This window comes from Rhizobium aureum (assembly GCF_030182495.1).
Lineage (GTDB): Bacteria > Pseudomonadota > Alphaproteobacteria > Rhizobiales > Rhizobiaceae > Rhizobium > Rhizobium tropici_C.
On the sequence record NZ_JAQJCI010000023.1, the window covers coordinates 1 to 99,837 of the forward strand.

Consider the following 99,837-nt stretch of genomic DNA (forward strand, 5'->3'; position numbering starts at 1 on the left):
CCCCAATGATGATTTCCACGATGGGGTCGGGGCCGGATACAACGCCCTGCGGATACTCTGTCTCCGCTGCTTGCCCAGGCTCATCACTGCCCAACAGTTCTCTGCGCCAGCGATACAGCTGAGACGGCAGTATCCCGATTTGCCGTGCGACCGCCGAGACGTTCACACCCGGCTGACAGGCTTGCTCGACCGCAGTCGCCTTGAACTCGTCAGACCAAAACCGCCGCAACTGTCGCGGCGCGCCGTCAAGACGATCGGGCACAGCCTCAATCATCCGCATCAATCCAAGGCTAGCCGCAGGCCCAGACATAGATCCTCACAGTCAGAGAAGTCGCATGTCCGAGATACCCTGCACAGCATCAGCACCGCCAGATGGGGTCTCCTTGCCGCTTACGGTCAAGGACGGGCAGCCGAAACCGTTTGGGGACTCTCCACATCCATTTGAGTATCCAAGACCTCAACTCACTGCACACTCTTGCTGGGATTGATCTGGAGAGTGTCTTCAGCAAGCACGAGGCTTGCTGGCGGCGATCTGTCCTCATCACCAGCAATGACGGCGGATAGATATTCGAGAGCGTTGGAAATTCCGTTCATTGTGTAAGGCTTCTCGATAGCGCCAATTGCGCCCGCGAAGTCCGGCGGCAGCTTTTTGATATTGCCGCTAACGAAAACGTACGGGATGCTCCTTTCAGCCAGCGCTCGCCCAAAATCGATTCCCCTCGGACCGTCCTGCAACTGGATGTCCACAAATGCAAATTCCGGTGGAGACGTTTCCAAAAGTTCCAGTGCTTGAGCGCCACTTGCCGCCTGTCCGACAACCGTATGACCGGCAGCCTCGATCTCCCATTGGAGCTCCATCGCAAGCAACATTTCGTCTTCAACGATCATGACTTTCAAGGCAGTATTTCCTTCTAGCTTTCGACCCGTAAAGTGAGGTCCACGGTTGTGTGCCACCCCTCGCGCTTTCGATCTATCGTGGCACCAACTTGCAGCGCCGATCTGTCAAGAATCAGCCGGCCCAATTCTGAGCTCACCTCATCAGGAGACACGGGTTCTGATATATCCTCCACCCTAATAAGAAGGCGGTCGTTGAAACGCTTGACGACAACATGAATGTCGCCTCCGCTTTCCCTGATCCCACGGCGGAGGGCATCACCGACCAACTCGTTCACGATAAGTGCAAGCGGCGACGCCTTCGCCGCTGGAACAGAAGCCGTCGAAATATCGAGCGTCAGTCGTATATCATCACGCTTTATAGCTCCGAGCAGATCCAAAACGAGCTCATACGCGAAATCAGCCAGATCAAAGCGAGTGACGTCGTTGGTTGTAAAAAGCCTACGCTGGACAGTGCTTATTGCTTCGATTCGGTTGAGCACGGACATCAAGGCATTTTGCTGGCCATGGTCCTTCGTCAACCTTAATTGCATCTTGACGATCGAAGCCATGGTCAGAAGATTGTTTCTGACACGATGATCAACTTCGTGAATCAACACGGTCTTTGCCGCAAGTGCTGCGCGCAAATCGTTTGTGCGATCCCTGACCTCTTCTTCGGCCTGATGACGGGCTGATGCCAGATCCGCTTCCCTGCTTTTGATGTTCGTAAAGTCGAGTTGCGAAGCGAAGAAATAAATAATCCGACCTCGGCGGTCCCAAACGGGGCTGATGAACAATGCATTCCAAAACGAGCTGCCATCCTTCTTATAGTTCAAAATGTCGACGGAGACGCCGCGTCCGCCGGCAAGTGCATCGCGGACGGCAGCGACAGTCTCCCGACTCGTCCCTGGACCTTGCAAAATTCGACAATTGCGCCCGATCAATTCGTCGTTCGAATAGCCCGTTAACCGTTCGAAGGCTCCGTTGCAAAAGATGATCGGATTGTCAGGTTGATTGGGGTCAGTAATAATCATCGGCATACGCGTTGCCTTGAATGCCGCGGCGAAAGGGTCTTCGCTCGAGTGGGCCGCTACAAGCCGTTCACCCGCTTGCCTCGCCTCTTGTTGATCCTGATCTCGGTCCATAATACTCGATCCCTTGCTTAGAGGAGCGAAATTGGGGATAGCCGATTAATTTTAACAGGATTGGCCTTTCGAATGATCGAACAAATCCTCCGATACGTCACTTCGATATATGACTATCTCTAAGATTAATTCTTAGCTCCTATCTAAGACCAAGCTTACATCCGATTCTTTATTCTTTCAAAGCGTCCCTGTATTGACCTTTCGATCAGAATTATTCCGTCTCGACCCAAATACTATCGGCGCTGCCCTCCGTTGAACTCCATAACCGAAATGACTGGAACGAATTATTGTTCCGAACAAACGATTTGACGCCTCCTGAGCACTCGGTCAAACACAATCAGATGCCAGCGAAAGGCCCGAGCAACCTTCCAAGAAACCCCTTAAAGCGGACATGTCCTTCGATAGCGGCCAGGGATATGCACTCACCGTCGCTGCCGATCACTGGGCTATGATCCGTCTCATCATCACCCTCGACGAAGTCACCCGGCTCGTAACGATTATTGCCATCCAAAAACGATCCTTTCAGAACCTGCGTCACCTCAAGATCCGTATGCCCGTGCGCCGGCATGTGCTTATTCGCTTTTACCTTCAGCAGGATCACCTTCGCTTCTGGCGCATGAGGAACGCGAATACGGCTAAGCCTGACTCCCGGCCCTACGGGACGCCAGGGACCAACTTCACAACCAGCTAATGGGCTCGGAAGAATGATGCCGTCGACGGAAGCCTGTGAGCGACGCGGCGCGATATGTCTGGGATTCCCGTCTTGACCCAAACGCGCAAGCGTTTGTTCAAGAGCCCGAGGAGAAAGCGCCTGTGGTTCCGTCCGGATCAGCATCTCCCCGCCAACGGCCTCGAATGTCGCTACACGCCTCTGACAGAAAGGGCAGCCACTCAAATGAGCGGCAACGACGAGTGAAGGACCGGCCGGCAACGTGCCTGCAGCAAAACGCAGGAGTGTCTGATCGCTGGGATGATGCTTGTTCGTCATAATGTTTCTTCCAGCATATCCCTGAGTTTTCCAAGCGCACGCCTGATACGAGACTTCACAGTGCCGAGAGGCAGTTCCAATTCCCTGGCAATTTCAGAGTGAGGACAATCACGGAAAAAGGACAATCTGATGATCTCTTCCTGCTCGGAACTCAGCGCTTGAAGCGCGGCACGAACCTTTTCTTCATCCGCCCTGATAAACAAAATCTCCTCAGGCGTGGGTTCAGCGGCCTGCATGACCTCAGTTCCGTCACCAGACGGCTGATTTGACGACTTTGATTTCCGCTGAAAATCAATCCGCAAGTTGCGGGCTATCGCGAAAATCCATGTCATCGCACTGGCGCGCGCCGGATCGAAATAAGTGGCCTTGCGCCAGACCATAAGCATCGCCTCCTGGGCGATTTCTTCGGCAATTTCAGCCGTCGAGCCCGAGCGCATCATGAACGCCTTGATCCTGGGCGCTGCAAAATTGAAGAGCTCGGCAAAGGCCTGACGATCCTGACGGGTTGCTATCGCCAGAACAAGTTGATTGACCGCTTCGCGCGTCAATGGATCGTGCTCGTGCAAAGTTGTCACCGCCCGTCTCCTTTCGAAGGAGATGATGCTGTTCTGTTTGCCACGGCTATCGATAGGCGGTGCTGAAACATTCATGCGCTTTCTACGATGGGCAATGCCGCTTGGATCCCATGATCCGATCCAGAAAAATCCACGTATCAGATTTGAAGAGCAGGAACAAAGGCTTCGGTTTGGCAAACGCCGTGCAGGAAGCGGGCGAGAAGAGAGATCATGATGCCGCGAAAAACAGTGAACCAAAAGCTTTTGGCGAAGGCCGGCCTCGCGGTGATCCCGGTCATCTTAACCCTTGTCCTCGGACAGTGGGCGACCTTGCCGAACATTGAGGGTTGGTATGCAGGCCTTGCCAAGCCCGCTTTCAATCCACCGAATTGGATCTTTGGACCGGTCTGGACCTTCCTTTATGCATCTATGTCCTTTGCAGTCTGGCGCATATGGATACTTCCAGGTGATCAACCGCAAAAGTCGGCGGCGCTCATTTGCTTTTATCTGCAACTGGCGCTCAATGCCGCATGGTCATGGGCGTTCTTTGGGCTCCATAGCCCGCTGCTTGGGCTTATCAACATCGTTCCGCAATGGATTTTAATCCTCCTCACAATCCTCAAGTTTCGCCTTGTCGACCGAATTGCTGCTCATAGCCTTGCGCCTCTCGCTGTTTGGGTTGCCTTCGCGATAGCGCTCAATTTCGAAATCTGGCAGCTAAATCGCTGAATGTGCAAGCTGTCGCCAATAACGCCGCACATCTGACCCTCAGCCATGTGTAAGAGATCCGAAGAGGCGCGCCGTTATCGATTGCCCACAACCGGCGGCAATGCCTGAGAGGATCGTACCCCAACATAGATCGGCCAGGGTCAGAACAGTCGACCAGTTCTTGAGTGTCGCCTGATTGGTCAAATCATAGGTAGCATAAGCCGTAAAGCCGAGCATCGCCCCGCACACTATCGCAGTCTGGATCGATTCTCCGATCAGCCCCGGGCGAACAGCGAGAAACGTAAGTCCAAGCGCATAAATCAGGTAGAACGCAATGGCAGGCGCGAGCCGGAAGTCAGCTGCAAGCATGTCTGCCATTACAGGCCGGTAAAGACGATCGATCATGCTGCTCAACCAGATAAAATCGATAGCGACGAACATGACCAATGTGACAACATAGGCGACGACATAAGTTTTCACCACATTCTCCATAGCGGCCTTCCTTCGGTCGATCAGCGGATGCGTGTCCAATCGACACCCCTGCAAATCAGGCCGGCAATAACACAGCCCCTCGTGGACATTCGATCACCATCCACTTTCACGGTGATCCTGTAGCTCAAATCACGTTGGGGATCGAAAGCCTCACCGGAATAGACGCCATCTTCACTCGGCTTGATCGTCATCACCAGCTTGTCACCGGCTTTTTCGCTTGGCGTTCCCGGCTTGATCCAAGTATTGGTCGCACAAATGTCCGATCCGCAGGGGGCAACTCTCACTTTGGCATTGCCATCTGCCCGAGCCCATAGGCCCTCGATTCCGGCAGCTTGCGCATTAGTTGCAAGTGCTGCGGCCAGATGAACAACCGCTCCAATCATCACTCTCATGCCTGGATCTCCTTCTAACCGCCGACCTTCATGCGTGCTCAAGTGTATAAAGTCCGACGTCGATGCTCCCCTCCTCAAAGCCGGCTTCGCAATAACAAAGGTAGTAGTGCCAAAGACGACGGAACCGCTCATCAAAGCCGAGGGCGGCAATGGCAGGCCAGCGCGCATGAAAACGAGTGCGCCACTCAAGAAGCGTCCGAGCATAGGATTTGCCGAAATGCTCTCTTGCGGCGAGCCTGAAGCCCGCCTTTTCAACAGCCGCCTCCAATGCGGGATCGGAGGGCAGAAAGCCGCCGGGAAAAACATACTTCTGGATGAAATCGGAACCGCGCCGATATGCATCAAAACGCTTTTCATCAATTGAGATCACCTGCAGCACAGCCTTGCCACCTGGTCTCAAGCAACGTTTCAACGTCGAGAAATAGTCTGGCCAATAGGCCTCGCCGACTGCCTCGAACATTTCGATCGAAACGATCCGATCGAACTGGCCATTAAGATCACGGTAATCTTGCAGGCGCAGGTCCACCAGCTCTGTCACACCGGCATTTGCGGCCGTCTGCCTTGCCCAGGCAAGCTGTGAGGGTGACAAAGTGATACCGGTCACCTTGGCATTGGCACGGGCCGCCATGAATACGCAAAGAGCACCCCAGCCGCAGCCGATCTCCAAAACACTCTGGCTAGGATGGAGTGCAAGATTTTTGATAACTTGCTCAAGCTTTTTTTGCTGGGCGGCTTCGAGAGTATATGTTGGATCGTCAAAAATTCCCGAGGAATACAGCATCGTGGGGTCGAGCCATTGGCTGTAGAAATCGTTGCCGAGATCGTAATGTGCCTCGATATTGCGACGGCTGCCATGCTTCGTATTGGCGTTGAGAAAATGTTTTGCCCTATTGAAGAGCCGCATCGTCGCGCTGCCTTCAATAGCCGGCGCTAACGCTTCGATGTTTTTGGCAGCAAAGCGGATGACTGCGGTCAAATCGGGCGTCGTCCAGTCCTCATTGATGTAACTCTCCGCAAAGCCGATATCTCCCGCAAGGATCAAGCGAGGCAACAGGCGCCAACGCCGCATGTTGATGATAGCCTCCGGCCCTGGTTCAGCGCCGTATTTTTCGACAACCTGCCCTGATGGCAACGAAATCTTCACGTGACCGTAGCGAACGTCGCACAACAAACTCATGAGAAGACGGCTGACAAGACCAAACCTCTCGGTGCTATCGGACGCACGCATCGAAGCGCCGGAGAATTCGTCAAAATGGCTCATGAACTTCAACCTTGGAATTGCGTGTTTTCCCGTCAGCGGGAAATGGGCGAACGAACGAAACAGGGCTTTCAGGAGGAAGGGGGCGTATCCGCAAGCCGATACCTTTCAACCAGATCTTAAGCGCTTCCCAATGGATACCTCCGACAACACGAAGTGTGAGGAAAGGGATCGCAAAAAATGCCCGTAGCAACGCGCGATCCGTAAGCTCGCAACGGCGTGCCAGATGCCTGGCTGTCAGTACCGGCCCATCACAATCGAAAGTCTCGATTCGGATGGAAAGAACATCGGTTGGGGGCAAGACGCGAAACTGGTATCGTAGATCCATGTCCATAAAGGGCGAGACGTAGAAGGCCTTGTCGCATTGCTGAATAATTTGCGATCCGTCGTTCGCCTCGACCGGGATCATGTAGCCATGCCGCTCACCGAACGTATTGTCCACTTCCCAGAGGATGGCTTTGAGCGACGCATCCTTCGAGTAACAGAAGAACACACTGAGTGGATTGAAAGCCCAACCGAACAGTCGGGGCATGGTCAGCAACCGCACTGGACCGCCATCCGGCTCGATGCCGACGCTACGCATACTCCTCTCGACCTGTTTCTTCAGATCGTCCCCTGACCGGTCGCCTCGATCCCTGCGATAGAAGGAGAAAAGGTTGAAACGGTCGATGGAAAGAAGGCGGAGCCGCCGATCGATCCGGTCAAGCTCATCGAGATCGAGCAGCAGAGAATAGATCCTGTAGCTCAGCTTGTGCTGCTTCGGCCTTACACGAGCATGCGTGACCAGGCCGGAAAAGAGTGCAGATTGAAGGTCCGCACTCATGCGGTAACCTCCACGTCCAACGGCAGCTCGGCGAAGCGATCAATTGGCTTGCGCACGATCCGGGAACTTTCCTGCGGCACCTGCCAGGGTCGCCGCAAGCCGCCGAGATCCTCGGCAACCGCAAGGCCCGCCTGAATGCCGTCCTCGTGAAAACCCGCGCCGAAATGCGCGCCGCAGAACCAGGTATTGCGGACACCTTGAAGCGACCAGACTTCCTTCTGTGCGCGATCGGTCAAGAGATCGAAAACGGGATGTTCATATGTCTCACGGCAGATGACGGTTTCCTCCTTCGGCGCCCGTCGCGGATTAAGCGTGACGAAGGTCGACGGTGCCGCTCCCAACGGCTGCAGTTTGTTCATCCAATAGGTGATGGAAGGCTGAATTGGCCCATCCCGCGTATCGGCCACATAGTTCCAACTGGACCAGGCCGCCCGCCGTTTTGGCATCAACGCCACATCGCCATGCAGGACCGCCTCGTTCCGCGAATAGCGGAAGGCGCCCAAAATACGTCTTTCCTCGGTGCTTGCGTCCACAAGCATTCGAAGCGCCTGGTCAGCATGGGTTGCTATCACCACATCGTCGAAGAGGTGATGGCCGCCGGTGCCGTCCTCAAGCTCTACGCGATGTGATCCGCGCCTTATCGACTTTACTGGCGTCGACAACCGGATGCGGTCGAAAAAGCTGCTGGTCATGCGGGCAACATATTCGCGGCTGCCCCCCCTTACAGTGCGCCACACAGGGCGGCCCCATAATTCCAACAGCCCGTGATTACTGCAGAATTTCACGAAATTTGCTGCCGGATAAGCACCGACCTGCATCGCAGGCGTAGACCAGATCGCCGCAGCCATCGGATAGAGATGGTCATCGCGGAAGGCGCAGCTGTAGCCGTTGCGCGAGAGATACTCATCGAGCGAAATGCCGTCCATGTCGGGCAAGTCCCGCGGCGCATTACGGTAGAAGCGCACCAGATCGCGCATCATTGACCAGAAGCGAGGGCTGACGACGTTTGATTTCTGCGCCAAGAGACCGAGCCCTGTACCGCCGGAATATTCATACGTGCCATCGTTGATCGAAACGGCAAAGGACATATTGGAGGTAGCCGTTGGCACATCGAGCGCGCGGAACAAAGCCGTCAGATTGGGATATGTAACCTCGTTGTAGACAATGAAGCCGGTATCGACGGATACAGGACCCGCGGCGCTTTCGAATTTTACCGTATTGCTGTGGCCGCCGAGCCGATCGCTTGCTTCGAAGACGGTCACATCATGGCGCGTTGAGAGCAGCCAAGCTGCCGAAAGTCCCGAAATACCGCTGCCTATGACCGCAATGTTCAGGCGGCGGCCGCCGTTTCGATCGTAGTGACCCATAAAATCCCTCGTCTCCCGCAATAAGCTCTTGGCTTTCGAAACAGATACGGAGGGCGGCGGCGGCTGGTTTCGTAAAAGTTGAGATTTTTTTCGAGCGCTATGAAACCGGTCCCAGAGATCGTCCGTAAATAAGGCGTAACCTCATAGCAGCGCATCAATGCGAGCAACGGATGGATTGGCTTCTTCTGATGATCATCGCAGGCGGCATATCGCTGGCCATGACCGGTGCCTGGATCGCGCAGCGTGTGACCGGCAAGAGCGGCTGGATCGATACCATTTGGTCTGCAGCTGTCGGCTTGGGCGGCATCCCCGCCGCCGTCTCAGCACAAGGTCCGTTCGCTCGCCGGATGACGATAATCCTGGTCGTGACAGCCTGGGCGCTGCGGCTCGCCTGGCATATTGGAGCACGCACCAAAGGCGGTGGCGAAGATCCACGCTATGCCAAACTGATGAAGGACTGGGGCGCCAGTGCCGGCTCGCGCCTCTTTATCTTTCTGCAGGTTCAGGCGCTTGCGGCTTTCGTCCTCGTATTCGCAATCTATCTCGCGGCGATCAATGACAAGGCCTATCCAGCAGTAACGGATTGGCTTGCCGTGTTACTTGCCGCCGCGGCTCTCGCCGGCGAGACAATTTCGGACGCACAGCTCGCCCGATTTCGTCGAAGGCCGGAAGCCAGGAGTGAGGTCTGCGAGTCGGGGCTGTGGCGTTATTCCCGCCATCCCAACTATTTTTTCGAATGGCTGTTCTGGTGCTGCCTTCCGCTATTCGCCGTCACAAGCTCGGCTACGAGTTTTTTATCGTTGCTCGCACCGGCGTTGATGTATTGGCTGTTGGTGCATGTATCCGGAATTCCCCCGTTGGAAGAGCATATGCTTCGCTCGCGCGGCGATAAATTTCGCGCGCTGCGGAAGCGTGTGAACGCCTTCTTCCCAGGCCCACGCAAATCTGAATTCGTTTCCCAGGGAGAATAGCCGATGAATATGCTGGCATTTGCGATCAGCGCTGCAGAGCGCGCGCCACTTACAGACAGTATGACGCTGGCTGGGATAGATTATCTGTGCGCTCGCACCAAACACCGTCTATCGACGACTTCGCAAGATGCTGAAAATATGTTTGTCGAGGCAATGGGCAATTTTCCGATAGCGACGCACACTAATGAGGCCAATCGCCAGCATTATGAAGTCCCGGCGGAGTTCTTCAGCCTGACCCTCGGGCCTCAACGAAAATACTCTTGCTGCCTTTATACGAACCCCCATACGACGCTGGCGGAAGCCGAGGCCTATGCACTTGCCGAAACTGTAGAGCATGCCGAAATCAAGGATGGAAACAGTATCCTGGAACTGGGTTGCGGCTGGGGTTCACTGTCGCTCTATCTTGCACAGCAATTTCCCAATTCGCGAATTACATCGGTTTCAAACTCCGCCTCACAACGCGAATACATTCTCGCCATGGCGCACAAGCACGGTCTCGGCAATCTGACCGTCATCACGGCAGATATGAACGGCTTTACGACCGAGGAACGCTTTGATCGTGTGATCTCAGTCGAGATGTTCGAGCATATGTCCAACTGGCGCACCTTGCTGGAGCGTGTCCGCGGATGGCTCAATCCGCACGGCAAGCTCTTCCTCCATGTCTTCACCCACAAGGACCGCTCCTATCGCTTCAACCACCAGGATCCGGCCGACTGGATTGCCCGTCATTTCTTTACCGGCGGCATCATGCCGGCACATGATCTGCCCCATCGCTTTGCCGACCTGTTTTCAGTCGAACTGGAATGGCGCTGGTCTGGGACGCATTACCGACGAACGGCGCTCAACTGGCTCGCCAACTTCGACCGCGAGATGGATCGCATCCAGCCGATCTTCGCTAAAGTCTATGGCAGGGACAGCACGCTCTGGCAGCGCCGCTGGCGGCTATTTTTTCTGGCCACCGCAGGCCTGTTCGGTCATGATAAGGGTCATGTCTGGGGAGTAGGTCACTATCTTCTGAGGCCGGCGGGATGAGGCAGCCCGCGCTGGATCCAAGGACTGGGGCAACGGTTAGCATCACCTGGGTTATCATAGCCAATAAACCCTTCTATCCATTTTATGTCTGGTGGCTGGTTGGCGATGGCGTAGCAACGTCAGCTATAACGCTCGCCGCGATTCCCTTATTTTTGGCGATCCCATTGATAGCTAGAAAATCGTCGTTCAGTGCCCGGTTGGCGCTGCCAATGATCGGCACGGTCGACACAGTATGCGAATCCATCCTTTTTGGAAGAGCGTCTGCTACGCTCCTATTTCTTGCCCCCTGCATGGCGCTGACACTGGTTTCGTTCCAACCCGATGAGAAATGGTGGCAGCGGGGCCTTGTTTGCTTCATGTTTGTCTGCTTTGCGATATGCTGGTGGAGGCTCGAGGAGCCGGTCTTTCCGTGGGCCAGCGATCAGATCGCAATACTATCGAGCATCAACGTTTTTGCGGTGGCCAGCCTGATGACGCTTATCGGCATACGCTATGCCGGAACATCGCCCGAAAACACGTCTTCCTAACCGAGTTGAGCTTAGGCGTAGCGATAGGGAATTCTTCAACAATCGCCACATTCGACGCTCTTGAAGGTATAGGGACCGACGACCCGGTTGTTACAAAAGCTAACCGTCTGACATTTCCCAGTAACAGATATCGGCTATAGTCACCGAGGCAGGAACCGGAAGCAGACTGATACCCCAAGATCGTCGCTGGTTGCGATGCAAGCTCGGTGGCGTGCTCGGCGAGAAACAGGCCGATTCGCGACGCAATGGCCACAAAACGTCTTCGCGCGGAGATGTAGGTCTTTGCTTGAAAAACACCGGCCTCAAACTTGCAATGGCGACCTCCGTCTGTTGCGCGCCGAATGAGCGTGCCCGTACTCGGTGTCTGATGATCGCGTTTATTGGCCGATGGCGTCCGGCAGGCGCTGTGTATGGCAATTCTGATCGGAACCCGCATTAATCAAGATCTCAAGATCACATTCAGCGCGCTTTCTAAACCGGAAAACAACCAAAATTTGCGGTAGCCACGCATGCGAACCATCTATCCATCCTCACCAACGCGCTCTTTCGTGATCGTAGAAAACAGAGCCGGAAAACCGTGTCAATCAAAATGGATACAGTGGGGAGCTGCGATCGCTGCCCTCTGGAACAAAGATGCCTCGTCAGCGATTAATTGGAACCGTTGCGAACAACCCATCTCTTGCGACGGCCACAGCTGGAGGCATACATGACGGACACCCAAATCGCCCCAAAAAGCACCGTGGTCGAATCCTCAAAGCCACGCCTGCTGGAAATTCTGGGGCCAGGACTTGTCACCGGTGCTTCCGACGACGATCCAAGCGGGATAGCGACCTATTCTCAAGCCGGCGCCCAGTTCGGCTATGCCGCAAGCTGGACCTTAGTTCTGACCTATCCCTTGATGGTAGCTGTGCAGATGATCAGCGCCCGCATTGGCAGAACGACCGGTCGGGGGCTAGCAGGAAGTATTGCCCGTTGCTATCCCGGCGGGGTCGGAATCCTTATCACTGGCCCCCTTCTCATAGCCAACATCATCAACATCGGCGCCGACCTCGGTGCGATGGGAGACGCGACGCGCCTTTTGGTAAACGGCTATTCACTTGTATATGTGGCCGCCTTTGGCTTGATCTGCATCCTATTACAGGTCTTTCTGAAATATAAACGTTACGTCGCGATCCTGAAATGGCTGAGCTTGGCACTACTTTCCTACATCGCAACCCTTTTCGTCGTCCATGTGGATTGGAGGGCCTTCAGTAGTGGATTATTGCTGCCGACACTGAGACCAGACTCCAACTACTGGTCGATGATTGTCGCGATCTTCGGGACGACAATCAGTCCCTATCTGTTTTTCTGGCAGGCATCCCAGGAAGCGGAGGATCTGAAGGAAAAGCCCAAGGAGGAACCGCTTGTCGAGCATCCCCAGGAAGCCAAGCGTGCCAATGAACGTATCACACTCGATACCTTCATTGGTATGGCGGCATCCAACATTGTCGCCCTTGCCATCATCACGACGACGGCGGCGACGCTAAACAATACGGGCGCCACCAATATCGAAAGTTCTGTGGACGCCGCTAAGGCGATCGAACCGTTGGTCGGACATTTTGCAACGATCATATTCGCGACAGGGATTATAGGTACCGGACTACTTGCCGTACCGGTCCTGGCCGGCTCAGCGGCCTACGCGGTTGGAGAGGCAGCCCGCTGGAAAGTCGGACTGTCCCGCGAACCTGGCGAAGCAAGAGCTTTCTACGCCACGGTGGCGCTCGCCACCCTCGTCGGCATGGGCCTCAATTTCACCCCTATACCGCCAATGAAAGCTCTGTTCTGGAGCGCGGTTATCAATGGAATTGTCGCCGTACCGGTAATGGTCATCTTGATGCTAATTGCCTGTAATCAAGCTGTGATGGAGCAGTTTGCCATTCGAGGCACCCTAAAATTCTTCGGTTGGGCATCCTGTGCGGCGATGTTTGCGGCCGTTGCCGGCATGGTCGCGACGGCCTTTATGTAGAGGAGCACAGAAGCTCGGTGTTTGTCGGTTGTGACGTTATCGACAAACACCAAGGCCTGATTGGCCACGGCCCTTTCCTGACTAGAGTTGCTATTCACCAGCTGCATTCCACAGTCGCTTGAAACGAAGGTCCTCGAACTCTTCAGCCACCAGAATCTCGGTCCTGCACCTGCCATCTAAGGGTACAGTGGAACGACGAGAATATTTCTTGTCTGTCTCATTGCGAACAGTTCAATGAACCGTGGAACGCTGATGAGCCTTGTAGGTCTGAGGTATCGCATCTTGCGGAACTGGAGAGAGATTTGGACCTACGCAACGTCCTTTTTGGGCGCCGCCTCGCCAATCGAGAACATGAAGATGAGAGGCTGGGCTGGATCGAGGGGGTTCCAGCAATGGGCCTCGACGGGCTTGGATCGTCATCGTATGGGCCTGAAGTCGCCCTAATCGGAAACGGCGTCGCGCAGGTTGGCGCCTTTGTCTCTGACGGCAGCTATCTACTCAGCGTGATCCCGGCCACGGGACTATGGGTTGATGCGAACTTCAAGGAAGACCAGCTGGGCGTGATCAAGGTCGGCCAGACGGTCGATGTCGTCACCGATATCTATCCCGGGCATGCACTACAGGGTCGCGTCAGCAGCATTGCGCCGGCGACCGGGGCAACCTTCAGCGTCATCCCGCCGGAAAACGCAACCGGCAACTTTACAAAGATCGTCCAGCGCGTGCCCGTTCGCGTCGCCTTGAATGACGACGCTTCGTGGGCTCGGACGTTGCGTCCGGGCCTGTCGACGACCGTTACGGTCGATACCCACCCCTGATAGGAGCCGGTCGTGACAACAGCCACCGCATCGGCTTCCGCTCCGGCTGAGACCAGCTGGATCAGGAGCCTCCTGCCCTTCGTGGTGATGTGCTTCGGCATGTTCATCGCGCTCCTCGACATCCAGATCGTCGCCTCGTCGCCGCAGGATATCGGCGGCGGTCTCTCTGCATCCCAGGACGAGATCAGCTGGGTGCAGACCGCCTATTTGATCGCCGAAATCTGCGTCATCCCACTCTCCGGCTGGCTGACCCGTGTCTTCTCCACGCGCTGGCTGTTCACCATATCTGCTGCCGGTTTCACGCTCAGCAGCATGCTGTGCGGGATCGCCTGGAATATCGAGAGCATGATCATGTTTCGGCCGTTACAGGGCCTGCTCGGTGCCTCGATGATACCGACGGTATTCACCTCGTCGTTCCATTATTTCCAGGGGCCGCGGCGCGTCTATTCAGCCGCCATCATCGGAACGATCGCCTCGGTCGCACCGACGCTCGGATCTGTAATCGGCGGCTGGATCACTGATACGTGGAACTGGCATCGGCTTTTTTATGTCAATATCGTCCCTGGCCTTATCATTACAATATTGGTGCCGCTGCTGGTTAAGATCGATGAACCTGATCTCAAGCTCCTGAGGGATGCCGATTATCCAGGCATCATCCTCATGGCCATCTCGCTCGGCACGCTCGAATATGTGCTCGAAGAAGGTACGCGCGCCAACTGGTTTGATGACAGCACGATCCGCAACACAACCACCATCGTGGCCATCGCAGGCGTCTTTTTCTTCATCCGCAGTCTAACCTTTTCGCGGCCTGTCGTCGACCTCAGAGCCTTCGGCAATCGCAACTTTGCAATCGGTTGCGTGCTGTCCTTCATCACAGGCACCGGCATCTTCTCGACGATCTATCTGACGCCCCTGTTCCTCGGCTATGTCCGCGGCTTCGATGCATGGCAAATCGGCGTTGCCGTCTTCTCGACCGGTGCGGCTTCGACGCTCGGTGTCCCGGTCCAGATATTCCTTGCCAAGCGTTTCGATACGCGCTGGTTGATGATGTTTGGCCTGGCATCCTTTGGCGCTGCGATGTGGGGCTTCAGCTATATCACCAATGACTGGGGCGGCGACGAGCTCTTCTGGCCTCAGGTCTTTCGTGGCTTCCCGCAAGTCTTCGCGGTTGCCCCTGCCGTCACTCTAGGGCTCGGGAGCCTAGCACCGGAGCGGCTGAAATATGCGAGCGGGCTCTTCAACATGATGCGCAATCTCGGCGGCGCCGTCGGCGTTGCCGTCTGCGCAGCGATCATCAACGATCGCACCAACATGCATTTCACCGCGATCGCTTCCAATCTGACCCCTGCAAATGGCGCCATGGAACGTCTGGTCGGGGGCGTTGCCAGCCGCTATGGCGAGATGCCGGGCAGCCTCGACGACGGCCATATCGCCGCATTGAAGCAGCTCTTCAAGCTCGCTTATCGCGAAGTATCGACCATGGCCTATGCGGATGCCTTCGAGGTCATCATGATCGCTTTCATCATTGCAACCGCTCTCGTTCCCCTGATGAAGAACGTCACACCACCAAAGGGCGCTTCCCCGTCCAGTGGACATTGATCGAAAGCGGTTCATGCAGAGCTGTGAGGAGCCGTTCATCATGGAAGATTTCCATCTACAAGGATCATCTCGGACGTCCGATCCTTGCCGTAACGGGGAGCGTCAGAGCGTTTTCGCCGCGCTCCCGACAGCACGCCCTACCGCTGGGAATTCGGCCGCGGTTGTCATCCTGGAAAACGGGTGAGCGGTGTGCGCCGGCTTCGGAACACCCAGAGCGGAGATCTCGTCTCGGTTCGCAGGGCCTGAACCGACGCGGCGGATATCTGATACTATCGGAGTAGACCTTGGCCGCCATCGACCCAGATCGGCGAGCCAGTGATATGCCGAGACTTATCGGATGCGAGGAAGACTATGAGGTCGGCGACGTCTTCACTGCGGCCCGGGCGCCCTCCGGTAATGGGTACCTGCCCCTCGGGCCAGACGACAGGTATCGACGTTTCGTCTTCCCTTCGGAGTTTGGTGTTAGCTTCGATGTTCGTCTCGATTTCACCTGGACACACGGCGTTGACACGAATGTGAAGACGGGCAAGTTCGAGAGCGAGCTGCTGCACCATCGCGACCTGCCCTGCTTTCGTGGCCGTATAGGCTGTCGCGCCCGGTGTGGTGAACGTTCTCGTCCCGTTGATGGACGATACAACGATGATGGATCCTCCGCCCGATCGCTTCAGCTCGGGCACGGTCGCGCGGATCGTCAGGAAGGTGCCAGTCAGGTTGACCGAAATCGTGTCGTTCCATTCCGAAAGCTTCAGATCGTCGATGGGCGCCCATACGCCATTAATGCCGGCATTGGCGACTACAACATCGAGGCGGCCATACTGCTTAACGAGCTGATCCACAGCTGCATCCATCTGCCCCTCATCCGATATGTCCGCCAGCAGGGAGATAGCTTGTCCTCCGTTCGCCAAGATTTCCTCCACCGTGGTGGAGATCTCTCCGGGCGTACGCCCGAGCACTCCGATTTTGTATCCCTCTCTGGCCAGACCTAACGCAGCCGCTTTTCCGATTCCGGATCCCGCTCCAGTGACAAGGGCGACGGCTGGCTTCATGGCGAACTCCGAGCTGTTGAGTAGCAGTAGAACTTGTGGATCGGCTTGAAGTTCCGCCGAACGGAGCTTCTGTAGGGTGCGGGACGTTGTTTAGAACCATGTTGACTGAGCGCCGGCGACGTAGAATGTTCACAGGGCACACGCGGGAAGATCTCAATCGCCGCACATTGCTCGGTACGCCGCCATTGCTGACCTTCGATGAACCCCTGAAAGGCCTGGATCCACTCGCCGCTTGGGAGATGAAGTCGCTGTTGGTGGAGCTCGCCGCAAGCGGAAGACATGCGATCCTCATCTCCACGCACGACGTGGAAACCATACCTCGCCTTTGCAATCGAGCCGTGTTCCTTGCCGAGGGCAAAGTTGTACGATTATGGGAGGGTGATGATGTTACCAAACTGCGGGTGACACGCGGCGCTTTCGAGGAGTGCCCGATCAGCACGCTTAAGGCTTAACTGGAGGCGTGAAACGGGGAGTGGCCCGGCGCGCCTTTCCGTGCCAGATAACAAAGCTAGTGCAGCGTGCCGCTGATGATCATCTTCGAGACGAACGCTGACAGGAGCTTCTGATCGAAATGCCCGGGAGAATTCATCATCATATCGATGGCTTCAGGCTGTGAGAATGCCGGCTTGTAGGGGCGGATGGTTGTCAGCACCTCGTAGACGTCGCAAATGGCGGCAACGCGCGCGACATATGGGATCTTCCTGCCCGATAAGCGATCGGGATAACCTCCGCCATCGTAGCGCTCATGATGGAAACGGCAGATATCAAGGACCTCGGCCGGCGCCGACCCTGCTTTCCTCACCATCTCGTAGCCCTTTTGCGGATGGGCGCGAACAAGATCCATCTCCTCGGCGGTCAGTTTGCCTGGCTTGTTCAGAATGTCATCGGGAATGGCCATCTTTCCGAGATCGTGGACGAGGCCGCCTAGACCGAGAACACGGACATCTTCTTGCCTGTGGCCGAGACCCCGCCCGAATGCGATCATTAAAGCGCTGACGGCGAGCGAGTGAAGAAACGTGATCTCGTCCTTCTCCTTGAGCTTGGCGACAGCAATCAGCGCGCCGGTGTTGTCGAGCGTCTCCAACATGATGCGCTCCACGGCAGTGCTGGCAGCCTCGTCTGCGAAACTACCCTTCACGCGAGCATCCTCCAGCATATGGCGAAGATGCGGTGCGACATCATGGATCGACTGTCTTGCGCGGCTGATCTCGCTCTTTGAGAATGCGTTCAGCAGCTGCGCCTCGAAGCTCTCCGGTCCGTTGCGTTGCGGCATGCCTGCGACATCTGCGCCCTTCGTGATATCGATAACGACGCTTCTGACATGTTCATTGGCAAGCCTTCTCACCTCATCGCGTCTTGAGACCAGAAAAGGCTTGAAGCGCGCAGCACCGACCTCGGTCGCGAATTCCATGTCGTTGATGAACATGCCGACCCGGAGCTGGTTCAATGGGATGCGTTTGAGCATTTATGATCTTCCTGAAACTCTTGCATTATCGATTGATGAAAACCACGCGTATGAAAGTGATGAAGGAGCTATCTTAGCTGGAGCACCTTGAGTGGCTCCGAGAAGGAGCCGCTGGGCACGAGCCGTTGGCCGTGCGCGCTCAAGAACTGTCCCGCTTTCATGGCGTCCATCGCTCTGGCGAAAAGGTAGCCTTGACCAAGCTTGCAACCGAAGGCTTCTAGACGGCAGGCTTGTTCTTCGTCCTCGATACCTTCCGCCACCACGCGGATACCAAGCTTACCTGCGATCGAAAGCACGCCCTCGACGATCACCATCCCGGCGTCACCAAGCCTCGTTTGTTCGATGAAGGATTTGTCTATTTTGATGATGTCGACCGGCACCGTCAGAAGATGGGTCAAGGACGCATAGCCGGTCCCGAAGTCATCGAGCGCGACTTTCAGGCCCTCTAAGCGCAGCGCTTTGATCTCATCCGCCACAACGTGGTCTCGCTGTCCGAGGTAAACGGACTCCGTCACTTCGAGGATTAGGTGCTCAAGGGGGACGTCAGCATCTTCGAACACTCGGCAGATTTTGTCACGCAGTCCACCCTTGCGGAAGTCGGCAGCCGACAGGTTGACACCGACATGCCGCAAAGGAAGCCCACCGTCGAGCCATGTCCGCATGTCCTTAGCAACTTTGCTCAACATTCGTTCCGTCAGCGTTGAAGCAACGTGAGCGTCTTTGGTCGCCTCATGAAAATGAGCTGCTGCGACGACGTCGCCGGAATGGGTCTTCATCCGGCATAACGCCTCAAGGCCGACAGCCTCGCGTGTATCAAGTCGCACGATCGGCTGGTAGTAGGCCTCGATGCGGTTGTCGGATAGTGCAAGGCTGACGTCTCTTATCGCCCTGAAGCGGCGCGTCAACGCTGTCCCGAGACCCGAATGGTACTCGACGAATTGTCCACGGGCATGTTCCTTGGCGTGGTAGAGCGCAATGTCTGCATTTTGCCGGACTTGCTCGGGATTGATGTCGTCGGTCGCCAAGGCGCCGCCGAGTGTCGCCGCAGAAAAGATGACGTGGCCCGCGCAATCTGTTGGAAGCTCGATTTTCCTCAGGATCTGAGCCGCCTCGCTCTGCAGATCGAGCTCGCCTTCGCCGACAACGATGACTGCAAATTCATCACCACCGAGCCGATAGCTCCTTTCCCTGCCCGCGGCTGCCGCGATGCGCTCCGCAACAACGCGGATCAGGGCATCGCCAGCCGCGTGACCAAACGTATCGTTTACCATCTTCAGGTTGTCGACATCGGCGATGATAATGCCCCAACCCTGATTTACAAGCGGCGCCAGGGTTCGAAGAGCGAGATCGAAAGCAGCCCGATTCCGAAGCCCAGTGAGGCCGTCCGTGTATGTCAGACGCTGACGCTCCGCCACGCGTTCTTCACGCTCGATTGCGATCGAGCAGAGATGCACACACGCATCCACGATCGTCTGCTCAAGCTCACTTGGTCCGCGGCTCTCGCGGTAGTAGAACGCGAACGTGCCGACCACCCGGTCGCCGCTCTTGATAGGACTTGACCAGCAAGCCTTCAGGCCAAGCGGGAGAGCGAGTGCCGCGTAATCGGTCCACCTAAAGTCGGTTTCTATGTCGGTGACGACAACGGGCCATCCATGGAAGGCGGCGCTCCCGCAAGAACCCGAGTGAGGCCCCACTTTAAGATCGTCCACAGCGGCTGAATATGACGCTGGAAGTGACGGCGCCGCCAGCGTCGATAGACGGACGCCATCAGACTTTACGACGGAGGCCGCAATACCGGGAACCGCTGCTTCAACCTTTGAGCATAGTGCTGAAAGCGTGGTCGCCAGCGGTTCGCCTTTGGCAATCATTTCAAGAATGGCATTCTGCAATTCTAGGATCATGAGAGGGCGTCTCGAAAGGGAAGCCCTCTTTAACAGCCACAATTTCAGATCAAGTTACCGTATCGATTAAATATTGATCAAAGCGTTCGACCCGGCCTTTGACGATTGCGAGCCTGCTTGTTTTACGCGCCGCCAGAAGGTTTATTCTGCAAGGGGCAATCCTTCACTGGAAGTTTGGACAGAATACGGTAGTTCGCTGTCAAAAGCGTGTGCTGCGTGCTTCCCGAAATCTACGGAGACTGTGATCGACCTCTCACAAGGGAGCGCGAACCTATGTCTTCGACATTCTCAAAGGGCCGTATTCAATCCACTCTGCGCCACTTCCTCGACAACGAGGCGTCCGGCGCTCTCGTTCTCATGGCTGTTGCCCTGCTGGCGATTATCACTGCGAACTCCTCGTTGGCCGACAGCTATTTCCATGCCCTGCATGTCTACGTCGGTCCTCTCAGCCTACGGCACTGGATCAACGATGCCCGATGGCGATCTTCTTTCTGCTCGTCGGGCTGGAGATCAAGCGCGAGATGCTGGATGGCCAGCTGTCGACCTGGAGCCGGCGGATCCTGCCGAGTGCCGCCGCAGCAGGCGGCATGGCGGTCTCCGCCCTGATCTACGTGTTCCTGAATTGGTCCGATCCAGTCGCCATTCGTGGATGGGCGATCCCGACCGCCACTGATATCGCCTTTGCACCCGGGGTCATCTCCCTGCTCGGCAGCCGTGTACCCAGCTCGCTGAAGATCTTTCTGGCAGCCTTGGCAATCATCGATGATCTCGGTGCTGTCATCGTCATTGCCGTTTTCTATACTGCGGAGTTGAACTTTCTTGCTCTGGCCGGAGCGGGTATCGTGTTGGGAAACCTAATGATTTTCAAGAGGATGGTATGGCCTTGCGTTGCGCTTGAGGCCGTCCTGTGGGTCCTGGTGTTTGCGTCCGGTATTCACGCGACCCTGGCCGGCGTCATGCTGGCGCTGACCATCCCACTGCAGGCAACCCTGGCAAGCCGGAGGCTGCGCATGAGGAATCGCCGCTCCATAAACTGGAGCACGGCCTTCATAAGCCGGTAGCCTTCCTGATCGTTCCGAGCTTCGGGTTTGCCAATGCCGGTGTTTCCTTCAGCGGGATCTCGCCGGTGATCTTCGCTGAGCCACTGACCATGGGCGTGGCAGCAGGGCTTGTGCTCGGCAAGCTGATCGGCGTCCTCGGCACGGTGGCGATCCTTGTCAAGCTGGACCACGCAGACTTGCCGACCCAGGCAAGCTGGGGGTAGATGGCCGGAACCGTGCTTTTGTGTGGCATCGGGTTCACGATGTCGCTGTTCATCGGCCTTTTGGCTTTCGATGATCCGGAGGTGCAGGGCACATCAAGATCGGAATCCTAATGGGTTCAGTCGTGGCAGGCGTTCTTGGAGCGGTACTGCTGATGATCTTTGGCCGACGGCTCCCGTCGACTGTGTCGTGACAATATGCTCGGCGTCACCTCGACGATGATCTCCTCTCCGATCGTTTTTGAGCCAGGAAAGAAACGATCCGCCCGACATCGACGTCGACTTGAAGCACGACACGCGCGGACAATATTTTCCAGAGCAGAAGAAGGCACAAGTTGCGTGATGGACACTGTGTCGCATGACGACCGATGGGCGGAACAAGACAGACCGCTAGATCCTTTTGAATAAGGGTCACAAATGTCGGACTGCGAACATGAGACTGAACACGCCCCTTTCCATCCTCCTTACATCTGTTTTGGTCGTCATCATTGGCTTGGCTCTAGCAGGCATGGGCGGGTGGCTCGTCGCCCTCGGCGGTAGCCCTTATTATGTTGTAGCTGGCCTCGGCCTATTGCTTTCTGGTGTGTTGATGGGACGGCAGAAACGAGTTGGCGCCTGGGTTTACACGACCGTGCTAGCAGGCACATTAATTTGGGCGATCTGGGAAGTCGGGGCAGACGGCTGGTCGCTCATTCCCCGGCTAATCGCACCAGCCGTTCTCGGTCTCTGGATCTGGTCGCCCTGGATTGCCGGCCGCCTCGGTCCTGGCCAAGGTCGCCGCGGATGGCGTTGGGCAAACGCCGGCTTTTCCACGATCATCGTCGTCCTCGTTTTTGCGGCCGGCTATCGAATTACCGAATCCCGGTACCTTTCCTTCGCTCCGCCATCCGGCTGGGACAGCAAGGCAGTGCAAACCGAGCCGGCAGTGCCTGACGACGCCTGGAGCTATTACGGTCGCACACCGGCGGCCGACCGCTACTCCCCGCTTTCCCAGATCACGGCGGCCAATGTCTCAGAACTGAAGCAAGCCTGGTCGTTTTCCACCGGCGACCTTCCCCGTCCGGGCGAGAACAAGGGCGGCCACGAGTTCAGTTTCGAAGCGACGCCGATCAAGGTCGGTGACGCCATATACTTCTGCACGCCGCATCGCGACGTAATCGCGCTCGATGCGACCTCCGGCAAACAAAAATGGCGCTATTCTCCCGGCGGCGACATGTCCCACAATGTCTACCAGGCGTGCCGTGGTGTTTCCTACTTCGAGGCATCGGCTGAGTCTCCGTGCCCACATCGCATCGTCGCGACCGCGTCGGACCTGCCTCGGTTGTTCGAGATCGATGCCGACACCGGCAAACTCTGCGACAGCTTTGGCGACCACGGTATGGTTGATCTTCGCGAGCATATGGGAATCGTGCCTGCGGGCTTCCATTTCATCTCGTCTCCGCCAACGGTCATCAACGGGCGCGCGATCCTCGGCGGATGGGTCTACGACAATCAGGCCGTCGGCGAACCATCCGGCGTTATCCGTGCCTTCGACGCTACCAGCGGCGCGCTCTCATGGTCGTGGGACATGGGCAGGACCCCAGCCAACGCGCCACTTGGAAGAAATGATATCTACACGAGAGGCACACCCAATGGCTGGGGTGTCTATTCCGCCGATCCCAAGCTGAACCTGGTGTTCGTTCCACTTGGTAATGCCACGCCCGATTATTACGGTGCGGAACGTCGATCGTTCGATGACGCCTATTCCAGTTCACTGGTCGCACTTGACATTACGACCGGCCAGGAGCGGTGGCATTTCCAGACGGTGCATCATGATCTGTGGGACTTCGATGTGCCGGTCGGGCCGTCCCTCGTTGATTTGCCCGGCCAGGATGGAGGGGGACCAGTACCTGCTCTGGTGCAAACTACCAAGCAAGGCGAGATCTATCTGCTCGACCGGCGCGACGGCAGGCCGATCGCGCCCGTTGAAGAACGCGCCGTTCCACAGGGAGATATTCCTAACGAGCGGTACTCGAAGACGCAGCCGTTTTCGGTGGGCATGCCGGCCCTGAGAGCACCGAAGTTCCAGGAAGTCGACGCCTGGGGCGCGACACCGATCGATCAACTGATTTGCCGACTCCAGTATCGGCAGATGCGCGATGATGGGCTCTACACGCCGCCGGGATTAAAGCCGACACTCGGCTGGCCCGCCTTCGACGGTACTTCGGACTGGTACGGTTCCACGATCGATCCGGTGCGCAAGCTTATGTATATCAACACGACCTTCATGCCATTCCGTCTGCAGATGATCCCTTACGAAAAGGGCATCCAAAAGGGTCTGTACAAACCTTGGGGTGGCTGGGGACAACCTTATCCGCAATCGGAGTTCAGTAACAACCCGCAGCACGGAACGCCTTTCGCGATCACCGTCGACGCCTGGCTCAACATCTTGAACCTGCCTTGCAGTCGTCCCCCGTGGGGGCAGATGCAGGCGATCGACCTTGTAACTCACAAGGTCGTTTGGCAGCGTCCTCTCGGCACAACACGGAACATGGGACCATTTGGCGTTCGTATCCCGTTCGGCCTGCCGACCGGCATATTCAGCATGGGTGGCAGTGTGACTACAGCAAGCGGACTTGTCTTTATTGGTGCGACGACAGATCAAGATATTCGGGCTCTCGACGGTCGCACCGGAAAAACCCTATGGCAGGCTGATCTGCCGGCTGGCGGCAATGCCACCCCGCTCACGTATCTCGGAAAGGACGGCAGGCAGTACGTGGTCATCGCAGCCGGTGGACACGGTGGGCTGCAGTCGCGTAACGGAGACAAGATTGTCGCCTTTGCCCTCCCAAACATGCCCTAACCGTCGCGCAGCGCCACAACAACATATCATCGATGCGTCCGTCTGCGGCAGGCTTCGCGGAAGTGGGGCCGATTGTTGCTTGCGCAGCGATCAGGATGGGAGGCGGCATCGCCGGTGCACATATCTCTTTCTCTCGGCGGATGCCCGGTGTCATGATAATTGCCGGTGCCGGGAGGTGGATTTCGGCGGTGGCGGCATTTGTTTATTGGTGGCAATGGCGCCTGCGTCGGCGATGACGGGGGATTTCACATCTGGTTTCGGATCGTGACAAGCATTCAGGGAACCCGCCCCGATTTGTGCTCGTTTTGCTCTCGAAAGGAGCGGAGACGCAAATGTCAGACACAGCAGATAAAGAATATACGCCCTCTACCCTCCATGACCGCTACCAGATAGGCCTTGGCGAGGCCAAAAGGCTGATCAACAGTTTCGGCAGCGATCGTCTCGAGCTAGACCGGCTTCTTGGCTCGCGGGACAGGCCACTGCCTCAGGCCGGCGAACAGAATTTGACCGCGGCTTGAGGCGGATCGGTGCCTTGGAAGATCGATATCATCGGCCCGCATCGTGGAAGGCGAATCTCCAACCGCTTTATAGCTTGGCTTGTTCGACCGCGCTGAAACGCAGTGCTCTGCCATCTGCCGCGACTATGGCATCCATCTCCTCTGCGAGCGCATCGCGATCATCGACACCACGCAAGAGACGGCCGGCCAGAGGATCGAAACGACCGGTGGCGATGTCCGCAATCAGGAGTGCAGCCCGTGACGGGTCGATGTTGACACCATCCTCAAAAAGCTTCTGGATCCCTGGCAGGTACGTTTTCCCTGCCTCCGACGATAGCTGCAACTCGGTCATCGCAGTCCGAACAAGACCAGGATCGACGGCAAAGGCGCGCGCCCCGTGGCCGATGGTTGTGTCGTTGAGACACTCCGTGAGACGCATGATGGCGGCTTTGCTGGACGCGTAGCCAGAGCCATGAGGAAAGCTGTTGCCCGTTCCGCCACCGACGAGATTTACGATCCGGCCGCTGCCCCGCGCCAACATCATAGGGGACACCGTACGGCAAGTGTTGAATGTACCACGTAGGTTGATCTCAACATCCCGCCACCACACAAGGGGATCACACTCCCAAATAGGACCGAAGCCCTGGAACGAGCCATGGTTGTTGATGAGAATGTCGACCGGACCCAATTCGGTCGCAACGCGCGCAAAGGCGCTCTCAACGGCGGTAAGGTCAATCAGGTCCGTCGAAACAGCGATCGCTTCCCCGCCCTCTCCCTTGATGAGAGAGACTGTTTCCTCAATCTCGGTCGCCGTTCGTGCCAACACGGCGACCTTCGCCCCTTCCCTAGCCTGCTGTAGAGCGATCTCTCGACCTATTCCTCTGCCGCCGCCAGTGACGACGGCGACTGTGTTCAAAAGGCGGGCCATTGCTAACTCCTAGGGCATTGCAGACTGGTCTGGATAACAAACTATGTGTGCCGCCCCGGCGCATGGCAATGACCCGTCGCAATTTTCTGGATCTCGTGGCAAACATTTGACCGTCCCCACCGGTACTCGGAGTGGTCGCTCTCGACTATCGATTTGTAGGCAATTTTCCCTCAGGTCGCCTGGGAGCGCGAAAGCACGAAGCTTTCCCAAGTTCGTCGACGGCAGCCTCTATGAACGACTATGTCGCTCTTGAACCAATTCGAGATGACGTCCTCTGGTGCCCGCATTGGCAACGATGGCCCCTGGGAGACGCCGACGAACGCAACCCGGTCTCGAGCACCATCGAAGCCTTCGCGCCGCACGACGCCGCCGCGAAGCGTGCTGCGGCTAGCCGTGACCGCCATGATGACGGCAGCGGCATCAACTGCGCCCGGGACACGCCTATGCCGTGCAGGAAGATAACGAGCGACTTTTCTGCCATTGGAATTCTGAGTCGGAACACACAGAGGGCGCTCGACGTCGTCATGACGGGGCGCCCTCCCAACGGCCGCCACCTACGACGATTATGTCGTGGTCATCGGCCGGTACTTTCGGTGGTGGACCTTATATGCGATCGCAGGCTCGCCGTTTCAAAGCGGGGAGTCGGCGGTCGTGCTCATCCACGCCCGATGACGCTCCTCGTCCGGGTGTGCCTTCATGAAGAACGTCTTCGACTGCGGGATCGCATCTTTATGACGGAAAGGACGCTCATAAGGCGTCACTGTATCGTCCTCGTTCGTCTTCATCGCCCTCAGGATGGTCGCGCCGCCCATGAGATCCGCAAGCGCGATTTTGCCCGTTGTCAGCATCTGCGGCATGTCGCCTTCGGCCGGAGCGTCGAGGTCGAGCTCGCAGGCCATCTCGTTCAGCACGACAACATGCTGCAGATCGTCCTGCTTGAACTCGGCGATCCTCGCGCTCACCGTCTTGTCGTCGAGCCGTTCGATGCAGGAGTCGCATGCGGCGATGGCATCGTGCTCGAGATACAGGAGACCCTCGACGAGCTTCTCGATGCTGCCTTCGTTGCCGACCATGGCTACCAAGCTGTCCGCCTCTTCCTCAGTTGGGTGTAGTGGCAATGGACCGAGGCACTGCGATGCTCCGAACAAAGGCAGGTTCGTACGTTACCGGACCGATTCCGGTTCGAATTCTGGTAAGCCCAACAATACTCCGGTCAATTTTCACGGACACCGCTCGGGCGGCTGCTCAGCGTAGGAAGATGCTGACGGCCTTGATGACGTCGGTCAATCTCTGGCAGTCGGTGCAGTGACAGATAGCGACGTCCTGCGGATCGACCTTGGCCTCATAACCGATCTTTCCGCATCGGCATGCGCCGTCGATATGCATGTCGGCCCTCCATCGTTGCGGCTTCGTGACATAGAGGATTGCTCTCGAAAGTGGACATCTAACTCTGCCTCTCCTGCAGCCCGTCGACACTTCTCAATTCCTTCGCTTGGCCTTTCTTAACGGTAGATCGATATCATCGCGCCGCGACACATAAGACGGGATGTTCTGGCGACGGCGAATGGCAGACAATTTTGCTTTTCTATTGCCTGTTATGATGGGCACATTCTCCTTCGTGTTTTTCGCGCTGGCGCGCGTAAAGCCGATAATGCCTTCGGCCGTGGCTTGGGGCGTTGGCTTCGGCGCCGGCGCTGCGGCATTCTCAATTGAACTTCTGCCGATGTCGCCAAAATGGGCAGCGATCACGACTGACCTAATGTTCTTCATATCCTTCAACGGTTATGGTGAAGGCCTTCTCATCCGATTTCAGAACCCAAGACTGATCGGCCCCCGCGCGGCGTTTACGGCCCTATGTCTGCTGATCAACGTTTATGTCGTGTTCGGCATGGAAAGCCTCAATGCCGAACTGCTCCTTGTCGACCTGGCGCTTTCCGTCACACTGCTGGTGCCGGTTGTGTTCGTCTTGACCAAGCCGCGTAACGTGGTGGATAGGGCACTTGTGATCATTGCAGCGTTGGTCGTCGTTGACACTGTCGTGCGTGTTGTTGTCTTCGACATCATATTCAAAACCTCTGACGCGCTTGCGGCCTACAGTACATCCGAATACGCCTACTTCGAACAGATCAGCGCCAGCGCATTGGGCCTTTGTTTCGCGCTGGCAGCACTGGGTTCCATCTTGATGGATCTATTCACCCGCTATCGCCACGCCGCCGAACTTGATCCGCTTACCGGGCTCTTAAACAGGCGTGGCTTTGAAGAAGCGGTGGCTCGCATTCCGGATGATGGTCGAACCGGCGTGGTCATGAGCTGCGATATCGACCACTTCAAGCAGATCAATGACCGTTTCGGGCATGCTGTTGGTGATCGGGTGATTAGCGGGCTTGCCAAGAAAATTGCAGAGGCGGTTGGCCCAACCGCGATTTCCGCGCGATTTGGAGGTGAAGAATTCGTGGCGTTTTTGCCGAGCCTCGATCTGAAACAGGCAGCCATCCGAGCGCAGAACGTCTGCGATGGGTTCGGAGGGCGGGACTGGAACGAGCTCGGAATCGATGCACGCGTTACTGTCAGTATTGGCGTCGCGGTGATGACGTCGGGCGACAGAAATATCCATGACGCAATCGCCCGCTCAGATCGGGCGCTTTACATCGCGAAAACAACCGGCCGCAATCAAGTCGCTCTTTACTGTGAAGACCCGATTTTGACCAGTCTGACGTCCGCCGCATGAGTACGGCAAATATATCATCGACGTCGCCGCGATTTGGAACATGGCTCGCCTCACGCCAGGCGGCCCGTTCTTAACTGCCGCCGTTTCAAACAGGCCGACCGCAGGCGCCACCGCTGTCGCTGATGATCAATCGTCTCGTCGGCGACGCCCTCCCCAGCAGATGAACTGATAGTGCCGCACATTCAGGCGGGAATGGGCGTTGTCGCCAGCTTTTGGACGTCCTGCGTTGTCAGGGGCTGGCCGCCGATCGCCCAATCGCCTGAGGCGATCTCGTTGATCTTGACCCAGGTGACACCCCGCATGGCTTCGCCTTCGACGCGGATCATGGCGGCAGTGACTTCGCGGATCAGTTCGGCCTTTTGCGCCGGGCTGAAGACGTCCTTGATGACGTCGATGGTGACGAGGGGCATATGGCGATCTCCTTTGGTTGTGGTCGCGGGCCAAGCATGGAGCGATGGGCGTGCGGCGGCCACTGTAGAAAGTGTAGCAGTCATGCCGGGCGATCCGTGTTAGCATCTCGCGCACAACGGAGATGCGGCCATGGTCGAGGGCGATTACAACCAGTTTTGTCCCGTGGCGAAAGCCTGCGAGCTGTTGCAACCGCGCTGGACCCTGCTGATCCTCGGCGAGATGTGGTCGGGCTCGACGCGCTTTAACGATATTCACCGCGGCGTGCCGGGCATGTCGCCAACCCTTTTGTCGCGTCGCCTGAAAGAGATGGAGGCGGGCGGCCTGATCCGTCGCGATACCGATGGCTATCATTCGACGGCGATGGGGCGCAAACTGGAACCAATCGTCCATGCCCTAGGCCAATGGGCGCACGAGAATATCGATTGCGAGGTCAGCCTGCGTGATCTCGACAGCCGGCTTTTGATGTGGAACGTGCGGCGCAAGATCGACCGCAGCCAGTTTCCCGACCGGCGCTCTGTCGTGCAGTTCATCTTTCCCGACCAGCCGGCAGCCGAACGTCACTATTGGCTGATTGTGCGGCCGGGCTGCGACACCGACTTATGCATCAGCGATCCGGGCTTTGCTGTCGACTTGTTCGTCGAAAGCCCGCTGAAAACGCTGACCAGCGTGTGGATGGGCTGGTCGCCGATCCAGCCTGCGCTCGAAGGTGGCGAAATCTATGTTTCCGGCGACGCCGCATTGAAGGCCTCGATCGAGCGCTGGCTGGTGTTGAGCAGCTTCGCCGCCCCGGCACGCGATGCGGCGGAGTAACTGTCTGTTGCGTGCTGGGACACTTAGGGTCGATCGGTCGGAGCTTGCTCTCCAAGCTTGAGCCAGATCGAACTTCCTGCCCGGCGTTTCCAGAAGGAATTCAGCTGTTCGCTACATGCTTTGCGCAGCTACAATTAATTCCGCGAATTCCGCAAAGGCACGCGCCTTTGCACTTGCCAGCTTGCCGGTCGGGAAGACGGCCCAAAGATCGATCGGCGGAAGTTGCCAGTCCTCCAGGACGCGCTTCACCGTGCCATCAGCCAGTTCCGGCGCGAACATCCAGTCGGACGCGACCGCGAGGCCCATGTGCGACAGGACGGCGGCGCGGATGCCTTCCGCCGCGCTGAACCGCGCCTTGCCGGAAACACTGACCGAAGCCTGCGTTCCCTCACGGCTGAAAGTCCAGCTGTTGCCGAGTTGGGTGTAAACGATAGCCTGATGGGCCGAGAGATCAGCCGGAACGACCGGGATACCGTGACGCTCGAGATAGGCTGGTGTTACGATCACTGAGCGGCGTCCGGTCGCCAGCTTGCGCGCCACCGCCGACGAATCTGCCAGCTCGCCCATCCGAAGAGCCACGTCTATGCCCTCCGACACGAGGTCGATAACGCGATCGTCGAGAATGACATCAACGTCGAGATCCGGATGGGTGTCCATGAAGTGCTGCAGATGCGGCAGGACCATGATCCGTGCAAAGGTGGTTGCGGCGCAGATCCGGAGGCGACCTGACAAGCCGGCTCCGGCGCCCTTTGCATCCAGCTCCGCCTCGTCCGCTTCCTGGATCGCATTCCTTGCCCGCTCGAAGAAGCGTAGGCCGGCATCGGTGGGGGAAAGCCCATGGGTCGATCGGATCAGAAGCCGGACCTGCAGACGATCCTCCAGTTGCGCGATCGTTTTCGAGATCGCCGGCTGGCCGACGCCGATCTGCCGGGCAGCCTGCGAGAACGACCCCGTCTCCACCACCCGTACGAACGCGGTCATCGCCTGCAATCTATCCATTGCCTATTCTCCTTCGGAATAAGCGTTATCGCTTCAAGCCGCCTGCCGCAAGATCATAGGAATGGTCATAACTCCCTCCAACGGAACACGATCCGATGGAGACGAAAGATGATCGAAGTCCACGCCTTTGCCACCCCGAACAGCGTCAAGGTCCTGATCGCGCTTGAAGAGCTGGGGCTGCCATACGCGCTGAAGCCGGTGAACGTGCGCAAGGGCGAGCAGAAGACCGAAGCTTTCCTCGCTCTCAACCCGAACGGCAAGGTGCCGGTTTTGGTTGATGACGGCTTTGTCCTGACCGAGAGCGCCGCCATTCTGGTCCATCTCGCCGAAAAGACCGGCAAGCTGCTGCCTCAAGATGCTATCCGCCGCGCCCGCGTCTTCGAACAGCTTTTCTTCCACGCCTCCGGCTTGAGCCCTGCTTTCGGCAATGCCGGTTTCTTCAAGCGCTCGCCGCCCGAGCCACAGCCGATCGCCGAGGCCCGTTTTGCTACCGAGGCCGAACGGATCCTCGGCCTGCTCGATGCCAAGCTCGCCTCGCAGTCCTTCGTTGCCGGTGACGAGTTCACGATCGCCGACATTGCCCACTTCGGCTGGATGTGGCGGATACAGTTCCCCGGCCTGACTCTCGATGGTCGTCCCAACCTTTCGCGCTGGTACGAAGCCGTGGCTGCCCGCCCCGCCGTCCAGCAGGCCATCGCTCGCGTCGAAGCACTGGTCGAAACCCAGCGACCCGCCGCCTGATCCTTCCAACCATCAATTCTACTTAGACACATAGGAGAACCATCGTGTCCAAATTTGAATCCTACAAGAACAGCTTCCCGAATGCCCTCCTGACCCGCTCCCCGAGCGGCGTCCTCGAAGTCGCGTTGCATAGTGATGGCGGCAAGCTTGTCTTCAACGGCCACACGCACGAGCAGTTCGTCGACCTCTTCCATCAGATCGGCGCCGACGGCGACAACCGCGTCGTGATCCTGACCGGCTCGGGCGACGCCTTTATGGATGCGATCAGCCCTGATGGCTTCGATTTCTTCTCGCCGCGCGGCTACGACAAGAACTTTCGCGAGGGCCGCAAGGTACTCATGAACATCCTCGACATCGAAGTGCCAATGATCACAGCGCTCAACGGTCCGGTCCTGCTTCATTCCGAATATGCGTTGCTGACCGACATCATCCTTGCGACGCCGGAAACAGTCTTCCAGGACAAGCCGCATTTCGAGTTCGGCATCGTGCCCGGTGATGGCGTCAACCTGCTCTGGCCGGAAGTAATCGGCAGCATCCGCGGCCGCTATTTCATCCTCACCCGACAGGTGCTGGATGCGGCAACGGCCAAGGACTGGGGCGTCGTCAATGAGATCGTCCCGGCCGACAGGCTGCTTGCCCGTGCCCATGAGATTGCCGAGGGCATTGCAGCACTTCCGCCACTGACCTCCAGCTACACCCGCATCGCGCTGACCCAGAAGCTGAGGCGGATCATCGATCAGGACACAGGCTATGGCCTCGCCCTCGAAGGCATCAGTGCCGCCGAAGTCGCCCGCTCCATGGCCGCCAACGGCTGAGCAATCCCCCCTTCATCTCCGGACTTCAGGGCGGATCCTGAAGTCCGACATGCCAAACCCAAACTCACCTCAATCAAGGGCAAACATCATGACACTTCAATCCAAGCTCGATGCTTTCAAGGCTGATTTCGAAGCCGGCAAGCCGCCGTACAACGTACCCTACTCGGTGATCGAGACGATGCACCGCGCTACCGCCCAGCTGATCGCCTCGGGCGCCGCACAGAAGGCGCTGAACGCCGGCGACAAGCTGCCGGTATTTACGCTCTCCGACCCCGATGGCAACCCGGTCTCGTCCGCCGATCTTCTTGCACATGGTCCGCTGGTCATCAGCTTCTATCGCGGTGTCTGGTGCCCCTATTGCAACATGGAGCTCCAGGCCCTGCAGGAGACACTGCCGCAGTTCGAGGCACTTGGCGCAAAGCTCGTTGCCATCTCGCCACAAAACCCGGTCAACAGCCGCAAGTCGGTGCGGCAGAACAACCTGACCTTCCCGATCCTGTCGGACCCGCATAACGATGTCGCAGCCTCGTTCGGCCTGCGCTTCGAGATGCAGGATTATCTGGTCGACCTGTACAAGTCGCTGAAGAACGATCTTCCGGCCTTCAATGGCGATCCGAGCTGGACGCTTCCGATGCCTGCCCGCTACGTCGTCGGCCAGGATGGCGTCATCCTCTATGCGGAGGTGAACCCGGACTATACCCGCCGTCCCGAGCCGGAAGACATGCTGCCGGCACTACGTCGCGCAGCAACCCGCACTGCCGCCTGATCCAATCCACGCCAGAGGGCCCCGCCTCTTCAGAGGTGGGGTCGAGGATTTTTCATGAAGAGAACATTTCTGATCACGGGTGCCAGCAAAGGTATTGGCCTTGCTCTAGCAAACCGTCTCGCCCAACAGGGACACGAGGTTGTCGGCGTCGCCCGTAACGCGACCGATGGCTTTCCAGGCCGTCTCCATTCGCTCGATCTGTCCAACCCAGGCTCCGGCGACGAACTTGCGGCGATCGTTCGCGAGAGCGAGATCGACGGCATCGTCAATAATGTTGGGCTCGTCCGGGCGGAGCCGCTGGGCGACATCGCCGTCGAGACGCTGGAGGAAGTCATGCGCGTCAATCTGCATCCGGCGCTGGTAGCTACCCAGACGGCACTTCCCGGCATGCGCTCGCGCGGCTGGGGACGGATCGTCAACATCTCCAGCCTCACCGTGCTCGGTAGCGTGCAGCGCACCAGCTATGCCGCCGCCAAAGCTGCACTTGTCAGCTTCACAAGGAGCTGGGCCCTTGAGCTTGCCGCAACAGGGATCACGGTGAACGCCGTGTCCCCGGGCCCAACGGAGACGGAACTGTTCAGGGCGAACAATGCACCAGGCAGCGAGGGGGAGGCACGCTATCTGTCAGGCGTCCCCATGCGCCGCTTCGGAAAGCCGGAAGAGATCGCTGCGGCGATTGAATTCTTGCTGTCGGACGAAGCCGCCTTCATCACCGGGCAGACGCTGCATGTCGATGGCGGTGCCTCGATCGGAAAGGCGTTGGCGTGAAGTCCGTCGCACGCGTCTCGTTCAGTCGAGCCGCGCTACCAAGGAAGAGACCTGTTGAAGCGATCGACGTAGCGTAGGCCGGGCTTGCCGCGGTTTGCTTCGACCATATCGACGATGAGTGGAATACTCTCTTCAATCGATAGTAAGGCATCGGAGCCGCCCATCTCGGTTCGGACCCAACCCGGCGCAACCAGAAGCAGCGTGTGGCGGTCCTCCTTATGCTGCGCGGCATAGCCCTTCATCAACATGTTGAGGGCCGCCTTGCTGGAAGAATAGAGTTGCCAGGATCCGTTGGCGTTTTGGATGCTGCCGAGCTCCGACGTCATGATGGCGATCGTTCCTCCGGCGAGGACCAAATCCCCCAGAAGCTCGGCTGCCCGAACGGGCGAGAGCGCGTTCACAAGCATCATGTCGAGGAAGTCGCGCTCGTCAGCACCTGCAGGGCTTTTCTCGATGGAGCGAGCGATACCGGCGTTGATGTAGAGGACGTCGAGCTGACGCCCATCGAGACGATCCCTCAACGCTTTAACGCTGTCCGCATTCGCGACGTCGACCGTTTCAATCTCCAGGCTTCCTGGAAATCGAGCACCAAGATCTTTGAGTTCGCTGGAGGGCGCTCGCACGGTGGCGATCACCCGCCAACCACGTTCAAGCCATTCTTTGGCAAGCGCGAAGCCCAGGCCGCGCGAGGCGCCAAGCACCAGTACTGTCGATTGCTGTGTCATGCTGTGTTCCTTCTGCTTTCCCTCGCAAAATAGGGTCCTTGACCTTCGAACTACAGGGCATATCTGTCATATGATTTCGGACATGGAGTCATGGAACAATGACCTATGATGGTCGGCTGCTTTCGGGATTGACCGTCCTCATGGCGGTGGTGGAAGCCGGGACGATGACGCGCGCCGCCCAAGCATTGGGCATGACTCAGTCGGGTGTCGGGAGATCGATACAGCGATTGGAAACGCGGATCGGCATACGCCTGCTCGACAGGACGACGCGGACCTTGAGGCTGACAGATGAGGGGCGCCGATTCTGGGAGCGTGTGGGGCCTCATCTCGACGGCATCGAGGAAGCCGCCTTGGATGCTGCAGGTGCGACAGAGAAAGTTCGCGGACGGTTGCGTGTAAACGTCGATCCCTTTTTCTCCCGTCTGGTTCTTGCGCGCGAACTTGCCGGTTTTCTGGAACAGCATCCAGACCTGCGGCTTGAGTTGATCATGCGCGATCATATCGGTGACCTGGTTGCGGACGCTTTCGACATGGCGCTGCGGTTCGGGGAACCTCCCGTGGCGGGTTTCACCAATCGCAAGATGCTGGAGACTCGGATCTTGACCGTCGCGTCTCCTGGCTATCTGGAAAAATATGGCAAGCCCGAGCACCCACGCGACCTCATCAATCACATCCGCATCGATTATCAGGATCCGACCACCGGGCGCCCATTCGAGTGGGAATTCCGTCGCGGAAGCGAGATCTTGCCAATCCGCCAGTCGTCGCGATTGATGGTCTCGGACGTCGAGACCATGATCGGCGCATGTTGCGAGGGGGCCGGCATCGCGCAGATCATGGAACTCGGGTCGCAGCACATCATAGATACTGGAAAGCTCGTCGAGATCTTTCCTGACTGGCCCGACGAGACCTTTCCTCTTTATGCCATCTACCCGTCACGACGTCATCGCGCTGCGAAGGTTAGTGTCTTCACCGATTTTTGTTCAAGGCTACTGGGGCGCGCCGATGAGCGCAGCTATTATAGCATCGATCTGCAAAAGCTAACCAGCAAGGCACCGGTGCAGATCCACTCCAACAGCTACCGCGTTGCCGACCGAGACGGGCTGAACGAGGAACGCTGACCCGCGACGTTTTTTGGACAGACCCGTTTCTAAGGCCGAAGAAGCAGTGGCTGATGAGTGCCGAGGGATTTGGTAGCCGCGCATTGGCTGCCTTGCTATCAGGAATCCGATATGGCCCCGAGGATACTGCGAGCTGCCTTCGTCAACCGCTTTCCCCCGTCTCTTTCGACGACAACGGTCTCGCTGAAGCCTAATCCCTCTGCCGTCGTATAGACGTGGAACACCATGCCCTCCTGCAGCGCCCAGTCTGAAGTCGGCAGAAACACGCGCGAAAAATCGCTGGTGCGCGGCGTGCGGGTGTAGAGGCCGAGCGTATAGGCAGTGACATTCTCATAATCAGGCCTCAGGCCCGCATCGAGCGCGCCCTGGCGCATGATCGCGTCCACGTCGCGCGCCAGAGCGCCGGGTTTCATCGCGGCGATCTGCCGGTCCTGCAGCGCGACCAGCGCCGCGGCCGTTACGGAAAGCTCCGCCGACGGCGTCCCGACCATGACCGGCCGCATCATCCGTGCGCCATAATTGCCGACGCGCGGGATGAGCTCGACATGCACGATATCGCCCTCGCCGATCGCCTCCGTCTTGAAGACGCCGTGCAGGAATTCGTGGCTGCCGGACGCCTTGACGACTGGACCGACCTCGCCGGTATCGGCTCCTTCGCGTAGGAAGATGCCCGACGCGATTGCCGCTGCATCACGCGTCGTCATGCCCGGCTTGGCCTGCTGCGCGATCGCCAGCATCGCCTTGTCGGCAATCTTGGAAGCCTGTCGCAGCACAGCGATCTCGGCTTCCGACTTCACCCAGCGAAGACTGTCGCTGAGACCGGGCATCGGCACGACATGCGCCTCCGGCAACATCGCCGTTAGGCGCATGAACGTGTCGGCATTCATGCTGTAGGAGCGAGTATCGAGACCAATCCGCGCCCTCGCGAAACCGTGCGCGACGATGCTTGCTGCAACAGCCGCCACGGCATCTTCCGTATCCTTGAAACCGACGACGTCGGAAATCCAGCTCTTTTCGCGGCAGGGCGCCTCATCGAGGGCCCGCAGCGTGAACCAGGCTTCGCCTTCGCGTGGCAGGAAGGCGGCGCGATACATGGTTTCCGATACTGTATAACCGGTCGCCCAGGCGAGCAATTCGCCGCTGTCGATCAGCAGGAGATCGACGGAGGCGGCATCCATCGCCGCCCGCGCTAGCGCCGTTCGACGCTGGTATTCCGCCCCCGCAAACATGATCAGGCCACTTCGCAGATGTCGAGAATCGTGAGCATATAGACGCGGATCATGTCGAGGAAATCGACGATATCGACGCGTTCATCGGGCATGGTGTTGTACCGGCCGCCCGGACCGCAGACGATGCCTTCCATGCCAAGCTCATGATAGAGATGGCCGGCATCGGTGCCGTAGAAACGGGTCGGCGTGATTGCACCAGTCGGCTGCTTTTCGCCGCGCACGGCTTCATAGGCGGCATTGATCGACTTGACGATACGGCTATCCGGCGAGACTTCGAAAGGCGGCATCAACGGACGGCCTTCGATCATCTCAGGGACCAGCTTGGCTTTCAGCCCGGGAAAGCGCTTTTCGAGCTCGACCAATTCCGCAGCGAGATCGGCAAGCACGCCTTCCTGCGTCTGGCCCGGGGCATAACGGCAGGAGCCCTTGAGGCGGACGAAGTCGGCCACCTGCGGCGGGCGCCATTCTTCGAGATCACGACCAAGCGCGCCGCGCACGACGCCGACATGGCCACGGTTGATCGAGCGGTGCACTTCGCTACTCGCGCCTCTAAAGGTCATCGCATTGATGCGCGGAATGATATCGCAGGCAGCCGCGATGGCATCGACGGATTCCTCACGCTTCGACAGATGGCGGGTATCTCCGGTCAGCTCGATGACATAGCTCAGCGCCGCCGCATGCATGGTGACGGCAACGAGATCGCTCGGCTCGCTGTTGATGAAATAATCGGCCTTCACACCGCTGCGGATGGCAGCCAGCGTGCCGACGCCGCCCTGCAACTCGCCCACGACGAAGGTCAGGATCACATCACCCTTTAGTTTGACGCCAGCATCGAGCAGCGTCTTGACGGCGCAGAAATAGGCCGCATCGCCGGCCTTCATATTGGAAACCCCAATGCCGTAGATGAACTTGTCATCGACGAGACCGGCATAGGGATCAACCGTCCAGCCTTCGGTGACCGGATTGGTGTCAAGATGGCCGTTGAACAGCAGACTTTTACCGCCGCCCTCCCCCTTGAGGCGACCGATCGTGTTGAAGCGGCGGCCTTCGTCAAAGGCCTGAAGCTCGGCTTCGACGCCGATCTTTTCGAGCTCCTTGGCCATCCAGCGGGCAAGATCCTTCTCACCTTCGGTTTCCGAGTGGCTTTTGTGCTGGACCATCTTCGACAGGAAATCGATGCAGGCCTTTTCGTCGATCCGATCCACCAGGGACTTCGGGTCCATTGTCATACTCCTTGTTCAGACATTACGCTTGCGAGCCGGCCGGCAAGGGCACAGCTGCAATAAGGCGGCGGGTATAGTCGGCGCGTTCCGGACTATCGATCTCGGTGGCCGGCGCGATCTCGATCAGATCGCCGCGATACATGACGGCAATGCGGTGGGCGATCTGACGGATCAGGTTGAGATCGTGGGTGATGAACAGATAGGCCGTATTGCCGGCCTTCTGCAGATCGAGCAGCAGTTCGACGATCGAGGCCTGAACGGACACGTCGAGCGCCGAGGTGATCTCGTCGCAGATGACGAGACGCGGCTTGGAGGCGAAGGCGCGGGCAATCGCCACGCGTTGCTTCTCGCCACCGGAAAGTTGATGCGGATAACGGTCCGCATGGGTGCGCGGCAGGCGCACCTTTTCCAGCATGTCGCCGACCTGTTGGCCGATATTGCTGCCATCGCCATAAAGCTTTAGCGGCCGCGAGAGAATCTCGCCGATCTTGTGACGCGGATTGAGCGAGGCATCCGGATGCTGAAAGATGATCTGCACATCCTTGCGATAGGCCGTATCCATGTCTGAAAGACCGGTGATCGGGCGACCGTCAAACCAGATCTTTCCTTCGAACGGGCTGAGACCGGTCATCGCCTTGGCCAGCGTCGATTTTCCCGAGCCGGATTCGCCGACAATCCCGAGGATTTCGCCCTCGTTGACGCTGAGCGTCACGGCATTGTTGCCCTTCACGGGCGTGAAGGCCTTGCCGGTTAGCGAAGCGATAAGCGGCTTGCGGCCATAATGGACGCTGACATTCTCGACCCTGACCAGCGGCTCGCCTGAAGTCTTTTCAACGCCATCGGCAACCAATCGGCGGGACGGGTTCGGAACCGCCGCGCAAAGCTCGCGCGTATAGGCTTCGCGCGGATTGGCGAAGATTTCGCGTACCGGCCCTTGCTCAACGATCTCGCCACGACGGATGACGGCCACACGGCTTGCTGTGCGCGAAACAAGCGCCAGATCGTGCGAGATATAGAGCGAGGCAACGCCCGTTTCGGCTTGTAACTCGACGAAAAGGTCGAGAATCTGGCGCGAGGTGATCACGTCCAGCGCCGTCGTCGGCTCGTCGAAGATGATGCATTCGGGATTGCAGGCGAAAGCCGATGCGATGACGACGCGCTGCTTTTCACCGCCGGATGCCTCATGGGGCATGCGCCGCATCATGTCCGCCGGGGTCTTGAGGCCGACATGGGCAAGCATCGCCTCACCTTCGGCCCAGGCCTGCTTGCGCGTCAAGCCGCGATGACGCACCAGCACTTCAGATAGCTGGCGCCCAAGCGACAACGTCGGGTTGAGCGAGGTGCTCGGATCCTGGAACACCATGCTGATCCGCTGGCCGCGCATCGCCTCTACCTCGGCATCCGACATGGTCAGAAGGTTCTTGGCGCCGAGCAGAATCTCGCCACTCGTCTCGTGGGCGTTCTTCGACAGATACCGCATGATCGACCAGGCAAGCGAGGTCTTGCCCGAGCCGGATTCGCCGACGAGGCCCAAAAATTCGCCGCGCGAGATCGACAGGTTGATCCCTTTTAGCGCATGAAACGTGCCGTTCGCCGTCTCGTAATCGAGGCTGTAGTTCCTGATGTCGAGGACTGGCATTTCAGGGGTGTTTATCATCGTGCCTGCCTCATGTGCGTGGGTTGAGCGCATCACGCAGCCCGTCGCCGAGCAGGCTGAAACCAATCGAGGCAATCGCGATCGCAACACTCGGCCAGATCAGGATGCCGGCGGAGAGGTGCATGAAGCGGCGGGCTTCAGAGACCATGAGACCCCATTCGGCCGCCGGCGGTTGAGCGCCGAGACCCAGGAATGAGAGCGTCGCGAACAGCATGATTGCGAAGGAAATACGGATCGTCATCTCGACGATGATTGGCGCCACAACATTCGGCAGCATTTCGCGGCGAATGATGAAGGCCGAGCTTTCGCCACGCGCGATGGCGGCATTGATGTAGTCCTGCTTGCGCACTGAAAGCGCCACGCTTCGCGTGATACGGGCCATGCCCGGTGCAAAGGCAATCGCCACGGCGACAAGGGCGTTGACGGTGCTGGAACCGAGCAGGTTGACGACGAGCAGCGCGAACAGCAAGCTCGGGATGGACATGACGGCATCGATCGTGCGCATGATGAATTCGTCGGCGCGGCCACCAAGGAAGGCGGAGGTCGTACCGATCAGCGCGCCGACCAGTGTCCCGATGATAGTCGCCGCTACAGCCATGACGACGGTGGCGCGGGCACCGATCAGCAGGCGGCTGAAAATGTCACGACCATACTGGTCGGTGCCAAGCAGATAGGTGAGGCTCGACGGCTTGTAGCGGGCGAGCGGGGACATCTTTTCCGGATCGTTTGGGGCGAGCATCGGTCCGAAGATGACGATCAGCACGACCAGCAGGACCACGAAAAGGCCGATGGCGCCCTGCGGTGTGCGCAGGAGACGTTTCAAGAACTCAATCATACTGGATTCTCTTGTCGAGCACCGCGTAGAGCATGTCAGCGATGAAATTGACGATGGAATAGGTGGCCGCCATGATCAGCACGCCGGCCTGGATGACCGGCAAATCGCGGGCCTGGATCGCGACGATCAGCTCTCGGCCGATTCCCGGAATGGCGAAGATTTCCTCGACGACGATGACGCCACCGAGCAGATAACCGACATCCAAAGCGACAATGGTGATCGTTGGCAGGAGCGCGTTACGCAGCGCGTGCCGGCGCAAGACCGTGCCGCGAGACATGCCCTTTAGCCGGGCGGCGCGGATGTAGTCGGTGTGCAGGACATCGACCAGTTCCGAGCGCACCATGCGCGAAACGTGGGCGATCAAAATGACGGAGATGACGCAGACCGGCAGGATGAGATGGGCGATACCGGCGAAAAAGTCTTCAGTCAGTGGCACGTAGCCCGTTGGAGGCAGCCATTTCAGCCAGTCTGCGATAAGCAAGACAGCGACCGTCGCTGTAACGAATTCCGGCAGGGCGACACCGAGATAGGAGACAAGGCTGACGACAATATCAGCGATCTTGCCGCGGCGGATTGCGGCGATGATGCCGAGCGGGATCGCCAGCACCAGCATCAGGCCGATTGAAAGGATCGCGAGTAGGAGGGAACGCCCTAGCGCCGTGAACATGGCAGGTCCGATCGGCTGGCCGGTCCGCAGCGAGGTTCCGAAATCACCCTGCAGGAGAGCCCCGAGCCAATGGCCATATTGCACCCAGACAGGCGCGTTGAGACCCATCGTCTGGCGCAACGCATCAAGTGCTTCTGGCGTGGCATGTTCGCCGAGCATCATAACGGCGGCGTCGGCTGGCAGGACTTGGGTGATCGCAAAGACGATCAGCGACACGACAAACAGCGTGTAGACGATCATCAGCAATCGCTTGAGCAGGTAATTCGGGGACAAGGGGTCTTCCTCGACTTGGGAGAAAGCCGGGCACGGTAGACACAGCACCCAGCAGTCAGGTGTCAGCCGCGCTTGGGGGCCTTGTCGGTCAGCGAGACGTAATCAAGACGGAAGACCGAAGCACGCGGATGGGCTTCAAAACCCTGGACCCAGCTACGCTTGGCAGCGAGTACGTCGAAGAAGACCGGGATGATGGATGGCACTTCCTCGTTCATCAGGGCCTGAGCCTTGGTGTAGAGCTCGGTTCGCTTGTCCTTATCAGTCGTGCCGCGCGCCTCGGCGATGAGAGCATCGAAAGCCTTGTTGTTCCAGCGCGTCTCGTTCCACGAGGCATCGGACGTGTAGAGCAGCTTGAAGATGCCGTCCGGGGTCGGCTGCATGTTGTAGAAGCCGACATAGAACGAACCCTTCTTCCAGATCTGATCGAGATAGGTCGCATGCGGCATCGTCTGCACATTGATCGTGATGCCGGCTTCCTTGGCCATTTCGCGGATGGCAATGGCCAACTGGCCGCGCACCGATGGGCGGTCGGACGCGATCAGCGTTGCTTCGAGACCGTTCGGATGACCGGCCGCAGCCAGCAGCTTCTTGGCTTCCGCGATGTTCTGCTCACGCGTCGTGACTGCCTTGAAATACTGATAGGAGGGGTTGAGCGGGGTATCGTTGCCCGGCGTGCCGAAACCTTCCGTCACGAAATCGACCATGGCCTGGCGATCAACCGTCAGCGCAATGGCACGGCGAACCCGTGCGTCGTTGAACGGGGCGGTATCACAGCCGAAGTTGATGTTGCAGAACTGGCCGGATGGGACGCGCAGCACGTCTACGCCGTCGCTGTCCTTGAGACGCAGGAACTCGGTCGGCTGGACCGTCGACATGATATCGGTATCGCCGGAGATCAATGAAGAGCCTTCAGCCGAAAGATCGGGAAAGACGCGGATTTCGATCCGGTCGAGATAAGGGCGTGCCGGGTCGTAATAGGCAGGGTTGCGCTCGACGACGATCAAGCGATCCGGCTCGTAGGATTTCAGCGTGAACGGACCGGTACCGACAGCCTTTGTTGCAAGGCTCTTGAAATCGCCGGTGGCGATCGAAGCCGGGATGATGCGGGCATTGGTATAGGCGAGCGCGACCGGAAGGTCGGCATAGGGACCGGACAGCTTGAAGCTGACGGTCTGCGGATCGACCGCCGAAACCGAAGCGATCGGGCCGATATTGTTGCGGCCGGGCGAAGCGTTCGCCGGATCAAGAATGGCCTTGACGGTCGCGACGACGTCATCGGCCGAGAAGGTTGAACCGTCGTGGAATTTAACGCCGGAACGGAGCTTGAAGGTCCATTCGGTCAGATCGGCATTGGCGCTCCAGCTTTCGGCCAGATCCGGCTCGACCGACATATCGACCTTGAGGCGGGTCAGATTGCTATAAAGCAATTCGCTGATGAGATACTCCGGGTTGACGCGGGTCAGCAGCGGATGGATGACGCTAGCCGCTTGATCGATCGACACACGCAGTGTGCCGCCTCTGGCCGGGGGCGCAGCGGCGAAAACGGGACCGATGGCGGGAGCCGCGAGGATCGCAGCCGTGCCAGCGAGAAAAAGACGTCTTTTCATTTCAAGCATGCGTGTTCCCCTTCAGGTTATGGACGCGTTTCTGGAACGAGGTCGGCGGCGAAATCCGCTGCCAGATAAGAGAGGATGCTCTTGGCGAGCGCGACGATGTCCTGTTTCGTCGTGTGTTCTTCCGGACTGTGGATGCAGCTTTCCGGACGGCCGAGGCCACCGAGCAGAACCTCACGCGTAAAGCCTGCCCTTTGGACATAACCGAAGTCGGAACAGCTCGAAGCGCCCCATTTGCGAAAGTCCTCCGGCTTGTAGCCGAAGCCCTCCGACAGTGCCTTCTGCCAGCGCGGCCAGTGCGGGCCATCCGGGTCGGAGGTCGGGATCAGATGGCCGACGAGATCAATGCCGAGCCCAAGGCCTGGCATTTGGGCGACGGCCTTGTTGATGACGGCCTCGATCTCGGCGCGAGCCTCGTCGTAGCTTTCTTCCGGCGCATAACGGCGGCTCACGAGAATCTTGACCTCGGCCGGAACCTGGCCGCCGGCCGTACCGCCCTCGACAGCAGCGATCGTCAACTGCGGGCGCAGCGGCCCGGTCGCATGCGGGGGCGGAGCAAGCGCCGAGGCGCGGGCAGCAACAATCGGTTTCAGCCCCATCAGCGCGTTCATGACCGGCAGCGCGCCTTCGATCGCGTTGATGCCGGCGCCGGTGCGATTGCCTTCTCCTGCGTGCACGGCATGGCCACGGATCGTCAGCTGCAGGTTGAAGATGCCGAAACAGCCGGCCCAGACACGCGGCGCGGCCGAGCCGTTGAAATTGAGGATGTGGCCCTTCAGCATGCCCTGTTCGGCAAGATACCGGATGCCAGGATAAAGTCCGCCCTCTTCATCGGTGCATAGGAGCAGCATCGGGTCGTAAGCGAGTTCGATCCCGGCCTTCTGCGCGGACCGGAGCGCCAGAAGCGTCGCAGCAATCGTGCCCTTCATATCGGCGGCACCGAGGCCGTAGAGCTCATCGCCCTCAACGGTGAGTTTCAGCGGATCGCGCTGCCAGCCAGGTGCCACCGGCACGGTATCGACATGATAGTAGAGGCCGAGAACCGGCTTGCCGGTTTCACGAGAGGCGACAAGATTGGTGCGCGCACCGGAAGCCGGACCGCCCTCGACCTTCCAGAGCTCCTCCGGCACGGTCACACGGGCAAGATCGAAGCTCATCGGCGTGAGCAAATCCTCCATCAGGTCCGCGAAGGCGTCGTAACCCCCGCCCGGAGGAAAGGAGGTATCGATTTCGATCATGCGCGCGAGATCAGCCACGGCGACCTCGACATCCCGCTCGATCGCTGTCATGCCAGCTCTGAACGCGGAATGCCGTGGAACAGCCTGCTGATCGGACATCAACACCCTCCGGCGCAGCTCCTCGGCTTGCGCATTAATATAAACTATATAGTAATACTGCGCAGCTCTCCGAGATGTGTCAACTCCAAAGAAGAGGCAACTCATTGGCCGACGCGCCCAATTTTATAACAGGCTCGAAGATGTCCGAGCTCTCCGTCCCGCTGTACGAGGTCGTGAAGCGGCAGTTCACCGAAGCGATCATGCTGGGTCAGTGGGAAGCGGGCATGGTCCTGCCGAGTGAGATCGCCTTGTCGCAACAGTATGGTGTGGCTGTCGGCACCATCCGCCGCGCCCTGACTGATCTGACAAACGAAGGTTTGCTCAGCCGGCGACGTAAAACTGGAACCGTGGTCACAGGCCGAACGCCGGCCCACAGCCTGCGGTTCTTCTTTCAGTATTTTCGCCTGCATGGGCTGGACGGATCGCTTCAGCACTCCGTGACGAAGGTGACGTCGCTAGAGCGCGGGGCCGCTGGCGCACAGGACGCAGCGAAGCTGCAGATTCGTCCCGATGATAACGTGATCCGGTTTCATCGTGTCCGAAACGTCGATGGCAAACCGGTCATGCACGAAACGTTGGTGCTAGCCGAAGCAAGGCTGCCGGACTTCACTCATGACAAGGACGAGATACCACCGCTCTTCTATCTTCACCTTCTGGACCGCTACGGCATCAGGATCTCCGCTGTTCGGGAACAGATTTCGGCCGATCTTGCGGGGGACGACGATGCGAAGTGGTTGGAGCTCAGCCTCCCCGCGCCGATCCTCATGATCGACGAGATCGCATATGATCAGTCAGCCACGCCCGTCTTGGCGTCAACCCATCGATCAACAACAGCGAACCACCGTTACGTTCACGAGATCAAATGAATCAACAAGGAATTGGAAGGCGTTACCAGTGCAAGAGTTTTAAGTTGCGCTATTTGACAATTTCGTCGAGCCGCCCGCGTCGCGTCGTGACAAGCACCGCAAGGATGACGACAGCACCGCGGATACCGACCTGATAGAAGGGGTCGACCTGCAGCAGGGTCATGCCGTTTGCAAGGATTACGATCGTCAGGACGCCGAGAACAGTCTGCAACGGGCCGCCGACGCCGCCAGTTAGAAGGGTCCCGCCGAGGACGACCGCCGCGATCGTATCGAGCAGGAACGGATCGCCCATGCCGGGCGAAGCCGAGAAGGTCCTGATACCGAGGAGGATGCCGGCCAGCCCGGAAATAAGGCCCGCCACGACAAAGACAAGGATCTTCATCCTGGTCGTGTTAATCCCAGACATCCTGGTCGTGCGCTCGTTGTCGCCGATGGCATACATGTATTGGCCGAAGCGGGTAAAGCGGGCGACCAGCGTACAGATCACCAGCACGCCCACTGCCCAAAGACCGATCTTCGGAAACGAGCCGAAAGCCACGCCGCCGGCCAGCATGCTGGAGACCGGTGTATTCCAGGGCAACGGGCGGCCGCCCGATATGATGAGCCCGAGGCTCTGGAATATGAACAGCGTGCCGAGGGTGACGAGAAAGCTGGGAAGTTTGAGAACGGCGTTCAGGGCACCATTGATTGCGCCGCAAAGGGCACCGACGAGAAGCCCGACGACAATGCCTGCCTCGCCCATCGTCGGGACCAGTGTGACGGCACAGATCGCCGACAGCGTCATGATGGAGCCCACGGAAAGGTCGATCGACCCGATCAGGATGACGAACGTGATGCCCATCGCGGCAACCAGAAGGACCGATGACTGCCGGACGATATTCCAGATGTTCGGCCACGTCAGAAACGCGTCGTGCATGAACGAAAAGAAGATGATGAGCGCAAACGCGGCCAGGAATGGCGTCAATTTGCCGACGGCACCGAATTTAGACATCGTATTTCCTTAGTTGCATCCCGTCAGAACATCATCGAGATGACGTCTTGTTCCTTTGGCTTGCTGTGAGGATCGGCAGCGACTGGTTCCGATAGCTTGCCATTCGCCATGAAGTAGATCGTGTTGGACAGCTCGATCAGCTCGACGAGATCATCCGAGATCAGAAGCACCGCGCATCCGGTGTGCGTGATGTCGCGCAGCAGCCGGTAGATCTCCTCCTTCGCACCGGCATCGACGCCGCGGGTGGGGTTGTCGATGACCATCAGCGCCGGATTTCGCGCAAGCCATTTTGCAAGCACCACTTTCTGCTGGTTCCCACCGCTGAGCGAGCCGACGAGCGTATCGCTATCCGGGGCCTTGACCTTGAGTTCGGCCATGCGCTCATCCGCGAAGGCTCTGGCTTGAGAGACGGAAAAGAAGCCGGACCTGGTAAATCGCCGCAGCGACGGCAAGACGATATTGTCGCGAATGGAGCGGCCGAGCATCACGCCGTCGCGATGCCTGTGAAGCGGGACATAGCCGATGCCCAGGTCGATCCGGCCCGACGCCGGGAGTGCCGAGACATCCTTGCCGAGGATCCTGATGTCGCCTCGTCCGGCTTCGACCCCGAGTATCGCCCGGCCCAGCTCTGTCTTGCCGGATTGCACCAAGCCGCCGATACCGACGATCTCGCCTTCGCGCACGGAGAGCGCAACATCCGAAAATGCGCCTGAGCCAAGCCCCGTTACCTCGAGCACCGGCGGCCCGAAGGCGGTCCGCTGCCTGTTGGTGGCATAGAAATCGGTAGGTCGTTCGCGGCCGACCATCAAGCTGTGCAGCCGAGTCTCGGTCGGCTCGGTGACATCGGCATCGATGACCTGGCCATCCTTGAGCACGAGGATCTGATCGCAGAGGTGGAGCACCTCATCGAGCCTGTGAGAGATGAAGATGATCGAGGCGTTGAACCGTGTCTTGAGAAGCGAAACGATACGGTAGAAAAGCTGCAGCTCCAGGCCGGACAAGGAGGCTGTCGGTTCGTCGAGAAGGATGAGCGGGCGCTCGATCTTGAGGATCTCGGACTGCGCGACGACGCGGGCGATTTCCACCAGCTGCCGCGTGCCAAAATTCAGCGTGCCGGTGATGAGGCGCGGATCGAGTGAAATGCCCAGCTCATCGAAAATCCGCCCCGCATGGGCCCGCATCCGGGAAAAGCCGATGACGCCATTGCGGGTGAAATGTTTTTCCAGCCCCAGAAAGAGGTTCTGATAGATCGGATAGACGAGGATCAGCGCCTGTTCCTGGTGCACACGGAATATGCCGGCTCTCGTAGCAGCCGCCGGACCATGGAACGCCCACGGCATGTCATGCAGGAGGAGATCCCCGTCATCTGGGCTTTGAACACCGCTGATGATGTCGAGCAATGTGCTCTTGCCTGCACCATTCTCGCCGACGAGACCGAGGGTGCGACCGTGCTCGACCATGAAGCTGACGCCCTGCAGGGCATTGACGCCGGGATAGCGCTTGGTGATCGACCGAAGTTCGAGATGTACAGTCATAAATGCTTTGCCGTCCGCTTGACCGCGATGATACGTAGCCGCATTCCGGCCTCGTCGGCCGGAATGCGCTATCGTGTTGTCGGCGGTTGTTAGAAGCCGAGAACTGTCTTGCCGGCTTTTGTGTTCTGAGCGACTTCCGAGAGCGGACCTGCTGCAGCATGGTCCTTGAACATCTTGTTCAGCTTCTCGATATTGCCCGCCTTCAGCGAGGTGGCGACGTCTTCCGGTAGCGCCCAGTTCGCTGGCTTCAAGGATTGCATCGAATCGATGCCGCTCCAGAACTGCGACGGATCGATCACTTCCATGCCCCACTGGATCTTCCAGTTGTCGCCGTTCAGATGGCGCGACATCGATTTGAAATCGAACGCAAAACCGCCACTGCTGTCCATCAGTGAAAGATACTTCGCGGCAGCATCCGGGGAATCGAGGAAGAGGGAATCGAAGTAGCGCATCCGTTCCAGCGGATCGTATGTGACGCCATTGAGCGCATCGAACAGGGTGACAACAGAATATCCCGTCATGAATGGCGCGTTGATCGAGACCGTGCCGAGCGCGCTCGGATCGTCTTTCATCCGCGTCAGCATCTCCCGAGTGGCATCGTTGCCCGCGGTCAGGATCTGACCGCTCAATCCGCGCTCTCGCAAAACATCCAGGACCGCGATCGCCGTATCGTCATTGTAGGAAATGATCGCCGCCACATCCGGATGCGCCGTCAGAAGATTTTCGACCACCGGGCGTGCGGCCACGCGATTTTCGCCGGCAGGCTGTTCGGCAACGAGATCGATATTAGGGTTGTTTTTCAGGGCGAGCTTGACGCCCGCCGCACGCGTATCGGCCGAAAAATTACCGGGCATGCCGGCAGCATAGAGCACCTTGCCCTTGTTGCCGATCTTGTCGAACAGCGCCTGCGCCATCGCCGCAATGCCGCGGATGTTGTCCGGCTGGCTGTAGAGCATGTAGGCGTCCTTGAACGTCGGATCGCTTGGCGCAAGCCATGCTGCCGTGGAATGCGCATTGGCGATTTTCACGCCGACCTGGGATGCAGTGGCGCAAAGCGCCTTTATCACCTCGGCATTTTGAGCAAAGGTGACGACGGCATTCACACCGAGAGACGGCGCCTGCTCAATCTGGGCGATCTGCTTGTCGACGGAATCGTCGAAGGTCTGCGACATGTATTTGATGCCGAGCTGTTCGGCCGCACGCTTGGCCCCGGCATCCCATCCCTGCCAGTATTCGTTGGCCAGTGTCGGGAACGTGTTGAGAACCGTGATCTGCTGATCGGACGCGCGAGCGGTCTTGCGAAGCACCAGCGGGCTTGCAAGAGAAACGGCAGCGGCCGCACCCGCGAGCTGCAGCAGTTTGCGGCGGTTGATTTCGAGATTTCCGATGTCACGCAAATTCAGATCCTCCTCGATAGCCCCCTCCAGGGCTGTTGACGACGATCAGTGTAGAGAATGTCAGCGACTCGAAAACAACAGAATTATCCAGATCGGACAACTTAAAATATTGAAGTCATTGCACTATTACGAAATTTTTGGCAGCCGGAATGCACCAGACGGACGGCGTCGACGACACCGTTTATCTGCCGCATTCGGGCTGTCGCAGCCTTGCCACTACATGTCCGATCCACCGATCGGATCACGACGCGGGACGACCATCGGAAGAAATGGAAGACAGGCCGAAGTCGCCTTCCGTGGTCGCGCAGTCCGTGTCGGACCGGCGCCTTTCGCTCAAGCCGTCTTCGCCCGCCAGAGTTTCGTCGGCGAGCCGTCCTCGTAGCCCAGCTTGTCAAAGCTCGCGACCTCGAGCAGGAGTCCCCATGGGGCACGCAGGTAGATCCAGTCGAAACCGGCCAGCGGCCCCGCGGTGATCAGGTTCGGACCGTCGAGGAGATCGACGCCCTGGGCGCGCAGCCGTTCGACCGATGCATGGACATCCTCGACTTCGAAGCAGATATGTGCGCCTCCGACCTCAGACGGCCGCTTCGGCGGGGACATCTCTTCACCGCTATATTCGAACAGCTCAACACTCGTGCCCTCGCCGCAGCGGAGAAACACGAGGTCGCGTATCGTGGAGTGCGGAGCAGCACCGATCTTCTTCGACATGAAGTCCTGATCAACGTTGAAAGGGCCAGTCCGGAAAACCTCGACCGCACCGAAAACGGCTTTGAAAAAGGCAATCCCCTCTTCGATATCAGGCACCGTCAGACCGATATGGTGCATGCCATGGACCTTGTTTGTCATGTTCTCTCCTCCTGCTTGGAAAGTCGTCGCCACACCCACACCGCAATCAGCAGGACGCCGAGCGCGTGGAAGCGGAGATTGCGTTTTGTGTCTCTCAATGGCGGGCGGCACGGCGGCCGCGAACCGCAGCGTAAATCAGTGCTGCAATGACGATCAGGATGCCCTGAAAGAAATACTGATAGGTCTGCGACAGGCTCAGGAAGGTGACGGCGCTCAGCACTTCGGTCAGCAGGATGGCGCCGAGAACGGTGCCGATGAAAGTCCCGCGCCCGCCTGCCAGGCTGGTTCCGCCGAGGACCACGGCGGTGATGCTGGATAGCGTGTAATTGATGCCCTGGCGGGGATCGCCGACGCCGATCTGGGCCATCAGCATGACTGCACCGAGGCAGGTCAACACCGAGCACGCCACGTACCCTGAGATGAATGTCAGATCGACGCGAATGCCCACGCGGCGGGCCGATTCCTCGTTCGATCCGACGGCGCGCAACCGCCACCCCGATCTCGATCTGCGCAGAACATACTCGCCCGCGAGCGTCACAGCCAGGAGCACGAGGAATGCGACGGGGAACGGCCCCCATTGCCAGTTGATCCAGTCGGTAATCGCATAGCTGATGTATCCGTCCGGATTTTCGCGCAGCAGAAAGCTGAACCCCTGGATGGCGATATACATGGCCAGCGTCGCCGCGATCGGCGTGAAATTCGCAAAGCGTATTAGCAGCCCGTTGACACCGCCCACCGCGACCGCCCCGGCCAGCATCAGGAGGAATCCGAGAGCCATCATGGAAGCCGACATGTCGTCTGTCAGGAAGAACGATGCGACAACCACCAGGAAGCCGGCCAGCGGCCCGACCGAGAGATCGATACCGCCCATCAGCAGCGCGATCGTCTGCCCGAGCGCGATGAACCCGAGCGCCGCCGCCAGCAGGAATATGTTGTAGATGTTGTAGACCGACAGGAAGTTGTCGTTCTGTCCGTTGACGTAGAGCCCGAGGACGATCGCCACCAGCGCCAGTGGAATGACCGGCACGTTGTCTGATTGCAGGAAATGCCTGAACCCTTTGGTATGGCCGGAAGCCTTGGCAGCGCCGGGCTGGACATCGTGCGTTTCGGCGTTGACCGCGGCGGCGACGATCTTCTCCTCGGTGACGTCCTCGCCTTCGAGCGTCGCGACCACGTGGCCGCGCGACATGACAATGACCTTGTCGCAGAGCCCTTCAAGCTCGACGGCATCGGAGGAATTGACGACGACCGGCGTGCCCGCCTCGCACAGGTCACGCAGGATGCGGTAGATCTCGAAGCGGGCCCCGACATCGACCCCCTGTGTCGGCTCGTCCGCGATAACCAGGCCCGGATCCGACAGCATCGCCCGCGACATGACGATCTTCTGCTGATTGCCGCCCGACAGCGACAGGATCGGAGCCTCCATGCTGGGCGCCTTGACGGCGAGTTCGGCGAAGATCGCGCTGACTTTCTCCTGCTCGCGCTTCCGGCTCATGATCCCGCCGGTCGCAAATTTCTCGAGCGTCGAGAAGGTGGCGTTCTCCCGCACGGTAAGGCCTTTCGCCACGCCTTCCCGGAGCCGGTCCGATGGCATGAAGGCAGCCTCGTCGAGAAGCTCCGTATGGCCGAGGTTGCGTCCGCGCAGGTTGATCGATCCGCGCGAGATATCCAGTCCCGCCAGGGCTCGCATCAGAACGGCCTGGCCGTTGCCGGCAACACCTGCCACCCCGATGATCTGCCCCCGTGGCACCTGGAACGAGACACCATCGACGCCTTCACAGCTGAGACCGGTGACCGAAAGCGCAATCTCCCCGCTCTTGCCCGACGCTTTCGGCGGGAAAGCCGCCGCAAGCGTACGCCCGACGATCATGCCGACAAGCTCGGCGTCGCTGATCTCGCCGACCAGCGCACTGCCGCGAATTTTTCCGTCGCGCAGCACGGTTACCCGCTGTGCAATCTGCCTGAGTTCGGCAAGGCGGTGGGTGATGTAGACGACGGCTGTTCCCTCCGCCGCTGCCTGGCGCACAAGATCGAACAACAGTTCGCTGGCCTCCTGGTCGAGGGAAGCCGTGGGCTCGTCCAGGATCAGCAAGCGCGGCTTAACGGCGAAGGCCTTGCCGATCTCCAGCAGATGTTTCTCGGCAACAGTCATTTCACCTGCGCGCATACGCAGCGGCAGATCGAGGCCGACCGTTTGAAGCATCTGCTGCAGCGCATCGGGCGATCGCCGACCTGACGCGTCCGAAGCGGTGAGTGCCACGAGCAGATTTTCCTCGATCGAAAGATCGTCGAGAATGGCGGGATGCTGGAAACAGATACCGATCCCGAGCGACGCAGCGACCTCCGGGGTCATCTGCTTGACGGCAACGCCCTCGAAGGTGATCTCACCCACGCTCGGCTGCAGCGTGCCGGAGATGATGTTCATCAGGGTCGATTTGCCGGCACCGTTTTCGCCGAGAATGGCATGCACTTCGCCGGGCCGGAATTCGACACTGACATCGCGAAGCGCCGGAATGCCGGCAAAATACTTGGAGATACCATCGAGCCGGACGGTGACGTCGTCTTCGGCCGACAGGAAGGGCGTATGGGAGTGGATGTCTGCTGCGGCCATGACGTGAAATCCGACTGAGGTTTCTCTGCCCGGGTGCAAGGCCCGGGCAGATCGATGAAAAATTGCGGTTACTTCGTAACGGCCTTGGCCTGGTCTTCAGGCGGCAGCTCGGACGAGAGATAGATCGCGCCGGGCAGATCCTGGCGGCACTTCACGGCGCTGGCACCACCGGCGACGGAATCTTCGAAGGCCGGGGCCTTGAATGTTGCGTCCGCCGGCGGCTTGCCATCGGTTGCCAATGCCACCGCCCACTGGACGGCAAGACGAACGTTGTCGTTGCCGGTGGCAACGGTGAACAGCTTGAAATCAGGGTTGCCGGCCTTGTTGGCCTCGTAGAAGCAGCCAAGCGAATTGCCATCGGAGGTCGCGATCGCCGGGATTGATTTCCCCTGTTTCGTGAACAGCGGCAACGCCCCGACCATCGACGGACCGAAATCGGAAATGATCACGTCGATCTTCGGGTTCTTGGCGATTTCGGCGGTCAGCACCTTCTGGGTCAGGGCCGGATCCCAATTGGTGACGGCGAAGGGAGCCTGGTTGACGAAGACGTACTCGTCGCCCAGCTCCTTTTTGGGGCCCTTCAGCTCGTCGAGGCCCTGGCTGTTGCCGGCCGGTCCGCTGAGAAACAGCAGGTTTCCACCCTTGGGCAGGATCGACTTGATCCACTTGCCCCAGGTCTCGCCATCGTTTTCGAACGAGGCGCCGACGAACTTCGAATAATTCTGGCCGTCCTTGCCGCCGACGGCGACGCGATAGGGAACGACGACCTTGCCCGACTTGTAGACGCTGGTCAGCGCCGGCAGAACGGCCGGTCCGGCATCGCCGAAGACGACCAGCGCATCGACGCCCTTGGCGGCCATACTCTTGATGTCCGAGATCGATTTCTGCGTATCGCCCTGACCGTCCGCATATTCGTACTTGGTTATGCTTGGACACAGCTCGACGGTCTGCTTGCCTGAAGCGGTTGTCACCTGACGCCAGCTGTTGCCACCGTAACCGTCGAGCAGTGCCAGCGTCGCCTTCTTCGGCCCGCACCAGGATGGTGTTTCCGCCCTGGCGAAATCCGCGCTGGCGAAAGCCGTCACGCCAAAAGCCGCGGCCAGTGCCAATTGCTTGACTGTAGAATGGTATTTCATTGTTTCTCCTCCACTTTTTTTGCCCCAGTCGATGGTCTTGCGTTCATCGTCCAATGGAACGAGTAAACACCGATACCAAAACCCAAGGCGAGCGCCTGGATAATGGTTTGAGCCGAAAACGGCACACCGACTGTGAGTGCGAATTGGCTCAGTTGGTTCAGGAAAAAGGCCGCTATGACGGTCGAGATCGGGAAGCCCCTGCCGCCGAGCAGCGATGTGCCGCCAAGAACAACGACGGCGACGGACGGCAACAGCAGGCTGTCGCCCTGGAAGGCCGTCGGCTCTCGCGTAATGCCGGCGATCAGCGTTCCGGCCAGACAGTAGAGCACTTGCGCCCACACATAGGCCATCATCTGGTGAGCGCGCACCCGCAGGCCGGCCGCCTGGCATGCCAGCGGATTGGCGCCGATCGCTTCGAACCTGCGGCCTGCGACCGTCTTCTTGAGTGTGAACGAGACGACTACCATGGCGACAACCGCGAAGCCGACGGAGTTGGGGAGCCCGAACATCTGGCCTCCGGCGATCGTGGCCAGCAGGTTCGTCGTGATGGACGGAACGCCACCGGATACGGCAAATACGGCACCGTAAAGCAGTGCGTTCGTTCCGATCGTAGCGATGATGGCATTCAGCCGCAAAAGGCTGACAAGAATGCCATTAAGCAGGCCGGCAACGAGCGCAATGCTAAGCGAGAGCAGCACGGCTTGGTAAAGCAACGCGTCGTCTTGCTGCGGGTAGTGCGTGGCGATCACCACAGCAAGAGACACGGCCCCTGGGAGGGAAAGATCGAAGCCACCCTGCTGCACCACAAGCAACTGCCCAAGACCGACGATCGCGATGATCGCGGCGAAAGGTAGGCTTCCAGAGAGGGCGCCGGATGACAGACTGGACGGCGCGAAAACACCGCAAAGCACAAGAAGAAGCAAAGTCGAGAGCGTGACTGTCAGGAAGCTTCGCGCCAGCGGTATCGCCATGAAAGGCTCCTTGATCCGCCGATTAGGAGCGATGGAAGTGATGTTCGTCATCGAAGCGTCTTTCCGCATTGTTCACGGCAGAACTCCCCGTTCCGCGACGGCACGCACCGCGGGTAGAAAGTCAACAAAGATGAATTCCGGCGTAACGCTAGAGCTCGCGCCCCTTGATCGTCCGGACGACCCGTAACGAAGAGTGGCTCAAATTTTTGTCGGGGAGGAAGTGCGGATGTGGTTTCGGACGCAAAGCCTCATACTCGGCATAATAACCGCTGCAGGCGCATCCAGCCTGCGCGAGCCAGTCTCGGACCTTATCCCAATTGATTAAGCGTACCGCTCTCATTTTCTCTCCTCCTTCGAAAACTGGCCGGGCATCGAAACTCAGTCGCCGCCGCGTCAGGCGTTGCCGCCTATCGTCGGGCGCCACTCGTAAATACTGACGGTCGAATAGACGCCATGGCGCACGAACGGATCTTCCGAACTGAACCGGCGCATATCGTCCAGCGAGGCAACCTCGGCAATGACGACACCGCCGCTTCCCTTCCCGGCGCAGTCCAAAATCGGTCCTGATTGAACCACGCGGATACCTCCTGAGCGAAGATGACGTTTGTGATCTTCGAGATGAAGTTCGCGCGCATCCGCCTTGTCGGGGTTGGATATTGCAACACGAACTGCAAGCATCGTCTCAGACTCCTCACCAAACTCTCTATTCGCTCCCCTCGAGCGGCCGGCGACTTGTAAATATCGCAGCGATGATGGTACGCGGACTGAGAACAAAGGAAACAGAGGATTTATCCATTTTGGACGTCCGCTATTCCACCCTTCCACGCTCCCGTCCTTCAGCGCCAGGGTAGCTCAGATCACGCTCCCAAGGGTGCCTCTCCGTGGAATGCACGATCAAGCAATGCGATCAACGCGGGCTTCTCAAGCTCGCGTGGATTCCAGTAAGCGCTGGCCAGTGCCTGTTCGACAGCGCTCTCGACATTGCCATCGGGCATTCCGAGACCCTTCAGCGACATCGTCGCCCCAAGCCGCTTCGCAAGATCAAAAAGACCTGTAGCCGGATCATCAACGGCCATGGCCCGCGACAGACGTTTCATGGCCGCTGGCGCAGCCGGCGCGTTGTAGGCGACAGCATGCGGAAGAACTGCGGTGTGCAACGGGGCATGGGGCAGATTGAACATTCCGCCCAGCGTATGGCAAAGCTTGTGATGCAGCGCCATGCCGACCGAGCCAAGGCAGACGCCGCAGAGCCATGCCCCGTAGAGTGCATCGGAGCGCGCGTTGCGGTTACCAGGATCGGCGTGAATAAGCGGCAGCGAACGAGTGACCGCCGATATTCCCTGTTCGGCCATCAACGAGATGATCGGGTTCGCTTCCCTAGCATAGAGCGCTTCCACGGCGTGCGCGACAGCGTTTATGCCGCTGGTCACCGACAGCGCGACCGGCAGGGTCAGGGTCAGATCCACGTCATATATGACGACTTCGGGAAGAATGCGCGGATCAGACTTGGTGACCTTGCGACCACCTTCAGTTTCCCCCAGGATCGGCGTTGCTTCCGATCCCGCATATGTCGTCGGCACGACGATCTGAGGCAGGTCGGTGCGAAATGCGATCGCTTTTCCAAGTCCGGTGGTTGAGCCGCCTCCGACCGAAAGCACGGCATCGGCCGAGCAATCCTCGATCCACCGCATAGCATCGGCAGTCACTTCCACGGGAGTGTGCATCTGCGCTTTCGAATAGGTTCCGACGACGCGCGAGCCCAGATGTCCGGCAATGTTGGTAGCCTGCCCGGCCTGCTCGGGCGTCGAGAGCACGAGAATTCGCTTTGCCTTCAGCCGGTCTGCTTCCTCGGGGAGGCGCACAACCGTACCGCTGCCAAAGACGACGCGGCCGGGATTTCCACTATAGACGAAATCTTCCAATGCGGGCTCCTAACGCGTCTGATCTGGTCTTGCGAGAACGAAATCATAATCGGATCGCCAGAGCGTTTCACCGCCTTCGACCCGCGTGAATGGCGCGACAAGTGTCTTCTTGACGCCGAATACCGTGTCCGATTCCAGATAGGGATCACCGCCGACGAAGGTGTGCGTCACCAGCTTCTGAAAGCCCTCTGCACGCACCATGTAATGCATATGCGCCGGGCGATACGGATGGCGGCCGAGGCTTGCCAGCATCTTTCCGACCGGCCCGTCGTCGGGGATGGGATAGGACACCGGCTTGATGCCGATGAAGCTGTAGCGTCCGTCTTCAGCAGTCACGAACACGCCGCGATTGTTCCATTTCGGCTGGATATCGGGCTGCTGGACGTCGTAATAGCCTTCCGCATTGTCGGACCAGACATCGATCCTCGCTCCGGCTACAGGATTGCCGTCGAGATCGAGCACGCGCCCGATGAAGAGACAGCTCTCGCCCTTGCCATCCAGGCAGATCTGATCACCCATTCGGCGTACCGGAGCGCCCTTAACATGGAACGGGCCGAAGACCGTGTTTTCGGTCGCCCCTTGCGGCCGCCTGTTGTTGATGGCGTCGACCAGCATGGAAAGACCGAGCGTGTCCGAGAGCAGGATGAACTCCTGCCGCTCCTGCGTGCAGATCTGCCCGGTTCGCGTCAGGAAATCGATGCCGATTTCCCATTCCTCCTGCGTGAGTTCGGTCTCGCGAGCGAAATTATGGAGATGCTTGACGAGAGACGCCATGATCTCGGCAAGCCGCGGATCGACGGTCTTGGCCATGCGGGCGTTGACGGTGTCGATCGAGTTTTCTTCGGTGAAATATGCGGCCCGCGAAGCCGGTGTGGTGAGGTCGGCACCCATGCGATCCTCCTTAATCAAGGTATGATGCGATCCGCGCGCAGGCGGTCGAAAGCGTCGGTGAAGGACTGGGTCGTGTCCTGGTAATCCAGAAAGCCGAGTTTGCGGCTGCGGCCCATGTCATTGAAGGTTTCCACCTGACGTCCGAGATCTGCGTCCGAATGCCAGAAGGACGCGACGCGCGTGAGCGCGTTGGGTTGCAGGCCATATTTCCTCACCATCCCATCCCAGATCTCGCCCGCCCCTGCCATTTGGATTTCCAGCGGATCTGGCGCACCTGAATAGGGTGCCGCCTCAATGCCGAAATAGGCGGCGATCCGAGGCCAGAGCCATTTCCACCGGAAAACCTCGCCGTTGACGACATTGAAGGCGAGATTGGCGGCATCCTTCGTGGTTGCGGCCCATCGAAGATGCCGGGCAAGCAGGCGTGCATCGGTGACATCCGTCGCCGCCTGCCATTGCTGCGGCGATCCCGGGAAGATGAAGGGTTTATCCGTCTCCTTGCAGATCGATGCGTAGACGGCGAGTGTTGCCGCCATATTCATCGCGTTTCCGATGGCATAGCCGATTAGCGTATGCGGTCGGTGGATGGACCACGTAAACCCATCGCGGGCGGCGGCGGCAAACACCTCGTCTTCCTGGACGTAGTAGAAGTTTTCACCGGGTAGGCGCGCCTGCTCTTCGCGAAACGGCGTTTCTGGTTGCGTCTTCGCGTAAGATTCGAACGGACCGAGATAGTGCTTGGTGCCGGTCGTCAACGCGACATGTCTGACGCTCCCGCCTTGCAAGCCGTCGAGCACATTGCGGACGATTGCTCCGTTCACCTTGCAGTTTTCCGCTTCCGTCTCCTGGCGAGACCAAGCGGTGATGAAGACGTGGGTCGGCCTCAAGCCAATCAGCGCGCCGCGGACGGAAACCGGATCGACGAGATCGCACTGAAGCGTTTGTACGCCGGCAACAGGGCTGACGGATCGGGACAGGCCAGACACGCTCCAGTCATCCGAGGCCAACAGGAGTTCAGCGAGGTTGCTTCCGGTAATGCCGGTCGCGCCAACAATCAGGGCATGCTTGCTCATGTTTCAACCGTTCAACAGGGTGATCTTGATACTCTTGGTCGGATCCTGCCCGAAGGCGAAGGCCTGGACTGCCTCCGTCAGGGCAAAGTCATGCGTCTGGATCGGCGACAGATTGATGCCCGTGCGTTCCAGGAAGCGAATAGCGGCGGGCCAGACGCCCGGCGAACCAATACAGCCGCGCACGGTTAGGTTCTTCATCTGAATCTGGCCGATCGTGACTGGCACCTTGCGGCCGATATTGATGCCCACCATTGACATACGGCCCTCTTCGCGAGCGTAGTCGAAGGCCGCAGCAAGCGACGCATCGTGGCCAGAGGCCTCGATGACAAGATCGGCACCGTGCCCGTTCGTCAGTTCGCGGATCTTTTCGGCAGCACCACCATCGGTCGGATTGATCGCCTCGTCGGCACCGAGGCGCTTTGCCACCTCACGGCGCGAGGCCAGCGGATCGACAACGATGACGCGGGCACCCATACCGATCGCCGCCGCGGCCGAGACCAGGCCAATGGTGCCGCCGCCCGAGACTACGACGGTCTCGCTGGCATTGGTGCCGCCGGAACGCAGCACCGCATAGAAGCCGCAGGTAAAAGGCTCGATCAGCGCCGCCTTCTTGTCATCCACGGCATCGGGCAGTTTGTGCAGCCATTCCGGATTGACGGCGAAGAACTCGCGGTCGGCGCCGCTCATGGAGAAGCCGAAATGGTGCAGCCGCTCCGGCGTCCTCACGACGCATTCGCCCACAACCCGGTCCCCCCTCTTGAAGCCCTTGACGTTGCGTCCGACCTCGACGATCTCCCCGCTCCATTCGTGACCTGGGGTCACGGGATAGGAAATCGGGATGATGTAGCGCCCGGCCAGGAGCTCATAGTCGGAGTGGCAGATGCCGACGGCCTTGGTGCGAACCAGAACCTCGTTCGGCGAAACGTCGGGCATGCCGACATCGGCGATAGCAGGCTTTTCGGGTGCCTCGAAAACCAGAGCTTTCACGTCATCCTCCTAGACCTCGACCAGCGCGCCGCTCTTCGACGAGCGCACGATGGCTTCGAGCAATGCAATATTGTTGATCATCTCCTCGCCGGTGATCGGATAATCCGCCTCGCCGCGAACAGCCTTAGCAAAAGCCCTGAGATTGTCGCGGACCGGCTCGGCCGGCGCCACCTCACGCACCGTGATCGGCTTATTCTTCCAACCCTCTGTGATGATCCAGCCGTCGGGTGCTTCGACATGCGCCTTGTCGCGCACTTCGATCCAGCCGTCCGTACCGAAGATGGCGAAACGCGAGATGAAGGGTGTGGCAAGTGTCGCCGAGATATAAGCTGAACCACCATCGGCAAAGCGGATATGGGCGCTCATCGTATCGCCCTGCGGAATATTTGAAGCGAGGTTTTCGCAAACGACGCGGACGTCCTTTGCGGGGCCCATCAGTTTGACGGCAAGGTCGGTCAGATGGATGCCAGTTGCGGTCATGCCGCCGGCAGGTGCCTGATCAGCCTTCAGCCGCCAGTTCGACGCGTCGAGACCGAGGAACTTGTCGTGGCTGAAATTCGCCTCGATCTGTAGTAGCCGGCCGAGCTTTCCCGATTTGGCTGCCTCTAGGATCTCGGAGATCGGCGGCTCGAAACGACGCTCATGGCCCATGCCAAGAACAAGCCCAGCCTTGCGGCAAAGCGCAACGGAGGTTTCGGCACCAACTCGGGTCAGATCGAGAGGCTTTTCGCAAAAGACATGCTTGCCAGCGGCAACGACACGGGCGATCTGCTCCCGATGCAGCGAATGTGGTGTCGCGAGCACGACCGCTTCGATGGTCGGATCGGCCAGAGCCTCATCCATGTCGGGCGAATATTGCAGACCCATCTGGGCAGCGAAGGCGGCCGCGTCAGGACTGGGATCGACCGCGCGCACGAAATGCATCTGCGCTCCGCCGTCATTGACGAGGCTCGCCATCTTGCGACCCCACCAGCCGAGGCCAACGAGCGCCGCCACGACCGGGGTTTTCTCGATCACGGTCATCGATTGTCGACCCGCTTGCTGAAGGGGTGGATGTTGACAGACTTCCAGACGCCGGCCTTGGTAAAGGGATCGGCCTTATTGAAGGCGACGATCTCTTCCTTGGTGTCGGCTTCGAAGACGAAGAGAGAACCGATCATGGTTTCGTTATCATCGGCGAGCAGAGGGCCGGAAATTACGGTCTTGGTCTTGCCGGCCGAAAGATAGGCCTTGTGGGCATCGTAATTGGCAAGCCGCTTTTCGACGGCGCCTTCGTGATCGAGGCAATGAACTGCATAAAACATCGATTATTCCTTTCGAATTCAAGCGATAGAGTAGCCGCCATCGACCATCAGCAGCTGGCCAGTGATGCCGCTCGCCGCATCGGAGAGCAGGAACGCCACGGTTGCAGCAATCTCTTCGGGTTTGATCAGACGGTTTGCCGGCGTGTCATCAAGCCACTTCTGCATGACGGCAGGCTGCGTGCGGCCAACCTCGGCCAACATCACTGTATCGGTGTATCCTGGGCCGACCGAGTTGACACGCACGCCTGAGCGCGCCCATTCAGCCGCCAGAACCCGGCACATGTGAGCGACGCCAGCCTTCGAAACATCGTAGCCGACATGTAGCTCAGGCCGCACGGCTTTGACGCCGGCAATCGACGCCGTCATCACCACCGAACCACGTCCGGCCCACACCATCGAGCGCGCGAAAGCCTGTACCGTCCAGAAGACGCCGTCGAGATTGACGGAGATGACGGTGCGCCAGTCCGCCTCGCTATGCTCCAGCGCCGGGCGTTCATACGACATGCCGGCATTGGCGAAGACACCGTCGAGAGCGCCAAAACGCTCACCGACCTTCGCCGCCACAGCCTCAACTGAACTCTTGTCGGCAACGTTGAACGTGACGGCCTCAGCCTTTCCTCCCGCCGCGCGAACGGCATCGCGCGTGTTTTCGACTGCAAGATCGCGATCGGCAGCCACGATGTTTGCGCCGAGCGAGGCGAGATAAAGGGAAGTCGCGCTGCCGATACCGCCGGCGGCACCCGTGATCAAAAAAGTCCGACCGCTAAGATCCATCGGGTTTTTCATGATCAGGCCTTCATGTTGACGAGGATTTTCATGTGGGTAGCCTTAGGGTCGAGCAGCGCCTCGAAGCCCTTTTCGACCACGTCTTCGGGCGCGATCTCGGCCGTGACGACCTTTTCGACCGGGAAAATGCCAGCGCCGATCATCGAGGCAATGCGGGGCCAGATCGTCACCGGGTAGCACCAGGTTGCCTCGACCGTAATGTCCTTCAGCGCCCAGAGCATCGCATCTATCGCTGCCGGCTTCACATGCAGGCCGACCTGCACGACCGTGCCGCGGCGGCGCACAGCCTTGACGCAGAGGTTCAGCGACGCTTCGGCCCCGACGCATTCGAGCGCGACATCGACACCGACGCCTTCCTCGGTCTGGTTACGGAACAGCTTCTCTGTATCCGTTTCGCGCGGATCGAAGACGATCGCCTCGGGCACCAGCTGTTGTGCTAGCGCGCGGCGGTTCGGATTGAGCTCGGAGACGAAGATCTTAGTCGCGCCGGCGGCCCTGGCCGCGAGCAGAACCAGCGCGCCAATCGGCCCGACACCTGACACGAGCACACTGCTGCCGCTCGTCACACCACCGCGATCGACACCATAAACGGCTACGGCCGCCGGCTCGATCATCGCGGCTTGAACGTCCGAGACCGTATCCGGGACCGGAATGGCGTTGTAGCCGTTGACGACGGCGCGCTCGCCCATACCGCCCCAATCCCAGGAAAGTCCGACGACAGCCATGTTTTCGCTGAGATGGAAGAGGCCGCGACGACCGTAATAATCATCGCGCGGCGAAATCAGCGGCTGGATGGAAACGCGCGAGCCCGGCGAGACATGCGTGACGTTCTTGCCCACCTCCAGGACACGCGCCGAAAACTCGTGGCCCAGGATCTGCGGAAGGATAGCGCCGGAATAGGAGTTGGGGGTTGCCGGCGTGACGATAGGGCCTGCGATATATTCGTGAATGTCCGTGCCGCAGATGCCGCAGACCAAGGGCTCGATCAGCACCATGTCGTCGCCGAGCGGACCGCTGGGTGCCGGCACATCTTCGATTCGGATGTCTCTCTTCGCGTAGTATCGTACAGCCTTCATCGCAATGCCTTTCGTGATTGCAGTTGGTGGCCGCAGTCGCGGACCAGTCGTATGTGTTTCAGATCAGGACCATGCCGCCGTCGACCATCACCGTTTGTCCGGTGACGTAATCCGATGCATCGGAGGCGAGGAACGTCGTTACGCCTGTGATATCTTTGGGAAGCGAGACGCGCCCGAGCAGGATGGATTGGGAGAACTCGTTGAGCGCCTGTTCCGGCTTCTCGGTCAGCCCATGCTCGATGAATTCACGGTCGAGCTGCTCCCAAAGCTCCGTCTTGACGACGCCGGGGCCAAAGCAGTTCACAGTGATCCTATGCTCAGCCAATGCGCGGGCCGCAGCCTGAGTAATGGCGACGACGGCAAATTTCGACGCACAGTAATGCGCAAAGAGTGGATAGCCCTGCTTGCCGGCGATCGACGCGGTATTGATGATCTTTCCGCCGTCGCCCTGGGCGATCATCTGCTTGGCTGCTTCCTGCGTCCCGATCAACACACCCCGACCGTTGATCGCCATGATCCGGTCGAAGTCCTCGTCGGTGACTTCAAGGAACGGGCAGGTCTGGCTGATGCCGGCATTGTTGAACATCACATCAAGCCGGCCGAAATGCGAGACCGTGGTTTCGATCAACGCCCGAACGTCCTTACGGCTCGATACGTCCACCCCGACGGCAATGGCGCTGCCGCCCTGCGAAGAAATCTTTGAGGCGGTCTTCTGCGCAGCCTCCGCGTTCAGATCGGCAATGACGACATGGGCGCCCTTGTCGGCAAGATCCGAAGCTATGCCGTCGCCGATACCCCGTGCTGAGCCTGTTACGATAACCACCTTGCCGGCAACGGCTGCAACGACGCTCGATCCCATTTCATGCTCCTCCAACATGCCGGCAACCGGCAACAAAATATCGTCCGCGGCAGCACTGAGCTTCCGCGCTTTCTTTTTTTCTGACGGCTTATTCCTCCCAAGGAACCGCCGTGCGATCCGGGATTGAAGCTACGGGTGAATACGGGCTTCGACAAATCTTTAATTATCCGAAACGGATATTTTCAATACAGCAAACAATCTGCCTGCGGCGTTAGTATTTCCGTAGGAGGAGAGTGCATGCGTCGCGCGGTCCGACGGCTCGATTGGCTTGTTCGAGCTCCTTCGTGAAATGACGGCATCGAATATTTCTGGATCGCAGCTGCCTCCAGGGAAGAAAGGTTATGCATGAGCGACACGTTGAGAGTGGGTTGGGCGGGCATCGGAAAGATGGGAGCCCCCATGAGCAGGCGCGTTCTGGAGCGCGGATATCCCCTGTCCGTCTATGAACCGCTGCCGGAAAACCGCGCGTCGGTCGTCGCCCAGGGCGCGAACGTCGCGCACAGCCTCGAGGATCTCGTCGAGGCCTCGGACGTGATCATACTCACGATCCCGAACGATGCCATTTTGCGCCAGCTGACGCTCGGGCCATCGGCACTCGTCGATCTCCTCAAGCCCGGCCAGATCCTGGTAGAGATGAGCACCGTCTCGCCCGAACTCTCGGCCGAAGTCGCCGAGGCACTCGTCCGCAAGAGGGTCGCCTATCTTCGCGCGCCGGTTTCAGGCAGCACCGTCACGGCATCGTCAGGGATGTTGTCGGTGATGGTTTCGGGACCTGAAGCGGATTACCGCAAGGTCGAGCCGGTTCTTGCAAGCTTTGCGGCGAAGCAGTTCTATCTCGGCGCGGGTGAAGAGGCTCGTTATCTGAAACTCGTCCTGAACGCCCTGGTCGGTGCGACCGCAGCCTTGCTTGGAGAGGCCCTTACGCTCGGGCTCAAGGGAAATCTCTCAGTCGAGACGATGCTGAATGTCATCTGTGAAAGCGCCGTCGCCTCGCCGCTGATCGCCTACAAGCGGGACCTGCTGGTGAAACGGAATTTCGATCCGGCATTTTCGGTTTCGCAGATGATGAAGGACTTCGATCTCATTCTCGGCGCTGCGAAGTCTGACCACGTACCGATGTATCTCGCCTCTATGATCCGCCAGCAATATGAGGCCGCCTTCGCAGATGGTCTCGCCGAAAAGGACTTCTTCGTTCTCTTCGAACAATACGAGCGCCTTGCCGGTTTGAAGCGAGATCAATCCGGATCATCGCACGTACTCAAGGCCATATAGGCAGACTGGTGAAAGGACGACTTGCCAGCTAGTGTGATCGTCGGAAACGCGACGGTTTGGGAGGCCGACGTGAACGAATATGAGATGTTGCGCGTCATCGATTTCATCGAGAAGACGCGCCGGCCCTTTCGAGAGGTTGTGGCGGAGGCCGACGATGATGCCATCTGGCTTATCGTCACCTTCCTGATCAAATCGCATATTCTCAGCCAGACGGTTTCGATTTCGACCCTTGGGCAGGAATCCGGCCTGCCTTACGCGACGTCGATGCGGCTGATCAACAGGCTGATCGACAGCGGTTACATCGCCAAGGTTGCGAAAGGTTCTTCGGGCAAGAGCTTTGCGCTGCAGCCCAGCGAGCAGCTTCTCCGCTCCTTCGAAGTCTACGCGCGAAAGACGAAATCCCTTCTTGCGCAGACCCTGGGCCTGCGTGCCGGCGAAGAGGAAGACGAGTATTATTTCGGCGGGACTCCTCTTGGGTCGCAGATAATTCCGCCAATGCGTCTCGTCCAGAAGCGTGCTGAATCGCAGATCGAACTGCGCTTCCTGTTGAACGACGACAATTACTTCTCGGCCATGCGCAACATGTGGGCCGACTTTCGCAATAATCTCGCCTCGCGCAAGAATTTCGATCTGCTGCCGCTTCCCGAGCTCTATCGCCGGGCGCGTGAGAATGGCGCCAAGCCGCGCTCCGATTACGACGTTATCGCGATCAACATGCCCTGGCTTGGCGAGTTCGCAGAAAGCGGCGTCATCCGGCCTATTGACCAATATGTCCAGAAGACCGGCATCAATCCGCTCGACTTCCACCCGTCGATCTGGTCGGCCGCGACCTGGGAGGGCAAGGACTACGGCGTCCCGGGCTATTGCACGGTCGAGTTCCTGGCTGCGCGCAAGGATCTATTTACCGATGCTGGCCTGTCCTTTCCCAAGACCTTCGACGAGGTCGTCAGTGCCGGGCGCAAATTCCATGCACCTGATGACGGGATGTACGGCGCCGTCTGGGATGGCGCACGTGGCATGCCGATCGCGTCGAGCTTCCTGTTCTTCATGGGTGCCTGCGGCCATCCCGCCATTTCGCTTCGCAAGACGCGTTCAGGCTTCACTCTCGATGGAGCCAATCTCGAGGAACTGAGCTGCACCATCCTGTCCGATGCCGGATTTGCGGCACTCGATTATATGCGCCGGCTAATGGAAATATCACCGCCGAAAATCCTCGAAATGGCATGGGATCAGACACTCGAAGTGTTTTTGAAGGGCAAGGCAAGCCTTGGTTACTTCTGGACCATGCGTGCGGCTCGCTTCGAATATGACGTCCAGTCGGTGGTCAAGCGCCGGGTCGAGTATTTGCCGCAGCCGTTCGGGCCTGGAGGCACCCGCGTCTCACCGATCGGCGGCTTTCTCTTCTGCATTCCGACCAATCTCCCCGAAGAGCGCGTCGAACTGGCCGCCGATGCGATAGCTTGGATGGCGTCACGGGAAGCTATGAAGGCGCATGTGAAGAACGGCTTCCCGGTCGCGCCGCGTTTTTCTGTCAGCGCCGATCCGGAAGCGGCCGCGAGCTCACCGATCGTGCGGTTCGTCGACCAATTGGCAAAGAAGAACCTTCTTCATAACTGGCAACGCCCCAATATCCCGCAATACACGACGATCGAGAAGGTTCTGGGCGAAGAGATCCATGACGCCCTGCTGGGTAACAAACCACCAAGACTTGCTCTCGAGGACGCGTCGGCGCAGATCGAAGCCAGTCTTAAATCCACGCAAAGAGACTGGGTCACGCGAAGCGCGGTCTAGCGCAACGCAAAGCGGCGGTCCGAACGAACCGCCGCTTGATCTCTCATGACTGGCTCAAGCAGCACTATTTGATGATGCCGAGCTTGCTGCGGTCGGTCGTCAGCGCCACTGCGATCAGCGCAGTGAGGCCGAACACGATGTTTTGTGCCGTCGGTTGCACGCCGATGATGACCGTCACGATGCGCAGCCAGGATGTGATCAGGCCGCCGACGACCGCCGGAAACAGCCCGCCGACGCCGCCCGAGATTGCAGTGCCGCCGAGCACAACACCGACGATGGACAGAAGCAGCAGGTTGCCGGCAAGCGTCGGCGAACTGAATGTGGTGATGGAGATCAGGAACAGACCCGCGATCGCCGCACAACCGGCCGAAATTGCAAAGATGACGGTGCGGACGGCGACGACATTAACGGCAGACATGATTGCGGCCCGCTCCCCGGTGCCGAGCGCGTAGATGTCCCGTCCAAACCGCAGATATCGCATCAAAAAGCCGAGCACCGCGACAACGACGATCAGCGCAATTATCGTGTTCGGGATCTCTGCGGTGCTGTTCGAGAGATAGGCAACGAAAAGATCATTTTCGGGGATCGGCTCCGCCGTCGCGTTTGAAAGAAGCAAAGCAAGCCCTGACAACATGCTGAGCATGCCGAGCGTGACGATGAAAGATGGCAGCTGGAGCCAGGAATGCAGAAAGCCCTGGGTCGCACCGAATACCATGGCGAGCAGGATGACGACGAGGGACGTCCATGGGCCAAAGATCGGATTGAGGACGACGACAAGGACGCCGGTGAGTGAAGCGACGCCGGCGACCGACAAGTCGATACTGCCCGCTAGGATCGGCAACGTTCCGCCAATTACCAGCGCAATGATCGGCGCCGCATCGGACAGGAAACTCAGGAGCGAGTCCAGCTCGATCACGCCGGGGGCAATCACCGCGCTGATCGCCACAAGCGCAATCAGAACGGCCAGCGGTCCGAGCGATCTCATCAAGCCCGGCCCTTGGCTGCGGAGCGCCGAGATCAGCGCGCTGTCCAATGTATTTTCCATGATCGTCAATCCCTTATCCGAAGTCCAACTTGCGGGGCCGTCACGTCTGGCTCAGACCATGGCCGCGACGACTTCCTCTTCTTTCGGCAATGCGCCACTGGCGAGGTCGAAATGCGCGGTGATCTCACCATCCCGCATGACCAGGATACGGTCCGAGAGCTCAAGCAGCTCCGAGATCGTGTCGCCTACGAAGACGATCGACAGACCTTTCTCTGCCTGCTGCCGGATAACGGCAAACAGATCGTCACGGGCGCCGGGGTCGAGTCCACGGCTGGGGTGGTCGAGGAAGAGAACCTTTAACCGTTTCGCCAAAAGCCACTTCGCCAAGACAGTCTTCTGCTGGTTGCCGCCGCTCAGGCTCGATATCGGCGCATATGGCGTATGCATCTTGACCTTGAGGCGCTGCATCCACTCGAGAGCCGCCGGCCGTTCGCTGCTTCGCCTCAGGATGACCGAGCGCCAGCCATAGTCGAGGCCGAACGTGAGAACTGCGTTCTCGAACAGAGACCGGCTCGGCAGCATGCCCTCCGCCCGGCGGTCAGCCGGCAGATATCCGATACCCTCGCGTACCGCGTTTCGCGGACTGCCCGGGGTCATCGCCCTGCCCTCGATCGCAATCCTTCCGGAATCGATCCGCTCTGCGCCAAAGACGGCTCGGCACAATTCCTCGGCGCCTGAACCGAGCACTCCGGCGATGCCCAGAATCTCGCCGCGGCGAAGTTCGAAACCGACATTGTGGAAATGCTGTCCGCTGCCCAGCTGCTCGATCTTCAGCACCGGCTTGTCATCGGATGCCGCAGGCTTCCGGTTAGATCGCGCGTTGCTCAGCCGCTGACGCCCAACCATCAGCTCGTAGAGCTCATTTCGGTCGACTGAACGGCTGTCACGTTCGGCGACCTTGCGGCCGTCGGTCATCACGACGATCCGGTCGCTGATCTCCAGGACCTCCTCAAGCCGATGCGAGACGAAGACAATCGTCGCATTCCCACGCAACCGGTTTATCTGCTTGAAGAGCAGCTTGATTTCTTCAGGTGTGAGAACCGAGGTCGGCTCATCGAAAAGAACGACCGGAGGGCGATCGACGAGTTCCTCGATCGCGAGAACCTTGGCGAGCTCCACCTGCTGGCGTTCGGCGAAGCGCAATTCCTCGACGAGAGCCTTCACCGGCAACTCGACCGAGATTTTGCGCAGTTGCTCCTCAGCCGCCTTGTTCAGCGCTCCCCACCGGTAGAGACCGTTCTTCATGGCCGGGTGTGGCTTGTCGAGGAAGATATTTTCCGCAACCGTCAGATTCGGAATGAGAGACTGCTCCTGATGAACCATGCCGATGCCGAAGCTGCCGGCGATGGCCGCCGAATCGAGTACAATCGGTTCGCCATCGAGAATGATTTGCCCGTCATCGGGCACTGCCAATCCCGCCAGGATCTTGAGAAGCGTCGACTTGCCCGAGCCATTCTGGCCAATCAATCCGAGAACCTGGCCCGCCGGGATTTCGAGATCGATCCCTTCGAGCGCAACGACGCTGCCATAGGTCTTGCGGACACCTTTGAGAACGAGCGAGCCTGTCATTTTACGACCCTCAGTTTGCGACGGCGATGCCAGCCGCCTGCAGCGACGGCGACTACGATGACCGCGCCGCTGATGATATGACGCGTATAGGGACCTGCGCCGATCTGGATCAGGCCGTTGTTCAGCACCTCAAGCAGAAGGGCGCCCAGTGCGGATTGAACGGCGCCGCCGCGTCCACCCGTCAGAACGGTGCCGCCGAGAACAGCAGCACTGATCGCGGGAAACAGAAGTCCGTTGCCTATATTCGCGTTACCGGTGCTGAGCTGAGCGGAAAGCAGCACGCCGCACATGCCCGCGAGCAGACCGCAAATCGAAAAAGCCGCGATCTTTACCCACCGAATACGCAGGCCGGATGCGACGAGCAGGCCTTCGTCTCCACCGATCGCGTAGATCATGCGGCCTAGCCGCGTGAAATTCAGGACCAGCTGGCTGACGATGATGACGGCGAGCGCGATGTAGACGATAAGGCTCAGATCGAAGATGCGAACGCGGGCTAGGTTGAGAATGAGCGGATCGTTGATCTGTGGCACGCGCGACGGAAAGAGAACGGCGGCAATGCCGAGCCCGACAAACCAGGTTCCGAGCGTCACGATCAGCGACGGCATCTGCAACACCGCATTGAGCACAGCGTTGAAGAAACCGAAGCCGAGGCCGACCGCCAGCGCTGCCAGCAGGCCGACCAGGCCGTAGTCGTTGCCGTTGACGCCGTTCGCGACCAGCAGGGCAACGATCATGCTGGTCGTCGCCATGGTGCCTTCGACCGACAGGTCGATGGAACCCATGATGACGACGAAGCTGATGGCAGCGGCGAGAATGGCTGGAACCGCCGCTGCCTCGATAACGGATTTGAGGTTGTCGATCGTAAAGAAGCTACCGCTGACCAGCTGGAAGCCTACGGACAGCACGATGAGCGCCACGATCGGGCCTGCAAACTGCGTCCATGACGACTTGCTTCTGATTTCGCCAAAAAGCGTCGACGAGCGAGCGCCGGTTTTGGAGTTCATACTGGTAGCGGCGTCCATCGACCCCTCCTCCGATTACTTATTCTCGTTTGCGCCTTCCGGAATCTGGCCTGCAGAGTCCTTCCAAAAATCTTTCTTGATTTCGTCGTAGGTGTATTTCGGCGCGTTCTTCTTGAGATCGAGATACTTGTCGACGTTATCCTTCGTCACGACGTCCTGCTTGATGTAAAAGTCGCGCTGGGCATGCGTCAGCTTTTCCGGGTCGATATCGCCAACAGCAGCGGCATAGGCTAGAGACATCGAAACGGCGCCCTGAAGAACCGGATCGTTCCAGACGGTGGCGAGCATGTCGCCGCTCTTGACCATTTCGAGGCCAATGTTCGACCCATCGGAACCAGTGACCAAAACCTTGCCGTTCAGGCCCTTTTCCTTAAGCGCGGCAACAGCGCCGCGACCCATCGCATCGTTCGATGCAACAATGCCCTGCAGCTGGTCGCCATAACGAGCGAGCCAAGTGCGCGTGATGTTCTGAGCCTTGGTTTCCTGCCAATCACCGACCTGCGTGTCGACGAGCTCAAGCCCCGGGCATTCCTTCAGGCCCTTCTTCAGGCCTGCAATGCGCTGGAATGCCGGCGGCGTCGACGGGACGCCCTCGATGGCTGCAATCTTGCCCTTGCCGTTTAGCGCCTTGCACAGCGCCATGACCTGATAATAGCCGGACATCACGCCGTCGAAGGACGTATGAGCGACCCAGTACTTGGAATCCGTGTCCCAGGGGTGGATGTCCTCGGGCCGATTCCAGATCGTCACGACACGGACCTTCGACTTGGCCGACCGGTTCACGACGGCCTTTACGAAGGCGTTAGACGACGGATCGGTGGCAAGCGCGCACTGATTGCACCCGGCAGAATAGGTCGCGCCGAGCTGCGCCAGCAGCTGATCACCCTGGTAGTTGCTCGTCAGCACGACGGGCTCCTTGCCGAGCGATGCACCGATATCCTTCACACCTTGCAGATACTCGGACCAGTATTCGGAAGCGGTCTCGTCGATGCCGACAATCAGCTTTCCTCCCTTGGCCTCATCGGCATTCGCCGGCACGGCCGGAAGCGTCATGCTGGCGCAGAGTGCCGCTGACGTCAAAAGCCACCGTGCGACGGCTCCGAATTTCAAACGCGCTTTCATGCCATTCTCCTCCTCAGGTTAAATGATGTCTCGCCTTTCCGTTCGCGCCGGGAGTTCATCCGCGATCGCTGACGGCGCGATGTGTTTCGATCAGCAAAGCAGCGTTCTCCGGACGCGCTTCGAGACGGCCGGCCTCAATGTCGTAGGCGACTTCCATCACCCGCTTGTTGACCGGTGCCTCTTGCCCGTGGGCGCGCAGGATGTCGACGACAACACCGTTGACCTCCTGCACTTCCGCCCGGCGCCCCTTGCGCCAGTCCTGCAACGACGTCGTCAGCGTGTCTTCGCGCGAGAAGGTCTTCAGCACCTCCTCGAAGATCTGATCGACATAGCGTTCCGGATGGTTGGTAGTGACCGGCGGCATACCGATAATCGGAATGATCTTGGCGCCGTCGGCCAATGCCGCCTGCATCGCCTCGTAGCCGGCCGCACGCATGACTTCGAGCATGCCGGGGGCACGCGCCGCGTCGTTGAGCGGCAAGTTGATGATGGCTGATGGAATGAGCTCGGCAGCATTAACGACCAGCTTCATCCACTTGGCGGAACGGATATCCTCCATCACCTCGACGGTGCCCGAGTTCCTGAGCAGGTTGGCGACGTCTTCGACGCGCTCCTGCGTCTTCGGATCGAGCGCGCCGAGCGCAAACCAGGACTCGTCATGGTCGTTCTGCCGGTTCGTGATGCCGGGAGTGAACATGTTGGAGGCAATCTCGATGACCGCACCGATGGTGCGCTCGCGCCCCACCACCGCAGCGATATCCTCGTGTGTCATGCCGTTTTGCAGGCCAACGATGAGCCCATCCGGAGCGAGGCAGGGCTCGATAAGCTGACAGGCCCATTTCGTGTCGTAGGCCTTGACGACGAGGAAGACGACATCGAACGGTTCCTTGATCTCGGCGACCTGGCAGAGATGAAGCGCGGGCACCCTCGCATTGATGGTGCGCGCCGGCAGATTGACGGTGATGCCATTCTGGCGGATCGCATTGACGTGGTCCGGCCACTGTTCGATGAAGGTGACGTCCAGTCCGGCCAGTGCAAAGTCTGCGCCGATGGACGCACCCTGGGCTCCGGTGCCAACAAACGCGATTCTGGGGCCTCGCGGGTTATCCCAACTCATAGACTTCTCCTTTTCCGTGGCGCAGCTCGCGCGCCTGGTTTTAAATTCCGTCGCTCGCTCACGCGACGAAATGCACGCTGTTCGATGGCTGCGCGACAAGCCTGCCGCGCTCGATCGATCGGGCGAGTTCGACAACCCGCTGGTTGACAGGGGCGCCCTGGCCCACCTTTCCCAGCGTGGCGACAACATGTCCGTTGATATCGGGGACCTCGCCCCGGCGGCCCTTTCGCCAGTCCTGCAGCACCGTCGTGAGGGTGTCCGGCATCATAAAGGTCCTCAAAACCTCGTCGAAGATTGCATCGACATAGCGCTCGGGGTCATTCGTCGTGGTCGGCGCCATGCCGAGGATCGGAACGATGCTGGCGCCATCGGCCTGAGCTGCGCGCATCGCCTCGTAGCCGGCAGTCCTCATCACGGCTTCCATTCCGGGGACCTTAACAGCCTCGGTAAAAGGCAGATCCAAGATCGCAGAGGGGACCAACTGCGCGGCATTGACGATCAGCTTCATCCACTTGGCAGAGCTGATATCGTCGGACACCTCGACCCGACCGCTCGCACGGAGCAGCTCGGCGATCAGCTCGACGCGGTCTCGGTTGGCAGGATGGAGCGCACCGAGCGCAAACCATGACGTGTCGTGATCGTTCTGCCGGTTCGTGACGCCCGGGATGCACATGTTCGACGCCATGTCGAAGACTGCACCGACAGTTCGCTCGGCGCCAACGACCGCGGCAATCGCATGCTGCGTCATACCGTTCTGGATGCCTACGACGAGCCCATCAGCGGCGAGAACCGGTTCGATCAACCGGCAGGTCCAAGAGGTGTCGTAGGCCTTGACAACGACAAAGATCAGATCGAACCGCTCCCGGATTTCAGCGACTTGGCAAAGATGTTTAGCACAAACGTTTGCATGAATTGAGCGAGTCGGGAGGTTCACCGTGATACCGCGAGCGTTCATGGCGTCAACATGCTCGGGCCACTGCTCGATAAACGTCACATGCAAGCCTGCCTGTATGAAATCCGCACCGATCGAGGCACCTTGGGCGCCTGTCCCGACAAATGCAATTTTCAGATCGCCCCCTGAAGACCAAGCCATTGCGCACTCTCTCCACAATCGGCACCGCACAGTGCCGCTCCATCCGGGTAACATGCTTAAGAGGCGCCGAAGTTAGAGTCAAGAGCAAACGTTTGCTCATTTTGGACAGAAAAATTATGGAGATGCTTCATCGCCCCTATATAAAGCTAATATTTTCAGCCTCTTGGCTGATGCCGTATTGAGCAATCGATTTCCGGATATATGGGAAAAGGACGTGCCGCGCTGGCCGATCTTCCTGCTTAAAAACTACCTATGGTGCGTGACATATGCCAAATGACGCGCTCAGATAGCTGATCTTAGGTTCGCCGAGAGGCTTGAGCATCTAGAACGCTGCTACTTTCGCCGACCAATCTGCACCTTGTGCGCAAAGGTTTGATCGAATATTTTCCCGGGTACACGGGCTAAAAAGCGGGCATCCACATGAGCGAAAATCCAAAGCATCCCGGCAGCAAGCGCCCACGCGCGACGATCGTGGATGTCGCCAAGAGCGCGGGTGTCCACGTCTCGACGGCTTCACGCGCGCTCAGCTCTGGCGCGACGCATCGCATATCCAGCAAGGTGGTGCGAAAAATTGAGAAGGTGGCCGAGGAGCTCGGATACACACGGAATTCGCTGGCCTCGAGCTTGCGCACCCAGAAGACAGGAACCATCGGCCTCATCGTCCCCAATCTGAGCGACCCGCTGTTTTCTCCGATTATCGCCTCCGTGGAAGAACGCGTGGCCAAGGAAGGATATGTTACCTTCGTCGCCAATTCCGATTACAGCGCCGCAAAGCTTCGCTCAATAATCGAGCGCATGAGCGGCCAGTTCGTCGCCGGTCTGGTCGTCGCCAGCTTCGAGTTGAACGACCCCGCCGTCGATCTCTGCCTTGAGTTAGGCATACCAACCGTCGCCGTTCTTCGAGATCCTCGCGATAGCCGCATTTCTTCTGTCTGCATGGACGACGCGGCGGGTGTTCAGGCGATGGTCGAGCATGTTCTTGACCTCGGCCATAAGGATATCACCTATGTCACACCGCCATTGGCGGCCTCAACCGCCCAAAACAGGCTCGCTGGGTTCAACACGGCGATGCGCCTTCCAAAAGCCGCCGACTGCCGCTTCGAAGTCGTCGAAGCCCGCGCCTATGACGTTGCAGAAGGCGAGCGGATCATGGCGCATATGCTAGCGTCCGGGCTCACCAGCACTGCCGTTATGGCGTTCAATGATCTTCTCGCCGTCGGCTGTCTTGCCGCAATGAGGGCAGCTGGCGTCAGCTGTCCGCAGGACATATCGCTGACCGGTGTGAACAACCTGCCCTTCATGAATATGCTCTTTCCTCCGCTGACAACTCTTCATACGGCGGGAGGTGATCTCGGATTCGAAAGCGCCGATCTGCTCATGAGCCTTATCAAGAACGGCTCACAGCCGGTGAAGCGGATCCTGCTGACACCGCACCCAGTCCTCAGGGCCAGCACCGGGCCGGCACCCCGAGCCTCATTGTCGAGCGGTAAAGGCAAGACACCCGCGGTCGTATAGACGCGGCTTGCCCGTCTAGCGTCGACCATCACGTTAGCCGACAACCACCATTGACATCGAGGGTTGCACCAACGAAATAGCTTGCGTCCTCCGTCGAGAGGAAATGGATCGCCGAAGCGATCTCCGTCGTTGCGGCCGGACGGCCCATCGGTATCTTGGCCCATTCGATTTCGCGCATCGCCTCTGCTGAAATTCCGCGCTTCTCTGCCTCGACCGCTAGAGCATTGTAATGCATCGGCGTATCGATATTGCCAGGCGCGACGCAATTTACCCGGATTTCAGGGGCCAGTTCGATCGCAACGCTTTGCGTCAACGAAATCAGCGCCGCCTTGGAAGCACAGTAGGGACTGAAGAACGCGTGCCCTTCCCGCCCCCAGTAACTACCTACGTTGACGATGGATGCATCACCCGCCGCTCGCATCAAAGGCACGGCCGCGCTAATGAACTTTACATTCGCCCGCAGATTGATGTTTTGCACCTTGTCCCAAAGAGACATGTCGATGTTTTCAATGCTGACGGCCGGATGATTGATCGCCGCAATCAGTCCGAGGAAGCGCAGCGGGATGCCTGTCTGTGCTGCCCTCTCGATCACCCGATCGATTTCCGCGTCGCGCTCGAGATTGATCTGAATCCCGATACTGGTCCGACCGAACTCGGAAGACAGCCCCTCTGCTACCTCAACAACTTGCGAAGCACGGTCACACAACAGAAGCGACCAGCCACTTTCGGCAAACCGCCGCGCAGTAGCTCGGCCGACTTCGCCCGACGCGCCGGTTAGAATTGCCAGTTTCGTGTCCGACATAGATTTTTTCCTCCCGATAATCGACGTCGCTGACGATCGTAGAGGAGAGATCGGAAATATGAACGAGAATATTATCCATTTTGGACGCCAATCTTCGAAACCTAGAGTAACCGCCATACGCTTTCCGACAAGTCTTAGCGGCGGTGCCGGAGTTGAATGAGTGCTCTTGAGATCTCATCAGGGGTAAGTAGCGGCCTGCACGGTGGCAGAGTGAGGTTGCTTCTGTAACGGGCTTTCCCGAGTCAATCCCTTATGAGCTCAATCCCTCGCCGAGTGCTTACTTCTGTCCGCAGTCGACGCGGGGTCGCTGCTTTATGAGGTCTGCTAAGGAGCGGTTGGCCAATCTAGAGACGCGCAGTCGACTGGTGCTGCTTCCCTCACTGCGGCCTAATCCATCCATCGTCCCGGCGAAGGGACCTTGCTCGGGGGGCTGATGGTATGGCCCGCCCGAAAGCTTGTCTTGTTACATCCTTTTCACCCTCCTCCTCAGCCGGCCATGGCTGGCGTGGCCTTGCGAGGAATGAAGTCGGTTCCGTCCCTGAGCATGCGGTGCAAAACCACCGCCAGTTTGCGGGCCGGTACAACGCGCGCCTTTCTGGGCCCCGCACGTCTTGCGACCGCCAGCGCCCAAGTCTTAAGATCCGAGCCTTTGACCGGCCGGGTCAAGATGACGTTGGCCGCCTCGTAGAGTGCGGTTCGTACGCCCACATCGCCGATCTTCGAAATGCGACCAGTGTAATCGGTCTCGCCCGATCTTCGGCGTCAATCCGAAGTGCGGCCCCACCGCTCGGGATGATCGGAAACGCTCCGGAGCGTCAACGGCCGACACAAATGTCAACGCCACCAGAAAAGGAATACGACAATGGCAACCATCGGCACCTTTACCTCCACCGAAAACGGCTTCACCGGCTCCATTCGCACTCTCGCCCTCAATGTCAAGGGTCGCATCGCCCGGGTCGAGAATGCTTCCGACAAGGGCCGCAGTTCCGCCTCTATGCCGATAGCGTCGATTATGCTGAGAACGTGCTTATGCAGAGTGTCGGTCGCTGAAGGCCGGATTTGTCGTTGATTTCGGCGGATTCTGCTCCGCATAATCCCGGAGGCTGTGATGGATAGTGCGTCTTAAAATAGGGACGCCTTTGGCCTATGCTGATACCCACGGTCATTTAGGCGAAAGCTGCGAAGTTGGCGGAAAGGAATGATGCTTGGGAGAACATTGCTCGCATTCGACGGCGGTTAGCCGATCTGAATGACGAGCGGATGGTGCTTGAACGTGAGCTGAAGGCGTTTGAGCAGCAGCTGATTTCCGATAGCAAGGCCCACGCAGAGAAGCCGGTCTTCGCCGACGCTCCTGTGACCAACAGCTCGCCGTCGATGGAAAAAGTGGGGTTGTTCCGGCAGCTTTTTGCCGGCCGTCCCGACGTCTTCCCGGTTCGCTGGAACAACAAGAAGGACGGACGCTCCGGCTATTCACCGGCCTGTTCTAATGAGTGGGCGAAAGGAATCTGCGGCAAGCCGAAGGTGAAATGTGGGGACTGCCCGCATCAGGCGTTCATCGCATATTCCGACGATATCATCGAAAAGCACCTTCGTGGCGGCGATGCCCGTTCAAGCGACTTTGTTGCCGGCGTATATCCATTGCTGCAAGACGAAACATGCTGGTTCCTTGCTGCTGACTTCGACAAGGAAAGCTGGGCGGATGATACCAGAGCTTTGCTGGCAACCTGTCGTGCAAAAGGAATTGCCGCAGCCCTCGAACGGTCGAGGTCGGGAAACGGAGGCCATGTCTGGATATTCTTCTCCGAACCCGTTCCCGCGAAGATCGCCCGACAACTTGGTGCCGCGCTGATAACAGAGACGATGGAGAACCGTCCCGAGATCGGCTTTACGTCTTACGACCGTTTCTTTCCCAACCAGGATACGATGCCACTTGGCGGCTTCGGCAATCTGATCGCGCTTCCCCTGCAAAGGAAAGCCCGTGAAAATGGCAACAGCGTTTTTGTCGATGGCGACTTACGACCTTACGATGACCAGTGGGCGTACCTGTCGTCTTTGCCCAGGTTATCGGCGGAAGAAGTCTTCAGGATTGCCGATGAAGCCGAATTGGCGGGACGGGTCTTGGGCGTCCGGATGCCGGTCGATGACGAACATGCCGATGAACCGTGGAAGATGTTGCCGTCACGCAGTAGCGAGCCGCGGCGAATTGAGACTGCGATCCCCCAAAGCATCAAGGTTGTAATCGCCGACCAGGTTTACATCGATAGAACCGAGCTTCCTTCCGCGCTGATTGCGCAGTTCGTGCGCCTGGCAGCATTCCAGAACCCAGAATTCTATCGCGCGCAAGCAATGCGATTGCCGATATTTGGCAAGCCTCGGATCATTTCCTGTGCCGAGCTTCACCCACGCCATGTAGCGCTGCCACGAGGCTGCTTTGACGAAACTGTAGAGCTGATCAGGAGCCATGGCGCGACCACCATTTTGGAGGATCTGCGCGAAGATGGAGAGGTTCTACCCACCGGCGTCTCCTTCCAAGGGGTGCTTCGCCAGCCACAATTGCGGGCCTTTGATGCTCTTGTCGCCAACGATAACGGCGTGCTCGCCGCCACGACCGCCTTCGGCAAGACGGTTGTCGCAGCCGCACTCACAGCACATCGAAGCCGCAATACGCTGGTTCTTGTTCACCGAAGGGAGCTTCTCACCCAATGGGTAGAGCGTCTGAGTTCCTTCCTGAGCATCGACCCAAAGCAGATCGGCATCATCGGTGGCGGGAAAAGGAAGCCGACAGGGATCATCGATGTTGCGCTGATCCAAAGCCTGGTTCGCAATGGCGAGGTCGATGACATCGTCGGCAACTACGGTCATCTGATTGTCGACGAATGCCACCATCTGTCCGCTGCAAGCTTTGAGCTTGTCGCTCGTAGATCCAAGGCGCGATATGTCGTCGGCCTATCAGCGACGGTCGCACGAAAAGACGGACATCATCCCATCATCTTCATGCAATGCGGCCCCGTTCGCCATCGGGTCGATGCAAGAGTTCAAGCTGCCGAGCGTGGTATTCGTCACCGTGCCCGCGACCGTTCGACGAAGTTTGAGTTGCCAGCGTCGCTCGCCTCGGCCGAGCGCCCGTCAATGCCAGCGATCTATGCAGCCCTTGCGCAGGACGAAGGCAGAAACGATCTGATATTCGATGACGTGCTGAAATCCCTTGAGGCCAGACGTTCGCCCATCCTGCTGACGGAGCGGAAGGATCACCTCGATTATCTCCAGCAGAAGTTCTCACCGTTCGTGAAAAATCTGGTGGTGCTGCGCGGTGGCATGTCGGCGAAGGATCGCAAGCAAGCCAACACGGCGTTGAATGTCGCAGACGATGATGAGCGCCTGATACTTGCGATAGGACGCTATATCGGGGAAGGCTTCGATGACCCACGGCTCGACACGTTGTTCCTAACCATGCCGATCGCCTGGAAAGGCACTTTGGCCCAGTATGTCGGACGTCTGCATCGTCAGCATGATGGCAAGCGGGACGTCTTGGTCGTCGATTATGTCGACAGCACCGTTCCGGTGCTGGCCCGGATGGCCGCAAAGCGACGAGTGGGTTATCGCGCGCTGGGCTATGTGATTGAATGAGGGCGCTCCGCTCAAAGCGGGGCGCCGCCTTCCAGTCCCTCGGGATTATGCGGAGCAGAATCCATCGCAACCGCCGGGGAATCCAGCCTTCAGTGAAAAGAACTCCGCATAAGCACGTGCTCGGCATAATCGACATTATGCGGTGCACCGCATAACGTTGAGCTGGGCGCCGCTTGGCAGAAGACCTCCGGTGAGGGCCGCGAGTATCTCTGGGTCAAGCTCGACGATCCGAGCTTCCCGGCCCCGATCTATGCAACGCTCGCCGAGGTGGACGGCGAAGACGGTCTCCAGCTCATGGTCCCGCTCGAACCGGATTGATTGACATCACGAGGCTCCGCCAGCGGCGGGGCCTTTCCCGCTGTCGGATGGCGGTCCGCGATCAACGCACGTCGAACCTGGCGAGCATCTTGCGCAACTGCGCGTTCTGTTCGACGAGCTTCGTTGCAAGCTGACGCCGCAACGTAGCGACCTCCGCATCGAGGTCGGCCATTTCATCCGCGAACGATCTTGGACCGGCAGCGACGGCGGGAGCCTCCTCTAAAGCCGTACCGATCGAGTCCACCGGCTCCACGATCGACGCAACCTTCTTCCGCCGCGTGGGCGCTCCCTTAGTCGTTCCCTTGACAGCCTCGGCTCCCGCGGAAGCAGTTGATGTTTTATCGGCGCGCTGTGCGGTAGTGAGGCTTGCGGGTTCGTCGTCACCGACTGCGACTACAGGAGCTTCTGCCGCAATTGATGCCGCTGTTCCGGCTTCAGTCATAGCGGTATCAGGTTCGGGTCGGCTTGCCTCGACCTGCGCCTCGGAGCCGTCGACTGCCGTCGCGCCGATGCCAGATTGTCCCTCTTCGGGGACAGGCTTGTATTCGAGAGCAATGGTCTTCGCTTCGACTGTTGGGCTCTCGTCACGACTGTGTGGTTTCGGTTTACGCGACACCAGGTCAGCCACAAATCTCCATGGTGTTCTCATCACATGTAACCTTCAAAGCATGGCGGCAGACATTGCCACGGTCATTCATTGTCACCGGGACCTATTGATCCCGACCAATCAGACGAAAGATCGGCGACGCCATCGCATGGAAATACGTGGCGCCGCTCCAAACCAGAAATCAGGCCTTGCCGAGCCGCTTGCGCAGATCTGCATTTTCGGCGCGCAGCTTTTCGGAGAGCTCCTTACGAAGCTGCTTGTTCTCTTCCTCAAGCTTGATGAGGTCGGCGACATCGTCAATGACGTCGGCAGCGGTAGAGACCGGAGCGGGAGCAGCAGCCTTAACGCGGCGCGCGCGAGCGGCTGCCACCTTCGGTGCGGCAACCGCCTTCTCGGCCTTGACCGGAGCCACTTTGGAGCCACGCTTTGCGCGCGTCTTCTTGGCCGGCTTTTCAACGGGTGCAGCAGTAGCATCGACGGTAGTGGCTTCGGCAGCGACTTTCGGCTTCCGTGGCTTGCGTGTCTTCTTCTCAGCGGGGGCTGCGACCGGCTGTTCTGTCGTCGCAGTGGTCTCAATCGTGGTTTCATCGGCCATCAGTGTTCTCCTCTGTCAGGCGGGCAAGCATTTGATTCGTCGTGACTTAAAGTCAATGCGGAGAACCGTGTTTTCGCGTACATTTCGTGTTTGCAGCGCCGCCATGTGCGAATTCCTTTCATTGCCCGACAATGGGCCGGTCCATGCGCGCTCTGTGAGGCACGTCCGACCGAAAAGCTGCTAGCAGTTTCTAATTTAACGTCCTGGATGGTTATCCCGACGGTCGCGCGAGCTTTAGCTGTTCAGCGGCACCATTCCTCTATCGCCAAAGCAATCGCTTTGGTGCAATCGATGAGATCGCGGACCGAGACGTGTTCATTCGGCTGATGCGACAGTGCCGGATCGCCGGGCCCGAAGTTCACGGTCGGCGTGTTGCCGAGCCCCGTGGGCAGACCGATATCGCTATGCGCGCCGAAGCCGGAAAGAACCGGATTTAGATCGGCTGCTTTTACAGCATTCTGGAAGACGCCGACGAAGGGACTATCGGCCGGGATTTCGGCGCAATCGGCGTCGAGAATCCATTCCACCCGCGCCGGATGCTCACGCAGATAGGGATCCGCCTGGCAGACATGCCGAACATGTTCTTCGATCTCACGCTTGACCTTGCCGCCGAGACCGAGTTCGTCCTTCTCGCTCGGAAGATATTGTGCGTCGATGATGATCTCCGCGCGGCCGGCCATGGACGACGGATGCTCGCCCGCCGACATCTGCGTGACGATGATCTGGTTCGGCAGATCCATCAACGGATGGTTCTTCTTCGGATCGAACATCCAGCGCCGATTGAGAATGTCGATACCGTCGAGCATCTGGCGGCAAAGCTGGATGGCGTCGACCGGACCGCTGGAGTACCAGGCATTCGGCGTCAGCTCCGCATGGCCGCCGATTCCGTCGATGATGATCTTGCCCCAGAGGATGCCGTGGCACAGCGGCGCGATCTTGTTGGCGGTCGGCTCGGTCATGATGCCGGCGTCTGCCTTGAAGCCGCGATCGACCATGGCAAGCGAGCCCATCCCGCCGATTTCCTCGTCGACAACGGTCGTAAAGACGATGTCGCCCGAAAGCGGCACCTTCAGCTCCTTCAGGATCTCGACCGCCATCAGCATGCAGGCAACGCCGCCCTTCATGTCGACCGTACCGCGACCGTGTAGGAAACCGTCTTTCAGGACGGGGTCGAAGGGATCGGTCGCCCAGTGATCGATGGCGCCCGGCGGGACGACGTCGATATGCCCGGTCAGCATGATCGAGCGGCCTCCCCCGCCGCCGGCAAGCGTACCGCCGAGATTGGGGCGGCCTTCGAAGGTGCGACCCTTGTTTGCGCCCGGCCGGCCTTCATACTTGGCATAGAGCGCCGGACCGTCCGGATCCCACAAATCGGTCGTGAAGCCGAGCGCCTCCAGGCGCTTCTGCAGATAGAGCTGGCAGTCGCGCTCGCCGGGCCCGGCCTCCTTCGGGTTCGATTTCACGACCGAAGGGAAGCGGACGAGGTCGCTCAAGGTCGCGACGATCTGGTCCGAGCGCGCTTCGACGAGCTCGGCGATGGTCTGTTGCAGTGAGGTCATGTTTTATCTCCAGCGTTGAGAAAGGCGTTCGGCAAGCAGGACGAAAATCAGCAGGCAGCCGACGATGCCGACCTCCCAGATAGTGTTGACGCCAAGCTGCAAAAGGCTTGTCTGCAGGGTGACGAGCAGGATCACGGCTGCGAGGACGCCGCCGACGCCGCCGCGTCCCCCCGTGACAAGGATGCCGCCGAGCATGGCCGCGGTCAGCGATTCCAGTTCGAGATTCTGGCCGATATTCGGACGGCCGCTGCCGAGCCAGGCGATCGAGACGAGGCTGGCGCCGCCGCAGAGCAGTCCGCTCGCCGCATAGATGATTATGCGTGCGCGATCGACCGCGATGCCGGTCAGCCGCGCGGACCGTTCGTTGAAGCCCATCGCGTAGATCCATCGGCCCCAGGCGGTGGCGTTGAGAAGGATCGCCGTTAAGATGAAGGCCGGTAGCGCGATGGTCAGGAACGGCAAAGGGAAGCCGCCCACGACGCCCCGCCCCCAGGTCAGCAGCCAGTCCGGCACACCCGACTGGGCAGCACCGCCCGTTACGGCCAGCGCCAGGCCGGAATAGATGAAGAAGGTGCCAAGCGTTGCAATCAGCGGCAGGATGGCAAGCCGCGTGACGAGCCAGCCATTGATCCATCCGAGAAGCGTCCCGGACACAAGGCAAAGGATGGGCAGCAGCGCCGGCGGCAGGCCAAGCCGCGTAAGCATCAGACCGGCGACCGCCGTCAGCGACACGATGCCCCCGACCGAGAGATCGATGCCGGCGCCCCCGGCAAGCACGACAAGCGCCTGACCCAGCGATGCGAGCGCCAGGATGGTCGAGAATTGCAGCACGGTGGTGACCGTCGACGCATTGAACGTCGATGGCTGCAAGACGGCGACCCCGGCCACGAGGACGATCCATAAAGCCACAAGGATGGCGAGGATGAGATGGGTACCTTGCAAGGTGCGTCGCTTCTTCATCACTTCGCCCACTTGATATCGGAGAATTTCAGTCGATGGGCCATGACCTCGAAGGCAAGCGTCCCGATGAGGAGAGCGCCGGTCACCACCGGCTGCCATAGCGAGGGCACACCGATCAGCAGCAGCCCGTTCTGCAATATGCGCAGCAGCAATACACCGAACACCGTGCCGACGAGGCTGCATTTGCCGCCGAGGATGCTGGTTCCGCCGAGCACGACGGCAGCGACCGCATCCAGCGCCAGATTACTGCCGATCGACATTTCCACATTGCGGTAGGTGCCGACATAGAAGGTGGCGGCAAGCCCGGTTAGTGCGCCGGCGATGACGAAGACGGCGCAACGGACCTTGACGACCGCGATGCCCGAAAGCCGCGCTTTGTCTTCCGAATTGCCGATCGCCAGCAGATGCAGCCCGAAGGGTGTCCGGCGCAGCACCAGCCAAATGACCAGATAAGCAAGCACGATGACGATCACATTCAGTGGTAGGCCCGCGAGCGAGACGGACAGGAGGTCCGTCAGAGATTTCGGCAAGCCTGAGAGCCACTGGCCGCCCAGAAGCACGAATATGCCGGTGCGATAGACGCCGAGCAAGCCGAGCGTGCCGACGATCGCCGGAATGCGGCCGAGCACGACCACCGAGGCCGTGACCAGCCCCAGCAAGGCGCCGACAACTGGCCCCGAGAGGGCGACGACGAGAGGCGGAAATCCGGCGCCGAGGCCGCGGCCAATGGCGATCGCGGCGAGGCCCATGACGACACCGATGGAAACATCGATGCCGCCGATGGCAAGGATCAACGTCATCCCCAGTCCCGACAGCAGCAATTCCACGCTGTTGCGCAGAATTGTGCCGGCGTTCGCGACGGATGCGAAATAGGGCGATGCGAGAGAGAAGATGGCTACCGCCACGAGGATCGCTGCGAGCAAGCACCACTCCCGGGCACTCATGGACGAATTGCTACCGATCAGACGTCGCATCGCTCTGCTCAGAAGTTGAACTTGTCGACGTTGTCAGCGGTAAAGACGGCCGGTGGTCCCAGCAGAAGGATGCCCTTCTTGGCGTCATAGGAGACCGGCTGGTCGAAGCTCGGAACCTTGTTTTCGGCCTCGAACGACTTGCCGTCGACAAGCTGCTTGCCGGCCCAGACCGTCAAGTAGCCGAGCTTTTCCGGATCCCAGAGGACAGTGAAGCCGAATGCGCCGCTCTTCAGGTAGCTGCGGGCGGTATTCGGGCTGCAATAGCCGGTGCCGATGACGGAACCGATCTTGCCGGCGGTCTCGATCGCCTGGGCGACGCCCGGGCATGTCGAGGAAGCGACGCCGATGATTGCCTTCAGATCGGGATTTGCCGTCATCATGTCGCCGGTAATCTGGGCGGCGCGCTCGGCAGTTCCGCCGGCAAATTGCGGCGCCAGGAGCGTCAGCTTCGGATATTTGGTCTTGGCTTCTTCCTGCATGAAGCCGATCCATGCATTCAGGTTGGATGCCGTCGCCTCGCCCGAGACGATGCCGATCTTGGCATCCGGTCCGACCCGCTTGACGAGTTCGTCGATGATGGTGCTGCCGAGACCCTGATCGGTCGCCTGGGCGACATAGACGGCGCGGCCGCTATCAGGTGCGTCGCTGTCGCTGGTGAAGAGCTTGATCTTCTTCGCTTCGGCCGCCTTGACGACGGGGGCGATGCTCGATGCATCGAGCACGCTGACGGAAATGGCGTTGACGCCCTTGTCGATCAGGCTCTGGACGATCTGCAGCTGATCGACCGGATTGGTGTCGACAGGGCCGGTATAGACGAAATCGACGCCGAGATCCTTGGCGGCGCGATTTCCGCCATCCTGCATGGCGTTGAAATAAGGAATGCCGACAAGCTGGGGCACGAACGCGACCTTGGGCTTGTCCGCTGCGAAAGCGGCAGTAGCGGTAACGAACATGAAGGCTGAAATCGTCAGCGCCTTAGTGATGCGATTGAACATGGTTTCTGATCCTCTGGAAGTGACGCGCATTTTTCAGTTTGTTTTTTCAAGCGCCCGCACGTCGGGATGGGCGCCTGTTATGAGGGAGACGATCTCTTCGGGATCGGTGGCATCGCGTCTGCGTTCCGCAACCTTGCGGCCACGGCGGAAGACGACCATGCGGTCGGCGACTTCGAAGACATCGGAAATGTTGTGGCTGATGATGACGACGGCACAGCCGCGCTCGGCGAGTTTGCGTGTCAGCGACAGCACCTTGCGTGTTTCGGCGACGGCAAGGGCTGCCGTCGGTTCGTCCATGATGACCAGCTTGGCATTGAGGTTCAGCGCCCGGCAGATGGCGACCGCTTGGCGCTGCCCACCCGACAGACTGCCGACGGCGGCATTCGGGTCGGAAATATGCGCGTCCAGTTCGTCGATCAGATTGTCGACGCGCTGGCGCATTTCCCGGCGGCGCAGAAAGGGAATGCCGAGCACGGACCGCTTCAGCTCTCGTCCGAGAAAGACGTTCTCGGCGATCGAAAGATTTTCCGAAAGGGCGAGCTCCTGGAAGATCGTTGCGATCCCGGCCGTGGCGGCGTCCTTCGGCGAGGAGAATCTGACGGGTTTTCCCTCGATCAGGAGTTCGCCGCTCGTCGGCGCATGCGCACCGGCCAGTACCTTGACGAAGGTCGACTTGCCGGCGCCGTTGTCGCCGAGCAGTGCCAGCACCTCGCCCGCGTGGATATCCACGTTGACGTCAGCCAGAGCGGTCAATCCGCCGAAGCGCTTGCCTATTCCAGCGGCTCTCACGAGAGGATCTGTCATGTCGGTGTGCTCCTTTCGTCCTCTAGATCGACTTCGCGGCCCAGCGCAGGATGTTGAGCCAAAGCGTCGCGTAGCCCGGCCACGCGACGAAGCTGTTCGGCAGCCAGTGCGGTCCGATGTCGGACGTCCAGGCGACCGTGCGGCCCGCGCCACAGGAGCCCGTGACCAGAAGCGGATGCGAGCCTTCGTCGTGCGGCAAGGTTGCCAGCACCTCGACGTCGGCACCGTCCTTGGCGACGACCTCGTTGGCACCGAGCAGCAGCGGCCATTCGCCATCGACACCGGAAAGGATGGGATGCGACTTGGCCGTCACGACCGCCTTGAAGCCTTCCGGCACTTCGAGCCGGTCGTCGTAGGGTAGGCAGGTGACCGGGAGCGCCTCTTCGACCGGTGTGCGGCGCCAGCGCGCCTTGCCGTCGATGCCTTGGAAAGAGAAATAGCCGCCCGCCATGACCAGGCCGCCACCTTTCTTCGTCCATTCGCGGAGGAGCTTCAGGCGATTGGGAACCGGCTTGCCGTTCAGCCAGACATCCGGCGGCAGCAGCAGCGAATTAGCGCCGATATCGGAAAGGATGATTGCGTCATAGGAAGACAGGCCATCCATTGTGTAGGGGAATTTCTCCACGGCCTCATGCGCGGGCATGTAGTCGATCTCGAATTCGCTTCCCTTTAGGGCAGCGACGAGCGGTTCGGCACCGAGATGGAAGGTGACGCTGCCGAACTGGTCGAAACCCTTGTAATGGGTCGCGGAACTTACCCAGCTCTCGCCGACCAGCAGCACTTTCTTCGTCATGAACCTCTCCTTGTCCTTCAATAGTCCGGGGTCAGCCCCGATTTAGATCGCCCGGCGTACTTCGACGGCGGACAGCAATTCCTTCAATTGAGCGGCATTGGCCGTGTGCCCCTGTGCACCTTCGGCAGTCGTCGTCAGGCTGGCGCCGATGGCCGCATGCCGCGCCGCCTCTTCCAGCGAAGCGCCGTGCAGCCAGAGGCTCAGGAACACACCGGCGAAGGCGTCGCCGGCGCCGGTCGCATCGACGCGGTCGACCGGCAGCGCGGGCACTTCGATTTGCGTCCCACTGCCCTTGCGAAACACGACGGCGCCGAATTCGCCGAGCGTCAGGACGATGTCGCCACGTGGCTTGATGCGCGAAAAGATGCGGCGAGCTTCTTCGATCATCGAGGCGAGCGGCGTGCGGATATTGAAGATTTCGCGCAGCGTCTCGTCGTTGACGAAGGTCAGGTCGATGCGCCCCACGAGGTTCGCGAATGCCTCCGGCGTGCGGGACCCATCCGGCAGCCCGGCCGTGTGGAGGCTGACGCGCCAACCGGCGTCGCGGAAACGCTGGATCGAAGGGATCATGCGCTCGTAGTGGAATCCTTCGATATGAAGGCAGGAGGCAACCTCGGGCGTCTCGACATCCATGTTGGCGGTCAGATCGATTTCGCTGAGCTCGAAAGTTTCGTGAATGATCGTGCGGCTACCATTGCCCTCGATGATGACGATCGCGCGCGGCAATCGGTTGTTGATCGGCCGGCGGATCGGCAACACGTTGACGCCGCGCGTCATGAGTTCGGCTAATGCCCATTCGCTGTCACCATCGTCGCCGACAGCGGTCGCGAGATCGACTTGCAGGGAATATTCGTCGCCGACACCGGCCGCGGCCACCGCAAGATTGGCAGCCGGACCGCCGAGAGCCTTCTCGATATGGCGAGCGGCCACCCGATCGTCGCGATGCGGTAGAACGGGTACCCGGCATAGGTAATCTACACATATGTGTCCGACGACCAAAAGCCTTGGCAATGAGCGCGTTGACTCCATCCTCTCGGCAACACGAAGAGGCAACGCCCTCGCAAAAAGACTCGGTCTGTAAGCTAGCTTTTGAATTGCTTGCTGGATCTTCTCACCCGTTTCGGGTCGAACCGGAACGTTGCCATTCAGAAAATTCGAGACGGTGCCAACAGATACACCCGCGGCACGAGCAACGTCACTAATTGTAGGGCGACCGTTCCGCATACGCAGCTACTTCTCCATTGAAGCGTTTCAACGGTACAAGTGGCGCATTAGGTCGTCAAAAGAAAAAAATACTAGCAACGGCGGCAGAACGGGAGATATGGTCCCGCATGTTGCGAATATAGAAACCGCTTTCCAATGTTTGCTGTCATTGAAATCATTTCAATTGTAGTGGCAAGGCTATGGATGGGCCATTGAGTTGTTAGCAAGGCTATCGGCCGCTGTTGTTCCTAATCGACCGCGCCCCAGAATGCCCCTAGTGTTCGGCTATCGATCCTTCGGCTGCCCAGACCGCTTGAGCTGCATGGGGTAGAGGATATAACAAGCTAACCCCGTTTGTAGCTCTTGAAGGGATCAGAACTTGCGCCTTCATGTGAAATCGGACCTTCTGCCGAAAATTCAGCCACTTCGAAGCGAGCGCGAGACAAAAGTCCCTTTGCCTCCGTGAAAGGCCATGTTGGGGAAGGCCTTGGGAGGTTTGTCGAAGGTCACTCCATGACGGAGATTGTTTTGTTGCTGCCGATTCGTCAAGTTGCCGCAGCGCCCAGCTTCGAGAGATGAGAATGGATGAGTATTTTAGAAACCGGTCGATAATTTTGTCCCAGCAGCTCGGCTTATCTCTCGCGACAGCTGGTTTGAGAAGGCGCTTCGTCTCGTCCTTTCAGGTGCCGTCATTGCCGTGGGGCTCTACTCATTAAACAGGGGCTACGAAGTGGCCTATAGCGACGGCGACCACCCTCTCCTTCGTCCGGACGGAAACGGCGATCTCTACTTTTTCGACATGGTCGGCGCTTTGGCTTGGATTATCTGCGTTCTCGGCAATCGGGTAAAGATTTGCTCATCGGCGTTCGCGATCTTTCTCAGTTGGTGGGCATACAAAGCAACCATCTTCTACTTGGAGAACCCCTACTATGTTATGGGCCAAGATGGCTGCCTTCCCTGCGGAGAAAGAGCCGCAGAGCTTCATGTGGGCAGCTGTGTCTTCGGTCTCACCGCAGTATTGATCGCTGCAATTTACCGCTCCAAGCAGACAAGCGTCTGGCGAATTGTTGCTGGAATGTCTGTCGCATTCGTTTGGTTCTTCTTACTCGTTGGATTTGCATGACGGTAGCAATTTTCGCCTGAGCCCAGGTTTTGTCCAGCGCTCTTGTCAATTCGAAGGTGGATTATGTCGAAAGCATTGGTGCTAAGTGGCGGCGGTCCACTCGCTGTTGCCTGGGAATGCGGTGTTCTCAGCGGGTTGGCACATTCAGGGCTTGCTTTGTCGGATGCCGATTTCATTCTCGGAACATCTGCTGGAGCAATAGTCGGCGCTCAGATCGCGTCGGGCGGTGACCCTCAAATGATGGCAAAAGCGATAATGGCAGAAGCCGAGAATGCTCCAGGCTTGAGCGCTGGATTTTCAAATCCACCGGAGGCGATTGCCAATCTGCCAGCACTCTTCGCAAAATCACAGTCCGGGGATAGTGGCCGTATCGAAGTTGGGGCATATGCCTTGGCTGCGTCGACTGCGGACAGCCCGAGAGCATATATTGAACGGATGAGTTCGATTATCGGTCTCGACGCTTGGCCAGAAAAAATGGGAGTTGTCGTGGTCGACACCGCCGACGGGAAAGCTCGGGTGTTGCGTCACGACTGCGGGGCCAAAATCGGAACCGGCGTAGCCGCAAGTTGTTGCCTGCCAGGTCTCCATCCACCTGTTTTCATTGCTGGAAGGCACTACATGGATGGCGGCATGCGGTCTGCCGCCAACGTCGATCTCGTTGGTCAGTTCGACGTCATCCTAGTTCTCAGCTTCAATCCACCCGGTCCCGTCGGACAGCGAATGATATCTCGCTTGACGACTCAGGCTGAACAACTCACCGCGTTAGGTACGAACGTTTTGGTCATCAATCCGGATGAGACGTGCCTCGAATCGATCGGACTGAATACGATGGACTTCGGTCGACGTCCCGAAGTATTGAAGCGGGCGATAACACAAGCAACGGAGATTGCAGATCGCGTCGCCAACTTTTGGCATTCTCAATAATCTTTCACCGAGTTTATCAGTCTGGCAGAACAACCGACGGCTCGCTCCGCAGCTATGCGGAACCCGGTGGCGAGACGGATCATGGCGGCAGCCAGTCCGGAAGCGGCGGAAATGGTGCACTCGCTAACACTCAATTAACAATGAAGTTTGGCACGCTTTCAAATAGAGATATTTATAAAACCAAGAATTGCAATTCCTGCGGCGATATTTTATATAAGGAAATGTGAATTTGCTCATTTGGGAGACAATCATGGTCGATCGCATAATAGCAGGCACAATCAACTCAGATGGGAGCGTAAAATACGGCAGCGGCTTTAGTGTCAGCAGACCGAGCGAAGGCCACTTCATGATTTCGTTTCGACCCGCTTTCAGCCAGATCAATGGTGCGTCGGCAACTGAAATTTACGATGGCGACACGCGTGACAACGCTGTGATTATTTCGCTCAGCACCACCGATCTTTACGTCAAGGTAGGAGATAGCCACGGCGACGCGAAAAATCGGGATTTTACCTTCATCGCCTCCGGGATTGGTGAGGTTACTGCCGCAAAAACAAGCTGATTGAGCATTGGCCCAAGCCATAGCTCGTGAAAATTACACGCGTTCCTAGGATACAAAAAGTGACAGGCATATTTTTACGCACCTGTTTTGACGCCTAGCCGGCAGTCAAAGTGCGGGCAAACTGTCCTTTTTATCTGCGCATACCTGAAACCAATCGAACATGAAGTTAAGCCGGCGGATCTTGTCCAAAGGCTTCATTGCGTGCGGATCGGGAACCGTAGCCGGGCACTCTCCCGGCAACGGACCCTCTCCGGTGCACGTGCGAGCAAAACTGCGCGGAGAGGCGATCACTCAATGCGCCTCAATATCTTTAAGCTCTACGATATCATCGTAGAGAAATTACATGCTATGCGCGTATTTTTGTACCGCTTATGATTATGATCTGAAACCTTCGCGTGGCAGTCGCCGTGCCTCTCGCACGGCCATGTTCACTTAGATCATCCTGAAAGGTAAGCAATTCCCATGTCCAGGAATCCCGTCAACTCCACAGCCCCTTTTCAGCCAGAAGCACTCGACGGCCAAATCGGCGGAGCTGGCGCCGGTACCGTCAACAAGTTTCGTGGCGATATCATGGTTCCACTCGCCATTTCGGACATGCCCGGATTGAATGACATATCGATCAAGCTGATGGCGGCATGCGCCAGCAACATATTCCGAACAGCTAAACGTGATAATGCCCAAGCACCGACGTCAATCCTGGGGCTCGGCTGGTCGCTGCCCCGAGAGCGCATCGTCGTAATGGGGAAGCGATCGCTTGGCATCGACAGCGGGACTTACGCGATTGAAAACAACGGCACCCTCTTCACGCTTGCTTTGCTTGCCAGCCAGCTCGACACATACATCTTCGCAACAGACAGCCTGCCGCTTTGGCAGTTTATCTACGACCCGGCGGTAGAGAGCTGGACAGTGCGACTGCCGGACGGCAGCCGGCGCATTTATGGTGGACATGCGACCGAGGGAAATTGCGAATTCGGTCTCGCCTGGGACGGATGGATCGGAGCCAGCACGGCACCAAATGGGATCTCCTATGTCGTCGCCTGGAACCTGGCGCGCGTGGAGAACGCTTGGGGTGTTGGATTGTCTTATGTCTACCAGGTCGACACTCTCCTCGTCGGGACGAACCTTTCCTATACTCGAGCCACCTATCTTGCGACAGTCACGGACGATCTCGGCCAGGGCGTCGAGCTGTCTTACTTGGACAAGGAGGGTTTCGAGTGGCAATGCCCTCATCTCTATGAGGGCGAACCGAACACCGCCTACCAGGATCGATATGAAACCAAATATCTCGATCGGGTCATCGAGTACAGCAACTGGCAATCCAGGACGGCCATTCGCGTCGTTTCCTTTGGCTACGACTTTTGCAATCTGGTCGATCCGGCTGAGAACAAGTACACCAAACGTCTTATGACGTCAGTCGAGTCTTCGCTGAACGGGATCGCGAAAGAGCCGGCTACGAAATTTTCCTACAATGTGGATGCTGGCGCACCTGCCCCCGGAGCGCTGAGCGCTACACTGACGCCCGCTGGCTCGAACACGGCTTATTCGTATAAAACGATCTCGTTGAACGCCGAAAGCAATCCGCTCTTCAACAAGTCGCTGACAATTGAGCCTCCCGCCGGCTCGAAGGGTGCCCGGCCCTACCTGTTGCCCTCGGAAGCCTTTCTGGCGGTAACCTGGCTCAATAGCACGAGCGGATCGGCGGCGATCCAGATCTACAGCTTCGGAGGCGCATGGAGCAAGCCATGGTCGCCGCCGTCGCCGATCACCGGCGCGTTTGACGCCGAAGGCATCGTTTACGCCCAGACCTCAACGATGATCGCCTTGTTCCTGCCGCCGCTTTCCGGGGCGGCGGGCAATAATGCGTATTTGCTGCTGTTTAGACGTGATCCGTACCAGCAAAACGTCTGGCATATGGAGAAGCGAACCATTTCGCTGACGACGAAAGTCACTTCGGTTCGGGCGAGCCTCGTCGGCGGAGAGGACTTCTTTGCGCTGTCCCTTGTGGGTCAGGGTCGGTTTCAGATTTTCAGCTATGAACCCACAACTCAATCCTGGAGTGATACCCTCTTCACGCTCGCCGCGCCGAACGTCATCGTCGGGACAGATGGAATTCGCGTTCTCGTTGGCGCGATTTCCAATGCTGGCAGTCTCTCGATTTCCCTCTATTCACGAGGCATTGACAGATCCTGGTCGCTGACGGGAACGCCGATCAGCAGAAATGGGGTCCAATGGAACGAAAATTACGTCGGCAGTTTGCTGAATTGTGGGCCTAATTTTGGAGCGGTGACCTACGTCGATGCTGCCGGCGGTCAACTGCTGCTTTTGAAATGGAATGCAGAAGGCAAGTTCGCTGGAACCTACGGCGCCCCAGCCGAGACGGCGCACACCTATGTCTCGGAAACAATCGTGATCAACGGTCCGCGCGTATTCCGCTACGACGCAGGCGCCTGGAGGCCCTTTACGTTCACCGACGACCCCAACGCGTCTTATGTCATCGGCGATGACTTTGCGGTTCGAACGCTTCCTGTTGGATCACCAGCCGTAGCGATGATCCGATATGCTCCGACCACCGGAAGCTGGGTGTCGGAGCAACTGGTGGAGGCCAATGCCATCCTTTATAGGCCCACGCTTGCAGGCAACATCATGACCTGTGGCACGAAAGTCTATCGGCGACAGGCAGATGAAAGTTGGAGCCCAATCGCTGACCTTTCAATCTCGGGCGATCCTCAATCATTAGTCAATCGCGGCTCCTATATCGCCTACACGGAAACGCTTGCCGCCGGGGCCAAGCGGGTTGTGGTGCTGTTGCTGGGTGACGCCCGAAAGGTCGACATCGCCTATTTCGATGGGCAGGTATTTGGAGGCGACGTCGCTTGGTTCACTGCCCCAGCTTGCGCAAGCCAGCGCGCCTTCGTGACCTTTCCGAAAGGTTCCAATCCGGTGGCGCCAGCCTCGCTGGTACTTCATCGAATTCTGAACAACAGCTTGTCAGATGCACAGACCGACGACGTCATTGGCTCACTTGCAGTCGATGATGGCTTCCAAACAACGAGATCGGATTATGATTATGACACTGTGTCGGCATTGTTCGATCCAACAGGTCAGGTGGTTCAGTATCCAACGGTTCAAGAGCGTCTGATCGACTCCGCCGGCTTTGCCACGGGAGGAAGAATAGAAACACACTACTACAACGGGTTACCGATCGCAGACGATCCGGAACTGGACGCATTCCACTCTCTCGTCGCCGGCCGGGAATATGATACGAGCGTCTACACAGTCGAAGACCTGCGGCTTTTCCAAAGAAAGATCGAATGGCAAGGTTTGCGCCTGGAGCATGGTGCCGCCTCCAAAGTGGACCTTCTTCTTCCAGCCGCCATGCCTGTCATTCGAGCGACCACCACGATCGACGGTCTTTTGCAGATCTTCACCGTGGACGTCGAAGCCGGCGCATCGTTCGACGACGGCTTGATCCCTCTATCCGTCTTCGATGAGTTCGAGGCAGCGGGTCTACCCCTGCGCCCAGATGCGACGGTCGCCCCGGTGGTTCAGAGCGTCTCCTGGTTCATCAACTCGGATGATCGTCAATTTGCAGCTAGATTTACTCCGTCCGGTCTGATCGAGCTCACAAGCGAACTTGGCCGCCGCAAGGAACAGTCCTACGATCCGCAAACAGGTTCGATGGTTACACAGTCAACCGTAAACCGTGAGGGGGATGGTACGCTTTCGACAATCACGGCGCAGCTGACGTATGCCTGGACCTTGGCGGAATACATTGACATGAAAGCCGCGCGGCAGCTTGGTGCTGTCGCGGAAACACGGCTGACCAATGTCACGCAGACGACCACCATCGCATCCAGCGTCACAACATGGACGAATGCGTGGGAACACGCAAACGCACCCTTCGATAACCTCGCCGAGTATGCCTGGAACGGACCGGGCGCACTGGCGCCGGCCTTTGATTTTTCGAACCCCGACGCAAATGCGGAATGGGTTCGCAATAACGAGGTGGTCAGTCGCGCGCCGACTGGTATCGCGCTTCAATGGCATAATGCGCTTGGCGTGCCCTCCTGCCAGATCCTCGACAGTCGCAATGTGCGTACCATCGCGAATTTCCAAAACGCCAGCACCGGGCTGACCCGACAGGGCTTCACGAGCCAACCGGAATGCGCGTACATAGGTTTTGAGACCTATGAGGCGTCAACACCCTGGTCGACGACAAACGGCTCGCTTCTCAGTGACCTCATCACGACGGACAAAGCGCATAGCGGACGTGCGTCGTTAAGCCTCTCATCGGCGGCCCAGGCGCCCGGCATCAAGGCGCGATTTGCCCTTAGAGAAGGCATGGCCCGCATCGCTCTCAACCTGTGGATATGGAACGAAGCAGATTCGATCCCAGGGGGCGGTATTGCCATATCCTTCAGCGATAGTACACAGCGTTACGATATCGCCTTTGAGCCCGCCTTCGGAAATTGGATCAGGCTTCAGCGAGCCTTGACGGTTCCCCTCGACGCAACGGAAATGCTTGTCGAGATCGTAAACGCTGGCGCATCCACGAGCGAGTTTATCGACGATATTACGATCTTCCCCTTGCCAGGCGGCGCGAGCGCGACGGTCTACGATGTGGACACGCTACTTGTTACGTCGCAGATCGACGACAATGGCGCGACGACGCGATCCTATTTTGACGAAGGCTATCATGCGCTCGCCTCCACCAACGCAGACGGCAAGATTATCGCTCTCGCCAGCGGTGGATTTTCGCGTCAACGAGGCGGAAACGAAAGCTTCGATACTGCGGCCCCAAACTGCTCGCTCAATATCCAGTCGCCTGCCGGTGGCTCGTTTGAAAGCTTCACAGACGAGAAGTGGCGAGCCAACTGGACACCCAGCCCCGTAAATGCGTGGCAGGTCCAATCGGCGACCGTTCTGTCCAATCAGCTTACGGTCATAGAGGCCGGCACGGTCCGGTTAATCACCACGGGGACCTTCGCCGACGAAGGTGTCGCATGCCGGATGCGCATTACGCCACCGGGCCAAGGATGGCGCGACGCCATCACTGTCCGCATCGCTGATGTGGGTACAATTGAATGGTCGCCGACGAAGGGAGCGTGGCGTATTCTGGACACCCAAGGAACAGAAAAGGCGCGCGTTGCGCAACCTGAACTGGCGGCGTCGGAGTGGATAATCGCGCGCTATGGCAAGACCCTCGCTCTCTTCGTTGACGGGAGGCCCACGATCAGCGCAGCCGTAGATGGCACGGCCGGGCAACTCTCCATGGAAACGACGGCAGCCGTCGGCTTGAGTATTTCCGGTCTTACATTGCTTCCAAAGCCTCAAATCGCTCTCGACTTCCTGGATGCTCTCTCAATGCCCTTCCAGAGTCAGATCTTCGACGAAGAAGGGATGATAGCGTCGGCGACCTTGAAGGATCGGCTCGGTCGCTCGGTCATCACGACCAAGGCTGCTCGGTATGAGGACGGCGCGCCTGGCGTTCGCAAAGAGCTCATCTCCTCATTTGATTGGTCGACGGGAGTTATAAGCGGCGACATCGCCGATTACTACTCCGGCAAAGACGGTCGTTCGAATGACGAGGGATATCCTTACAAACGCGTGCTGCTCGAAATGGCCCCGATTGATCGCCAGCGCGCAATTGGCAGTCCCGGCAAAGTGCATGCGATCTACCCTGGCGGGAAGCACTTCACTGAAACACCGACGATTACCAACGTTACCGGTGATATGGCACTAGGGGTGACATCGGGACTGTTTTGCGGCACCGAGATCCGCGATGCGGACGGCGCGCGCACCCGTACCTTCACCGATGACCGCTTTTCGGAATTGCGGCGACGGTTTCTTGCGCCGCCACGCTATGGCTCATTTGAACGACTGAGCGCACGCACGTTCGATGCACGTGGGCAACTGACGACCATGCTGCCTCCTATGGTCTTCTCTACAGGTAACGAGAGTTACGCGCAGAGGCGAAAATCCGATCCGCTCGGCAATATCCTGCAAACCTATTCGTCGGATTGCGGAGAGACCAAAGTCATTTACGACAAGATCGGCCGACCACGCTTCACGCTGATTGCCGACGGGATGGGCAAGGGCGCCGGTGGCACCGATCGAATAGTCTATCTCCGATATGATCCATTGGGGCGAATTTTTGAATCCGGAACGATCGATCACACGTGGGATCCGACCGTATTGGCGCCGCTCGCCAACACGGATTGGCCGACGGAGGGAAAGTGGGAGGCAAAGCTTGTCTGGGACTGCCTTGATGCAGGCGATGTCACCGATCCCGCCAACGGCATCGGACGGACAGTGGCATTTCGGCGCAGCCAACTTGAAGCCAACAGCTCATGGATCCAACAGAACAGTTATGACGACGCCGGCAATCTCGTCGAAATCACGCAGAGGGACGTGCAAGGAGCTCGAGTTCAACACTATGAAGTCGACGCCGTCGGGCAGATCACGTCTCTTTCTTTCGATCCGGCGAGCCAGCCGACGTCGGTCTTTTATCAGCGGGATCTCCAAGGACGTGTAACAAAGATCGGTTCTGAGACCGACCCAGTGCGGTGGGCACGCTACCGTTATACGGCGGATGGTTTGCCACAGGAGGAAATTCTCAACCCGTCTGGAACAGCACCTGTCACGCGCCGGTTCCAATACAATTCGCTGGATTTGCTGATCGAAACCCACAGCGAAGTCTTCAACGAAGCACTGAGCTATTGGGAAACGCCAGGCGCGGACGGCGCCACGTACTATCAGGGTCAGATCGCGAAGGCAGTGTTTTCGCCAGGCCCGGCCGCTCGCTCCGCCGGACTTGTCGTTGACGATTGGGAAAACGCCTACGATGCCGCTGGCAATATCTCCGCGGTCGTCAACGCCGACGGTGCGCTTCGCTCGATCGGCGGCGTTGAAGCGACGATGAAGTACGATGCCAACGACAACATGCTTTGGGTCGTCGATCGTGGAATAGATCGCAGCTTCACGATCAAGGATGGAACCAACCAGCTCGTCGGCATGACGACGCCGGACCAAGAGGAAATCTATACCTATAGCGCGGGCGGCAACCTTGTCTCGGCCTCAGGCCGTACATTGGATAGCCTTTCGTACAATCTCGTAAACGGCTTGATCTCGTCCGGTGTGATGGCGGATGGCTCGAGCTTTGAGATTGGCTACGGCGAAGGCGACGAGCGCATCGAGCTGACGCGGCTTTCCACGGCAGGCGAACCCGCGTCGAAAACATCTTATTTGCATGACGAGAGCGGCAATATCCTCGCGGAAGCGGAGGAAAATGGCGGCTCGATGACATACATCCCCGGACCGTTCGGTTTCGTCGCCGTGATCGATGAGAATCTCTCGACTGGCTTTATTATTCGTGACCGCCAGAATTCGACGCGGCTCGTCCTGGCGGAGGACGGGACCATCCTGGCTGGATACGCCTATGATCCCTTTGGCAGCATGTCGCAGACACCTATTGGCCCTTGGGCGGATAATGTCCGCTTCCTGTTCATCGGCCAGGAATATGATGCGCGAACAGGACTGTATAACCTCAACGCGCGACTCTACGATCCTGTAACCCGACGGTTCCTCTCCCCCGACCCGTTGCGTTCCACATCCAGCCCTTACCCTTATGTCTCGAATATTCCGTTTCAGGCAAGCGACCCTAGCGGACTGCTTGCATTCCTGGCCGCGCTTGCAATTGGCGCCATCGTCGGCGCGATCATTGGTGGTGGGGTGAGCGCAATTACATACGCAGCTCAAAACGATTGGCAGATCAAGGATTGGGGTGAGTTTTGGAAGGAAGTCGGCATCGGCGCTGCGGTCGGCTTCGTGACGGGGGCCGCGGCAGTGGCGACGGGAGGCGGTGCCACCGCGGGATTGGTGAGTGCCGCGGCGCGAGTCGGCGGCAGGGTCGCCACCTTCGCGGCGACAACGGCGGGCCGTGTTGCGATCGGCACGGCGAGCGGCGCGATCTCGGGGGCGGTTTCAGGCGCTACGGGGCAAGTAGTCGAGAATGCGATCCGCGGCGAGAAAGGGACTGACCTGCTCAAGAACGTCGGCTGGGCGACCCTGACGGGAGCTGGCACTGGAGCAATCCTCGGCGGCCTTACGTCGGCCTTTTATTTCCCCGGAGCACGGGGACCACGCATCAACGCTGCGGCCGACGGAGACGCTTACGCCAATCGTGTTCTCAATGCCGGAAATCTGCTGAAAAATCCGAGAGCACCGGTTGCCCCAGTGCCGGTCCAGACAAACTCCTACATCACCTGGCGCGATCTGATGACGCTTGCGCCGCGGGGAACTCCGAACACCTTCACGTCTAACAACATGTTCGGTCTGAAATTCAGGTCGAGCAATGTACCTCGAACCGTTGGAGCGGGTCCCGAAACGCATTTCGAGGTACGCTTCCACAGTCACCAGCCCGGTCTGGGCGCGGGTATGCGAGGGGGACGCTATTGGACGGCGAAAATAGGTTACGGCACCAGCAATAATCAGTTGAACGCCGGGCGGAACCTCCTGCACGAGGGGGGCGCCTTTTATAACGTAAACAGCAACAATCTCCCAGAGACACACCTGCGATTTCGCTTCTGGTCCTGGACATAAGCTCAAGGTATGCACGAATGACTGCTTATGGGTTCCCGCGATCGCACCCGTGGGCGACAACAATTGGAGAGAAAAGCAGTCGGCCTGCGCTGGACGACACCGTAAACTTAACGTCGGTTAGGCGACGGGGTGCCTCCCTGCTCGACCTGCCGATTATATGCGAGCGATCTCCGCCCACATGTTCATGGCAACGGCGCGTAGTTCGCGATGGTGGCCGGCGGAAATGTCGTGTCGTGGGATGTGGAAGAGGTTGGCAATCGGATCTTGAATGGAGACGAAGCGCTGCAACTGTCGCCGTGACTTGAAACGCTTCATGATCCGCTCTCGCTGTCGCACTGGCTGATGGGAATTCTCCGCCCGGTTGTTGAGACCCTTGTGGGATCGATGCTCGA

The 99,837-nt window shown here is 58.8% G+C and carries 86 protein-coding genes and 5 pseudogenes; 30 read left to right on the plus strand and 61 right to left on the minus strand.

Annotation, left to right across the window (positions count from 1 at the left end; all coding sequences use genetic code 11):
• From PH552_RS30135 to PH552_RS30155, 5 genes are all read right to left on the minus strand, one after another.
• The coding region (locus tag PH552_RS30135) for a transposase (RefSeq protein WP_285166505.1) at positions 1 to 274 on the minus strand (274 nt) is incomplete at its 3' end.
• A 188-nt stretch (positions 275 to 462) separates the two neighbouring features.
• A complete protein-coding gene (locus tag PH552_RS30140) occupies positions 463 to 897 on the minus strand; it encodes a response regulator (protein WP_112342991.1) in 435 nt (144 codons plus the stop codon).
• Between the two features lie 14 nt (positions 898 to 911).
• Positions 912 to 2,021: a PAS domain-containing protein gene (locus PH552_RS30145; RefSeq protein WP_483315516.1), complete on the minus strand. Its 1,110-nt coding sequence runs from the start codon at positions 2,019 to 2,021 to the stop codon at positions 912 to 914.
• 334 nt (positions 2,022 to 2,355) lie between these two features.
• Positions 2,356 to 3,006, minus strand: a complete 651-nt coding sequence (locus PH552_RS30150) for a ChrR family anti-sigma-E factor (protein ID WP_112342993.1) — start codon at positions 3,004 to 3,006, stop codon at positions 2,356 to 2,358.
• On the minus strand, positions 3,003 to 3,656 hold the full coding sequence (locus tag PH552_RS30155; RefSeq protein WP_112342994.1) for a sigma-70 family RNA polymerase sigma factor: 654 nt from the start codon (positions 3,654 to 3,656) through the stop codon (positions 3,003 to 3,005). Before PH552_RS30155 ends, PH552_RS30150 begins: the two co-directional genes overlap by 4 nt.
• Before the next feature lie 135 nt (positions 3,657 to 3,791).
• Between PH552_RS30155 and PH552_RS30160 the strand changes: the two genes are divergently transcribed.
• Positions 3,792 to 4,289 (plus strand): TspO/MBR family protein, encoded by a 498-nt coding sequence (locus PH552_RS30160; RefSeq protein ID WP_245430390.1) that lies wholly within the window; start codon positions 3,792 to 3,794, stop codon positions 4,287 to 4,289.
• A gap of 39 nt (positions 4,290 to 4,328) precedes the next feature.
• On the opposite strand, the gene PH552_RS30165 is transcribed toward PH552_RS30160, so the two are convergent.
• Genes PH552_RS30165 through PH552_RS30185 form a run of 5 tightly spaced genes read right to left on the minus strand, consistent with a single transcriptional unit; the run spans position 4,329 to position 8,600 of the window.
• Positions 4,329 to 4,748 (minus strand): DUF2177 family protein, encoded by a 420-nt coding sequence (locus PH552_RS30165; RefSeq protein ID WP_162736995.1) that lies wholly within the window; start codon positions 4,746 to 4,748, stop codon positions 4,329 to 4,331.
• A 32-nt stretch (positions 4,749 to 4,780) separates the two neighbouring features.
• Complete coding sequence (locus PH552_RS30170) at positions 4,781 to 5,152, minus strand: DUF2147 domain-containing protein (protein WP_112342996.1); 372 nt, start codon at positions 5,150 to 5,152, stop codon at positions 4,781 to 4,783.
• A gap of 28 nt (positions 5,153 to 5,180) precedes the next feature.
• Entirely contained in the window at positions 5,181 to 6,413 is a 1,233-nt protein-coding gene (locus tag PH552_RS30175; protein ID WP_112342997.1) for an SAM-dependent methyltransferase, read from the minus strand.
• Complete coding sequence (locus PH552_RS30180; protein ID WP_112342998.1) at positions 6,400 to 7,233, minus strand: DUF1365 domain-containing protein; 834 nt, start codon at positions 7,231 to 7,233, stop codon at positions 6,400 to 6,402. Before PH552_RS30180 ends, PH552_RS30175 begins: the two co-directional genes overlap by 14 nt.
• Complete coding sequence (locus PH552_RS30185; RefSeq protein WP_112342999.1) at positions 7,230 to 8,600, minus strand: NAD(P)/FAD-dependent oxidoreductase; 1,371 nt, start codon at positions 8,598 to 8,600, stop codon at positions 7,230 to 7,232. Before PH552_RS30185 ends, PH552_RS30180 begins: the two co-directional genes overlap by 4 nt.
• A gap of 170 nt (positions 8,601 to 8,770) precedes the next feature.
• Here PH552_RS30185 and PH552_RS30190 point away from each other — a divergent pair, with 170 nt between their 5' ends.
• The 6 genes from PH552_RS30190 to PH552_RS30215 all read left to right on the plus strand — a co-directional run bounded on the left by PH552_RS30190 (position 8,771) and on the right by PH552_RS30215 (position 15,549).
• Entirely contained in the window at positions 8,771 to 9,571 is an 801-nt protein-coding gene (locus PH552_RS30190) for a DUF1295 domain-containing protein (protein ID WP_112343000.1), read from the plus strand.
• A gap of 3 nt (positions 9,572 to 9,574) precedes the next feature.
• Positions 9,575 to 10,603: an SAM-dependent methyltransferase gene (locus PH552_RS30195; RefSeq protein WP_112343001.1), complete on the plus strand. Its 1,029-nt coding sequence runs from the start codon at positions 9,575 to 9,577 to the stop codon at positions 10,601 to 10,603.
• Positions 10,600 to 11,130, plus strand: coding sequence for a hypothetical protein (locus PH552_RS30200; RefSeq protein ID WP_112343002.1), 531 nt, complete (start codon positions 10,600 to 10,602; stop codon positions 11,128 to 11,130). The genes PH552_RS30195 and PH552_RS30200 overlap by 4 nt, the downstream gene beginning before the upstream one ends.
• Positions 11,131 to 11,836: 706 nt before the next feature.
• Entirely contained in the window at positions 11,837 to 13,135 is a 1,299-nt protein-coding gene (locus PH552_RS30205) for an NRAMP family divalent metal transporter (RefSeq protein WP_112343003.1), read from the plus strand.
• 302 nt (positions 13,136 to 13,437) lie between these two features.
• Positions 13,438 to 13,950 carry an HlyD family secretion protein gene (locus PH552_RS30210; protein ID WP_285166506.1) on the plus strand — a complete coding sequence of 171 codons (513 nt, stop codon included), beginning with the start codon at positions 13,438 to 13,440 and terminating at the stop codon, positions 13,948 to 13,950.
• A gap of 12 nt (positions 13,951 to 13,962) precedes the next feature.
• Positions 13,963 to 15,549 carry a DHA2 family efflux MFS transporter permease subunit gene (locus PH552_RS30215; protein WP_285166507.1) on the plus strand — a complete coding sequence of 529 codons (1,587 nt, stop codon included), beginning with the start codon at positions 13,963 to 13,965 and terminating at the stop codon, positions 15,547 to 15,549.
• Between the two features lie 269 nt (positions 15,550 to 15,818).
• Here PH552_RS30215 and PH552_RS30220 read toward each other — a convergent pair whose 3' ends face one another.
• Positions 15,819 to 16,595, minus strand: a complete 777-nt coding sequence (locus PH552_RS30220; RefSeq protein ID WP_112343005.1) for an SDR family oxidoreductase — start codon at positions 16,593 to 16,595, stop codon at positions 15,819 to 15,821.
• Between the two features lie 125 nt (positions 16,596 to 16,720).
• Here PH552_RS30220 and PH552_RS30225 point away from each other — a divergent pair, with 125 nt between their 5' ends.
• Positions 16,721 to 17,047: a P-loop NTPase family protein gene (locus PH552_RS30225; RefSeq protein WP_112343006.1), complete on the plus strand. Its 327-nt coding sequence runs from the start codon at positions 16,721 to 16,723 to the stop codon at positions 17,045 to 17,047.
• Positions 17,048 to 17,103: 56 nt separating this feature from the next.
• Here the strand turns inward: PH552_RS30225 and PH552_RS30230 are convergent, their stop codons facing one another.
• Positions 17,104 to 18,060, minus strand: a complete 957-nt coding sequence (locus tag PH552_RS30230) for an HD-GYP domain-containing protein (protein WP_112343007.1) — start codon at positions 18,058 to 18,060, stop codon at positions 17,104 to 17,106.
• Between the two features lie 68 nt (positions 18,061 to 18,128).
• Positions 18,129 to 19,961 (minus strand): bifunctional diguanylate cyclase/phosphodiesterase, encoded by a 1,833-nt coding sequence (locus PH552_RS30235; protein WP_112343008.1) that lies wholly within the window; start codon positions 19,959 to 19,961, stop codon positions 18,129 to 18,131.
• 273 nt (positions 19,962 to 20,234) lie between these two features.
• Between PH552_RS30235 and nhaA the strand changes: the two are divergent.
• The 4 genes and pseudogenes from nhaA (at position 20,235) to PH552_RS30250 (ending at position 24,582) form a co-directional block, all read left to right on the plus strand.
• A pseudogene (nhaA, locus tag PH552_RS30240) lies at positions 20,235 to 21,416 on the plus strand (Na+/H+ antiporter NhaA).
• Positions 21,417 to 21,463: 47 nt separating this feature from the next.
• Complete coding sequence (locus PH552_RS33795) at positions 21,464 to 21,565, plus strand: hypothetical protein (RefSeq protein ID WP_112343009.1); 102 nt, start codon at positions 21,464 to 21,466, stop codon at positions 21,563 to 21,565.
• A 90-nt stretch (positions 21,566 to 21,655) separates the two neighbouring features.
• Positions 21,656 to 24,064 (plus strand): membrane-bound PQQ-dependent dehydrogenase, glucose/quinate/shikimate family, encoded by a 2,409-nt coding sequence (locus PH552_RS30245; protein WP_112343010.1) that lies wholly within the window; start codon positions 21,656 to 21,658, stop codon positions 24,062 to 24,064.
• A gap of 332 nt (positions 24,065 to 24,396) precedes the next feature.
• Positions 24,397 to 24,582: a hypothetical protein gene (locus tag PH552_RS30250; RefSeq protein ID WP_285166508.1), complete on the plus strand. Its 186-nt coding sequence runs from the start codon at positions 24,397 to 24,399 to the stop codon at positions 24,580 to 24,582.
• A gap of 67 nt (positions 24,583 to 24,649) precedes the next feature.
• Here the strand turns inward: PH552_RS30250 and PH552_RS30255 are convergent, their stop codons facing one another.
• From PH552_RS30255 to PH552_RS30265, 3 genes and pseudogenes are all read right to left on the minus strand, one after another.
• Complete coding sequence (locus PH552_RS30255; RefSeq protein ID WP_112343012.1) at positions 24,650 to 25,489, minus strand: SDR family NAD(P)-dependent oxidoreductase; 840 nt, start codon at positions 25,487 to 25,489, stop codon at positions 24,650 to 24,652.
• A gap of 629 nt (positions 25,490 to 26,118) precedes the next feature.
• Positions 26,119 to 26,571, minus strand: a complete 453-nt coding sequence (locus PH552_RS30260) for a ferritin family protein (RefSeq protein ID WP_112343013.1) — start codon at positions 26,569 to 26,571, stop codon at positions 26,119 to 26,121.
• Positions 26,572 to 26,749: 178 nt separating this feature from the next.
• Positions 26,750 to 26,875: pseudogene (locus tag PH552_RS30265) on the minus strand (GFA family protein); the annotation flags it as partial.
• Between the two features lie 178 nt (positions 26,876 to 27,053).
• Between PH552_RS30265 and PH552_RS30270 the strand changes: the two are divergent.
• Complete coding sequence (locus PH552_RS30270) at positions 27,054 to 28,217, plus strand: GGDEF domain-containing protein (protein WP_181592379.1); 1,164 nt, start codon at positions 27,054 to 27,056, stop codon at positions 28,215 to 28,217.
• A gap of 182 nt (positions 28,218 to 28,399) precedes the next feature.
• Here the strand turns inward: PH552_RS30270 and PH552_RS30275 are convergent, their stop codons facing one another.
• Entirely contained in the window at positions 28,400 to 28,627 is a 228-nt protein-coding gene (locus PH552_RS30275; RefSeq protein ID WP_112343015.1) for a tautomerase family protein, read from the minus strand.
• Positions 28,628 to 28,757: 130 nt separating this feature from the next.
• Here PH552_RS30275 and PH552_RS30280 point away from each other — a divergent pair, with 130 nt between their 5' ends.
• Positions 28,758 to 29,438, plus strand: a complete 681-nt coding sequence (locus PH552_RS30280; protein WP_112343016.1) for a winged helix-turn-helix transcriptional regulator — start codon at positions 28,758 to 28,760, stop codon at positions 29,436 to 29,438.
• Between the two features lie 111 nt (positions 29,439 to 29,549).
• Here the strand turns inward: PH552_RS30280 and PH552_RS30285 are convergent, their stop codons facing one another.
• Complete coding sequence (locus PH552_RS30285) at positions 29,550 to 30,437, minus strand: LysR family transcriptional regulator (RefSeq protein WP_112343017.1); 888 nt, start codon at positions 30,435 to 30,437, stop codon at positions 29,550 to 29,552.
• Between the two features lie 108 nt (positions 30,438 to 30,545).
• On the opposite strand from PH552_RS30285, the gene PH552_RS30290 reads away from it, so the two are divergent.
• The 4 genes from PH552_RS30290 to PH552_RS30305 all read left to right on the plus strand — a co-directional run bounded on the left by PH552_RS30290 (position 30,546) and on the right by PH552_RS30305 (position 33,527).
• Positions 30,546 to 31,178: a glutathione S-transferase family protein gene (locus tag PH552_RS30290; RefSeq protein ID WP_112343018.1), complete on the plus strand. Its 633-nt coding sequence runs from the start codon at positions 30,546 to 30,548 to the stop codon at positions 31,176 to 31,178.
• A gap of 44 nt (positions 31,179 to 31,222) precedes the next feature.
• The gene (locus PH552_RS30295) at positions 31,223 to 31,993 is read left to right on the plus strand and encodes an enoyl-CoA hydratase/isomerase family protein (protein ID WP_285166509.1); all 771 of its coding nucleotides are present in this window, start codon (positions 31,223 to 31,225) and stop codon (positions 31,991 to 31,993) included.
• An 88-nt stretch (positions 31,994 to 32,081) separates the two neighbouring features.
• Positions 32,082 to 32,759: a peroxiredoxin-like family protein gene (locus tag PH552_RS30300; RefSeq protein WP_112343020.1), complete on the plus strand. Its 678-nt coding sequence runs from the start codon at positions 32,082 to 32,084 to the stop codon at positions 32,757 to 32,759.
• A 54-nt stretch (positions 32,760 to 32,813) separates the two neighbouring features.
• Positions 32,814 to 33,527 (plus strand): SDR family oxidoreductase, encoded by a 714-nt coding sequence (locus tag PH552_RS30305; RefSeq protein ID WP_112343021.1) that lies wholly within the window; start codon positions 32,814 to 32,816, stop codon positions 33,525 to 33,527.
• Between the two features lie 35 nt (positions 33,528 to 33,562).
• Here PH552_RS30305 and PH552_RS30310 read toward each other — a convergent pair whose 3' ends face one another.
• Positions 33,563 to 34,252 carry an SDR family NAD(P)-dependent oxidoreductase gene (locus PH552_RS30310; RefSeq protein ID WP_112343022.1) on the minus strand — a complete coding sequence of 230 codons (690 nt, stop codon included), beginning with the start codon at positions 34,250 to 34,252 and terminating at the stop codon, positions 33,563 to 33,565.
• A gap of 98 nt (positions 34,253 to 34,350) precedes the next feature.
• Between PH552_RS30310 and PH552_RS30315 the strand changes: the two genes are divergently transcribed.
• Positions 34,351 to 35,370 carry a LysR family transcriptional regulator gene (locus PH552_RS30315; RefSeq protein WP_285166511.1) on the plus strand — a complete coding sequence of 340 codons (1,020 nt, stop codon included), beginning with the start codon at positions 34,351 to 34,353 and terminating at the stop codon, positions 35,368 to 35,370.
• A gap of 98 nt (positions 35,371 to 35,468) precedes the next feature.
• Here PH552_RS30315 and PH552_RS30320 read toward each other — a convergent pair whose 3' ends face one another.
• From PH552_RS30320 to PH552_RS30350, 7 genes are all read right to left on the minus strand, one after another.
• On the minus strand, positions 35,469 to 36,599 hold the full coding sequence (locus PH552_RS30320) for a M24 family metallopeptidase (RefSeq protein WP_285166513.1): 1,131 nt from the start codon (positions 36,597 to 36,599) through the stop codon (positions 35,469 to 35,471).
• Positions 36,600 to 36,601: 2 nt separating this feature from the next.
• A complete protein-coding gene (locus PH552_RS30325) occupies positions 36,602 to 37,822 on the minus strand; it encodes a M20 family metallopeptidase (RefSeq protein WP_112343025.1) in 1,221 nt (406 codons plus the stop codon).
• Positions 37,823 to 37,844: 22 nt separating this feature from the next.
• Positions 37,845 to 39,479, minus strand: coding sequence for a dipeptide ABC transporter ATP-binding protein (locus PH552_RS30330; protein ID WP_285166515.1), 1,635 nt, complete (start codon positions 39,477 to 39,479; stop codon positions 37,845 to 37,847).
• 10 nt (positions 39,480 to 39,489) lie between these two features.
• Positions 39,490 to 40,314, minus strand: a complete 825-nt coding sequence (locus PH552_RS30335; protein WP_112343027.1) for an ABC transporter permease — start codon at positions 40,312 to 40,314, stop codon at positions 39,490 to 39,492.
• A complete protein-coding gene (locus PH552_RS30340) occupies positions 40,307 to 41,254 on the minus strand; it encodes an ABC transporter permease (protein WP_112343028.1) in 948 nt (315 codons plus the stop codon). The genes PH552_RS30335 and PH552_RS30340 overlap by 8 nt, the downstream gene beginning before the upstream one ends.
• Positions 41,255 to 41,316: 62 nt before the next feature.
• The gene (locus PH552_RS30345; protein ID WP_112343029.1) at positions 41,317 to 42,870 is read right to left on the minus strand and encodes an ABC transporter substrate-binding protein; all 1,554 of its coding nucleotides are present in this window, start codon (positions 42,868 to 42,870) and stop codon (positions 41,317 to 41,319) included.
• Between the two features lie 17 nt (positions 42,871 to 42,887).
• A complete protein-coding gene (locus PH552_RS30350; RefSeq protein ID WP_285166517.1) occupies positions 42,888 to 44,204 on the minus strand; it encodes a M20 family metallopeptidase in 1,317 nt (438 codons plus the stop codon).
• A gap of 104 nt (positions 44,205 to 44,308) precedes the next feature.
• On the opposite strand from PH552_RS30350, the gene PH552_RS30355 reads away from it, so the two are divergent.
• On the plus strand, positions 44,309 to 45,070 hold the full coding sequence (locus PH552_RS30355) for a GntR family transcriptional regulator (RefSeq protein WP_245430392.1): 762 nt from the start codon (positions 44,309 to 44,311) through the stop codon (positions 45,068 to 45,070).
• A 49-nt stretch (positions 45,071 to 45,119) separates the two neighbouring features.
• Here the strand turns inward: PH552_RS30355 and PH552_RS30360 are convergent, their stop codons facing one another.
• The 17 genes from PH552_RS30360 to PH552_RS30440 form a co-directional block, all read right to left on the minus strand.
• Complete coding sequence (locus tag PH552_RS30360; protein ID WP_112343032.1) at positions 45,120 to 46,061, minus strand: ABC transporter permease; 942 nt, start codon at positions 46,059 to 46,061, stop codon at positions 45,120 to 45,122.
• A 23-nt stretch (positions 46,062 to 46,084) separates the two neighbouring features.
• Entirely contained in the window at positions 46,085 to 47,596 is a 1,512-nt protein-coding gene (locus PH552_RS30365) for a sugar ABC transporter ATP-binding protein (RefSeq protein WP_285166518.1), read from the minus strand.
• Between the two features lie 89 nt (positions 47,597 to 47,685).
• Positions 47,686 to 48,993, minus strand: a complete 1,308-nt coding sequence (locus PH552_RS30370; protein ID WP_181592380.1) for a sugar ABC transporter substrate-binding protein — start codon at positions 48,991 to 48,993, stop codon at positions 47,686 to 47,688.
• A 333-nt stretch (positions 48,994 to 49,326) separates the two neighbouring features.
• Positions 49,327 to 49,839 carry a VOC family protein gene (locus PH552_RS30375; RefSeq protein ID WP_112343035.1) on the minus strand — a complete coding sequence of 171 codons (513 nt, stop codon included), beginning with the start codon at positions 49,837 to 49,839 and terminating at the stop codon, positions 49,327 to 49,329.
• Positions 49,840 to 49,933: 94 nt separating this feature from the next.
• Positions 49,934 to 52,450: an ATP-binding cassette domain-containing protein gene (locus PH552_RS30380; protein WP_112343036.1), complete on the minus strand. Its 2,517-nt coding sequence runs from the start codon at positions 52,448 to 52,450 to the stop codon at positions 49,934 to 49,936.
• 68 nt (positions 52,451 to 52,518) lie between these two features.
• Positions 52,519 to 53,586 carry a substrate-binding domain-containing protein gene (locus PH552_RS30385; RefSeq protein WP_285166519.1) on the minus strand — a complete coding sequence of 356 codons (1,068 nt, stop codon included), beginning with the start codon at positions 53,584 to 53,586 and terminating at the stop codon, positions 52,519 to 52,521.
• Positions 53,583 to 54,608 carry an ABC transporter permease gene (locus PH552_RS30390; RefSeq protein ID WP_210209427.1) on the minus strand — a complete coding sequence of 342 codons (1,026 nt, stop codon included), beginning with the start codon at positions 54,606 to 54,608 and terminating at the stop codon, positions 53,583 to 53,585. Before PH552_RS30390 ends, PH552_RS30385 begins: the two co-directional genes overlap by 4 nt.
• A gap of 342 nt (positions 54,609 to 54,950) precedes the next feature.
• Positions 54,951 to 55,235 (minus strand): YciI family protein, encoded by a 285-nt coding sequence (locus PH552_RS30395; RefSeq protein ID WP_113250188.1) that lies wholly within the window; start codon positions 55,233 to 55,235, stop codon positions 54,951 to 54,953.
• Positions 55,236 to 55,414: 179 nt separating this feature from the next.
• Positions 55,415 to 56,479: a maleylacetate reductase gene (locus PH552_RS30400; protein WP_113250189.1), complete on the minus strand. Its 1,065-nt coding sequence runs from the start codon at positions 56,477 to 56,479 to the stop codon at positions 55,415 to 55,417.
• 9 nt (positions 56,480 to 56,488) lie between these two features.
• Positions 56,489 to 57,370 carry an intradiol ring-cleavage dioxygenase gene (locus PH552_RS30405; protein ID WP_113250190.1) on the minus strand — a complete coding sequence of 294 codons (882 nt, stop codon included), beginning with the start codon at positions 57,368 to 57,370 and terminating at the stop codon, positions 56,489 to 56,491.
• 14 nt (positions 57,371 to 57,384) lie between these two features.
• Positions 57,385 to 58,443, minus strand: coding sequence for an SDR family oxidoreductase (locus PH552_RS30410; protein ID WP_113250191.1), 1,059 nt, complete (start codon positions 58,441 to 58,443; stop codon positions 57,385 to 57,387).
• Between the two features lie 3 nt (positions 58,444 to 58,446).
• Complete coding sequence (locus PH552_RS30415; protein WP_113250192.1) at positions 58,447 to 59,430, minus strand: zinc-dependent alcohol dehydrogenase; 984 nt, start codon at positions 59,428 to 59,430, stop codon at positions 58,447 to 58,449.
• Between the two features lie 9 nt (positions 59,431 to 59,439).
• Positions 59,440 to 60,453, minus strand: a complete 1,014-nt coding sequence (locus PH552_RS30420; protein WP_285166520.1) for a Gfo/Idh/MocA family protein — start codon at positions 60,451 to 60,453, stop codon at positions 59,440 to 59,442.
• Positions 60,450 to 60,734: a YciI family protein gene (locus PH552_RS30425; RefSeq protein WP_112343044.1), complete on the minus strand. Its 285-nt coding sequence runs from the start codon at positions 60,732 to 60,734 to the stop codon at positions 60,450 to 60,452. The genes PH552_RS30420 and PH552_RS30425 overlap by 4 nt, the downstream gene beginning before the upstream one ends.
• Positions 60,735 to 60,752: 18 nt before the next feature.
• The gene (locus PH552_RS30430) at positions 60,753 to 61,520 is read right to left on the minus strand and encodes an SDR family NAD(P)-dependent oxidoreductase (protein WP_113250194.1); all 768 of its coding nucleotides are present in this window, start codon (positions 61,518 to 61,520) and stop codon (positions 60,753 to 60,755) included.
• 2 nt (positions 61,521 to 61,522) lie between these two features.
• The gene (locus PH552_RS30435; protein WP_113250195.1) at positions 61,523 to 62,596 is read right to left on the minus strand and encodes a zinc-binding dehydrogenase; all 1,074 of its coding nucleotides are present in this window, start codon (positions 62,594 to 62,596) and stop codon (positions 61,523 to 61,525) included.
• Positions 62,597 to 62,654: 58 nt separating this feature from the next.
• The gene (locus PH552_RS30440; RefSeq protein ID WP_113250196.1) at positions 62,655 to 63,455 is read right to left on the minus strand and encodes a glucose 1-dehydrogenase; all 801 of its coding nucleotides are present in this window, start codon (positions 63,453 to 63,455) and stop codon (positions 62,655 to 62,657) included.
• Between the two features lie 345 nt (positions 63,456 to 63,800).
• Between PH552_RS30440 and PH552_RS30445 the strand changes: the two genes are divergently transcribed.
• Both PH552_RS30445 and PH552_RS30450 read left to right on the plus strand, forming a co-directional pair.
• Positions 63,801 to 64,727: an NAD(P)-dependent oxidoreductase gene (locus PH552_RS30445; RefSeq protein ID WP_113250197.1), complete on the plus strand. Its 927-nt coding sequence runs from the start codon at positions 63,801 to 63,803 to the stop codon at positions 64,725 to 64,727.
• A gap of 69 nt (positions 64,728 to 64,796) precedes the next feature.
• Positions 64,797 to 66,518, plus strand: a complete 1,722-nt coding sequence (locus PH552_RS30450) for an extracellular solute-binding protein (RefSeq protein ID WP_285166521.1) — start codon at positions 64,797 to 64,799, stop codon at positions 66,516 to 66,518.
• Positions 66,519 to 66,582: 64 nt separating this feature from the next.
• Here the strand turns inward: PH552_RS30450 and PH552_RS30455 are convergent, their stop codons facing one another.
• From PH552_RS30455 to PH552_RS30480, 6 genes are read right to left on the minus strand one after another with little or no spacing between them, the layout of a single operon-like run.
• Complete coding sequence (locus PH552_RS30455; protein ID WP_162736988.1) at positions 66,583 to 67,563, minus strand: ABC transporter permease; 981 nt, start codon at positions 67,561 to 67,563, stop codon at positions 66,583 to 66,585.
• Between the two features lie 51 nt (positions 67,564 to 67,614).
• A complete protein-coding gene (locus tag PH552_RS30460; protein WP_113250200.1) occupies positions 67,615 to 69,132 on the minus strand; it encodes a sugar ABC transporter ATP-binding protein in 1,518 nt (505 codons plus the stop codon).
• Positions 69,129 to 70,154, minus strand: a complete 1,026-nt coding sequence (locus tag PH552_RS30465) for an ABC transporter permease (RefSeq protein ID WP_113250201.1) — start codon at positions 70,152 to 70,154, stop codon at positions 69,129 to 69,131. The genes PH552_RS30460 and PH552_RS30465 overlap by 4 nt, the downstream gene beginning before the upstream one ends.
• Positions 70,155 to 70,169: 15 nt before the next feature.
• A complete protein-coding gene (locus tag PH552_RS30470; protein ID WP_285166522.1) occupies positions 70,170 to 71,276 on the minus strand; it encodes a sugar ABC transporter substrate-binding protein in 1,107 nt (368 codons plus the stop codon).
• A gap of 55 nt (positions 71,277 to 71,331) precedes the next feature.
• Positions 71,332 to 72,393 carry a ketopantoate reductase family protein gene (locus PH552_RS30475; protein WP_113250202.1) on the minus strand — a complete coding sequence of 354 codons (1,062 nt, stop codon included), beginning with the start codon at positions 72,391 to 72,393 and terminating at the stop codon, positions 71,332 to 71,334.
• A gap of 58 nt (positions 72,394 to 72,451) precedes the next feature.
• Positions 72,452 to 73,540 carry a ketopantoate reductase family protein gene (locus tag PH552_RS30480; RefSeq protein ID WP_350223720.1) on the minus strand — a complete coding sequence of 363 codons (1,089 nt, stop codon included), beginning with the start codon at positions 73,538 to 73,540 and terminating at the stop codon, positions 72,452 to 72,454.
• Positions 73,541 to 73,906: 366 nt separating this feature from the next.
• On the opposite strand from PH552_RS30480, the gene PH552_RS30485 reads away from it, so the two are divergent.
• Positions 73,907 to 75,001: a LacI family DNA-binding transcriptional regulator gene (locus PH552_RS30485; protein ID WP_113250204.1), complete on the plus strand. Its 1,095-nt coding sequence runs from the start codon at positions 73,907 to 73,909 to the stop codon at positions 74,999 to 75,001.
• Between the two features lie 28 nt (positions 75,002 to 75,029).
• Here PH552_RS30485 and PH552_RS30490 read toward each other — a convergent pair whose 3' ends face one another.
• Both PH552_RS30490 and PH552_RS30495 read right to left on the minus strand, forming a co-directional pair.
• Complete coding sequence (locus PH552_RS30490; RefSeq protein WP_162736989.1) at positions 75,030 to 75,803, minus strand: SDR family NAD(P)-dependent oxidoreductase; 774 nt, start codon at positions 75,801 to 75,803, stop codon at positions 75,030 to 75,032.
• A gap of 486 nt (positions 75,804 to 76,289) precedes the next feature.
• Positions 76,290 to 76,650 (minus strand): annotated as a pseudogene (locus tag PH552_RS30495) (transposase); the annotation flags it as partial.
• A 15-nt stretch (positions 76,651 to 76,665) separates the two neighbouring features.
• Between PH552_RS30495 and PH552_RS30500 the strand changes: the two are divergent.
• From PH552_RS30500 to PH552_RS30510, 3 genes and pseudogenes are all read left to right on the plus strand, one after another.
• Positions 76,666 to 76,814 (plus strand): annotated as a pseudogene (locus tag PH552_RS30500) (DUF736 family protein); the annotation flags it as partial.
• 249 nt (positions 76,815 to 77,063) lie between these two features.
• Positions 77,064 to 79,430, plus strand: a complete 2,367-nt coding sequence (locus tag PH552_RS30505) for a TOTE conflict system archaeo-eukaryotic primase domain-containing protein (RefSeq protein WP_285166523.1) — start codon at positions 77,064 to 77,066, stop codon at positions 79,428 to 79,430.
• A 153-nt stretch (positions 79,431 to 79,583) separates the two neighbouring features.
• Positions 79,584 to 79,752 (plus strand): annotated as a pseudogene (locus tag PH552_RS30510) (DUF736 domain-containing protein); the annotation flags it as partial.
• A gap of 57 nt (positions 79,753 to 79,809) precedes the next feature.
• On the opposite strand, the gene PH552_RS30515 reads toward PH552_RS30510, so the two are convergent.
• The 9 genes from PH552_RS30515 to PH552_RS30555 form a co-directional block, all read right to left on the minus strand.
• A complete protein-coding gene (locus PH552_RS30515; RefSeq protein ID WP_113250207.1) occupies positions 79,810 to 80,376 on the minus strand; it encodes a hypothetical protein in 567 nt (188 codons plus the stop codon).
• Positions 80,377 to 80,536: 160 nt separating this feature from the next.
• On the minus strand, positions 80,537 to 80,950 hold the full coding sequence (locus tag PH552_RS30520; RefSeq protein ID WP_113250208.1) for a hypothetical protein: 414 nt from the start codon (positions 80,948 to 80,950) through the stop codon (positions 80,537 to 80,539).
• Positions 80,951 to 81,192: 242 nt separating this feature from the next.
• Complete coding sequence (locus PH552_RS30525) at positions 81,193 to 82,509, minus strand: M20 family metallopeptidase (protein ID WP_113250209.1); 1,317 nt, start codon at positions 82,507 to 82,509, stop codon at positions 81,193 to 81,195.
• 3 nt (positions 82,510 to 82,512) lie between these two features.
• Entirely contained in the window at positions 82,513 to 83,469 is a 957-nt protein-coding gene (locus tag PH552_RS30530) for an ABC transporter permease (RefSeq protein WP_113250210.1), read from the minus strand.
• Positions 83,469 to 84,392, minus strand: a complete 924-nt coding sequence (locus PH552_RS30535) for an ABC transporter permease (protein WP_285166525.1) — start codon at positions 84,390 to 84,392, stop codon at positions 83,469 to 83,471. The genes PH552_RS30530 and PH552_RS30535 overlap by 1 nt, the downstream gene beginning before the upstream one ends.
• Positions 84,393 to 84,451: 59 nt before the next feature.
• Positions 84,452 to 85,438 (minus strand): autoinducer 2 ABC transporter substrate-binding protein, encoded by a 987-nt coding sequence (locus PH552_RS30540; RefSeq protein WP_113250211.1) that lies wholly within the window; start codon positions 85,436 to 85,438, stop codon positions 84,452 to 84,454.
• Between the two features lie 33 nt (positions 85,439 to 85,471).
• A complete protein-coding gene (locus PH552_RS30545; RefSeq protein WP_113250212.1) occupies positions 85,472 to 86,242 on the minus strand; it encodes an ATP-binding cassette domain-containing protein in 771 nt (256 codons plus the stop codon).
• A gap of 22 nt (positions 86,243 to 86,264) precedes the next feature.
• A complete protein-coding gene (locus PH552_RS30550; RefSeq protein ID WP_113250213.1) occupies positions 86,265 to 87,035 on the minus strand; it encodes a glutamine amidotransferase in 771 nt (256 codons plus the stop codon).
• Positions 87,036 to 87,077: 42 nt separating this feature from the next.
• A complete protein-coding gene (locus PH552_RS30555; protein ID WP_113250214.1) occupies positions 87,078 to 88,259 on the minus strand; it encodes a carbohydrate kinase family protein in 1,182 nt (393 codons plus the stop codon).
• 709 nt (positions 88,260 to 88,968) lie between these two features.
• On the opposite strand from PH552_RS30555, the gene PH552_RS30560 reads away from it, so the two are divergent.
• The 4 genes from PH552_RS30560 (at position 88,969) to PH552_RS30575 (ending at position 99,445) form a co-directional block, all read left to right on the plus strand.
• Positions 88,969 to 89,361, plus strand: a complete 393-nt coding sequence (locus PH552_RS30560; RefSeq protein ID WP_162736992.1) for a hypothetical protein — start codon at positions 88,969 to 88,971, stop codon at positions 89,359 to 89,361.
• Between the two features lie 63 nt (positions 89,362 to 89,424).
• Positions 89,425 to 90,285 carry a patatin-like phospholipase family protein gene (locus PH552_RS30565; RefSeq protein WP_113250226.1) on the plus strand — a complete coding sequence of 287 codons (861 nt, stop codon included), beginning with the start codon at positions 89,425 to 89,427 and terminating at the stop codon, positions 90,283 to 90,285.
• 250 nt (positions 90,286 to 90,535) lie between these two features.
• A complete protein-coding gene (locus PH552_RS30570) occupies positions 90,536 to 90,844 on the plus strand; it encodes a hypothetical protein (RefSeq protein WP_162736993.1) in 309 nt (102 codons plus the stop codon).
• 462 nt (positions 90,845 to 91,306) lie between these two features.
• Positions 91,307 to 99,445 (plus strand): RHS repeat domain-containing protein, encoded by an 8,139-nt coding sequence (locus tag PH552_RS30575; RefSeq protein ID WP_285166526.1) that lies wholly within the window; start codon positions 91,307 to 91,309, stop codon positions 99,443 to 99,445.
• Positions 99,446 to 99,598: 153 nt separating this feature from the next.
• On the opposite strand, the gene PH552_RS30580 is transcribed toward PH552_RS30575, so the two are convergent.
• Positions 99,599 to 99,837, minus strand: a 239-nt coding sequence (locus tag PH552_RS30580; RefSeq protein WP_285166528.1) for a DDE-type integrase/transposase/recombinase, incomplete at its 5' end; no start/stop codon positions are given.

Excerpts from the sequence above, each read along its gene's own strand:
- PH552_RS30280 (WP_112343016.1), top strand. The coding sequence starts at position 28,758 with ATGGTCGAGGGCGATTACAACCAGTTTTGTCCCGTGGCGAAAGCCTGC.
- PH552_RS30375 (WP_112343035.1), bottom strand. The coding sequence starts at position 49,839 with ATGACAAACAAGGTCCATGGCATGCACCATATCGGTCTGACGGTGCCT.
- PH552_RS30430 (WP_113250194.1), bottom strand. The coding sequence starts at position 61,520 with ATGAAAAACCCGATGGATCTTAGCGGTCGGACTTTTTTGATCACGGGT.
- PH552_RS30360 (WP_112343032.1), bottom strand. The coding sequence starts at position 46,061 with ATGTCTAAATTCGGTGCCGTCGGCAAATTGACGCCATTCCTGGCCGCG.
- PH552_RS30490 (WP_162736989.1), bottom strand. The coding sequence starts at position 75,803 with ATGTCGGACACGAAACTGGCAATTCTAACCGGCGCGTCGGGCGAAGTC.
- PH552_RS30235 (WP_112343008.1), bottom strand. The coding sequence starts at position 19,961 with ATGATCCTAGAATTGCAGAATGCCATTCTTGAAATGATTGCCAAAGGC.
- PH552_RS30520 (WP_113250208.1), bottom strand. The coding sequence starts at position 80,950 with ATGGCCGATGAAACCACGATTGAGACCACTGCGACGACAGAACAGCCG.
- PH552_RS30175 (WP_112342997.1), bottom strand. The coding sequence starts at position 6,413 with ATGAGCCATTTTGACGAATTCTCCGGCGCTTCGATGCGTGCGTCCGAT.
- PH552_RS30180 (WP_112342998.1), bottom strand. The coding sequence starts at position 7,233 with ATGAGTGCGGACCTTCAATCTGCACTCTTTTCCGGCCTGGTCACGCAT.
- PH552_RS30460 (WP_113250200.1), bottom strand. The coding sequence starts at position 69,132 with ATGACAGGCTCGCTCGTTCTCAAAGGTGTCCGCAAGACCTATGGCAGC.
- PH552_RS30300 (WP_112343020.1), top strand. The coding sequence starts at position 32,082 with ATGACACTTCAATCCAAGCTCGATGCTTTCAAGGCTGATTTCGAAGCC.
- PH552_RS30365 (WP_285166518.1), bottom strand. The coding sequence starts at position 47,596 with ATGACTGTACATCTCGAACTTCGGTCGATCACCAAGCGCTATCCCGGC.
- PH552_RS30435 (WP_113250195.1), bottom strand. The coding sequence starts at position 62,596 with ATGAAGGCTGTACGATACTACGCGAAGAGAGACATCCGAATCGAAGAT.
- PH552_RS30310 (WP_112343022.1), bottom strand. The coding sequence starts at position 34,252 with ATGACACAGCAATCGACAGTACTGGTGCTTGGCGCCTCGCGCGGCCTG.
- PH552_RS30410 (WP_113250191.1), bottom strand. The coding sequence starts at position 58,443 with ATGAGCAAGCATGCCCTGATTGTTGGCGCGACCGGCATTACCGGAAGC.
- PH552_RS30545 (WP_113250212.1), bottom strand. The coding sequence starts at position 86,242 with ATGACAGATCCTCTCGTGAGAGCCGCTGGAATAGGCAAGCGCTTCGGC.
- PH552_RS30470 (WP_285166522.1), bottom strand. The coding sequence starts at position 71,276 with ATGAAAGCGCGTTTGAAATTCGGAGCCGTCGCACGGTGGCTTTTGACG.
- PH552_RS30205 (WP_112343003.1), top strand. The coding sequence starts at position 11,837 with ATGACGGACACCCAAATCGCCCCAAAAAGCACCGTGGTCGAATCCTCA.
- PH552_RS30350 (WP_285166517.1), bottom strand. The coding sequence starts at position 44,204 with ATGTCCGATCAGCAGGCTGTTCCACGGCATTCCGCGTTCAGAGCTGGC.
- PH552_RS30345 (WP_112343029.1), bottom strand. The coding sequence starts at position 42,870 with ATGCTTGAAATGAAAAGACGTCTTTTTCTCGCTGGCACGGCTGCGATC.
- PH552_RS30465 (WP_113250201.1), bottom strand. The coding sequence starts at position 70,154 with ATGGACGCCGCTACCAGTATGAACTCCAAAACCGGCGCTCGCTCGTCG.
- PH552_RS30525 (WP_113250209.1), bottom strand. The coding sequence starts at position 82,509 with ATGACCTCACTGCAACAGACCATCGCCGAGCTCGTCGAAGCGCGCTCG.
- PH552_RS30540 (WP_113250211.1), bottom strand. The coding sequence starts at position 85,438 with ATGTTCAATCGCATCACTAAGGCGCTGACGATTTCAGCCTTCATGTTC.
- PH552_RS30230 (WP_112343007.1), bottom strand. The coding sequence starts at position 18,060 with ATGCTCAAACGCATCCCATTGAACCAGCTCCGGGTCGGCATGTTCATC.
- PH552_RS30305 (WP_112343021.1), top strand. The coding sequence starts at position 32,814 with ATGAAGAGAACATTTCTGATCACGGGTGCCAGCAAAGGTATTGGCCTT.
- PH552_RS30250 (WP_285166508.1), top strand. The coding sequence starts at position 24,397 with ATGTCAGACACAGCAGATAAAGAATATACGCCCTCTACCCTCCATGAC.
- PH552_RS30320 (WP_285166513.1), bottom strand. The coding sequence starts at position 36,599 with ATGTTTGCGGGGGCGGAATACCAGCGTCGAACGGCGCTAGCGCGGGCG.
- PH552_RS30455 (WP_162736988.1), bottom strand. The coding sequence starts at position 67,563 with ATGGAAAATACATTGGACAGCGCGCTGATCTCGGCGCTCCGCAGCCAA.
- PH552_RS30335 (WP_112343027.1), bottom strand. The coding sequence starts at position 40,314 with ATGATTGAGTTCTTGAAACGTCTCCTGCGCACACCGCAGGGCGCCATC.
- PH552_RS30170 (WP_112342996.1), bottom strand. The coding sequence starts at position 5,152 with ATGAGAGTGATGATTGGAGCGGTTGTTCATCTGGCCGCAGCACTTGCA.
- PH552_RS30550 (WP_113250213.1), bottom strand. The coding sequence starts at position 87,035 with ATGACGAAGAAAGTGCTGCTGGTCGGCGAGAGCTGGGTAAGTTCCGCG.
- PH552_RS30290 (WP_112343018.1), top strand. The coding sequence starts at position 30,546 with ATGATCGAAGTCCACGCCTTTGCCACCCCGAACAGCGTCAAGGTCCTG.
- PH552_RS30570 (WP_162736993.1), top strand. The coding sequence starts at position 90,536 with ATGGTCGATCGCATAATAGCAGGCACAATCAACTCAGATGGGAGCGTA.
- PH552_RS30475 (WP_113250202.1), bottom strand. The coding sequence starts at position 72,393 with ATGAGTTGGGATAACCCGCGAGGCCCCAGAATCGCGTTTGTTGGCACC.
- PH552_RS30255 (WP_112343012.1), bottom strand. The coding sequence starts at position 25,489 with ATGGCCCGCCTTTTGAACACAGTCGCCGTCGTCACTGGCGGCGGCAGA.
- PH552_RS30485 (WP_113250204.1), top strand. The coding sequence starts at position 73,907 with ATGAGCGAAAATCCAAAGCATCCCGGCAGCAAGCGCCCACGCGCGACG.
- PH552_RS30325 (WP_112343025.1), bottom strand. The coding sequence starts at position 37,822 with ATGGACCCGAAGTCCCTGGTGGATCGGATCGACGAAAAGGCCTGCATC.
- PH552_RS30195 (WP_112343001.1), top strand. The coding sequence starts at position 9,575 with ATGAATATGCTGGCATTTGCGATCAGCGCTGCAGAGCGCGCGCCACTT.
- PH552_RS30395 (WP_113250188.1), bottom strand. The coding sequence starts at position 55,235 with ATGCTTGCAGTTCGTGTTGCAATATCCAACCCCGACAAGGCGGATGCG.
- PH552_RS30425 (WP_112343044.1), bottom strand. The coding sequence starts at position 60,734 with ATGTTTTATGCAGTTCATTGCCTCGATCACGAAGGCGCCGTCGAAAAG.
- PH552_RS30315 (WP_285166511.1), top strand. The coding sequence starts at position 34,351 with ATGACCTATGATGGTCGGCTGCTTTCGGGATTGACCGTCCTCATGGCG.
- PH552_RS30385 (WP_285166519.1), bottom strand. The coding sequence starts at position 53,586 with ATGAAATACCATTCTACAGTCAAGCAATTGGCACTGGCCGCGGCTTTT.
- PH552_RS30225 (WP_112343006.1), top strand. The coding sequence starts at position 16,721 with ATGTTCACAGGGCACACGCGGGAAGATCTCAATCGCCGCACATTGCTC.
- PH552_RS30390 (WP_210209427.1), bottom strand. The coding sequence starts at position 54,608 with ATGACGAACATCACTTCCATCGCTCCTAATCGGCGGATCAAGGAGCCT.
- PH552_RS30380 (WP_112343036.1), bottom strand. The coding sequence starts at position 52,450 with ATGGCCGCAGCAGACATCCACTCCCATACGCCCTTCCTGTCGGCCGAA.
- PH552_RS30185 (WP_112342999.1), bottom strand. The coding sequence starts at position 8,600 with ATGGGTCACTACGATCGAAACGGCGGCCGCCGCCTGAACATTGCGGTC.
- PH552_RS30565 (WP_113250226.1), top strand. The coding sequence starts at position 89,425 with ATGTCGAAAGCATTGGTGCTAAGTGGCGGCGGTCCACTCGCTGTTGCC.
- PH552_RS30150 (WP_112342993.1), bottom strand. The coding sequence starts at position 3,006 with ATGACGAACAAGCATCATCCCAGCGATCAGACACTCCTGCGTTTTGCT.
- PH552_RS30270 (WP_181592379.1), top strand. The coding sequence starts at position 27,054 with ATGGCAGACAATTTTGCTTTTCTATTGCCTGTTATGATGGGCACATTC.
- PH552_RS30480 (WP_350223720.1), bottom strand. The coding sequence starts at position 73,540 with ATGTTACCCGGATGGAGCGGCACTGTGCGGTGCCGATTGTGGAGAGAG.
- PH552_RS30285 (WP_112343017.1), bottom strand. The coding sequence starts at position 30,437 with ATGGATAGATTGCAGGCGATGACCGCGTTCGTACGGGTGGTGGAGACG.
- PH552_RS30505 (WP_285166523.1), top strand. The coding sequence starts at position 77,064 with ATGGTGCTTGAACGTGAGCTGAAGGCGTTTGAGCAGCAGCTGATTTCC.
- PH552_RS30530 (WP_113250210.1), bottom strand. The coding sequence starts at position 83,469 with ATGAAGAAGCGACGCACCTTGCAAGGTACCCATCTCATCCTCGCCATC.
- PH552_RS30420 (WP_285166520.1), bottom strand. The coding sequence starts at position 60,453 with ATGACCGTGATCGAGAAAACCCCGGTCGTGGCGGCGCTCGTTGGCCTC.
- PH552_RS30405 (WP_113250190.1), bottom strand. The coding sequence starts at position 57,370 with ATGGGTGCCGACCTCACCACACCGGCTTCGCGGGCCGCATATTTCACC.
- PH552_RS30160 (WP_245430390.1), top strand. The coding sequence starts at position 3,792 with ATGATGCCGCGAAAAACAGTGAACCAAAAGCTTTTGGCGAAGGCCGGC.
- PH552_RS30445 (WP_113250197.1), top strand. The coding sequence starts at position 63,801 with ATGAGCGACACGTTGAGAGTGGGTTGGGCGGGCATCGGAAAGATGGGA.
- PH552_RS30555 (WP_113250214.1), bottom strand. The coding sequence starts at position 88,259 with ATGCGGAACGGTCGCCCTACAATTAGTGACGTTGCTCGTGCCGCGGGT.
- PH552_RS30220 (WP_112343005.1), bottom strand. The coding sequence starts at position 16,595 with ATGAAGCCAGCCGTCGCCCTTGTCACTGGAGCGGGATCCGGAATCGGA.
- PH552_RS30440 (WP_113250196.1), bottom strand. The coding sequence starts at position 63,455 with ATGGGATCGAGCGTCGTTGCAGCCGTTGCCGGCAAGGTGGTTATCGTA.
- PH552_RS30245 (WP_112343010.1), top strand. The coding sequence starts at position 21,656 with ATGAGACTGAACACGCCCCTTTCCATCCTCCTTACATCTGTTTTGGTC.
- PH552_RS30275 (WP_112343015.1), bottom strand. The coding sequence starts at position 28,627 with ATGCCCCTCGTCACCATCGACGTCATCAAGGACGTCTTCAGCCCGGCG.
- PH552_RS30190 (WP_112343000.1), top strand. The coding sequence starts at position 8,771 with ATGGATTGGCTTCTTCTGATGATCATCGCAGGCGGCATATCGCTGGCC.
- PH552_RS30200 (WP_112343002.1), top strand. The coding sequence starts at position 10,600 with ATGAGGCAGCCCGCGCTGGATCCAAGGACTGGGGCAACGGTTAGCATC.
- PH552_RS30575 (WP_285166526.1), top strand. The coding sequence starts at position 91,307 with ATGTCCAGGAATCCCGTCAACTCCACAGCCCCTTTTCAGCCAGAAGCA.
- PH552_RS30330 (WP_285166515.1), bottom strand. The coding sequence starts at position 39,479 with ATGATAAACACCCCTGAAATGCCAGTCCTCGACATCAGGAACTACAGC.
- PH552_RS30155 (WP_112342994.1), bottom strand. The coding sequence starts at position 3,656 with ATGAATGTTTCAGCACCGCCTATCGATAGCCGTGGCAAACAGAACAGC.